This window comes from Bacillus sp. 95MFCvi2.1 (assembly GCF_000374965.1).
Taxonomy (GTDB): domain Bacteria; phylum Bacillota; class Bacilli; order Bacillales; family Bacillaceae_G; genus Bacillus_A; species Bacillus_A pseudomycoides.
This window is the reverse complement of record NZ_KB895710.1, coordinates 1-83,798: the sequence shown is the minus strand read 5'-3', so window position 1 is coordinate 83,798 and position 83,798 is coordinate 1. Positions and strand designations below refer to the sequence as shown.

The window sequence follows — 83,798 nt, the reverse complement described above, 5'->3', positions numbered from 1 at the left end:
TGGCCCTTTCGCTTTACCACGTTTTTCTTCTAGTCCTTTGATACCTTCAGCCTCAAAGTGTTTCACCCAACGTCTTACTACTGAGTGATCAATTCCTAGTTCTTTAGCGACCGTTTTGTATCCCATTCCTTCTTTAAGGTATAAATCTACTGCTTTTTTCTTAAATTCTATATCGTAAGTTACTCTAATTTTACCCATAGAAAAAATCCCCCCCATAGTAAACAGATTAATGTGCTTTCTTTTTACTGTCTACTATAAGGGGATCATATCATTATGAGAGGGCTGCTCTTTTTTTTAGACAACTGAAAAATGAGTGGAATTCCCTTATAGACAAACACCTATTCTTGTATGAGAAATATGATAACAAAGGCAGGTTAAATTGAGAGAAAGAGGTGAAAGAAATGAAAGGGATGGATAATAACGCATCGCACGGCTTTATGATAGGTCAGGATGGCTATGCACAAATGCTAATGGGAGGAGCTGGACAACAAGGATATGGCGGGAACCCAACATGGATGGGCGGATCATCAGAAGGAGTTCCTACATCTGTAGCTGGAGCGCAAACCGGAATGCCAACATTCGTGGGAGGAGCGCAGGGTGGAGTTCCTATAGGAGTACCAACTACATTTCCGGCATTTGTAGGAGGAGCGCAAGGTGGAGTTCCTGTAGGAGCGCCAACTACATTTCCGGCATTTGTAGGAGGAGCGCAAGGTGGAGTTCCTGTAGGGGCACCAACTACATTTCCAACATTTGTAGGCGGGGCACAATCTGGCTTCCCTGCATCAGTTGGTCCGCAACCAGGATTTGGTGGTGTTGCTCCTATTCTAGTAGGAGGAGTAGGTCCACAAATGATTCATGGTCATCACGTCCATCACGGTCATCACGTCCATCACGTCCATCACGGTCATCACGTCCATCACGGTCATCACGTCCATCACGGTCACCACCAACATCACGGTCACCACCAACATCACGGTCACCACCAACATCACGGTCACCACCAACATCATGGTCACCACCAGCAACACGGTTACCACCAGCAACACGGTTATCATCAGCAACACGGTCATCATCAGCAACAAGTACATCATCATGGTCACCATCAAATTCATCCACAGGCGGTTTTATATCAAACACAACACCATGGTCAGCATCAACACCATGGTCAGCATCAACACCATGGTCAGCATCAACACCATGGTCAGCATCAACACCATGGTCAGCATCAACACCATGGTCAGCATCAACACCATGGTCAGCATCAACACCATGGTCAGCATCAACACCATGGTCAGCATCAACACCATGGTCAGCATCAACACCATGGTCAGCATCAACACCATGGTCAGCATCAACACCATGGCCAGCATCAACACCATGGTCAACAACATCAAACATGGTATGGCGGAGCGGGAAGTGCAGGAAGTACTGCAGGAACAGCGGGCGCGGCAGGGCATGCTGGACACGGACACTAATAGAGTAAATAAAAAACATAAAAAAATTCTCTTGTACGCAAGGGGATTTTTTATTTTGGGAATAGTAAGGAGGAGAGGAGGTGCATTACATATGGGAAAAGGTAGAAGTAATAATGCTGGTAAAAAGCAACCGAATTTCGATGATTCATCTAATTTCGCTAAACAAAGTCAACCGACAGAAAAGAAGAAAAAATAAAGTGAAACTTTAATCAGTGGGGGTTTTCTTCATCCCCACTGATTATTAGCCCTCACCAATCGGGCTTTTACGGGCAGTTTATCTCTCACCTAACTTCTTTGCTTTCACCGAATTTTGAGGTGGGGGTATTACTGCCCGTTAATGCGGGATAAACAAAAAGGAGCTCTCTTCATAAAGAGAGCTCCTTTTTCAGATATATCGGCGTTTCGACACAACATATCGTTCGCTCGAAAAAATAAGACATAAGTGCGGGGCTTAACTTCCCGCGAATGGTAGCCTATTCAATCTTATTTCCCTGCTTTTGCTAATGCTTTTTGGCGTTGACGCTCAATTTCAGCACGTAACTGTGGTTCTGGTGCTTGCCAGCCTTCTGGTTTTAAAATTTTGCCATCGCCTTCGCGGAAACGTGGTTTTCCGTCAGGGAATAGTTTTGCCATATTTGCATTGTTTACAATTTCAAAGCCTTTATCGGGACGAACTCCCATTTCTGCAAATGTTCCAAATGCGAAATAGATAAGGTCAATTAACGCATCATATTGATCTTCTACAGTATTAGCTTCTAAAAATTCCTCTAACTCTTCTTGCATAAAGCTTGCGCGAATTTTTGCGCGTTCTTCTGTTAATTTTGTTGGTACATCTGTAACAGGGTGTCCAAATACCTCGTGCATTTTTGCAACAAGTTCATATCCTTTATCTAAACCTTTTTCGTTAGCCATGTTGTTTCATCCTTTCACGTTTTGTGCCGAACTTTATTGTAACATAAGGAGATTGTTTAATAAAAAAAACACCTTATAAAATAAGATGTTCTTTCCCTACTCTTCTTTCTTTATTAAAAATGATAAAGCGAGATCAATTCCGAACATCCCAACAAGTAGCGTCGGTACGACAACAAGTAAATAACGTGTAAATGAAACATTTTTTAAGTATGTATGAGCAAATAAAAAGACGCCGAGAAACAGAATACCATTTAAAATAGGTTTTACTAACTTTTTAGACATAAGCTCCCCCGTAAATATCTTTTTTCTTTATGTAAGTATTATCAAAAAACTCCTCTCTCCGTTGTATCATGCTCGGAAGAGGAGTTCAATCATTATCTGACATTTTGAGGGAACTATATTTCATATTATTCGATTACACCGGAGTTTGTAATATCAACTTCATATTTTACTGTGATAGGAACGTCTTTGTACATTTTTTTCCATTCTGCTAATTTAAATGGTCGATAGTGTTGTCTAAATTTAGCTCCTAGCCCAAGAGGATCAACATTTAAAGATTTAAATTTTTTGATGAGTTTTGTGGCTTTAGTATTTAAGCTTTTTTCAACTTCTTGTGATATTTTTTTTGTGTTCTGTTTATTTTCTAGGTTTACTTGTTTCGAAAGTTCTAAGATGCGTGCATCTATTTTTACTTTAATTAAAAAGGAAGGCTTTCCAGCTTTTATATTTACAGTATACGTTGGCTTGGAGCGTATATTATTGATCATTACATATCCATTATTACTTTTAAATTCGTGTGAATCTAACCGATGTTTTTCCAATAACCCCTTAAATATGAACATATCTTGTCGATCAATTTTTCCGACATACTTATCCTTTTTTAAAAGTCCAATGCCAGTGATTTTGATTTTGTCTTTACTCTTTTTTAGGATAGGCATATAAGAGTCTTGGCCTTCACGATAATAACGAAATGCACCTAAATGTAAATTATCAGTTGGTACGGGGCCAGTTTGCATGTTATGCTCTAACATTTTTTTTATATAGATAGCCACATTAGAAGAAGTTGTATATTTTCCTGTTAACAGCTCAGGTCCATTTCCTTCTAATAATCCAACATACACTGAGTTTCCGATGCTGACATCGCGAATCAGGGTATCAAAGGAGGTCGACAATCCTTTTTTTGCAATTCTTGTAGTAAATAAAGCAACGCGCATTTGTCCGCTTGCAAATGGTTGAGAAGATTCCAAAGAAGTATCAGCTTTTACTTGTTTAACGGCATTTGCTATTCCTTCAAAGACCTGTACTTTATTTCCTTTTCGCTGCACCGGACAAACCGATGTTACCTTTATTTTATTATTTTTTGCTGTATCAAAAACAACCCCTTGAATTAACTGAACATCATCAACAATATTTTTTTGCAAACAGCCTGTTATGATGAATAAACAAATACATGAAAGAAGAATTAGTTTTTTCTTGATTTTTTCCATTTTCTTTTCACCCACACGATAAGAAATAAGATTGGGATGTAAACATATATAAGCCAAAGACTAACTTTGGAAGTATGACTAATAAAATCGTTGATATCATGCCTGTTTGTTAAAAGTTGTGACACAATAATTGTAATGAACATGAAAGAAAGTAAAATGTATTTTTGCTTTACATGAAAGATTTCATGTGTTCCTCTTGTAGCAGCCCATAATGGAAGAATAAAACTTGTAAGAATTACAAGTGCATAGCCGGAGATGGCAATGTACTCTAGTCGTTCGATAAAGGGTAATTGAATAACTTGTGTCATGGAAAGCTGAGACCAAATTGTTTTTGATAACTGTTTTTCGCTAAAAAAAGCGAATGCCAAAATCGTGCTAAATAAATATAAAATGTTAGAGAATAATACACCATATTGTGCAAATTTATGAGATTTCTCGGGATTCTTCACAAATGGGTATGCCATAAGAAAAATTTCAAAGCCCGTCATAGTATAAATTGACAATTGGGATGCTTTTAAAATATTTCCCAAAGAATGCGTAAAAACAGGAAGTAAATTTTCCCAATGCGCGTACTTGAACATAAATAGGCTAAGAAAAATATAACCTAGTGTCCCACTAATTGAAACGACACAGATACCAGTGATGATGCGGAATCCTGATGAGATGATGTAGTAACTTAATAAACATAAAAAGGCGGTGAACATCCAAGTGGACCCGGTAGGAAACATCCATACTTGAACAATCTCAACATACGTTCGAACAACGGATATACTCGCAACCAAAAAATACAGCATGAATACAATATTAATGCCATTACCGAGCCACTTTCCAAAGGTTTGGTGATGAAGGTCTATTAGGTTGCCTTCTGTATTTTTTAATAAGTAATACATCATCCAAACGAGAATGTGAATGATGATTCCTGTGATGAGAACACCAATCCAAGCGTCGTAGCCCGCAGCTTTGGCGATAATGCGTGCAAATCCGAGAACTCCAGCGCCGAACTGTGCACTATGAACTAAGAAGAAAACAAAGATAGGAGATATTTGATATTTTGTTTTGACTTTACTCATATGTGCACCTCGTTTCTTATTCATCAAAATCAGATGTATGTTTTGTTGAAATCCCATGTGCTGATTTTTTTACGTGTTGCGGCCTTGCTTGAATATCTCTTGTATCAATCATAGATAATGGAAACCGAATCCAAGAGTCTTTTAGTGATTGTCGCCTTGCTGGATAAAAGAGCGCGAATGGTTTCTGTAAAGAAGAAAGCCTGAATAGATGAGTAAATAAAAAGATAAAACCTAGTGAAATTCCGAATAGTCCACCTAATTCTGCAAATAAAAGGAATGGGAATCGTAGTAAGCGAACTGCGTTCCCCATCTTATAAATCGGTGTGATAAAGGAAGCTAACGCGGATAAGGCGACAATGATTAATAAAATATTACTTGTTAGTCCTGCTTGTACAGATGCTTGTCCGATTACGATACCGCCTACAATACCGAGTGTTTGGCCTACTTTCATTGGCAGTCTAGCCCCAGCCTCTCTAAGTAAATCAATAACCAGTTCTAGAAAGAGTGCTTCTATTAAAGGTGGGAAAGGAACTTGTGCTCTTGATAAAATTAATGTTTCGAGTAAATCGCTTGGAATTAATTCGTAATGATAACTTAAAATGGCAACATATAATGGTGCTGCGCAGATGGAAAACAGAACAGCAATGAGTCGTAAAAATCTTGAAAACGTAGCGTAAAGCCAAGATACGTTGTAATCCTCTGGCGAAACAAAAAAATCAAAGTATGAAACAGGAGTGAGTAAGACGCTCGGTGAACCATCTACAAAAATAGCGATTTTTCCATCAATTAATGCGGTCGTTACTCGGTCTGTACGTTCTGTATTAATAAATAGTGGGAAGATTGATTTTTCTCCCATCAATTCTTGAATATAGGAACTGTCGTTGATTTGATCGTATTCAATTGTACGAAGTGACTCTTCTAAATAATCAACACTGTCTTTTTCAGCAAGGTTCTCTAAATACATCATGACAACTTTTGTTTTAGAGAATGTCCCAATGATAACCTCTTTTGTTTGTAGTGCTAACACTGGAAGGCGTTTCCGTACTAAGTTAAGATTCGTATCAAGATCCTCTACAAATCCCTCTTGTGGGCCAATAACTGTAGATTCATTTAATGGAATAGATGGCGCCCGATAATTATCAATTGTGATATTTGCTAAGATACATTTTTGATCTTGTTCATGTAACTGTACGATAGCGTGCCCTTTTAAAACCATATCTTCGATTTTTTGAAGATCATTTGTGATCGTAATTCCGCTCATTGGAATATGCTCTTTTAATTCTTCTAATGTAGAACACGTATGCTCTAATAAAGCTGGCATTAAATACTTTTGTAATTTTTCACCATCAAGCGATGGCCGGTAATAAGAAATCCAATACGGCATTGTTTCATCATCTGATGTGTGATAACTTACAAAATCACTAGATGTTTTTAGGTTTTCTAATAAATCTTGAAGAGAGTGAACCTTTTCTTTCTCGGGTTTACTGAAATCATAAATGCTATTGCTACTATTATTTTGCTGCTTGCCTTGTATTTGCTGGTCCTGTTTAGTAGCTTGGGCAGATTGATGTTGTTTGTTTTGTGTTTGCGCGTCTTGTTTAGTACCTTGAGCAGATTGATGTTGTTTGTTTTGTGTTTGCTGGTCTTGTTTAGTAGCTTGGGCAAATTGATGTTGTTTGTTTTGTGTTTGCTGGTCTTGTTTAGCAGCTTGGGCAGATTGATGTTGTTTGTTTTGTGTTTGCGCGTCTTGTTTAGTACCTTGAGCAGATTGATGTTGTTTGTTTTGTGTTTGCTGGTCTTGTTTAGTAGCTTGGGCAGATTGATGTTGTTTGTTTTGTGTCTGCGCGTCTTGTTTAGTACCTTGAGCAGATTGATGTTGTTTGTTTTGTGTTTGTTCCTCTTGTTTAGTAGTTTGATTTTGCTCTTTTGAATCTGTTTTACTTGATTTTTTTTTCTTTCGAAACCATTTCCATATCATACGTATTCCCTCTTTAACTCATGTAAGATAATGTTAGTTTATGGCGTATTTTGTATATTATGCACATGTTTATGGGGAATCAAAAATCCTTTTTGTTAAAAGAAGGGTTTCTTTTGGAAACGTAAAAGTGTTTTGGTAAACGGGATAGATTTGTTATGGAGGATTGATATATAATGACGTATTTACAATGGGGTAGAAATTTATGATGTATGTAAAAAAAGAAAGCTTTCATTTAAAAAAGTTTACATTTGAAAATGGCATAAAGATCCCTGTTCAGATTGGATATGAGACGTACGGTAAATTAAACCGGGAAAAATCAAATGCGATTTTAGTCTGTCATTATTTTAGTGCAACAAGCCATGCGGCAGGAAAATATACGGAGCAAGATCTCATTCCTGGTTGGTGGGACGGACTGATTGGACCGGGTAAAGCAATTGATACCGATCGCTATTTTGTGATATGTACCGATAATCTTTGTAATGTACAAGTGAAAAATCCTTACGTGATTACAACGGGACCAAAGTCAGTTAATCCAATAACGGGATCTGAATATGGGATGGGGTTTCCAGTATTTACATTTTTAGATGTAGCACGTGTGCAATATGAATTAGTGAATGCAATGGGAATTACAAGGTTACATGCGGTAATCGGACCATCAGCTGGTGGAATGATTGCGCAGCAATGGGCTGTTCGTTATCCCCATATGGTAGAGCGAATGATTGGTGTAATTACGAATCCGCAAAATCCGGTTGTGACATCGGTTAATGTTCTGCAAAATGCAATTGAAGCTATTCAGTTAGATCCAAAATGGAATGATGGAAATTATGGGGATGAACAGCCGACGAAAGGGCTGCATTTAGCAGGGGAAATGATGTTTATAAATGGGTTTGATGCGCACTATTATGAAACGACATTTCCGCGTAATAGTGCGGAAACGCTACCTTATGAGAATTTCTCAGCACGGACTTCATTTGAACAAAATATAAATGCATTGACACTTCAAAATATTACTTTTGTGGATGCGAATTCATGGATGTATACAGCGAAAGCAACGTTATTACATGATCTTGCACACGGTTTTTCCTCTTTAGAAGGGGCACTTTCTCAAATAGAGGCAGATGTGCTTATGATTCCGTGTAAACAAGATTTACTGCAACCTTCTCGTTATAATTATAAAATGGTAGAGCTGCTCCAGAAACAAGGGAAATGCGCAGAGGTTTATGAGATTGAAAGTATTAATGGCCATATGGCTGGTGTATTTGATGTTCATTTATTTGAAAAGAAAGTGGATGAGTTTTTAAAGAGAAGAGTGTTTGTATAAGTGCAAATTGAAAAAAGCACATAAAACCTAATCTTTAGGTGGAAGAGAGCATCTGGCCATGCATAGAAGTGATCAGCCCCTTTTTTCTGCCCCGTGCCAAGTGAAAACAAAGAGAGAAAACAAGTAGCGGTCACTTTTGGTTCTTCGGAGCCGCGACTTATACGCTTGAAAAATTGAAATAAATATATAGAAATGTGTGAAAAAAGGTGCGAGCCGTTAAGCGAGCACCTTCTTTTTAGATGATTTTTAAACGGAAGACGTATGTAGCAATGCATAATCCAAGGCAAGCGATACTAAGTAATAAATAAAAGAATGCTCGTTCTTGAGAGGATCGTGTGGGTCTTCTTTTGTTAAATATACCGAGTGAAATGATAGCGAGAATTAAAAAAATGAGACCTATAATGAAAAGAAAAAGTGTCATGTCGATCGACTCCTTTCGTAAAACAAGTATATTGAGGATACAATGTGAGAGGTAGATTTGTAAATGTAATAAATTTACAAATGAGTTAGGGAATAATGCAAATGAGGGAAGTTTCACTTCTTTGCGTTCGTAATTTTCCATGCTAAAATTGGTGATGAATAGATGAGTAGAGAAAAAATTTACTACGTCAACTACCCTTCACTTAAATACGAACGCGTTTTGGAGTGGGGACTTCTTTCGGAAATACGTTAAAGTTTTAATTATATTAAGGAGGAACGACATATGACAGAAGTAAAAACAATTACAACAGAAGAAGTGCAAGAGCGCTTAGAAAACGGGGAAACGTTATTTTTAGTAGATGTACGTGAAGATGAGGAAGTAGCACAAGGGAAAATTCCAGAAGCTGTACATATTAAAATGGGTGATATTCCAAATAAAGTAGAATTCTTTGATAAAGAAAATGAGTATATTTTTATTTGTCGATCAGGAATGCGCAGTGAAAATGTATGTCATTATTTAAATGAACAAGGGTTTAAAACAGTGAATATGGTCGGCGGTATGCTGCAATATGAAGGTGAAATTCAATAATTCATTTTTAAAACTTGAAACGCGTCTGTTTCAAGTTTTTTTCTTTTGCATACAGTGTATACAAGAATTGTTTTTCGCATATGAGTGAGCAACAATTCCTGCTATTATAATCGATTTATATAGAAAGGAGGGAGGATGGTGAGTGCGCGAATTCGTAAAATAAAGATTGTTAATAACACAGGAGCTGTTAATGTAGGTGATTGTTATACTATTGAACCATTTGCTGCTTCGAAAATATATGCTGGTTCTGGTGGATCGAGCATCGCTACTTTTTTGAATGGAAAACGGATGCCGTCAGTTACTCCTAGGACGCCAGAATTCCTTCCACCACTAGAAACAAGTGAATTAACATTAGGTTCATAACAGAAAGGTTGACTGGTCATGCCGGCAAATATTAAAGAGTTTGTGATTGTAAATAACTATGGGAATTTATTTACGGGGGATAACTTGCGGGATACTTCATTTGTTGCATCAAAGACATACAGTGGAGCAACAGGGCCAACTTGTATTGATGTTGTGACTGTAATAGGAACGGCAACAAATCTTTGCTTGAACCCAGGGGATGTAGTGACAACGACGTATACGAAAGGTTCAGCGATTGGAACAAGTATGAGCACGAATACCGCTCCAAGTGCCAACACGTCAGGTACTATGCAAGCTGTTCCGAATGCGGATAGCTTGGATTCTGTACCAGGTTTATAGAAAGAGTCCTCTACTAAAAGTAGGGGATTTTCTTATTTTTTCATTGTTTACGTCTTTTTCGTACATATGGTTGTCAAGGAGAACAAGGAGAGGGAAAAGTTGGGGGCTTGCTGCCTGCAGATAGCGGGATAAATTGAATGTTCAATACCTTTGTTGTAATAGAAACAAGAGGTTCACCTAGTAATAATATAAAATCACTATTTATTTGGGTTAGTGCCAGATACTGCCGTAGTAAAACGATTTATAAAAGGAAACGCATTATTTTAGTAGATAGAGAATATTAGAAGTCTGGGAATTTATATTTTTATAATATGTAAAAAACACAATTCTTTATTAATATCATTCGGTTTTCATATAATAATGCTTGATAGATAAATAGATAAAGAGAAGGGGAAAGTGAATCTATGAAAAAGAATATGAAAGTTTTAGCGATGGCAGTTGGTCTAACAATTATGGGATCAACGACAGCTGCTTATGCAAGCCCTGGTGGATTGGACAAAAATGGTGGACATACTTGCCGAACAAACTGTGGGAAATATGAGCTTGAAACAGGAGAATACCATTATCATAACAATTGGAAACAAGATAATGGAAAGTGGTATTTCTATGATCAAAATGGAACGAAAGCGAAAGGTTGGCAACAAGTAGGTACGATATGGTATTACTTTAACGGAAATGGAGCAATGCAAACAGGCTGGCAACAAGTAGGTACGACATGGTATTACTTCAACGGAAGCGGAGCAATGCAAACAGGCTGGCAAGCAATTAGCGGCACATGGTACTACTTCAACGGAAGCGGAGCAATGCAAACAGGTTGGCAAGCAATTGATGGAAAATGGTACTACTTCAACGGAAGTGGGGCAATGCAAACAGGTTGGCAACTCATTAAAGGAGTAAAGTACTATTTCGAAAGTAATGGTGCTTGGAATCCGAATAAATAGTAAAATGAATATGGAAGATTAACGGAAAAATAAAATAGCACCTATCTTATTTTTATAGGATAGGTGCTATTTTTTATTGGATTTTTGCTTTTTCAGATTCAATAGGTTGTCTTTTTCGATAAATAACATAACTGCGTCGTAAATATTTCACTGGAACGCTAAAGACATGTACAAGTCTTGTAAATGGCCATGTTGCAAAGAGCCCCATCGCTGCAATGATATGGATTTTAAACCAAATAGGTACTTCTGCCATATATTCTGCTTTCGGCTGAAAAACAAAGAGGCTGCGGAACCATGGGCCAATTGTTGTTCGATAATCAAATCCTTTTGCATCAATATTGAAAAATGTAGAGGATAGACCTGCTAACATTACAATGAACAAGAGGACGAGGGCGACATAATCTCCTTTTGTACTTGTTGCGATAATGCGTTTTACTGTAAAGCGACGATACATTAAAATCACTAAACCAACAATTGAAGCAATTCCTGCAGGAAGACCGAAGCCGATAGCGACCATATGATACATATGCTCAGAAATACCAAAAGAGGTATATACAGATTCTGGTATTAATATTCCCATGATGTGTCCACCGATTACGAACATAATGCCAAAGTGAAAGAGTAAACTTCCGATTCGGAGCATTTTCTTCTCTAATAGTTCGCTAGATTTTGATGTCCAGCCAAATTGATCATAGTTGTATCTGAAAATGTGTCCACCGATAAAGATTGCGAAAATGATATAGGGGAACAGCACCCATAAAAATTGATCCATCATTTTGACGACACTCCTTTCTAATTCGCTTGTACTCCCCAGGCATCGATGGCGAGGAGAATGGCAGCAAGAATTGGTTCGTACATACAATTTGCTTCTTTTAACTGTCCGTGCAATGCTTGTATATCTTTCGTGTATCTACTCATAATTGGTTCGCTATCTTCTTCATTTGCGTTTGCGAGAAACTCAAGTAGAAGCGGTAGATAATCAGGTAGTTCTTTATCTGTTACCGCAAAGCCAGCTTTTTGATAGTGTTGTTTTAGCTCTAATAATTCAATTCCACGCTCTCTTTGTTCACCTGTGTTCATGTAAGTGAGATACATATTTGTTTTCTTTCCAAAGTCGAATGTATATACGTAAGAATCAATGAGTTGATCGTTTGTTTTTTCTTGAGCTTGTTTGATGAAAGCTGTAAGCAACGTGTGAATTTCTTCATGCGTAATCGTATCAATTGTTTCTTGTAGTTCTGGTAAAGCTTCTCTCCATCCTGTTTCAGGATAGGAGAGAAGGAAGGAAGCACAAGAAAAAGCAGTTTGTAAACCTTGTTTCATAGCTATTACCTCCTTAGTTTAAGAGAGTGTCATACAAGAACCTGGGCCGCCTGCGAAGGAAAGGCCGCAGCTTCCTTGTTCACTATATAAATCTGCAACTTGTTCACGGTGAGATGTAGGGATAACGAAACGGTCTTTATATTTTGCAATCGCAAGAAGGCGATACATATCTTCTACATCTTCTTTCGTTAAACCGAGTTCTTTTAATACAGCTTCATCTGGTTCTTTATTAATTTGCAGTGCTCTCATATGAGTTCGCATAACAGCCATTTTTTTCAATGTAAGACGAATATGTGATTCATCTCCTGCAGTAAGTAAGTTAGCTAAATATTGAATTGGAATACGCATATTATCAATAGCAGGGAAAATTTCTTCTGCTTGCCAGTTGCTTCCTTTCCCTTCCACCATATTCATAATCGGGCTAAGCGGTGGAATATACCAAACCATCGGCATTGTCCGGTACTCTGGGTGAAGAGGAAGGGCGATTTTCCAATCAATAATCATTTTATAAATTGGTGATTCTTGAGCCGCTTTAATCCATTCTTCAGGAATACCTTGTTTTTTTGCTTCCGCAGCTACTTCTGGATCATTTGGATCTAAGAAGACAGTAAGCTGAGATTCATATAAATCTTTTTCGTCTTCGACAGAAGCGGCTTCCTTTACTTTGTCAGCGTCATATAACATTACCCCAATATAACGAATACGTCCTACGCATGTTTCCGAGCAAATCGTTGGCATACCAGCTTCGATACGCGGGAAGCACATTGTACATTTTTCTGCTTTATTTGTTTGCCAGTTAAAATATACTTTTTTATATGGACAAGAAGAAACGCAGAATCGCCAAGCGCGGCATGCATTTTGATCAACAAGGACAATCCCGTCTTCTTCACGTTTATACATCGCTCCAGATGGGCAAGAAGAAACGCAAGATGGATTCATACAATGTTCGCAAATGCGAGGCAGATACATCATAAAGACATTCTCGAAATCTGTTTTAATATCTTCTTCCATTTTCTTGACGTTCGGATCTTGCAAGCCTGTTATATGTCCGCCTGCTAAATCGTCTTCCCAGTTTGGGCCCCATTCAATTTTGTCGATAAACTCTCCAGTAATTGCTGATTTTGGGCGAGCTACCGGTTGATGTTTTCGCTGCGGACTATTTGTTAATGTTTCATAATCATAGTTCCAAGGTTCAAAGTAATCATCGATTGTAGGTTGATCTGGGTTATGAAAAATGTTCATGAGACGTTTCATTTTTGAACCGGATTTTAGCTGGATTTCACCGTTTTTTAATTCCCAGCCGCCTTTATATTTTTCTTGATCTTCCCACTGTTTTGGATAACCAATCCCAGGTTTTGTTTCCACGTTGTTGAAATACATATATTCAGCACCTGGACGATTCGTCCAGGTGTTTTTGCACGTTACGCTACAAGTATGGCAGCCGATGCATTTATCTAGGTTCATTACCATTCCGACTTGCGCTTTAATCTTCAAGCCAATCTACCTCCTTCAGTTTGCGGATCACGACGTTTAAGTCACGCTGGTTACCAGTTGGACCGTAGTAGTTAAATCCATAGCTTAATTGACCGTATCCACCAATCATATGTGTTGGTTTTACATGAATGCGGGTTGGGCTATTATGCGTTCCTCCGCGGTTGCTCGTTAATTTTGTACCAGGCACATTAATATGACGGTCTTGTGCGTGGTGCATAAAGGCCATTCCTCTTGGTATGCGGTGCGTTACAACGGCACGTGCTACGACAACGCCGTTACGGTTAAAGCATTCGATCCAGTCATTATCACTAACACCAGCTTCGGCGGCGTCATCTTTGTTCATCCAAACAGTTGGACCACCACGGAACAGCGTTAACATCGGTAAGGAATCGAAGTACATACTATGAATCGACCACTTATTATGCGGTGTTAAATAGTTTAGTGTAATTTCTTTTCCTTCTACCTCAGGGCGTGATTTACGGAACGGTTTATGTTGCAAGATTGGCTTGAATGTTGCCATTGTTTCACCGAATTCCTTCATCATATCGTGATCTAAGTAGAACGATTGTCGTCCAGTTATCGTTCTCCAAGGGATAAGGCGCTCAACATTTGTTGTAAATGGTGAGTAACGGCGTCCCCCTTTTTCAGAACCAGTAAAGGCAGGAGAAGTAATCACCGTTTTTGGCTGCGCAGTAATTTGTTCGAATGTAAAGCATTCTTCTTCGCGTTCTTCTGCTAAATCGCGCAGATGTAAATCTGTTTGTTTTTCAAGAGCTTCCCATGCTTTTACAGCCATATGACCGTTCGTTGTAGAAGAAAGGGTTAACACCGCTTCAGCAGCATTGATTGCTTCTGTTATATCAGGGCATCCTTTGGCGATAGAGTCAGTGCGAATAACGCCTAATCGACTCTTTAATTGTTCATATTCTTTTTCTGCAGACCAAGAAATCCCTTTCGTACCAATTGGCTGCTTCCCAGTGTTTGGTCCAAGCGCTGTCATCTTGTCATAAATTGTTTTATAATCTCGTTCTACAACATGAATTTGCGGCATTGTCTTTCCTGGTATTGGTTCACACTCACCTTTGCTCCAATCTTTAATCTTGCCAAGCGGCTGTGCCAATTCTTGCGGTGTATCATGAAGAAGTGGTGTTGCCACAACTTCTTTCATCGGATCAAGATCAAGTTCTTTTGCTAAATCAGAGACTGCTTTAGAAAGGGAACAGAAAATATCCCAGTCAGAGCGTGCTTCCCACGGTGAACCGATTGCCGGATTAAATGGATGTACGAACGGATGCATATCTGTACTACTTAAATCGTGTTTTTCATACCAAGTTGAGGCAGGAAGGACGATATCAGAATAAAGTGCTGTTCCAGCCATACGGAAATCTAAGTTAATCAGTAGATCAAGCTTTCCTTCAGGTGCTTCTTCATGCCACTTTATTTCTTCTGGTCGTAATGAATCGCTATCGTCATTCATTAATCCGTTTGTTGTACCTAATAAATGTTTTAAGAAATACTCGTGCCCTTTACCAGAACTTGAGATTAAGTTTGCGCGCCATACGAATAAATTGCGCGGGAAGTTATTTTTGTTATCTGGGTCTTCAATGGCAAATTTAAGTTCTTTTTCTTTTAGCTTTTGCGCAACATATTTTCCGATTTCTTCCCCCGTTGTTGCGCCACTAGCGACAGCTTCTTTATATAGTTCAATTCCATTCTTCTCGAATGTTGGATAAGAAGGTAACCAACCAAGACGAGCAGCTAACACATTGTAATCACCGTGATGTTGATAGCGTGAGTTGCCGACAACTGGCGATGCTAAATGGCCAACTGGTGTATCTTCATAGCGCCACTGATCTGTTACAAAATAGAAGAAGGATGTACCGTTTTGTAATTTCGGCGGACCTTGCCAGTCTTTTGCCATTGCAATTGTTTGCCAGCCTTCTGCCGGACGTAATTTTTCTTGCCCAACATAATGCGCCCAACCGCCACCGTTTACACCTTGTGCACCAACGAGAAGAACAAGATTTAGAACCGCGCGATAAATCGTATCAGAGTTAAACCAATGGTTAATACCAGCGCCGACAATAATCATCGAGCGTCCATTTGTATCAACAGCATTTTGAGCAAACTCACGAGCGATTTGAATAATCAGTTCTCGTTTTACTCCGGTCACTTTTTCTTGCCATGCTGGTGTAAATGGAACATCATCATTGAAGTCTTTCGGTTCTTGCTCGCCAAGTCCGCGGTTGACACCGTAGTTTGCTAACGTTAAGTCGTACACAGTTGTAACGAAAATGTCGCCTTTTTCTGTTGCAATTTTTTTCACTGGAATTGTTCGCTCTAATATTTTGTTTCCGTCATCGGAGAAGTATGGAATTTGTACAGTTTCAACTGCATCTTCCATGCCAAGTAAAGAAAGGCGTGGATCAATTTTTTCGCCTGTTTGCTCGTCTTCTAAACGTAAGTTCCATTTCTTTTCGTTATCCCAGCGTGACCCCATTGTGCCATGAGGCGTTGCAAAATTATTGGTGTTTTCGTTCCAAAGAACAGGTTTCCATTCGCCAAGCTTTGTTTCACGACCAATATCATTCGCGTTTAAGAAACGATCTGCAACAAATTGGTCTCCTTGTTGTTTTAATGTGACAAAGAACGGAAAATCAGTATATTGTTTTGCATAATTTGTGAAGTATTCCACTTGGTTGTCTACGTAAAACTCTTGTAAGATGACGTGTCCCATTGCCATCGCAAGCGCACCGTCTGTACCTTGTTTTACGCTAATCCAATCATCAGCAAATTTTGTGGATTCAGCAAAGTCAGGACTTACGGAAACGACTTTCGTTCCTTTATAACGGACCTCCGCTAAGAAATGGGCATCTGGTGTTCTTGTCATTGGTACGTTTGAACCCCATGTCATAATGTAACCAGAGTTGTACCAATCACTACTTTCAGGTACATCTGTTTGATCACCCCAAATTTGCGGAGAAGCTGGTGGTAAGTCAGCGTACCAATCGTAGAAGCTGAGCATAGGTCCACCCATGAGCTGCATAAAGCGGCTACCAGCAGCATGACTTAACATCGACATAGCTGGAATTGGTGAGAAACCAACATTTCGGTCTGGACCATATTTGATCACTGTGTATAGTAAGGAAGCAGCGACTAGTTGTAATACTTCATCCCAACTAGCACGAATGAAGCCGCCTTTACCACGCGCCTCTTTATAAGTACGTGCTTTTTCAGGGTTTTCCACAATGCTTTTCCAAGCGTCTAGCGGTGATTTGTGATTTTGAAGTTCCTCTTGCCACATATTCCAAAGGACACCACGTACATATGGATATTTCACGCGAAGTGGACTATAAATGTACCAAGAAAAACTTGCCCCACGCGGACATCCACGCGGTTCAAAATCTGGCATATCAGGGCCGGTAGAAGGATAGTTCAGTTCTTGACCTTCCCAAGTTACAATTCCATCTTTCACATAAATATTCCAGCTGCAAGAACCAGTGCAGTTAACACCGTGTGTAGAACGGATTACTTTATCGTGTTGCCATCGTTTTCTATACACGTTTTCCCATTCACGGTCTTCATATGTTTCTTGTGTATGATTGTCGTTATAGCGATCTATCGGAGAAAAATATTTTAAACGTTTCATTAATGCTGAAGGTTTCTTTTTCATACTGTTCACTCCTTTATTGCGTCTCTCTTGCTTATTTTCACTATAAGAGAGCATACAAAATAGAGATGTGATATCTATCACAGTTCAACAGATTGTCAAAAATCAGATTGATATTAAAAAAAATTCCGAAAGGTTGTGACATTCTGCACAGTACAGAGAGAGTTTTTTATGTAGAGTAAAGGAGAAAGAAAAAAGAGTAGCATCTCAAATAGAGAGGCTACTCAATGCTACAAATAGAGGTAGGGCAATCTTCACAAGCAATTTCACATTTTAAAAATTGTAAATTATGAATGGTAATCTTTCCTTTATGGATAGAAATAATTCCTTGTTTTTTTAAATCGTTTAACATACGGTTTACACTTTCACGTGAGGTTGCACAGAAATTCGCAAGCTCTTGATTTGTTAAAGGTAGATCGATAAGAATACCATTCTCTTTTAATATGCCATAACTGTTTGTCATGCGAATGAGCGTGGAATAAAGAGCTCCTTTTTTTCCATGTAACACTAAATCACGGAATTTTGTTTGCATTCTTCGTAAATGTTCACTAATCCATTTCATAAATTCAAATGCAAGAGCAGGTTTTTCAAGCAATGCCTTTTCTAAAGCATCTCGTTTAATGACTCCAACTTCAACATCTTCCAGGCATTTCGAATTTAATAAATATTTTGCATTGTCCGTAAATAATGTTAACTCCCCGATAATATCGTGTTTTGAACAAATGCGAAGTGTTAACTCTTGTCCGTCAGCACTAATTTTACTAATCTGTACTTTTCCAGAGCGGACGATATAGAGTTCTTTTGCCTCCACACCTTCTTGGAAAATATAACTTCCTTTATTAATCTGCATTTTATATTCAACAGATGCAAGTAATTCCTTTAAGTCTTCCGATAATGCCGTACGGTTTGTCACAGCAATCACCTTTCTTTTTAAAGCAGTCTATTTCTTATTTTGGATGTAAATATGGTGAAAATGCAAGAAATATCTTTTTATTATAGGTAATAAGTTTATTTTTAGCAGTGAACAAGCGCACTTTTCACAACGAAAAAAAGAGTGTCCTTTGTAGACACTCTTTTCTTTTACATTACTTAATCCATTCAACAACCATATCCATTGTTTGACGAGTTTTATCACGTTTTGGTTCTTCCGCTCGATAACCAAAAGCAACTAAAACAGACACACCAAATGTATCGCCTGAAACAATTCCCTCTTCTTTTAAAATCGCTTCTACTTTTTCTTGATGGAACCCTTCAATTGGGCAAGAATCAATGCCGATTTGGGCAGCTGCAGTCATCATATTACCAAGAGCGATGTATGTTTGTTTAGAAGCCCAATCAAACATGGCACGGTCGCTTTCAAATAATTGAAAATCAGTTTCTTGAAACGCCTTATAAAAACCAAGCTTCATCGTTACGACTTCCTCGGGAAGCTGCTGAATATTTTTCATGAAGTTAGAAATATAGGAAGAGTCATAAATCATATCTTCTTTTTTACGAGCTAATATAACGACAAAATGGCTCGCTGTTGATAATTGTTTTTGAGCTCCCCAAGCCACAGGGAGAAGTTTGTTGCGAATATCTTGATTTTGAATCACAACAAATTTCCAAGGTTCAAAACCAAATGAACTTGGAGAAAGTCGACCAGTTTCTAAAATAAAATGAAAATCTTCATCAGAGACTTTTTTATTTACATCAAATTCTTTACATGCATGTCTAAATTGATAAGCTTTTAAAATTTCTTCTTTTGTATGTTCCATTTAAATAACCACCTTTTAATTATTTACTTTTTTATAGTAAGTTGATTACAAAATTGATTCTACAATAGTACAATGAATGATATAAGTACGCACATTTTTAGCATATAGTATCAATTTGTATACTAATGGAGAGTGATAAAATGGAACAGAAAGATATAAATCGTTGTTCAGTGGAAGTAACGTTAGATGTAATCGGTGGAAAATGGAAAGGAGTTATCTTATTTCATTTAATGAATACCAAAGAGATTCGCTTTAATCAATTTTTGCGATTGATGCCTGGCATTACGCAGCGTATGTTAACAAGGCAGTTAAGAGAACTTGAGGCCGCTGGAGTAATCCACCGGGAAGTATATAAAGAAGTTCCGCCAAAAGTGGAGTATTCTTTAACGAAATTCGGAAAATCTCTTACACCAATTATTACACTTATGCGTGAGTGGGGAGAGGAATATCGGACACAAATAAAGTAATTTTAACTGAAATGTGAACAAAATTCGAACGGATTTGTGAAGAATTTTTGAATGGCAGGTACGATGTGAGAAATATCACAACGTATATCCTGCTTCTTTTTTATGATGGAGGCAAATAAAAAGCATGGAAAATCAATAAAGAGCTCGAGCAAAAACATCGCAGTTTAAAAATATATTATAATAGAATGAAGACAGATAGAATTTAGCAGAAAAGGAGGGGTGACGATGCGCGAGAAGATTAGAGATTCTTTAGGGCGTCCGCTTCAAGATTTACGCATCTCTGTCATTGATCGTTGTAACTTTCGGTGCACATATTGTATGCCGGCAGAAGTATTCGGGCCTGATTATGCATTTTTACAAGAAGAATTTTTGCTTACATTTGATGAAATTGAAAGATTAGCAAAATTGTTTGTAGGTATGGGTGTAAAAAAAATTAGGCTTACAGGCGGTGAACCATTACTACGTAAAGAGTTGCCAAAGCTTATTGAACGGCTTGCAAAGCTGGATGGCTTAACAGATATTGGACTAACGACAAATGGCATTCACTTAACGAAGCAAGCAAAGGCGTTAAAAGAAGCAGGGTTACACCGAGTGAATGTTAGTTTAGATGCGATAGAGGACGATGTGTTTCGCAAAATTAATGGCCGGAATATTAGTACAAAACCTGTGCTAAAAGGGATTACGGCAGCAAAAGAAGCTGGACTTGATGTGAAAGTGAATATGGTTGTGAAAAAAGGGATGAATGATAGTCAAATTCTTCCGATGGCTGCTTATTTCAAAGAACAGGAAATTCCGCTTCGTTTTATCGAGTTTATGGACGTCGGCAGTACGAACGGATGGAATTTTGAACAAGTAATTACGAAACAAGAATTGATTGAGAAGATTAGCGGGGTATATTCGATTGAGCCTGTAGATCCTCATTATTTTGGAGAGGTTGCTAAGCGTTATCGTTACGTGGGCAGTGATGCGGAAGTTGGATTTATCACTTCAGTTTCTGAATCTTTCTGTTCTTCTTGTACAAGAGCACGGATTTCGGCAGATGGTAAATTTTATACGTGTTTGTTTGCGACGAAAGGAACGGATTTACGGAAGCTCCTTCGAGAAGGTATTTCTGATCCCGATTTATTAAAGGTAGTGCAAGATGTATGGGAATATCGAGAAGACCGGTATTCTGATGAGCGGACTGAAGAAAGTGCAAATAACCGTCCGAAAATTGAAATGTCTTATATCGGAGGGTAAGAAGGGGGGATGTCGCGTGCAGGAGCGTTATTCAAGACAAATGTTATTTTCCGGGATTAGCGAAGCAGGCCAAAGGAAAATAAGAGAAAAGCATGTACTCATTATAGGTGCCGGTGCACTAGGAGCAGCAAGTGCAGAGGCGATTGTCAGGGCGGGAATTGGAAAACTGACGATTGCTGACCGTGATTATGTCGAGTGGAGTAACTTACAGCGGCAGCAGTTATATACAGAAGAAGATGCAAAGCAGTATAAGCCGAAAGCAGTCGCAGCATTCGAGCGTTTAAGGCAGATTAATTCTGAAGTAGAAATTGTACCAGTTGTAACAGATGTAGCGGTGCAAGAAATGGAAGAGTTAATTAAGAATGTGGATTTAATATTAGATGCGACTGACAATTTTGAAGCGCGTCTTCTTATTAATGACATTTCGCAAAAATACAATATTCCTTGGATATATGGAGGATGCGTTGGAAGCTATGGCGTCACATATACAATTCTTCCGGGAAAAACACCATGTTTTCGCTGTTTGATGGAGCATCCATCTAGTGGTGCAACGTGTGATACGGCAGGAATTATACAACCAGCTGTACAATTGGTCGTTGCGCATCAAGTGACAGAAGCACTTAAAATATTGGTAGAAGATTTTGGAGCGCTTCGTGAAACGATGCTGTCATTTGATCTTTGGAACAATCAGCACATGGCGTTTAAAGTGAATAGGCAGAAAAAAGACAAATGTCCATCTTGCGGAAAACTGCGCACGTACCCAAGTTTAACGTTTGAATCACAGACGAAAACAGAGGTTCTATGTGGGCGAAATACAGTTCAAATCCGTCCAGGGGCGCCGCAACTTCTTAATTTAGAAGAAATTAAAAAGCGCTTACAAAAAAGTGTGGATGTGCAAACGACACCATATTTACTATCGTTTCGTGTTGATGAATATCGTTTCGTGTTATTTACAGATGGCAGGGCATTTATTCATGGGACAAATGATATGAAAGTGGCGAAGCGATTATATGCAAGATATATAGGCTGAACCTAAAGGTTGTCCTTTAGGTTCAGGGGACTAAATTAGGATTGTGAATTTCTAATATAATCTCCACTTTTTCCGCCTGTTTTTTCAAGTAAATATGTTTCGCCGATAATCATACCTTTGTCAACAGCTTTACACATATCATACACGGTAAGAGCGGTCGCAGAAGCTGCTGTTAAGGCTTCCATTTCAACGCCAGTGCTACCTTCTGTTTTTACTTTTACTTCAATTCGTAAACGGTATTGCCCTTTCGCCGTTTCCCAATCGAATGAAACATCTACTCCTTTTAGAAGTAAAGGGTGGCACATCGGAATAATATCAGAAGTGCGTTTAGCAGCCATAATACCGGCGATTTGTGCGACGGCTAATACATCGCCTTTCCCAATTTCATTATGAGAGATTTTATCATAAATTTCTTTCGTAACAAGGATGCTAGAGCAAGCAATTGCTGTTCGCACTGTCACTTTTTTATCGCTAATGTCGACCATTTTGGCACGGCCTTGGTCGTTAAAGTGAGTGAATGAAGACATGGAATTCCTCCTTGAAGTAATTGCTATTATAATTAGCATTGTACAATATAAAGTGTAATCAAGATGTGATATTTTGCAAATATGGGGTGAAAACAATGTTAGAAAAACGAGTACCAATTCCAGTTGCTGAAGCAGTGGCGCGAGTTATGACATATGCACACCAAGGTGGAATGGAAAAATTTTCTATTACCGAAAGCTACGGAAGAATTCTTGGAGAAGATGTTGTGGCAGATCACGATGTTCCGCATTTTGACCGCTCTCCATATGACGGATTTGCGATTCGGGCAGAGGATACGAAAGAGGCGGGGAACGAGCATTCAATTGAGTTTGAAGTGATAGGAGAAATAGGAGCTGGTTCTGTTTTTACAGACGAGGTAAAGGCCTTCGAAGCGGTTCGAATTATGACAGGAGCAGCGATTCCAAAAGATTGTGATGCGGTAGTTATGTTAGAGCTTACGGAAGGATTTGAAAGAAACGGAAGAACGTATATGAAGCTAAAGCGCTCTTTTCAAGTAGGTGATAATGTTTCATTCAAAGGTGAAGATGTAAAACAAAATCAAATACTTGTGAAAAAAGGTACGAAGATTAATCCAGGGGTAGCAGCACTTCTGGCGACATTTGGCTACAGTTCAGTAAACGTTATGAAACAGCCTATTGTCGGGATTGTAACGACGGGAAGTGAGTTGTTAGAAGTACATGAACCACTTGAACCAGGAAAAATTAGAAATAGTAATTCCTATATGATCGCAGCTCAAATTGTTAGAGCTGGCGGGAAAGTACGATATTATGGACAACTTGCTGACGATTTAGAAGCTTGCTATGAAGCAGTGAAAGCCGCGGTGGATGAAGTAGACATTTTAATCACAACTGGTGGTGTTTCGGTAGGTGATTACGATTATTTGCCTGCTATTTATAAAAAATTAAATGCCAATGTTCTTTTTAATAAAATAGCGATGCGACCAGGTAGTGTCACAACTGTAGCTGAAGTAAACGGGAAGCTGTTGTTTGGGTTATCTGGTAACCCGTCTGCTTGTTATGTCGGATTTGAATTACTCGTTTATCCAGTTATTCAAGCATTCCTTCATGCGAAAGAACCACATGCATATCGTACAGATGCTATATTGCAGAAAGATTTTCCAAAGGCAAACCCATTTACACGATTTGTAAGGGGGAAAGCAACGTTTATCAATGGTCAGCTGCAAGTTATACCAGTAGGGCTCGATAAATCAAGTGCGATTTCTTCTCTTGCAGATAGCAATGCTTTGATTGTATTGCCAGGAGGAACAAGAGGATTTGAAGCAGGAATGACAGTTTCGGTGTTATTACTAGAATCAAGCCAAGGAAGTGAGTGGCCGTGGGCAGAACCGCTCCAATCTTACAAATAGTTGGCTATCAAAATAGCGGAAAAACGACGCTCACGGAGAAGATGATTCAAGCTTTTTCGGATGAAGGTATGAAAGTTGCCACAATTAAGCATCACGGACATGGCGGCTACCCGGAAGTACCTCAAAAGGATAGTGAACGTCATAGGCGAGCAGGCGCTGTCGTAAGTGCTGTAGAAGGAGCAGGATTATTATCACTTTCTTCTCTTCGGGATGAATGGTCTTTACAGGAAATCATTCGACTATATGAATTTTTTGAAGTAGATCTCATTTTGATTGAAGGATATAAAAAAGAAAACTATCCAAAAGTGGTTTTGCTTCGGAGAAATGAAGATATTGCTTTACTAGATAAAATGGAGAATGTAATAGCGGTCATTATATGGAAAGAGGTTACACAAAGTTTACCAAAAGCGTATAAAACATTTCATATAACAGAGGAAGACGCATACATGGATTGGTTTACACAAACGATGAGAGGTGCACGATGACAATTTCACATTATGAAGTAGTAGATACACCAATTTCGATTGAAGAGGTTACAAATAAAGTGATTCGCCGTGAATGTGGTGCTGTGACAACTTTCACTGGTACTGTAAGAGAATTTACGAAAGGGCGTCGCACGTTATATTTAGAGTACGCAGCCTATAAGACAATGGCTGAAAAAATGCTTGCGAAAATTGGAGATGAAGTGAAAGAGAAGTGGCATGGGACACACGTTGCGATTACACATCGCATCGGTACACTTCAAATTTCTGATATTGCCGTTGTTGTTGCTGTATCAACACCACACCGAAAAGCGGCATATGAAGCAAATGAATATATTATGGAGCGCATCAAACAAATTGTTCCGATTTGGAAAAAAGAGTTTTGGGAAGATGGTGACTCATGGATTGGTGATCAATTAGAAAAAATACCGTATCCAGACGGGGAGCCTGGAAAGGAGATGAAAAAATGATTCGGGTGTTATTATTTGCGCATTTACAAGAAGATGCGGGGACAAATGAGTTAAAAGTAGATTGTGAAAATATTACTGTTGCAGAATTAAAAAATATTATTACGAAAGAACATCATATCGCAGTTTCAGAGCAGATTATGGTCGCTATCAATGAAGAATATGCAAATGAAGATGACAAAATAAAATCTGGTGATATTGTGGCATTGATTCCCCCAGTGAGCGGTGGTTGATTTTTTCCAGTCTAATCACGGAAGTACGTGATTAGACTGAAGGGAATTAATATACATTGTGAAAAAATGAACAAAATAGGAGGCGAAAAGGATGAAAAGTCCGAATTTTCAGTTATGTTTACAAACTTCTAATCTTATTATTGGTTTTATGGTGTGGGTGATTTTATCTTCACTAATGCCATTTATTAAAGTAGACATTGCGTTAACGGCAGGACAAATTTCCCTTGTCACAGCAGTACCTGTTATTTTAGGGTCGGTGCTTCGAATACCAATTGGTTATTGGACTAATCGTTACGGAGCGAGAAAATTATTCTTTATAAGCTTTATTATGTTATTATTCCCTGTCTTTTATATTAGTATTGCGAATTCTATGATGGATTTAATTATCGGCGGTTTATTTGCAGGGATTGGCGGAGCTGTATTCTCTGTAGGTGTAACGTCTCTGCCGAAATATTATCCGAAAGAGCGTCACGGTTTTGTAAATGGTATTTACGGTGTAGGTAATGCAGGAACAGCAGTTACATCTTTCTTAGCACCTGTGATCGCGACTTCATTTGGCTGGAGAGCAACTGTGCAATCCTTTTTAATCTTACTTGCTATTTTCGCACTTCTAAACTTTTTACTAGGTGATCGTAATGAGCGAAAAGTGAATACACCATTAATGGAACAGTTAAAAGGTGTATACAAAAATGAAAAACTTTGGTTCTTATGTATTTTCTATTTCTTAACTTTTGGATCGTTTGTTGCATTTACAGTATACTTACCAAACTTCTTAGTATCTCACTTTGGATTAGAAAAAGTAGATGCAGGTATGCGAACAGCTGGATTTATCGTCTTAGCAACAGTTATGCGCCCAATTGGTGGGTGGCTTGGTGATAAATTTAATCCATTTAAAATTTTAATCTTTGTATTCATCGGTTTAACACTATCTGGTATTATTTTATCGTTTATGCCAAGTATGAACGTGTATACATTTGGTTGCTTACTAGTCGCATTTTGCGCTGGAATTGGAAATGGAACAATCTTCAAACTTGTACCGATGTACTTTTCTGAGCAAGCAGGGGTTGTAAACGGACTTGTTGCAGCTTTAGGCGGCTTAGGGGGCTTTTTCCCACCGTTAATTTTAACGTTACTATTCCAACTAACTGGTCATTATGCAATTGGATTTATGGCACTTTCAGAAGTAGCGATTGCTTGTTTAATTATTACAGTGTGGATGTATAGTCAAGAAAAGTTGTTAGTGATGTTAAATAACAAATAGAGGGAACAATTACACTGTTTCTTAAAACAATCGAAAAATAAAGCAGCATGATTCTAGTTCTTGTACTGGAGTCATGTTGCTATTTGTATTGGTTTGAAGGGAAGAGTACAAGGTGACCGTTATTTGTTTTCTCCTTTTGTTTTTACTTGGCATGGGGCAGGAAGAGGGTCTGACCGCTTCTATGCATGGCTCCGGATGCATTCTCTCATCAAAAAAGAAAGGTTGTATGTCAGTTTTTCAATTTGTATTTATGCAAAAAAAAATAGCGGTCAGCTATTTTCAATTTGAATATATATTTTTAGATTAATGATTGATGGTATCTTGTAGGATATAAGTTGCTTGATTTTCTGAAACATTTTGCACAAGTGCAACTTCACTAATTAAAATTCTGCGCGCGTTGTCTAGCATCTGTTTTTCACTCGCATTTAATGCTCTTTCTTTATTGCGGCGAATTAAATCGCGAACAACTTCAGCGCCGTCTAGAAGATTCCCGTTTTTCATTTTCTCCATGTTCATGGTATATCTTTGTTTCCATGAGAGTGAGTGGTCAGCTTCACCATTATGAATGTCAACTAATACATCGTTTAATGTATTTTTGTCAACAACATAACGTATGCCTGAATTTTCTACTTTATCCATAGGAATCATCACTTGCATATCGCTAATAACCATGTGTATTACACAATACTGACGTATTTTTCCTAACACTTCTTTATCCTCAATCGCTTCGATTATTCCTGCTCCGTGCATAGGGTAAACAATTTTATCACCAATTTGAAACAAATCATCCACCTCCATATGTGGTAACTATATGTAATGATAACACATATGGATAAAAATATCAAATTTATTATATTACCATATGTTATCTACCTGTGTCAATGATTTTAGTTCGTTTTTTAAATCTTGTTTTTAGTTGAAAAATCACAACATTTTTTTGAAAGAACTGCAAGTGAAAAGGGATGATATTCTGAGGAACTCTCACAGAAAAATACAAGGCATATCCACTCTTTTTTAATCATAAAATACAAAATCGTTAATACAATATACCTAAATCCGTTCTTTTTAAAGGAGGGAGAGATGGTGGGACGCACAATTAAAATTGATATTACGAATAAGGTAGTAGCAAGATTTAAATCGAATTATTTAGAATTATATACAAGTAAATTTATGATAGGTAAGTTTTATGTCTATACTGAAGATAAGCAATATGTGTTAGAAGACGGATATGTATATGAAGATGGTAAGTTTTATCGCATCATAGATACGCACCGTGGCAATAATCGAGCGGCGGAGAGCTGTGATCTAGGATGGTGTTAACATGATTCGTGTTAAGGTGTTTGATGAAAGTCATGAAAAGGACTTGGAAGACTCCGTAAATGTGTTTCTAAAGAAGCTGAATGACGAACAGCTTGTAGATATTAAATATCAAGTTGGTGTATCCATTAATGACGATGAAAATCAAATTTATTGTTTTTCGGCGATGGTTATCTATAAAACATAAAAAAGAGCTGGGGAACCAGCTCTTTTTTATGTTTTTAAGTAGAAATTATATGGGTTGGTAAAGCATTCATAATGGATTGTGGTGCCAGGTTTTCTTTTGTAGATAGAACTTTTTCACCAGTGGTAGCATCTTTACACATACCGAGATGGTAGCGTTCACCTAGGAATGGATCAATATAAAAACCATTTTTGAAGACTCGATCAGTCAAACCTCTTTCATGATGAATTTCAGAGCAATGAATGCAGTAATACATATCTTTCATCTCCTTTTATTGTTAAAAATTTTTAAAGAAAAAGAGTGAGTAGGTAGTCAGTTTATTGTTTTTGAAAATCGCCACCTGCTCAAATTACATTGCGTATACATATCTCGTTTATATCAATGTGTTTTCTAAATAAATCCCAAGGGAAGGAGGGAGGCTAAGGATTGAGATGTGTTTGCTTTTGTGAGTATATTATGACGAAATGTTGCACTGGTGTTTGTCTTGTTGAAAAAATGTTGAGAATTTCTCAACGGGCAAATGGAGATTTATTGACGTGAAACCAAAAGGTGTTATATTATAAAATAAAACCAAAAGGTGTTACATTGTAACGGCCTATATAAAGGAGAAATAGTATGGATCAGCAAAATACATTACAAGATATTAAACAAACAGTTATTTTTGAAGCGCCTATTCAAAAAGTATGGAATGCAGTATCGACTTCAGAAGGGATTGCATCTTGGTTTATGCCAAATGACTTTGAACCTAAGGTAGGGCATGAGTTTCATGTGCAATCACCTTTTGGACCATCTCCGTGTAAAGTGTTAGAAATTGATGAGCCTCATCGTTTATCTTTTTCATGGGATACAGATGGTTGGGTCGTTTCATTTATTTTGAAAGATTTAGGAGATAAAACGGAGTTTACTCTTATTCATGGTGGATGGAAGCAGGCTGATACAATTCTTCCGAAAGCAAACGAGAAAAGTTCTGTTATTCGCGATAGAATGGCAGGTGGCTGGGTAGCAATTGTAAATGAAAAACTGAAAAAGGTTGTTGAGGGATAAGTGTCCTCATCAGCAGCGAAATACGATGTCTTTCAAGCAATTGCTGATCCAACACGCCGCGAAGTACTCCGGTTATTAACTGAAAAAGAATTGCCGATTTCTAAAATAACAGATCATTTTCCAATGAGTCGTACAGCTGTAGCGAAACATCTTCACATTCTTTCAGAAGCGAAATTAGTAAGCGGAAGAAAAGTTGGGAGAGAAAAGATATATCGGTTGCAGCCTGAGCCGTTGGCCGAATTACAGCAGTGGCTTTCCTATTATGAACAGTTTTGGAATAATAAATTGTCTATGCTCAAATATGTGGTGGAACATGAAGAGTAAGTGTTGTCACGTATTGTCGAAGCGCCGATATATAGAAAGAGGATGATCGCTATGAACGATCATCCTCTTTTTTACTGTTCAGTTGTTTGCGTAGCTGGCTTTAATAGAAGCCACCCGATAAATAGTGTAAGTAGTGCGAGTGCAAATGTACTCATATAAATGATGTGTACGCTCGAAGCTAATACTTCTTGTGATTTTGTTACTACATTTGTTGTACCGCCATGTCCACCTGAGACAAGATCAACATTTTGCATGCCTTGTGCATGAATCATCGTATTAAAGATTGTTCCGAAGATAGCGGCACCTAATGTTTGGCTAAATGTATTAACAAATGTGTTTAAACCAATTGCTGTTCCGCGTGTATGTGCAGGGACAGCTGCTTGGATGGTTACCATATAAATTGGTGTAATAAGTCCCATTCCTAAGCCGAATAGTCCGACTGCAACATAAATTAGAAATGCTGGTGAATGAGTTGATAATATGAATAATAAGAAGGTAGCGACTGATAAAATGCTAGCTCCAAGTAAAATGATTTGTTTCGTTTGTAACTTACCAACTAAATTCCCAGAAAGAATCGCACCAAATGTCCACATAACAGGAATTGGCATCAGAATAAGTCCAGCTTCTGTAGCATTTTTGCCTAATACCCCTTGGCTCCAAATTGGAAGGTACATTGTAATACTAATAATCATGGCGCCAGCAATAAGTGTTAGGACGTTTACAGTTGATAATGTACGGTTAGAGAAAAGTGCTAACGGAATTAATGGCTCCGGAGATTTTTTCTCAAAGAATAAGAAAATAATGAATGAAACAGCTGCAAAGATTAAGAGGCCGATAATTGTAATGTCGCCCCAGTTTTGCTTGCTGCTTCCTGTTAAGAGTGCATATAGTAACGCAATTGTACTTAATGAGAAGATAATTGCACCAGGATAATCGATATGGTGTTTTGCTGGTTTGATTGACTCCTTATAAGAAATTGCAATCATCGCACAAGCAAGAATTCCAAATGGAACATTTAAGAAGAAGATGTAGCGCCAAGAAAGAGAATCGACTAAAAATCCACCTACTAGCGGCCCAACAACACCAGAAACGCCCCAAACAGCACTCATCCAGCCTTGTGCTTTTGCGCGATCTTTCGCTTCACTATATAAGTCTCCGATAATCGTCATTGTAATTGGCATAACAGCGCCGGCACCTATACCTTGAAGAGCGCGAAAGACGATTAATTGTTCCATCGATGTCACGACTCCGCATAATGCAGAACCGATTAAAAAGATGGCTGCGCCGATGAGCAGTACTTTTTTACGTCCAAATAAATCTGCTAGTTTTCCGTAAATTGGAGTCGAGACAGCAGTTGCGAGCATATAAATTGCATACACCCAACTAACAAGTTCAACGCCAGATAAATCACTCGTTATACGAGGGATTGCCGTACTAACAATCGTTCCTTCCACAGCGGAAAGAAACGTCATTAACATTAAAGATATCATGACTTTTTTTCTCATATGTTTTCCCCTTTATAATATTCAACAATATAAAATATAAAGCTACTAAGCTATATAAGGCAACAAAAAAGAAACAGGAGGGGAAAGAATCCACCCGTGTTTCTTTTTTAGTACTGCACTTTTGCGTTTTGTCCTGCAGTTGTTCCGGCGATTCGCCCTGTGACAAGAGCGGAGGTGATATTGTAGCCGCCTGTATAGCCATGAATATCAAGAACTTCTCCGCAGAAGTATAGACCATTCATTAATTTAGAAGCCATTTCTTTCGGATGAATTTCTTTAACAGAAACGCCGCCGCCTGTAACGAATGCTTTTTCAAGTGGCTGTGTGCCGTTTACTGTTACTTTAAACTCTTTGAAGTCTTTCACAAGTGCACGGATTTTTTCGTGTGAAACTTGCCCAGCTTGTTCGCTACCGTCAATTCCATTTCTTTCTAATAAGAATAGGAAATAACGTTCAGGAACATATCCTTTTAACACATTTTTGATTCCTTTTTTGGGTTCTTCTTTCATTTGTTTCATCATGCGTTGGAAGAGCTGTTCGCTATTTTCTTCTGGCAGTGCATCGATGCTCATTTCTACTGTGCGCATTTTAAATTTTTTCATCGTTTTTACAACGAATTGGCTACAGCGAAGAGCGGCTGGGCCAGAAATACCAAAGTGGGTAAAGAGCATGTCCATTTTATGAGAAATGACAGCTTTTCCTTTTGGATTTAATACGCTTAAGTTTACATCGCGTAAAGCAAGGCCTTGCAATGTACGGTCACGAATAAATGGTTCGTTTGAAGTAATTGGGACTTCTGTTGGGAAAAGTTCTGTAATTGTATGTCCCGCTTTTTCAGCCCAAGCGTAGCCATCCCCAGTTGAACCAGTGTGAGGGACAGATTTTCCGCCAACAGCAATTACAACATGATTTGTTTCCAAAACTTCACCTGTTTTGAGAATAACGGCTTTTGTTTGTCCGTTTTCATATTCTACCGTTTCAACTGGTGTGTTCGTACGCATTTTAACGCCTAGTTCTTTTAATCGTGTTAATAAAGCATCGACAACAGATTGCGCTTTATTTGATACAGGGAACATGCGCCCATGATCCTCTTCTTTTAGCTTTACACCAAGCTTTTCGAAGAATGTAATAATATCTTCATTATTAAAGATGGAAAAAGCACTGTATAAAAAGCGACCGTTTCCTGGTATATGTTTCACAATTTCATCAAGCGGTAAGCGGTTTGTTACGTTGCAACGCCCACCGCCAGAAATCGCAAGCTTACGTCCTAGTTTATTTCCTTTATCAAGAAGCAAGACGCGTGCGCCTTCTTCAGCAGCACCGATTGCGGCCATTAATCCTGAAGGGCCTCCTCCGATGACAATCACATCATAATGCATAGTATATCGACCTCATTTTCTACATTTCCTGCCTAAAAGAATAGCATGTTTTCATAGAAAAGAAAAATTCAGTGATATACTGTTTCGCTGAAGAATTGTGGTACAATACAAAGGTTAGAGTTCAGCGTTATATATGTAGGAGGATCATCTATGTCCGATTCAAAATTTCTGCGCGGAACGCTTATTGTGACGTTAGGAACTTTTTTAGTTAAGTTTCTAGGCATGATTTATGTCTTTCCATTTCATGCCTTAGTTGGCACAGAAGGCGGAACGCTCTATACGTATGGATATATTCCATATACGATCTTTTTAAGTATTGCAACGGCGGGAGTGCCGCTTGCTGTTTCAAAGTTTGTTTCTAAATATAATGCGCTTGGAGATTATAAGACGAGCCGGAGAATGTTCCGCTCGGGAATGGTTATGATGATTGCAACAGGAATCCTTTCCTTCTTAGTTCTTTACATGTCTGCGCCATTATTTGCTGAGGCAATGCTTGGTAAACAAAGTGTACGCAATAGTATAGAAGATGTTACGATGATTATTCGCCTCGTAAGTTTTGCGCTTATTGTTGTACCAGCAGCAAGTTTAATTCGTGGTTATTTCCAAGGTCATCAATCGATGGGACCGACTACGGTATCGCAAATTATTGAACAAATTATTCGCATTGTCTTTTTATTAGCGGGTAGTTTTATTGTCATTAAAGTAATAGGTGGATCAGTAGCAGCAGCAGTTGGAGTGGCAACTTTCGCAGCGTTTGTTTCAGCTGTGGGAGCGCTTGGTGTGTTAATATGGTACTGGTTAAAACGCAAAAAGCATCTCGATCAATATTTAATTGAACAAACTGTACCAGAATCAACAGTAAGTACAGCTCAATTATTTAAAGAATTATTTGCATATGCAATTCCTTATGTTGTTATTGGATTAACAATTCCTTTATATCAACAAATTGATACATTAACATTCAACTCTATTATGCAAGCGATTGGACAAGGCGATATCGCAGAGCGAGCACTCGGCATTTTTACGATGTGGACGCATAAATTAATTATGATTCCTGTGTCACTTGCGACGGCGTTTAGTTTAACTCTTGTTCCAGCAATTACAAAATCATTTACAGAAAAACAATTTCGCTATTTAAAACTACAAATTACACAAACATTCCAGGCAAATATGTTCTTGACATTACCAGCGGTAGTTGGTATTTCGACACTTGCGTATCCGATTTATACAGCGTTTTATGAAAAGGATCCATTAGGTGGACAAGTATTGATGTGGTATGCGCCAGTTGCGTTATTATTCGCGCTATTTACAGTGACTGCAGCGATATTACAAGGGATTAATCAGCAGAAGCATGCGATTATTGCGCTTGGCATGGGCGTTATTTTGAAGTTTTTATGTAATGTGATTTTAATTCGTTACTTCGGTACAGTTGGAGCTGTTTTAGCAACAGGTATTGGATTCCTAGCTTCCATTTGGTATACGAATAAACAAATTCGAAAACATGCACACTATTCATTCGGTGTTGTATATAAACGAACATTCCAAATTGCAATATTAACAATTGTGATGGTCATTGTCGTAAAACTATCACAAGGAATTTTATCCTTTGTGATTTCGCCCGAGGGCCGATTTGGTGCACTGATTACTGTTGCGGTTTGTGCAGGTATTGGTGGCCTTACTTACGGATTGTTAGCGATTCGCACAGGTGTACTTGTAAGAGTATTTGGCGGAGAAGCTTTAGAAAAGATTCAGCGTAAGCTTGGCGGTAAGCTGAAAATAAAGATGAAATCAAAAGGGGCGTAATACACGTCCCCTTTTCTATGATAAATACAAGAAGGTGAAAGAATGAGATTAGATAAATTATTAGCAAATATGGGATATGGAAGTAGAAAAGAAGTAAAGAAGTTATTAAAGGATGGCGTTGTAAAAATTGATGGAATTTCAGTAAAAGATGCGAAGTTTCATGTGAATGTAGAAGAACAAGAGGTTACAATTCACGGTGAGATTGTTGAATATAAGGAATTTGTATATTTAATGATGCATAAACCACAAGGGGTCATTTCGGCAACAGAAGATGATAATCATGAAACAGTTGTGGATTTATTGGAATTAGAAGATGCAATCTTTGATCCGTTTCCAGTTGGAAGACTTGATATTGATACAGAAGGCTTCCTATTATTAACAAATGACGGGAAGCTTACGCATCAGTTATTATCTCCGAAAAAGCACGTTCCGAAAAAATATTATGCACACGTAGCTGGAGTTGTAACAGAAAAAGATGTAGAAGAATTTGCAAAAGGTGTTATTTTAGATGATGGCTACGAAACGAAGCCAGGTGAACTTACAATTTTGAAAAGCGATGATGTGTCTGAAATCGAGCTTGTCATTACAGAAGGAAAATTCCATCAAGTAAAGCGCATGTTTGAAGCGGTAGGGAAAAAGGTTGTCTACTTAAAGAGAACGGAGATGGGACCTTTAGTGTTAGATGAAGAATTAGAACTTGGTCAATACCGTGAATTAACAGATGAAGAAGTGGAAATGTTAAAAACGTATCAAGTTCAAACAGAGAGTCAAGATTGAGACCGATTCTAAAAATAGAAAGAACCCCTTTCTGTGAAATCAGAAAGGGGTATGTATTATATTTTAGATACAATTGTTTTCGTTATGAGGTCATTCTCACTTTCTTTCCTGTTGTTGTCCACTTACCGCGGCAAGGGCTATACACGAGTTCATTAAATTGCAACACATTCAGATCACGTTGTATCGTTCGCGGTGTGATCCCGAACTCATCTACAAGGTCTTTCGTCGTTACCGTACCATTCTCATTGATGTACATATAAATTGATTTAATGCGTGTTAGCATACGAGTAGTCGTAGGTTTCAAGAGAAAACCACTCCTCTACTAGTTTTTTTGACCCCATTCAGGAAAGAAGGTCCTTACTTCCATTGTACTCCACTTGACAAATTTCATGCTTTAACCTAGTTAAATTTTACAAAAGTTTAACAAATAATAAAATATAAAAATATTGGTAGTTGACATTCTATGTCTCTTCTATCAACTACCACATAAATTTCTACGTAAACCGTCAAATTCCTGCAAATTTTTTTAGAAAATAAAAGAAAAATTAATGTGAAATATCTGAAATATTATAATCATTCGTTATTTCATCTTCTCTTATTGGCATATCGGATTTTCGTTTGCTATGATGAAAGAGAGAATATAGAAGAGGTGAATAAGTTATGTCAGCAATTAATTGGACAGAAGAAGTTGAGAAAAGAAAAGATGAATTAATTCATGACACGCAGCAATTCCTGCAAATTAAAAGTGTATGGGAAGAAGAAACAGCAAAAGAAGGTGCACCGTTTGGAGAAGGTGTAGCGAAAGCACTATCCTTCATGTTACATAGAGGAGAAGTTGAAGGATTTACTTCTAAAAATTTAGAAGGGTATGCAGGACACCTTGAAATGGGACAAGGAGAAGAATTGGTGGGTATTCTTTGTCACGTTGATGTTGTGCCAGAAGGAGATGGATGGACAACACCTGCATATAGCGCTGATATTCGTGACGGAAAGATTTTTGCACGCGGTGCAATTGATGATAAAGGGCCGACAATGGCTGCTTACTATGCAATGAAAATTGTAAAAGAATTAGGATTGCCGCTTTCAAAACGCGTACGCATGATTTTAGGAACGGATGAAGAAAGCAACTGGAAATGTGTCGATCATTATTTCAAAAATGAAGAAATGCCAACGATGGGGTTCGCACCAGATGCAGATTTTCCTATTATTAATGCGGAAAAAGGGATTTCTGATATACAAGTTGTGCAAAAGAATAGCGAAACAGAAGGCGGGGAATATGAGCTTGTTTTATTTGCTTCAGGTCGCCGTTTAAATATGGTTCCTGATTTTGCGGAAGCAGTGATTACGACTGAAAAAGCAGAGGAACTCAGAAATGCTTATGAACAATACTTACAAACTGTGAAGAAGACAGGTAAAGCAAATGTAGCAGGAAATACCGTGACACTACAACTAGAAGGAGTTTCAGCTCACGGTTCTACTCCTGAAAAAGGTGAAAATGCAGGACTCTTATTAGCGAACTTTTTAACAACGATTGCTCTTGACGGTAAAGGCGCTTCATTTGCGGCATTTGTTACAGAAACATTTACGAATGATACGCTTGGAGAAAAAGCAGGAATCGCTTATAAAGATGAAATTAGCGGACCGTTAACAGTCAATGTAGGTCGTCTTTCTTATACGAAAGAAGAAGGCGGAAACTTAGGTTTAAATGTGCGCTATCCAGTAACAACGAATTTTGAAGAGACAGTGCAGAAATTAAAAGACTATGTCGGCAACAAAGGCTTCCAAGTAGCTGATTATTCTAACTCACGTCCGCATCACGTTGATAAAGATCATGTTTTAATTCGTACATTACAGCGTGTGTATGAAGAACAAACAGGAGAGAAAGCGGAGCTATTAGCAATTGGTGGCGGTACATATGCTCGTTCATTAAAAGCTGGTGTAGCATTCGGTCCGCTTTTCCCTGGAAAAGAAGAACTTGCTCATCAAAAAGATGAGTATATTGAAATAGAAGATTTACTAAAAGCAACAGCAATTTATGCACAGGCAATTTATGAATTAGCGAAATAGGTTGATTTTACTGTGATATATGACCGCTCTCTATCTTAGGGAGCGGATTCTTTTTATCCAATTGAATGAGATACAAAAGAAAAGCAACAATAACAAGAAAGGAGAAGATACAAATGGTACCACATTATTTTTTAGCAGTTACCCTGCCGGATCATATAAAAGAAATACTTGAAAATTACAAAGAAGAAATGAAGGACAAGTTGCCATTTCGCTCATGGGTATATAAGGAAGACTATCATATTACCCTTGCTTTTTTAGGGAGTGCGACGCAGGAACAATTGCAAGGAATAGAGAAAGGATTACAACTCCTTACAAATAAAACGGAATTAGATCTCACGCTGCAAAATTTTTCTATATTTGGCCTAGTAGAGAGCCCACGTATATTTTGGGCTGGATTAAAAGAAAATCAAGCGTTATTTGATATGCAAAAACAGGTGCATGCTATTTGTGAAAGAAACGGTTTTTCGCTTGAAACACGTCCCTATCATCCGCATATTACTGTTGCTCGTAAGTGGATGGGAGAAGAAACATTTAATCTTAAAGATCTGAAGCAATTAGATGCGATAGTGTTTCAGGCTGATACGATTACATTGTATGAGTCTCACGTCCATCAAACTCCAAAGTATAAGTCAGTTTATGAAATAAAGTTACAGAATCTTAAAGTGTGAAAACGTTTCTTATGAATGTGAATATACTATAGAAAATAGTAAGTTTGTGTAACATCCCATTTATCCTGTTATTTTCGGGTAGTAAGCCCCCCCACCTCAATATTCAGAGAGAAACAAGGGAGATGGGTGGAAGATGAAGAAAACCCCCACTGATGGAAGTTTCACTTTATCTTTAGGGGATACCTATTTCTTACAGATATATAAAACCATTTTGATTTTTCAACATAAAATCCCCTGTTATGTAAAGCAAAAAGTGATCGCTACTTGTTTTCTCTCTTTGTTTTAACGTTGCACGGGGCAGGAAGAGGTTCTGACCGCTTTTATGAATGGCCAGTTATTCTCTCCCACCTAAAGATTGGGTTTTATGTCGGTTTTTCAAATTGTATTCATATAGTTTCATTTTAATTTCGAGAATGATGGTGATTTTTTATGCTGAAAGTAAAGCGTCCATTTGAAGCCTATTTAGATGAAATGAATAAAATTACAATTTTGCTCCCGCATACGTATGGAACAAGCCGGACATTTTTTATGCAGGAAGGAAATCATGTGTGGGAGCTTAAGGTTGCTCAAATTATTTCCCTTGCAGATGTAACAAAGTATGAATGTTATATAGAATATCCACTTGATGTGGGGAAGTATTATACAGTGCGGGATGAGCGGAATGAAGAAACAGATTTACAAATTGGAGCGGTTATTCGAACGGCTGTATTTGATGAAAAATATTATTATGATGGTAGCGATTTAGGGGCTTGTTATAGAAAGGAAAAAACAACTTTTAAAATGTGGGCACCAACTGCAAGACTTGCGAAAGTAAGAATTTATAAAAATGATAAAGAGTATACGGATTATGAGATGCAAAGAGAAGAGAATGGTGTTTGGTCTCGTATTTTACAAGGAGACTTTGAATTAGCAAGGTATACATTTCTCGTTTGTATTAATTTAATATGGAATGAAGCTGTAGATCCATATGCAAAATCGGTATCGGTGAATGGTAAGTATGGAATTGTAATTGATCTTGTGAAGATATATGTAAAAGAACAAACTTCATTACCTAAACTTGACTCTTTTACGGATGCAATCCTTTATGAATTGCATATTCGTGATGCCACTATGCATCCAAATAGTGGTGTGGAAAAAAAGGGGACATATACTGGATTAACAGAAGAGAATACGAAAGGGAGACTTGGGACAGAGACGGCCTTTTCTTATATAAAAGGATTAGGAGTCACACATGTTGAGCTTTTACCTCTTCATCACTTTGCTGGAGTAGATGAAACGACTCCTTTTGTAACGTATAACTGGGGCTATAATCCATTATATTACAACGTTCCAACGGGAGTGTATGCAAGTGATCCTACTGACCCTTATAACCGAATCAAGGAATGTAAACAACTTATTGAAAAGTTTCATGAGCATGGACTCCGCGTTATTTTGGATGTTGTATATAACCATGTATATGAAAGAGAAACGTCATCTTTTGAAAAGCTTGTACCAGGATACTATTTCAGACATGATGAAAATGGCATGCCATCAAATGGAACTGGAGTTGGGAATGATCTAGCATCAGAGCGAAAAATGATGCGGAAATTTATTATTGATTCTGTTTTATATTGGCTTACTGAATATAACGTGGATGGTTTTCGATTTGATTTAATGGGAATTTTAGATGTAGAAACGATGAATGAATTAGAAAAGGAAATAAGGAAAAGAAAAAAGGATGCACTGTTATTAGGGGAAGGCTGGGATTTACAAACACCGCTTCCGGCAGAAGAGAAGGCAACGCTTAACAATGCAAACAAAATGCCACAAATCGCGCAGTTCAACGATCAATTTCGTGATGGGATAAAAGGTAGCACGTTTGATGTAAGTAAACGTGGTTTTGCATTTGGAGGAAGTGTAGACCTCGCGCATTTGCAATATGTGTTATCAGGAAGTCTTGTAAATGAAAAAGGAGACGGGTTATTTTTAGAACCCATTCAAAGTATTAACTATGTGGAATGTCATGACAATATGACGATGTGGGATAAACTCGTGCGTAGCAATCAGGAAACGGAAGAAGTGCAAAAAAGGCGTCATCGTTTAGCGACAGCGATGACATTACTCTCACAAGGAATTCCATTTTTACATGCAGGACAAGAGTTTTATCGTTCTAAGAAAGGAAATGAAAATAGTTATAATGCGCTTGACGAAATTAATCAACTCGATTGGGATCAAAAAGAGAAAGAAATAGAAACAATTGCTTATATACAAGGCTTGATTGCGATTCGTAAGGCACATAGAGCGTTTCGCTTACAGTCAGCGAATCTTATAAAGGAGCATATGACATTTTTACAAACATCTCCTACTGTTGTTGCTTATCATTTGCAAAATATAGGAAAGTTTGGTCCTTGGAAGGAAATTGTGGTGTTGTTTCATAATGGTGTGCAATTAGAAACGATTTCACTGCCGAAACACGAAATGTGGTACTTATTAGCAGACAGTGCAAAAGCGAAAGTACATCCGATTTCTTCATTTCAAGGAAGTGAACTTCAAATGGTTCCGATTAGCTCGTATATATTGGCGATAATGTGACAAATCGCTACTTGACGATGAGAATATAATAAATGTAGAATTGACAAAGGTGACGATTTCGATAAGTTGTCATTGTATTATTGGTTTTGTAAAATATAAAGAATAGACGGTTAGTTTGTCTTGATTTCTTGGCCCATGCCAAGTTTTCTTTTATCAAAAAAAAGCAAGAAAACTCCACCTTCAAGGAATATGCCCAGTATAGTCTTTGAGGATGAAGATGAATTGCTAGTAACTGTCTTTATACAATATATTAAAACAGTAGTTCCAGGGGCGTTTGCCAATGGAATAGAGGGGTTGTGCATCAGGCAGCTGTGTCAACTTCACTCGTGTTAATCATCTGTTAGAGAAGATTAACACGAGAAACCCCTACTTCAAGAGCCAAAGGAGCTAAGTGGCGGGAGTTTTCATATGAATCCACAACATCTTCAAAAGGTGTTGCGGTTTTTCTTTTCATAACTATAAAAGATAAGGATTTGTTAACGGGTAATGAATATGGAATGGTTGGAACAATTATTAGGAGAAGAGTGGAGTCTTATACCAGCTGGTGGGGCAACAGGCGATGCATATATTGCGCAAAATGGACAACAAAAGCTATTTTTAAAGCGGAATACATCGCCTTTTTTAGCGGTATTGTCGGCAGAAGGAATTGTTCCAAAATTACTTTGGACAAGAAGAGTGACGAACGGTGATGTGATTTCAGCTCAAAAGTGGCTTCCAGGACAAAAGCTAGAGCCAGAGGATATGAAACTTGAGTGTGTTGCGAAGCTTTTAAAAAAAATACATTCATCTAAAGCGCTTGTGCAGATGATACAAAGGCTTGGAAAACAGCCGCTCTATGCGCAGGAGTTATTGCAACAATTGTATTTTGTTTTAAGAGGAGATTTAAGAACGGATGAAACGATTCAGACAGGGCTACGATATTTAAAAGCCACACTGAAAGATGTTGAATATGATGAGTTTGTCGTGTGCCACTGTGACGTCAATCATAACAATTGGTTATTATCGGACGAAGATGAATTATTTTTAATTGATTGGGATGGAGCGCTTATTGCGGATCCTGCTCTTGATCTTGGCATGTTATTATATTGGTATGTTCCGCGTCACGAATGGGACGAATGGTTAGCGTATTATGGAATTGAAATGAATGAATCATTGGTTCATCGTATGAAGTGGTATGTAGTGGCACAAACTATTTTATCTGTTCAAGGGCATACAACAAAAAAACAGCAAGCAGAAGCTGAATATTGGCATCAATATTTACAGCAACTACTTGCTTCAGAGTAATAAATAATTTAAGAGAAATTGTCCATTCCAGAAATCCATTGCGTGAGTTGCTCTTGATTATTGGAAATATGATTGTCTAAATCAGGAGAATATTTACCCGATTGACTATAGTAATATACATCGTTTAGCATTGTTTTTACATCGCTGTTCACACTATCGTTTGCAAGCAATGATTGAATGAGCCGTTCTAATTGTTCGCACTCAGAAACCGTTCCACAGCAATCGCTTTGGTGATTGACTAGAATATCTTTTAAAATTTCTAATTGATGTTGTTGATTAATCGGCATGATTGGATCATCCTTTCGATTGTTGTTCAATTTGAACAAGTAAGAGAAATTTTCTATTTCGTCATGGAGTAGCTAATCATTGGCTAACGAAACGTTTCTACAGGAGAGTTTCGTTCTATGCTCTTTGTAGTTTGTATCAAAATGGAACACCTTATACTTGAAAGAAACGGACCGAGTGCTCGTACGTACTTGGTTTTTTGTTTGATAGATTGATTAAAAAAGAAAGAAGGAATAAACCTTCTAAAAATAGTCTGGTAAAGAGAGGAAGACATCTATGCGTTTAAGACATAAACCATATGCAATGGATCGAATTAATGAGTATTCACAGTTTGTAATTGGAAACCCAGAGGAGCGTTGTGGCAATTGGAAAGAAGTGTTTGGAAATAACCATCCGATCCATATTGAAGTAGGAACAGGTCGTGGTCGTTTCGTTTATGAGATGGCAAAAGCGAATCCGCATATTAACTATATCGGAATTGAAAAATTCACAAGTGTTATCGTAGATGCGCTTGATAGGTTAATTGAAGAAGAAGTACCAAACTTAAAATTAATTAATAAAGATGCTGAAGATTTAACAGTTTTCTTTGCGGAAGGCGAAATTGACCGTGTGTATTTAAACTTCTCAGATCCATGGCCAAAAAATCGTCACGAGAAGCGTCGTTTAACGTATAAAACATTTTTACGCAATTATGAAGAAGTGTTAGTAACAGGCGGAGAGATTCATTTTAAAACGGATAACCAAAGTTTATTTGAATACTCTCTTATGAGTATGGCTGAATATGGCATGCTACTCACATTCCTTAGCTTAGATCTTCATAACAGTGATTTCGAAGGTAACATTATGACGGAATACGAAGAGAAGTTTTCTAGTAAAGGACATCGTATTTATCGTGTTGAAGCGAAATATCGAACAGAACCTGCGCAGTAATGCGCAGGTTTTTTTGTTGTGAAAAAACATTCTGAATTTTGTGTTAGAATAAAGAGAAACTGTAATCAGTGGGGGTCTTTTTCATCCCCCACTGATTATCAGCCCGCACCAATCGGGCTTTTACGGGCAGTTGATTCCCCGACTAACTTCTTTGCTTTTGCTGCATTTTGAGGTGGGAGTCTTACTGCACGCGAATAGCGGGGGAAAATGGAAAAGGGGGAATGTGGAATGGAATCTTTAAAAATCGGAGAAATAAAAGTGACATGGCTCCGCGGAGGGAACACTCATTTAGATGGGGGAGCGATGTTTGGTGTCGTACCAAAAATCTTATGGTCACGCAAATATAAACATAATGATACAAATCATATTTATTTAAGAACAGATCCGTTGCTTGTACAAACGAAAGAAGGAAATATGCTCATTGATTCAGGAATTGGAAATAATAAAATGAATGAAAAAATGAAGCGGAATCAAGGGATAACAGAAGAATCGTCAGTTGAACATTCTCTAGCGGAACACGGTCTAACAGCTGAAGATATTCATTATGTATTAATGACACACCTTCATTTTGATCATGCATCAGGATTAACAAAATCGGAAGATGGTGAGCTTGTTCCGACGTTTCCAAATGCAAAAGTGTATGTATCAGAAATAGAATGGAATGAAATGAGAAACCCTAATATCCGCTCTCGTAATACATATTGGAAAGAAAATTGGGAGCCAATTGTAGAGCAAATTGTCACTTTCAAAGACGAAATACAAATTTCAGATGAAGTCAGAATGGTACATACAGGAGGGCATAGTGATGGTCATGCTGTAATTGTTCTTGAAAGTAAAGGAGAAACGATGCTTCATTTAGCGGATCTCTTGCCAACGCATGCTCATCAAAACGTATTATGGGTGATGGCATATGATGATTATCCAATGACTTCAATTGAACATAAGCAAAAATGGATGAAGTATGGTACAGAAAAGAAAGCATGGTTCACCTTTTATCATGATGCCTATTATCGCGCTGTGAAGTGGGATGAGGAAGGGAATATGGTTGAGAAGGTAGAACGAAAAGAGGAAAATGTATCAAGTGAAGTGTAAGAAAGATAGAAGTATGGAGTGGAGGGTCACCCCCTCCACTAAAAAGTAAATTTTTTATGTTCTTGTTCAACTACAAACACATTGCAAGGATTTGTCGAAAGAAATACTATTAAAATATTCTGAAGATTGTTATAATATCTCTGAGTTACTGCATTATGACATGCTCTATATGAGAAGCTTTTTATTCGAAAGGGGGAAATATATTGCATATAACGATTGGAAATTTACTTGAACTGACTACTGGAAATTATCCAAATAAAGAAGCGATTGTTGAACCGAAAAAAAATATTCGCTGGACGTATACAGAATGGAATGAACAGGTGAATAAGCTAGCTCATGCGCTCCAAAAAAGTGGTATACAAAAAGGTGATCACGTCTCGACTTTTCTCTTTAATAGTAGTGAACTAGCAACTACATGTTTCGCTTGTGCAAAAATTGGCGCCGTATTTAATCCGATTAATTTTAGATTAAAACCACAAGAACTCAGTTATATATTAGAAGATGCTTCTCCAAAAATCGTACTTTTTGAAAAGCAATTATCCTCCCAAATACAAAGTATTCATAAACAATTTCCTCATATCCAGTTCTGGTACATTGACCAAAATCATCCACCGTTTTCTATTTCATATGAAGAAAAACTATCAAATGCATTACCGGATTTTGAAACAGTAGAAGTAAAAGAAGATGATATTTGTTCCATTATGTATACAAGTGGAACAACCGGTTATCCGAAGGGAGTACTTCACCGTCACCGAGAAATTATCGATCAAAGCTTGATGGGAATCGCATATTTACATTATACCGAGAATAGTCGTGGTCTTGTAACAGCACCGATGTTTCATTGTGCTGAGCTGCACTGTTGCTTCGTTCCAAGGGTACATAGCGGCGGGGCGAATATTATTCTGCACCATTTCGATGCAAAGAATGTGCTCGAAACGATTGAAAAAGAGAAGGTTACTGTTATGTTCGCGGCACCTACAATGTGGAATATGATGTTGCAGGAAGACTTAATGCAGTATGATTTATCTTCTCTTAGGTACGGTTTATATGGAGCAGCTTCAATGGCACCGGCACTTGTAAAAGCTTGTGATGAAAAATTGAATGTTTCATTAGTACAAGCCTATGGTATGACGGAAATGGGACCGGCAGTTACTTTTTTACGAGAGAATGAGCAACTTACTAAAGTAGGTTCTGCAGGAAAAGCTGCCTATAATCATGAAATCCGTGTTGTCCGTCCAAATGAAGAAGGGCCATCTGAGCCGAATGATATATTACGACCGTATGAAATCGGAGAAATTATTATGCGAGGTTCCTGTTTGATGAAAGGGTATTACAACAATGAAGAGGCAACAGCAAAAGCATTATATAAAGGATGGTACCATTCAGGAGATTTGGGGTATGTAGATACAGATGGTTATTTATACGTTGCGGATCGCGTTGACGATATGGTTGTTAGTGGTGGAGAAAACATTTACCCACGTGAGGTCGAGGATTTTTTGTATACACATGAAAGTGTTTTAGATGTTGCGGTGCTTGGAGAGAAAGATGAGCTTTGGGGAGAAAGTGTTCTAGCATACATCGTTTCAAAAGATCAGTTTCTTACCGAAGAGATATTAGATGAGTATTGCAAAGTAAGTGATAAGCTTGCTGATTATAAACGTCCACGTCGCTATGTGTTTGTTGAACAACTGCCAAGAAATGCAAGCGGTAAAATTCAAAAGTTTATTTTGCGTAATGCAGAAACGGAAGCTAAGGGGAGGATATGATGAGGCATAAATATTTACAGGAGGAGCATCACATTTTTCGTGATGCTTTTCATAAATTTTTAGAAAAGGAAGCATATCCATACTATAACGAATGGGAAAAAGAAGGAATAATTCCTCGTGCTTTTTGGACAAGTATGGGGAGTAAAGGTTTTCTTTGTCCAATGGTAGATGAGCGGTATGGTGGAGCAGGTGCTGATTTTGGATATTCGGTTGTCATTAACGAGGAACTTGAAAAGGTTGGATCAAGTTTAATCGGAATTGGTTTGCACAATGACATTGTCGTTCCATACTTCACGCAGTATGGAACAGAAGAACAAAAGAAACGTTGGTTACCAAAATGTGTAAGCGGTGAATGTATAACTGCAATTGCGATGACGGAGCCAGGAGCAGGTTCGGACTTGGCGAGTATTCGAACAACTGCAAGAAAAGAAGGTGATTATTATGTCGTGAATGGAGAAAAAACATTTATTACAAATGGTATTCATGCAGATTTAGTTATCGTTGTTTGTAAGACAGACACAAATATTAAACCGGCTCATAAAGGCATGAGTCTACTTGTTTTAGAAAGAGGAATGGAGGGATTTAAAAGAGGAAAAAAACTAAAAAAAATCGGCTTACATAGTCAAGATACAGCAGAACTTATTTTTGAAGATGTAAAAGTGCCTGCTTCGAATTTGCTAGGGGAAGAAGGAAAAGGTTTTTATTATCTCATGGAAAAGTTGCAGCAAGAACGTCTCATTGTTGCAATTGCAGCTAAAACAGCCGCGGAAGTGATGCTACATATAACGAAAAACTATGTCCAAGAGCGAAAAGCATTTGGGAAAAGTATAAGCGATTTTCAAACAGTACAGTTTCGATTAGCAGAGATGTATACGGAAATTGAAATTGGTAGAACATTTGTCGATGACTGTATTGCCAATCACATGAATGGTGAGAACATCGTAACGAAAGTATCGATGGCGAAGTGGTGGCTGACAGATCTTGCAAAAAAAGTGTCAGCAGAGTGCATACAACTGCACGGTGGATATGGATATATGGAAGAATACGAGATTGCGCGGCGTTATCGTGATATTCCAGTAAGCGCGATTTATGCTGGTGCGAATGAGATTATGAAAAATATAATTGCAAAGGGTATGGGCTTATGATGTTGAAAGGAATAACAGTTGTTGATTTTTCTCATTACTTACCAGGTCCGTATGCAGCACTTCGCCTTGCTGATTTAGGTGCAGAAGTGATAAAGGTAGAACCGCTTTATGGTGATTTAGCAAGAGGGTTGGAATCTGGTAATCAGGCATTTTTTTGTGCGAATAATCGTAACAAGAAAAGTATTGCAATAAACGTAAAGCATCCAGAAGGAGTAGTGGTAGTGAAAAAACTTCTTCAAAAATCTGATGTTTTAATAGAAAGCTTTCGGCCTAACGTAATGAACCGTCTTGGTCTTGGATATGAAGAAGTTAAACGGGTAAATAAAAGTATCATTTATACTTCATTAACTGGATATGGACAAAATAAAGAACATTCGGATCTTGCAAGCCACGATATAAATTTTATGGCAGTAAGCGGCGTATTAGCACAGTTGAAAGATCAAGAAGGAATTCCGGTTCATCCCAAAATTACCCTTGGGGATGAGATAGGCGGAATGATGACTTCAGAAAAAATTATGGCAGCATTGTTTCAAAGAGAGCGAACTGGGGAAGGGAGTTATCTCGATATTTCCCTCACAGATAGCTTAATGATGTTAATGAACAATCATATCATGCTTGAAAAAATGTATAACAAACGTCATGGGCTAGATTTGCTTAGCGGTAAGATTGTGTGTTATTCCCTCTACGAAACGAGCGATGAAAGGTTTGTTGCGCTTGGAGCAGTTGAACAGAAATTTTGGCATTCCTTTTGTGAAGCGGTAGGAAGAGTAGAATGGGGGGATAAGCAATATGAACTAACTCAAGATGGTCAAATCATTTATGAGCAAATGAAAGCACTCTTTGCTAGTAAGCCATTGGCGTATTGGACGAAATTTGCGATGGAAGTGGATTGTTGTTTGGCGCCTGTTTTGGAGACAAATGAATTATCGTCGTCACCATTTACAAGGCATCTAGTAAATGAGAAAGGATATGTATTTACACATACGAGTCATACATTTGCGAATCCACCGAAGCTTGGTGAGCATACTGAAGAAGTGTTGCAAAAGCTTGGATTATCGAAGTTAGAGATTGAGAGATTGGAACAATTAGATGTAATTGAGCGAGTTCGTGTATGAATAATTAGAGAGAAGATAGAGAATCAAGAGGACATTTATTTCTCGTAAATATGCAAGACTATTTCGGAAAGTATTGATTCGTTGTTGAAATGTATGTTGTGGAAATGAAAAGAAAATAATTAAAGGAGGAAAATAATGATTCGAAATATTGCAGTAATTGGTGCAGGAATTATGGGAAGTGGCATTGTCCAAGCGTTAGCGATGGGCGATAAACATGTGAAAATGTATGATATATCAGAAGAAAGTTTACAAAAAGCTTATGGAACTATCACCAAAAGCTTGGGTCGTTTCGTGAACGCAGGACGTATGACAGAGGAAGAAAAAAATGGAATTCTAGCTCATATTACTTCTACAGTTATATTGGAAGAAGCTTGCCAAAATGTAGAGCTTGTTATTGAAGCAGTACCAGAAATATTACAGTTAAAGAAGGAGATTTTTCAAAAGTTAGATTTGTATACATCGCAATCTACTATTCTAGCAACGAATACGTCTGAATTAAGTGTAACTGCAATTGCAAGTGTAACAAGTCGTCCAGAAAAAGTAGTGGGGATGCATTGGTTTAATCCCGCTCCTGTTATGAAGCTCGTTGAAATTGTACGAGGAGTGGTTACGGCAGAAAGTACGATACAAGCAGTAAGAACAGTCTCAGAAGGAATTGGGAAAGAAACGGTTGTTGTGAAAGATATGCAAGGATTTGTGACGTCGCGGGCAATTGCTATTCATATGTTAGAGTGCATGCGTATGTATGAAGAAGGAATTACAAGTAAAGAGGAGATTGATAAGGCAATTAAGCTTGGTTTGAACTATCCAATGGGACCATTTGAATTAGCGGATTATGTAGGGCTAGACACGATGCTATTTGCGAGTACAGGACTAATGGAAGCATTTGGAGATAGGTTTAGAGCGCCGCAAACACTTGTGAAACTTGTAGAGGCAGGACATCTTGGAAGAAAGACTAGGAAAGGTTTTTATGATTATTCAAAAGGGAAAGTAGGCGAGAAAATATGAAGCGGGACGTTGTTATTGTTGAAGCTGTACGTACGCCAGTTGGTAAAAGAAATGGGGCATTTCGTTTACTTCACCCTATACAACTTGCGGCAGTTGCACTGAGTGAAGTAACAAAACGTGGGAATATAGAAAAAGGACTTATAGAAGATATAGTTATGGGGTGTGTAACGCCAATTAACGAACAAGGTTTTAATATTGGAAGACTTTCGGCACTTGAAGCAGATTTTCCTATAACGGTTCCAGCAGTAACGATTAATAGGCTCTGTGGTTCAGGGCAACAGGCTATTCACTTTGCTGCGCAAGAAATTAAATCAGGGGATATGGACATTACGATTGCAGCTGGTGTTGAACATATGACAAAAGTTCCCATTTTAAGTGATGGAAATGAGCAGACGATCCCGAGTAGTCTTCACGAAAAGTATCAAATTGTGCATCAAGGTGTATCTGCTGAGATGATTGCAGAAAAATATGGTATTACACGTGAACAGTTAGATGCTTACGCGCTAGAAAGTCATAGACGTGCACTTCAAGCTATTGAATCTGGACACTTTCAGCGAGAGATTGTACCACTGCGTGGTGTAGATAAAGAAGGCAATGAAATATTAGTTGAAAATGATGAAGGTCCGAGAAGGGATACTTCTTATGAAGCGTTATCAAATTTAAAAACAGTGTTTAAAGAAACTGGAGTGATTACAGCAGGGAATGCAAGTCAAATTAGTGATGGTGCTGCAGCAATCTTGCTGATGGATAGTGAAAAGGCTAAAGAGCTAGGTTGTAAAGCACGTGCTCGTATTGTTAATCAAGTGGTTGTTGGTTCTGACCCGACAACAATGCTTGATGGCGTTATCCCTGCAACAAAAAAAGTGCTACAAAAATCAAATTTAACAATTCATGATATGGATGTTGTAGAAATCAATGAAGCATTTGCATCGGTTGTTTTAGCATGGCAAAAGGAAATGGAAGCGGATTTACAAAAGGTGAATGTTAATGGTGGTGCGATTGCGCTAGGTCATCCACTTGGGGCAACTGGTGCGAAATTAATGACTTCTCTTCTTCATGAATTGGAGCGGAGGCAGGGAAGGTACGGCCTACTGACAATTTGCATTGGACATGGGATGTCGACAGCGATGATAATTGAAAGAATGTGAAAAAGTGTGCAGAAATTCATCTGCACACTTTAATCTCACTACTCATGAGTGGTAGCCCTCACCTCAAAGTTATGCAAGCGGAGTATTATTGTCCGTAACAATCTAATTGGCCGGGAGTGAATAATCAATGTGGGAATGAAGCCCTCCACTGATCAAAGTTTCACTTTATGCTTTTTGATTTTCTGAGTTGTTTTAAGCAGCCGTTACTTCTAAAACGGTACCTGTTTTTGCATCTACTAAAAATTCAAATCGTTCTTGTATATCATTTAAAATTGTTGTAAGACCGCCGCGGTATACTTCGTACGCGACATCATATTTTTCAAACGTCTCTGGAACCATATGTACCCAAGAGCCAGTAATTTCGCCTTTATGACTTAATGCTTGTTTCACCATTTTTAATGCTTTCTCTGAAGAAATATGGGATTGTTCTTGAACTTTGTTTGCAACAAGATAACCAGCTGCAAAACCAAAACCAACACCAGCTAGTAAACCTTTCCAGCGCATATATTCACCTCAATTCTATAAAGTAGTGTATTGATGATAATTATAATGCAATTTTAACGAAAAAAGAAGAAACTAGAAACATTTCGAAAATTTCGTTACAATAAAAGAGGTATTCTACTAAGGTTTGAAAGAAGGGAACTTCGTGAATAAAGAGACATTAGAATTATTTCGCACGTTAACAGAATTACAAGGTACATCAGGATTTGAGCATGATGTGCGCCGTTTTATGAAAGAGGAGTTAAGTAAATATGCAGATGAAATCGTCCAAGACGGTTTAGGTAGCGTGTTCGGTCTGAAAAAAGGGGATGAAAATGGCCCACGCGTACTTGTAGCTGGTCATATGGATGAAGTTGGCTTTATGGTTACGCAAATTACGAAAAACGGGATGATTCGTTTTCAAACGCTAGGCGGCTGGTGGAGTCAAGTGCTATTAGCACAACGTGTACAAATTATGACGAAAAACGGCCCAGTTGTTGGGGTTGTTGGTTCGATTCCACCTCATTTATTAAGTGATGCACAACGTGCGAAACCAATGGATATAAAAAATATGTTAATTGATATAGGTGCAGATAGTTATGAACAAGCGCTTGAAATTGGTGTGAAACCAGGGCAACAAATTGTTCCGATTTGTCCGTTTACACCAATGGCAAACGAAAAGAAAATTATGGCGAAAGCTTGGGATAACCGCTACGGCTGTGGTCTTGCGATTGAATTGTTAAAAGAATTAAAAGATGAAACATTACCAAACACGTTATACTCTGGTGCGACTGTACAAGAAGAAGTCGGTCTTCGCGGCGCACAAACAGCAGCTAATATGATTCAACCAGATATTTTCTATGCGCTTGATGCGAGTCCAGCAAATGATGCATCTGGGGATAAAACGCAGTTCGGTCAATTAGGAAAAGGAGCACTTCTTCGCATTTATGACCGTACAATGGTAACACATAGAGGAATGCGTGAATTTATTTTAGATACAGCAGAAACACATAACATTCCGTACCAGTACTTTATTTCACAAGGTGGTACAGATGCAGGTCGTGTACATACGAGTAACTCTGGTATTCCGTCAGCAGTAATTGGTGTTTGCGCTCGTTACATTCATACTCATGCTTCTATTTTACATGTTGATGATTATGCAGCAGCGAAAGAATTGATTACAAAACTTGTGAAAGCAACAGATAAAACAACATTAGAAACAATTAAAAACAATGCTTAAAAGAAAGGGCCGGATTCGGCCTTTTCTTTTCGTATATGAAAAGAAATAAAAACACTCTTTTTAGATGGGAGAGAGCGTCCGCTCATGCATAGAAGCGGTCAGTGCTCTTTTTAGCCCCATACCATGTGAAACCAAAAAGAGACAATGAGTGGAGGTCTTTTTTTGGTTTCATAGCCGTAATGTATATGTTGGAAAATGGAAGAGGACATATGATGAAGAACTGATCAAAACACTCTTTTTAGATGGGAGAGAGCGTCCGCTCATGTATAGAAAAGTTCAGAATTTTCCCTATCCCATATAGAGTTAAAAACAAAGAAAGAACAAGAGTGTCAATTACCTTTTGTTCTTTGTAGCAATGACTTATATAGAGGTGAACAATATGAAAGTAGCAGTTGGCTCGAAAAATCAAACAAAAGTAGGAGCCGTACAAGAAGTATGGAAAGAGGTAAGTATTACTTCAGTTTCTGTTCCTTCAGGAGTTGCAGCACAGCCATTTTCTGATGAAGAAACGATGCAAGGCGCAATCAATAGAGCGAAGCGAGCACTAGAAGAAAAACAAGCTGACATCGGTATCGGACTAGAAGGCGGTGTAATGAAAACAGAGCACGGTTTGTTTATGTGCAATTGGGGTGCTTTGGCGACAAGCGCGGGGAAAGTATTTGTCGCAGGTGGGGCACGGATTATGCTTCCTGATGATTTTCTTTCTCCTCTTGAAGATGGAAAAGAGTTAAGTGAAGTAATGGAGGCATTTGTAAAACGAAAAGACATTCGTAGCCATGAAGGCGCAATCGGAATCTTTACAGATCATTATGTGGATCGTACACAATTATTTGTACATGTTGTAAAGCTGTTAATTGGGCAATATAAGTATGATGAAAAACAAGCATAAACCTTGCACCATACGTGATGTATGGTAGTATAAAAGAAGATTAGAGATGAAAAGATACACTTCGTTAGAGGAGGAAATATAGATGAAATCATTAGAAAGCATGGAACAATTTCAAGAATTAAAAAATGAAGAGAACGTCATTTTTATGTTCTCAGCAGAATGGTGCCCAGACTGCCGTTTTATTGACCCATTTATGCCAGAAGTAGAAGAAAAATATAGCGATTTCTCATTTTACTATGTAGATCGTGACGAATTTATTGACCTTTGCGTGAAATTAGACGTATTTGGCATTCCGAGCTTTGTAGCGTACAATAAAGGTGAAGAAACTGGACGCTATGTAAACAAAGATCGTAAAACACAAGAACAAATCGAAGCGTTTATTGAAGGGTTAAAATAAGGCGATCTCGCCAATTAAATTGTAAAAACAACCTCTACCTTCGCGGGGGAGGTTATTTTTTTGGAAGGGAGGCAAACGAAATGAAAATGACAAGCAAAAAGATGAAAGACGAGTTAATGACTAGATTAGCTCGTCCAGAGTGGGAATTTCATTATGATAGCGAGAAGGATACGCTCCGTATTGAACAAAAAGATACGAAAAAGGGAATTAATGTTTCGCTTCCAGGAGTTGTAGCGAAATGGGAAGTGAAGAAGGAAGCAGCGATTGAAGATGTTGTGTATTACGTACAAGAGGCGCTACTTGCGATGCATAAAGAAGAAAGCGGCGCGGTAAAAATTTTACCGGTTATTCGATCCACTTCTTTTCCAAAGCAAGCTGAAGAAGGAAATCCTTTCGTAATGACAGATCATACAGCAGAAACGCGCATTTATTATGCATTAGATTCTAATAAAACATATCGATTAATTGATGAACGTTTGTTACAAAAACTAGGACTTACAGAGCAGCAAGTACGTGAAATGGCATTGTTTAATGTACGTTCCTTAAGTCATTCATTTAAACAAGATGAAGTGGCGGGGAATACATTTTATTTCTTAAACACAAATGATGGCTATGATGCGAGTCGTATTTTGAATGAATCATTATTACAATCGATGCGTGAAAAGATTTCAGGTGACATGGTTGTAGCTGTTCCGCACCAAGATGTATTAATTATTGCTGATATCGTGAACGAAATCGGTTATGATATTATTGCACAAATGACAATGAAGTTTTTTGCCGAAGGTCATGTTCCGATTACATCACTTTCATTCGTATATGAAGATGGGGATTTTGAGCCAATCTTTATTTTAGCGAAGAATCGGAAGAAGACAAATGGAAAAGAGAAAGGATGAACAAAGTGAACGTTTTTTACAACCTTGAAGGAATTGGCGACACATTAATCGTTGCCTTACAAGATATCACATTAGAAAACCGTACATTTGACCGCAAAGGAGATGTTGCACGCGTTTATGATCGTGAAAGCAACGTAACAGGAGGATTCAACATCTTTAATGCGTCTTCTTATGTAGAAGTAAAGGAAACAGGGAACATTACTTTAACAAAAGAGCTTGTTGAAAAAATCAATGACATTTTAGCAAAGAATGGCTTTGAAGAAAAAGTAGAAGCAGACCTCACGCCGAAATTCGTCGTTGGCTACGTAGCTGAAAAAGAAAAGCATCCAAATGCAGATAAACTAAACATTTGTAAAGTAGAAATCGGTACAGATACACTACAAATCGTATGTGGTGCACCAAACGTTGATGCAGGACAAAAAGTTGTTGTCGCAAAAATCGGTGCTGTAATGCCAAGTGGTATGTTAATTAAACCAGCTGAGCTTCGCGGCGTTCCATCTTCTGGAATGATTTGTTCTGCACGTGAATTAGAGCTTCCGGATGCTCCTCAGGAAAAAGGTATTCTTGTATTAGAAGACAGCTATGAGGTTGGACAAGAGTTCAAATTTTAATTGATATATAATTACAAATTGAAAACCCGACATAAAACCCAATCTTTAGGTGGGAGAGAGCATCCGGCCATGCATAGAAGTGGTCAGATCCTTTTCCTGCCCCATGCCAAGTGAAAACAAAGGGGAAAAACAAGTAGCGATCATCTTTTGTTCTTCGTAGCAGCGAACGATATGCCGGAAAATTAAAATAGAATTATATAGAAAAAATAGTCTCATGATAAAATGAGGCTATTTTTTTATTTACATGTTTTTATATTGTAACGCTTTTCTCAAAATCTATATTGTATTTCAAAAACAAATTAGTTAAAATTTAGAAAAATATATAAATGCAAATTGAAAACCCGACATAAAACCTTTCTTTTAGGGTGGGAAAGAGCATCCAGCCATGCATAGAAGTGGGCAGCCCCTTTTCTTGTCCCATGTCAAGTGAAAACAAAAAGAGAGAACGAGTACAGGTCACCTTTGTTTTTTCATAGCAGCGACTTATATGTTGAAAAATTAAAATGGAGTTATATAGAAGGAGATAGGAACATATGAGACAATTTCCAAAAGTGAAAGAGCTTCTGGGGCTTATCGAAACTTCGAAGAAACATGATATTGAATTACAATCATTTGAAATATATTTATTGCATGAAAATGAATTGGAAAAGGGACAAATTGGATATCGATATGATAAAAACAAAAATTCACTCATGAGTGGGAAAAAGGGAGATTGGCAAGAGAGTTGGATTGTTATTGGATATGATACAGATATGGGTGATCCTATCTTTGTTGATATAGATAATCCACTCCATCCGATCTACACAGCTGAACAAGGATCGGAAATATGGGAACCAGTTTGTATAGCACGTAGTATAGATGAGATTATGAAACAGTTAAAAGAAATTTAGGGTGTTTTTATATAAATGCAAATTGAAAACCCGACATAAAACCTAATCTTTAGGTGGGAGAGAGCATCTGGCCATGCATAGAAGCGGTCAGTCCCTCTTTCAGCCCCATGCCAAGTGAAAACAAAAAGAGAGAACGAGTACAGGTCACCTTTTGTTTTTCATAGCAGCGACTTATACACTTGGAAACCAAAATGGATATATAAATAGAGTATGCGCAAAGTAGATGGGAGGAGGAAGCTATGAAATATATAAAAATGATGTGTGCAGTTGTATTACTTGGAATATATATGGGAGCGTGCTCGAAGGAACAAGAGAAGAAAATACCATCTACTGTGCAAGAAGAGAATAAAAAGGTTGTAGAACAAACGAAAGAAACGCCACCAGAGAAGCAAGCGGAAAAAGAGAAGAAAATAGAAGCTGAATTACCAGTGGAACAAAATGGAGAACAAGAGAAAAAAATTGAACAAGAACCATCCGTGGAGCAAGATGAAAAACAAGAGCTAAAGGTGGAGCAAGTACCACAGGATGAGGAATCGGCCAAAACCCTTGAGGTAAAAGCAAATGCTGAGCAAAAACAATCAAAATTTCTTGTTGTAATTGATCCAGGGCATCAAGAGAAAGCAAATTTAAATTTAGAACCAATTGGCCCGGGGGCAACTGAGCAAAAGTATAAAGTGACTGATGGAACGACAGGTGTTGTGACGAAAAAAAGAGAATCTGTTCTTGTATTAGAAGCTGCTGTCATATTGAAAGAGAAGCTCGAAGCAAAAGGTATGCAAGTACTTATGACAAGAACAACACATGATGTTGATATAAGTAATAAGGAGCGAGCGACATTTGCGAATGAGCATCAAGCAGATTTATTTTTACGCCTTCATGCGGATGGTTCAGAAAATCGAGCACAAAAAGGGTTTGCTGTGTTGACGCCAGCGGAAGGAAATACATATACAAAAGGAATCTATGCAGAAAGTTTACAAGTTTCTCAAATAATCGTAAAGAAAATGAAAGAAAACAGCCAGGTAAAAGTAAATGGAATCAAGTTTCGAGATGATCTTTCTGGATTTAATTGGTCGAAAATTCCAGGTGTTTTACTTGAGCTTGGATTTATGTCGAATCCTGAAGAAGATCAGAGACTATCAGACACACAATATTTAGACTCTTTACTGCAAAGTGTAACCGAGAGTGTAGAAGAATATCGGAAGAGTAAAGCTTAAACGGCAGTCTTATATAGGAGGCTGTTTTTTTATGTATAAATACAAGTGAAAACCTTTCTTTTTGGGTGGGAGAGGGGGGACCGGCCATGTATAGAAGCGGTCAGGTCCTTTTTGAGCCCCGTGCCGGGTTTAAAACAAAGGGAGAAGGAGAGAGTAGGCCCTCTTTTGTGTTCATAGCAGCGACTTGTATGTTGAGAATCTATTGTGCTTACTGAAAATTTGAATATGGTAGACAAAATACAAGAGCGTAATTTTACCTGCACTTTTTGCCGAATGCTGATACAATAAAGGATGTTACTATTTAGTAGAAAGAGTGGTAAACATGTTAGATTGGATGAAAAAGCTGTTTAACAAAGAGGAACATCAGGAAGAAAAAGCAGCGATAAATAAAGCAGTACCGAAGAACACTGAAAGTAAGCCGAAAACTCCTCGTGTAAACCACTACACTGAAGCAAGAGAAGCACAAATGGCTAGTCGGAATTTAGGTGTGAAATGCCGATTTCCGTTAATACCTGATGATGGATTTGATGAGGAGAATGTGGAAGAATCAACACATTTTGAGCAGCAACCTCTGCCAAGGGTAACGAACATGGAGAGACGCAGGCCAAGATATGTAGAAGAACCAGTTCATACATTTGCCCCGCCACAAGCCCAACAAGAAATTGAGCCAGAGCCTATCTTGCCAAAAAAATCTGTGCCAGTACAAGAAAGCCATCGAAGACCATTTCGCCCGACAGAAATGATTTCGCCTATCTTTGGATATAAACGTCCTTCAAGAGAGAAACAAGAAGTTAAGACGGAAGAAAAAGGGCAGGAAGATCTTGAAATATCCTTTGAAGGAAAATCTGTCGTCGATGCTTGGTTGGAGAAAAAAGGATACTCTCTTTCGAATTTCTCAGACGAATCCTTTATTCCTTCTAAGAAGCAGGAGAAAAATCTGGAGCATACTGGACAACAAGAAAGCCCAAAAGAGGAAAAATCAGTTGTTGATCAGTGGCTAGAGAAAAACGGTTACGATTCTGAGCGTTCATTCACTTCGTTAGAGGGGCAAGAAAAGGTAGATGCCATTTCAGACTCTCTTCCATTTGCAACTGATAACTTTTTACATAAATCAGTTGGACAGGATAATAAGAAAGAAGAGCATACTGTTGAAATCGTACAGGTATTTGAGCAAGAACCAGATGTAGTGGCGTTATCACAATATGATAACGCAGCGAAGGAAGAAATCCTGCAAGATGAGTTGCTAGATTCTACTGTAGAGAATATGGATACAACGTCAACGGAAGAAAATGAATATAAGAAAGAAATAGAAGAAGAACAGCTAGTGGAGAAAACTATTTTAGAAGAAAATATTGTTGAAGAAGCTGAAGAACCAACGCGGGAAGTTGGAGCGGTGGAAGAAGCTGAAGAACCAACGCGGGAAGTTGAAGAAGTGGAAGAAGCTGAAGAACCAACGCGGGAAGTTGAAGCGGTGGAAGAAGCTGAAGAACCAACGCGGGAAGTTGAAGAAGTGGAAGAAGCTGAAGAACCAACGCGGGAAGTTGAAGAAGTGGAAGAAGCTGAAGAACCAACGCGGGAAGTTGAAGAAGTGGAAGAAGCTGAAGAACCAACGCGGGAAGTTGAAGAAGTGGAAGAAGCTGGAGAACCAACGCTGGAAGTTGAAGAAGTGGAGGAACCCGAAGAAACGCTGGTAGCAGAAACATTTGAAGAAGCAAAAATTGCCGAAACAGCGAAAGAGTCTGCAGAAGAAACGGCTCAAGTAGTAGTTGAAAAAACGACAGAACAAGAGAATTTGGTTTCTAAAGCGGAAAACAATGTTTCAGAAACATCTTCAGCAGCAGACGAGCACACGAAGGAAGCAGTTCAAAACTTTGCAAATGTATTAATCGAAGAGGCAGAAGAAAAGCAAGAAGTTGCTGTGGAACAGCCTGTTAAGCAAAAAGAAGAACCGAAACGTGAGAAAAAGCGTCATGTGCCGTTTAATGTTGTGATGTTAAAACAAGATAGAAGAAAGTTAATAGAGAGACATGTGGCAGGAATGAAAACGCCGCAGACTCCTATAAAACAAGCTGAAGAACCAGTAAAGGTGCACGAGCAGCCCGTACAACAAGTGGAAGAAGTACCACAAGGAAAAGCGCAAACTGCACAGCAAATTATAGTGGAAACTCAAGTGGAAGAGAAACCAGTAGAACAAGTTATAGTGGAAACTCGAGAAGAAGAGAGACCAGCACAGCAAGTAGTGGTGGGAACTCAAGAAGAAGAGAAACCAGTAGAACGAGTGGCAGTGGAAGATCAAGTAACAGAGGAGCCAGTTCAACAAACGGAAACGAAGGCACCTGTTGCAAGTGCAGGAGTACAAGAGAAAGCATACGTTATAGCGCGAAGAGAGAATGATATGCGTAATGTACTGCAAACACCGCCTGAATATGCTATGCCACCATTAACACTATTGACGATTCCAAGTCAGTCGACATTAGATAATACGGAATGGTTAGAAGAACAGAAAGAATTATTAGATACGACGTTTAATAATTTTCATGTTGGGGCTCATGTTATCAATGTTTCACAAGGACCAGCTGTAACGCGCTTCGAAGTACAACCTGATCCGGGTGTGAAAGTAAATAAAATCACAAATTTAAGTGATGATATTAAGCTGAGTTTAGCTGCAAAAGATATTCGAATTGAAGCACCGATTCCAGGGAAGAGTGCCATCGGAATTGAGGTTCCGAATAAAGAAAGTAAGCCTGTATTCCTGCGAGAAATTTTGAGAAGTCCTGTGTTCACGAAAAGTGAATCACCGCTTACAGTTGCGCTTGGACTTGATATTTCTGGTGCTCCAATTGTAACGGATATAAGGAAGATGCCGCATGGACTGATCGCTGGTGCGACTGGTTCAGGGAAAAGTGTCTGCATTAACGCGATTTTAACAAGTATTTTATATAAAGCGAAACCACATGAAGTGAAGCTGATGTTGATTGATCCGAAAATGGTTGAGCTTGCACCATATAATTCTATTCCCCATCTTGTAGCACCTGTTATTACAGATGTGAAAGCAGCTACAGCAGCGTTAAAATGGGCTGTAGAAGAGATGGAACGCCGTTATGAATTGTTTGCGCATGTTGGTGCACGTGATTTAACTCGTTATAATACCATCGTAAGTAGCCGAGAAATCCCAGGTGAAGCATTGCCGTACATTGTTATTGTAATTGATGAGTTAGCCGATTTAATGATGGTTGCTCCTGGTGATGTAGAGGAAGCAATTTGCCGCATTGCACAAAAAGCACGTGCTTGTGGTATTCACTTATTAGTTGCAACGCAGCGTCCGTCTGTGGATGTTATTACAGGATTGATTAAATCAAACATTCCAACGCGTATTGCGTTTACAGTATCATCTCAAGTAGATTCACGTACAATCATTGATATTGGAGGAGCGGAAAAATTACTTGGTCGCGGTGATATGCTATTTTTAGGAAACGGTACGTCAAAACCCGTCCGTGTACAAGGGGTATACGTATCGGATGATGAAATTGAAAAAACAGTTGAACATGTGAAAAAGCAAATGAAGTCGAACTATTTATTTAAGCAAGAGGATTTATTGGCGAAAACAGAACAACATGAAGCCGAAGATGAACTGTTTTTTGATGCATGTCAATTTGTTGTAGAACAAGGGGGAGCGTCCACATCTTCTGTACAGAGAAAATTCCGCATCGGTTATAATCGTGCGGCACGTCTTATTGAAGAGATGGAAGCACAAGGAATTATATCTGAAGCACGGGGAACAAAACCGAGAGATGTCCTTATTTCAGAGGATGAATTTGCTGCTATGCAGGAAACGAATGTATAGGAAGCGGTTTTGCTGTATACTAAGAGAAAATGTTGGATAGTAAAGTAGGGAGTAAACGACATGAAAGAAATTGAATTAAAATTAAAAGGTGAAATCAATCGACTAACAAATAAAACATTTAAATTTGATGAACGAGTTGGGGAAGGTTGGTTCTCTGCCGTTTACTTTTTAAAAACTCGTGACATTATTCAAGAATTTCGCCCGAAAAGTGTTGTGACAATGCAATTTTTCCAAAAGGAACATGCGATACTTTGCGGAACAGATGAAGTATTAGCATTGTTACAAACATTTGCTGAACATCCGGAAGAGCTTGAAATCCATTCTTTAAAAGATGGGGACAATATTAATCCATTTGAAACAGTTTTAACAATCTCTGGACCTTATGAATATTTCGGGTTTTTAGAAGGTGTAATCGATGGGATTTTAGCTCGTCGTACATCTGTTGCAACAAATGTATATAATGTTGTACAAGCTGCTCGCAGCGGTGAAAAAGAAAAACCGGTTATTTTCATGGGAGACCGTGATGATCATTATACACAGCAAGCTGGTGATGGATATGCGGCGTATATTGGTGGTATGAGTGCACAAGCAACGCATGCAATGAATGAATGGTGGGGCAAGAGTGGAATGGGGACAATGCCTCACGCATTGATTCAAATGTTTAATGGAGATGTTGTAGAAGCTGCAAAAGCGTACTATAAAAAGTTTCCAGAGGATGATTTAGTTGTACTGATTGACTACAATAATGATGTGATTACAGATGGTCTTCGTGTTGCACGTGAATTCGGCTCAGAATTAAAAGGTGTACGCATTGATACATCACGTACAATGATTGATCAGTATTTCATTCGTCATCCAGAAGTACTTGGCACATTTGACCCTCGTGGTGTAAATCCATCCCTTGTTTTCGCGCTCCGTAAAGCGCTTGATGAAGAAGGGTTCCAGCATGTAAATATTGTTGTAACTGGTGGATTTGATGAAAAACGTATTCATGAATTTGAAGCGCAAAATGTTCCTGTAGATCTATACGGAGTGGGCAGCAGTTTATTAAAAATGAACATTGGTTTTACAGGTGATAATGTAGAATTAAATGGAAAACCAGAAGCGAAAGCTGGACGTAAATATCGTCCAAACCCACGTTTAGAGCGTGTTCAATTAGAAAAAAGAGAAGATATGTAAGAAGAGGAAAAACTGATAGGGAATTGACCCTATCAGTTTTTCTGTTATCATAGTATAACGGATTGTTTTTTGCTATAATAAGTTTGTTATGGACATATAAGAAGTACGTACGTGTTTATCCCGATTGGTGAGAGCTAATGAAAGTTCCGCTGTATCGAGAATGTATGATGATTACCAAAATAAGAAAAGATTCATATACTGTCTTATAGATAGGCCGTTGTATTAGTTCGAAATGTTGGAGGTTCTTTAAGATGACAGTTTACCATTTTGTAGGAATTAAAGGAACAGGAATGAGTTCATTAGCACAAATTCTTCATGACATGAAGCATACTGTTCAAGGTTCTGATTTTGAAAAACGTTTCTTTACACAAGTAGCTTTGGAAAAGCGTGGTATCTCCATCCTTCCTTTTGATAAAAATAATGTAAAAGAAGGACAAGTGATTATCGCAGGAAATGCGTTCCCTGATACGCATGAAGAGATTGTAGCAGCGAAAGAGTTAAATATCCCAGTACACCGTTACCATCATTTTTTAGGGAATCTTATGAGTAAGTATACAAGTGTTGCTGTAACAGGTGCACATGGAAAAACATCAACAACCGGCTTGTTAGCCCATGTAATGCAAGGTGCACACCCAACGTCTTACCTTATTGGAGATGGAACAGGGCATGGGGTAGAAAATAGTAAGTATTTTGTGTTTGAGGCATGTGAGTACCGTCGTCATTTCTTGTCTTACTATCCAGACTATGCAATTATGACAAATATTGATTTTGACCATCCGGATTACTTTACAGACATTAATGATGTATTTAGTGCATTCCAAGAGATGGCACTTCAAGTGAAAAAAGGAATTATTGCATGTGGTGATGATGAAGAACTGCAAAAAATTCAAGCGAAAGTACCTGTTATTTTCTATGGATTTGGTGAAGATAATGATTTCCAAGCACGTAACATCCAAAAGAGAACAGATGGTACTGTATTTGATGTGTTCGTTCGTAATACGTATTATGAAACATTCAAAATTACAGGTTACGGCAATCACAGCGTATTAAATGCATTAGCAGTTATCGCGCTTTGTCACTATGAAAATGTTGATGTAGAAGCAGTAAAACATCAATTGACAACGTTTGGAGGCGTAAAACGTCGCTTTAATGAAAAACCGATGGGAGAACAGGTCATCATCGATGATTATGCACACCATCCGACAGAAATTAACGCAACGATTGAAGCTGCTCGTCAAAAGCATCCAGAGCGTGAAATTGTCGCTGTATTCCAGCCACACACATTCTCACGTACTGAAAAGTTCTTAGATGAGTTCGCGGAAAGCCTAAGCAAGGCTGATCAAGTATACCTATGTGATATTTTCGGATCAGCACGTGAAAACAAAGGTGACTTAACAATTCAAGATCTGCAAAAGCGTATTGATGGTGCAGAATTGATTACCGATACAACAACGAATGTATTAAAGAAACATAAAAACGGCGTTCTTATTTTCATGGGCGCAGGTGATATTCAAAAATTCGAAGCGGCTTACGTGAAAGAAGTGCAAGTTGCGGAGAAGTAATAAAGCGAAGACGTGCAGCGGTGGCTGCACGTCTTTTTATGTCAATTGTTGTAGAATGGTCGCTATATGGTGTACTAGGTAAAAAATTTATTAAAGTTGGTAGTCAAAGACAAACAACGACATATACAATGACTGTTGGAGTGCTTGCTTTCATCATTGTGTCCTTTATGCAACAGAGTGTAGTAGCGATTCCAGAAATTCCTCTATTAGCATGGTTATCTATTTTATTTATGGCAATTGGAATAAGCGTGCTTGGTTATCTTTGGTGGAATAAAGGAATCGCGCAAATTGGGGCAGAAAAAACCTCTTTGTTCTTTAACTTAGTTCCCGTTGTTACAATGCTTGTTTCTTTTGTAGAAGGAGTGAGTATCACAATCTCGCAATGTTTAGGGATGATTTTAGTCATTACAGGTGTTCTATATTCTTCCGGTTTTCTTGCTATAAAATCCAAAAAAGAAAGTGTGAATATATAACCCTTAACATTTTATAATTAGAAATGTTAGAATAATAAGAAAAAGTGTTAGAGGGGATAGAGCAATGTTTACACTTCGAGTCGATGATGAAATCAAACTTCAATTGTTAGAAAAACATCATAAAGAAGAATTGTATCAATTAGTAGATCAAAACAGGGAGCATTTAAGAAAATGGCTTCCATGGGTAGATGGGACAAAATCTGCTGATGCATATGACGAAATTCTTCCGATGTGGCTAAAGAAATATGCGGATGGAAACGGTTTTGAAACAGGTATACGTTATAAAGGAAAGCTCGTTGGAATGGTCGGTATTCACGAGGTGAACTGGGCTAAGAAAGCAACAAGTCTTGGATACTACCTTGCAGAAGAAGCAGGTGGAAAAGGAATTATGACAAGGAGTGTAAAAGCGGTGCTTCGCTATGCGTTTGAAGAACTAAAATTGAATAAGATAGAAATCCGTTGTGGGGTAGAGAATCAGAAAAGCCGTGCGATTCCGGAGCGACTTGGCTTTAAGTTAGATGGAGTTATGCGTGATGAAGAGTGGCTTTATGACCATTTCCATGATCTTGCTGTGTATAGTTTACTAGCTTCAGAATGGAAGGAGATTCGATGAGCGATACGATTTACATTCAGTCATATGAAAGTAAGTACCAATCTGAAGTAGTCGATTTAATTATTCACATTCAGCAAAAAGAATATAACGTACCAATTACAAAGGAAGAACAGCCAGATTTACAAGAAATTGAGCAGTTTTACCAAAGAGATAACGGAAGTTTCTGGGTAGCAACACATGATGGGAAAGTAGTTGGAACTGTAGCTTTATTAGATATTGGGAATCAACAAGTAGCCTTGAGGAAAATGTTTGTGAAAAAAGAATTTCGGGGCAAGGTGTGGAATACCGCGAGCATGTTACTCCAAACAGCTATCTCTTGGGCAAAAGAAAGAGAATTAGAAGGAATTTATTTAGGAACAACAGTACAGTTTTTAGCGGCACATCGTTTTTATGAGAAAAATGGATTTCAGAGTATGAAAGTGGAAGAGTTACCAGGGAGTTTTCCGGTGCTGCAGGTAGATAAGAAATTTTATAGGTATGGTTTGTGAAGAATAGAGATCATTCAAATCGAGAATGATCTCTATTTTTTTGTTAAGGAAAATGGAAATGATGGTATAATTTAGGTGAGAGGTGATGGTATGAAATTTCCTATCCAAAGAAGCACACCAATTATGATTTTTGTAAGTGCAATGTTGATCCTTATGGTTGTTTGGCCAAGCGGAATGCTGATTATAGACAATGGAAACTGGGGATCAGCACTGATTGGGATGGCAATTTGCCTCATTGTAAATGTCCCTCTTGTTTGGGATGTATTCATTAAGAAACATACAGTCGAAAATGGTGTATTGAAATATGGCATATTGAACGAAGACGTTACACTATCTGATATAAGAATGGTGCGTCAAGTTGGAAAATCACTCGAAATTACAACGAACCGATACAAAGTCCATATGATTGCTATGCCAACAGATAAAGAAAAGTTGTTGTCACTCATTCAAGAAGCGAGCCCACATGTGAAAATAGATCTAAAAGCATAATGGAGGACGAGGAATGAAACATTTTCGGCTGTTATTTTGTTTTGAATTATTGATGGTACTGGTCGTTTGCGTTAGAGGGTATGTTCGTTGGGAGTGGCCGTTGTATTTGTCGATAGGTGTAGGCATTTTAGCAGTTGTACTTTTATTTTATTACCATTCTCGTCAAATCAGAAACAAAGGACAGGAAGTGGAGAAATAATATTGACCGTCCGACAAAACGAGACGTACCAAAAGAGCTCTCCCATCAAAAGGAGAGCTCCTTCACATTTTATTTTAAGTTCTCAGGATTTAAAGCTTCTAATTCAGGTACAACGAAGCGACCGTCTTTACGGATTAATACGTCGTCGAAGTAAATTTCACCGCCGCCGTATTCAGGGCGCTGGATGCATACTAAATCCCAGTGGATGTTAGAGTTGTTGCCATTCCATGCATCGTCATAAGCTTGTCCAGGTGTAAAGTGGAAGCTACCGTCGATTTTTTCATCAAATAGGATATCACCCATTGGATGTAAGATATATGGGTTTACGCCGATTGCAAATTCACCAACGTAGCGTGCACCTTCATCTGTATCGAAGATTTTGTTAATGCGTTCTGTATCGTTTGCAGTTGCTTCAACGATTTGACCGTTTTTAAATGTAAGCTGTACGTTTTCGAATGTATAGCCGTTGTAAGGTGATGGCGTGTTATAAGAAACTGTACCGTTAACAGAATCGCGAACTGGTGCAGAGTATACTTCACCGTCTGGAATGTTCAAATGACCAGAGCATTTAATAGCTGGAATATCTTTAATGGAGAATGTTAAGTCAGTTCCAGGACCAGCAAGGCGAACTTTATCTGTTTTGTTCATTAATTCAACAAGGTTATCCATTGCTTTATCCATTTTGCCATAATCCAAGTTACATACTTCGAAGTAGAAGTCTTCGAATGCTTCTGTGCTCATTTTTGCAAGTTGTGCCATAGATGCATTTGGGTAGCGAAGAACAACCCAGCGTGTTTTTGGAACACGAATGTCTCTATGAACTTTTTTACCAACTGTTTGACCGTGGATCTTCATGCGTTCACTTGGAACGTCGGCTTGTTCGTTAATGTTATCGCCAGAGCGAAGACCGATGTAAGCGTCCATATCTTTCATTACGCTTGCTTCATATGCAGCGATTTGCTCGAAGTGTTCTTCAGTAGCGCCCATTAATAATGAGCGATCGACTTGATGATCTTTCAATGAAACAAATGGGAAACCACCAGCTGCATAGGCTTCTTTTACAAGTGCAGTTACAAGTTCTTTTTGCAAGCCAAAGTTTTCAATCAATACTGTTTCGCCTTTTTGTAAGCGGATTGAGTAGTTAATTAAATTGTGTGCTAAAGTTTCAATACGTGGATCTTTCATATGTAAAGCCTCCCTACTAATTATGTATCCTTCCTTATTGTACCCTACTTGCTGGAATTTGTTTAATGATTTATGGTACATTTGACGAACAAGTGTGAAAATTCTAATGAAATCACAAGGATTAGAACGAAACGGAAAATGATTGTATAATAGGAGAAAGTATGAAAAAGATAAAGGAAGTGATGAAATGCAAGTTCTTTTATACGTAAGTGCAGCTATAGCTGCCGTTGCTTTTGCAATTTTAGTGATATATACATGTAGAACATTATTATCATTGCAGAAGACGTTAGAAAATGTTGCAAGTACATTAGAAGGCTTAGAGAAGCAAATGCAAGGGATAAGCGTAGAGACAGAACAATTATTACATAAGACAAATGCATTAGCTGATGATATTCAGCAGAAATCTCAGTCATTAAATAAAGTAGTAGAAGGCGTAGATGGAATTGGAACAACAATTCATTCTTTAAATACGAAACTTCGCAATGTATCAGATTCTGTAACAAATGAAATTGAAAATAATGCAGACAAAGTTGCACAAGTTGTACAATGGAGTAGTGCAGCGATTGAAGTGTACAATCATTTTCGTGCTACTAGACAAGAGAAGAAACTAGAAAAAGCTGAGAAGAAGCTAGAGAAGGAAGAGAAAAAAGAGAAAAAAGAGAAGCGCTCTAGACTTCCAATTCGTATGAGAGGTGAATAAAGTGAGCATGACAAAAATCGAAACAATGGAAGAGTTTGAAGCATTATTAGAAACAGCGGAACCATATATTCTTTTTAAACATAGTACAACATGTCCAATTAGCCAAGGAGCCTACGCAGAATTTGAGGCATATTGTCAAGATGCAAAAGAAACACCTACTTATTATTTATACGTACAAGATGCAAGAGATGTTTCGAATCGTATTGCAGAGCACTTTGGTATTAAACATGAGTCGCCGCAAGTGCTATATATAAAAGATGGGGTAGCGGTATGGCATACATCCCATTGGAATATTAAGAAGCAAACTTTAGAAGAGAATGTGAAGTAGGGAGAAGTAAGCGGAGACGCTTGCTTCTTTTTTTAGGGTTCATGAACTATGTAAATACAGATTGAAAAACTGATAGAAAACTGTTCTTTTTAGGTGGAAGAGAGGATCTACTCATGCATAGAAGTGGTCAGAGCCTCTTCTGCTCCCATGCCAAGTGAAAACAAAGAGAGAAAACGAGTGAAGGTTGAGTATGCTTTGTGTAAGTGAAAGGCAACAATATATATTTCAAATAAGAGAACGATTCCATTTACAATGTATATCATGTGACAACCTGATATCTATCGGATATAATAAATTATCTTAACCATGATAATAAGGTAATCTTTATATATAACTTGAAAGAGGTGGCTTTCTTATGGCATCACAAGAATTAGATCGTTTACGCTCTCAAATTGATCAAATGAACCTACAAATTTTAGAATTATTAAATGAAAGAGGTCGTCTTGTTCAAGAGGTTGGTAAGTTGAAAGAAGTACAAGGTGTGAAACGATTTGATCCTGTACGTGAGCGTAATATGCTTGATTTAATTGCTGAGAAGAATGATGGACCGTTTGAAACATCAACTCTTCAACATATTTTTAAACAAATTTTTCAAACAAGCCTAGAATTACAAGAAGATGATCACCGTAAAGCACTCCTTGTTTCACGTAAGACAAAGCCAGAGGATACGATTGTTGATATAAAAGGTGAAAAAATTGGTGATGGCAATCCTCACTTTATTATGGGACCATGTGCGGTTGAAAGTTATGAGCAAGTGCGCCAAGTTGCGGAAGCAATGAAGGAACAAGGGTTAAAGCTAATGCGCGGCGGTGCATTCAAACCTCGTACATCGCCGTATGATTTCCAAGGGCTTGGCTTAGAAGGCTTGCAAATTTTACGACAAGTGGCGGATGAATATGATTTAGCGGTCATTAGTGAAATTTTAAATCCGAATGATATTGAAAGGGCATTAGATTATGTTGATGTCATTCAAATTGGTGCTCGTAATATGCAAAACTTCGATCTACTCAAGGCTGCTGGATCGGTGAAAAAGCCAGTATTGTTAAAACGTGGTTTATCAGCAACGATTGAAGAATTTATGTATGCGGCAGAATATATTATTGCACAAGGTAACGGAGATATTATTTTATGTGAGCGCGGCATCAGGACGTATGAAAAGGCAACGCGTAATACGCTTGATATTTCTGCTGTGCCAATTTTGAAGAAAGAAACACATTTACCTGTCGTAGTGGATGTAACGCACTCTACAGGACGACGTGATCTCTTATTACCAGCTGCAAAAGCAGCGATGGCAATCGGTGCTGATGCGGTTATGGCTGAAGTACATCCGGACCCGGCTGTTGCGTTATCAGATTCAGCGCAACAAATGGATATTCCAGAATTCAATGAGTTTATGAAAGAATTAAAAGCATTCCGCGGTAGATAGTCAGAAGGGGCTGTAGGGTCTATGTGACACTTGTTGCATAGACTTTTTTGCAGAAAATGTCCTTTTTTACATAAAAAATACGAAAATAGGAGAAAAGAAGCGAATTTTTTCGAAACTTTTGCGGGAAAATATTGTATGAGCCTGCATTTTTATCGTATCATTAGTAAAAGGACTCGGGAGTGACATCTTCAAGTAGAGTTGATGTCTTTTTTTCATTTTAGTGAACCGATACATAAAGATAGATAACATAATATAGAAGGAGTGTGCGAAGAGATGAACGTAACAATCTATGATGTAGCGCGCGAAGCGAACGTTTCGATGGCAACCGTATCACGTGTTGTAAACGGTAATCCAAATGTAAAGCCTACAACAAGAAAGAAAGTATTAGAAGCAATTGATCGTTTAGGATATCGCCCAAATGCGGTAGCACGTGGACTAGCAAGTAAGAAAACAACAACAGTAGGTGTTATTATTCCAGATATCTCTAATACGTTTTATGCAGAACTTGCACGTGGAATCGAAGATATCGCAACAATGTACAAATATAACATCATTTTAAGTAACTCTGACCAAAATAAAGAAAAAGAGTTTCATTTATTAAATACAATGCTTGGTAAACAAGTGGACGGTATTGTATTCATGGGTGAAGATATTACAGATGCTCATGTAGAAGAGTTTAAAAAGTCTCCAGTACCAATCGTTTTAGCAGCATCATTTGATGAGAACAATGAAACATCATCAGTAAATATCGATTATACACAAGCAGCTTATGATGCAATGAAGCATTTCTTAGGACAGGGTCATAAACGTATTGGTTTTGTATCAGGCCCTTACATTGATAAAGCGGGAAGCGCAAAGAAATTACAAGGTTATAAAAAAGCTTTAGAAGAAGCTGGTATCGCTTATGATGAAAATCTTGTAATCGACGGAGATTACACATACGACTCAGGTCTAGAAGCATTTGAAAAGCTTTGGGAACTTGATCAAAAACCAACAGCAATCTTTGTATCTTCAGATGAAATGGCACTAGGTGTAATTCATGCAGCACAAGATGCAGGATTAAATGTACCAGAAAACGTAGAAGTACTTGGTTTTGACAATACACGCCTTGCATTAATGGTACGCCCGCAGCTTTCAACAGTTGTACAACCAATGTATGACATCGGTGCAGTAGCAATGCGTCTACTTACAAAATACATGAACAAAGAAAACGTAGAAGATCATACAGTTATCTTACCTCACCGTATTCAATTTAGAGATTCAACGAAGTAAGAATAGGAAAACTCACAGGGAATCCTGTGAGTTTTTTTTGTTCTAATGATATAAGATGTAATTTCTTTCATTAAGAAAGTGATTTAATACTAGCAGATGAACCTACGGCTAGCTTAGATGTTGAAAATGAAAAAGTAATACTAGAGTATTTGAAACAATTGAATGAAAAAGGAAAAACAATAGTAGTTGTTACACATAATCAAGATATATTGCCTTATTTTTCGCGTGTCATTCGTTTACATGAATTGTTTTAAAGATAGAGGAGAGTGCAGAGTTATGAGAAGGAATTTTCATAACTCTGCACTTTTCTATTTCTCAAAGCAACTGATTCTTCTTAGTTGTACGAATAAAAAAGAATAACATGGATTATGATCTTAATTATTTTCAATAAACGCCCATAGTTCATCTGTATTACGCAGATTATTATCTATACACATTTGCGCAGTTATTTTGAATCCTGTTAACAAATCATCAATTTGTAAAGTATGATAATTCTCTATATCTCCTGCCCTCTAGCATACTCTGTTTAACAGTACTCCAACATTCATCCCCTACCTCAAGCACTTGCAGGACATAGTCCATGTGGTAGGGAGGGGGCATTCACCGGTAAAATTTCCTACAATTACGAAATGTCATGTATAATAGAAAGAAAAGGTTTGTGAGGGGGGAAGAAAAGATGATCGTTCTTTGGATGATTACGCTTTGTATGACTACTGTTTTTGCATATATGACGTTAAAACAAAATGGTCTAAAGCGCTTTGTTCCAGGAAGTATTCTTGCAGGAATTGCCCTTATCACGTATGTAACTTCTATTTTTATTGAAAGTATTTCAGTGAATTTGAGCACAAACTTCGTATTTGTTGCAATTACATTATTTGCAGGTTCTATTATGATATTAGTGGTTGCCGGTATTATTTTGTTCATTCATATGAATTCGGAAACGCTATAAGATATAAAAAAGCATGTCCTATATGGGCATGCTTTTTATCCGTTCAATTATGCGTTATCTTTTGAAGTGTTTTGTTGTTTCAATAAGTCGCGAATTTCGCCAAGAAGTACTTCTTCTTTTGTTGGTTCTGGAATTTCTTCTACTTTTTCTTTTTCTTCTTCTTTTTTGAATGTTAGTTTGTTGAAAACTTTAATAAATGCAAAGATAGCACCTGCGATGATTAAGAAGTCAAAGATAGTTTGGATGAAGTTACCATACATAATAGCTGTTTTACCAAATGTAATTTTCAAACCTGTAAAGTCGATACCACCCATTAACATACCGATTAATGGTGTGATAATATCTTTTACTAAAGAACTTACAATTTTTCCGAAAGCAGCTCCGATTACAACCCCGATAGCTAAATCAATAACATTCCCTTTTAAAGCGAACTTTTTAAACTCGTTCCACATGTATGATTCCCGTCCTTTCCACGATTCAGTATGAAATTTATAATTCCTATCAACATATTCTATAGAAGTTTATGATAGAAATAAAGGGGAAATGGGAATGAAAGTAAATTCTGAAAAGTGTATCCGTTTCCTTCTATAAAATCCAAATTATGTGATTTATTTTTTTTCGATAGATTGTAATAATGATTCTAGCATTTGTTGGGATTTTAATCCTTCTACTCCATCAACTAGTGGCTTTGTATCCCCTTGTACACAATCGATGAAATGCTGCACAGCATCCTCAAATCCGCGTTGTTTTAATGTTGTTTCCCATGAAGGGGAACCGCTTTGTGTAATGCGATTATCTTGTTCAATCTCTAGTAGGTTCATGTTTTTTACACGAATGATTTTCCCTGTTGTCACAAGTTCGATTTGTTCTAAATTTGTTCCGGCATGGCGATGCATAGCGGTAGAGAGTAATGTGCCATTTGTGCTTGTATACGTATGATGACCATAAAAGAGTTCGTTTTTTTCGTTAGTTTGTATCATATTATGAACAACACGAAGATCATCATCAGCTAACCAGCGTGCTGTATCGACGATGTGTAAATAATCATCAAGCATTGTGAAGTCATATGTATATGGACCAACTTTGTTTGTGCGATGTTTTTCAATACGAATCCATGAAATATCATTTGCTTGTTCTTTTGCAGCAACGTACATTGGAACGAAGCGACGATTGAAGCCAACCATAAGTTTTCGGTTATGTTTTTCGCTTAGCTCTACTAATTTTTCAGCCTGTTCGACAGTGGCAGCTAATGGTTTATCAACGTAAACATCGATTCCTTTTTGAAGAAGTTCGGAAACGATTTCATAATGTGTTGCAGTGGAACTATGGACAAATATTGCGTCACATTCTGAAGCGAGAGTTTGTAAATTAGAGAAGTCTTGAATACGATATTGCTTACAGATTTGTTTGCGTTTTTCAGCGTTTGGTGTAAACGCTCCCACAAATGTCCAATCTATTTCCTTTGTAAGTGTTGGAAGGTAAGCTTTTTGAGCAATGTTGCCTAGTCCTATCATACCAATCCGAGGTTTATTCATATGTTTTCCCACCCTGCTATGGATTTTTATAAGTTGTATAGTTGTGTAGCAACTATACTGTAGCATATGTATTAGAAGGAAACAAAGATTAAAGTTTTGATATACCCGAAGCACTCTTTTACTGCAAGCACTTCGGATGATTATATTACAAAGCCGTTCAGTTCAAGTGAATGAGTTGCAAGAGTAAAAGCACATATCGCTCGTTATGAACGATTATCTGGAAATATGATCAAGCAGCAAGTGATTTAGTACTTGCTGCTTTCGTGCTGTAATGGTTTATAGAAAGTTTTAATAATAGACGAAAAATGATCGCTTTCTTCTAAAAAAGGATAATGGTTGCTATGCTCAAACGGAATAAAGATAGAACCAGGTATACCTTTGTGCATCTCGATAGAATATTGCACTGGACACTGAACGTCATGATTTCCACAAATGATTAATGTTTTTGCTGTAATAGATGAAAGCTGATCTCTTAAGTCGAATTGTGGGTATTCGTTAGCGAAAGCGTTCATCCGACTTACAGCCATTGTTTTATAAATCGGTTTCGAGAAGTATGTTTTATAGCGTTCTGGTTCATATAAAGATAATTTTGTTCGTTCAGCTGATAATGCACTTCGCTCTTCAGGTGTAAGATGAGGAAGTTTTAATTCTTCGATGATGTCTTGCATATATTGAAATTGTGGATGGTCAGGATGGTAAATACAATCTGGTGTTTTTGTATAGTTACTAGCAGCGGCACCGACAACAACTAAGGATTGTAAGGAGGTAGGATAGGTAATTGCATACAGAAGACCAAGCATACCACCTGTAGAATGACCAGCGAAATGCCACGCTGAAAGGTGCAGTGATTCTTTTATTGCTTCTAAATCTTCAATTGTTTCACTCATACTTAATTCATGTTCCGTTGTAGCTTTCGCAGAATGACCAGCATTTCTTAAATTAATAAGAAATACTTGGTGAGTAGAAGTAAAGATTTCAGCAAAATAATCACCAGATTCGTTAAACTCGGAGTAATGATGTGTAACGCATAGTGGGTCACCGCTGCCTTTTATAAATACTTCAAAAATACCACGCTTTGTATGTAAGAGTTTTTGTTCCCACATAAATATCACCTTTCATAAAAAAGAATAGGAGAAAGTCCCCTATTCTTATCATTTAATATAAAGCCTTTTTCGTATTATTCCGAATAATTTCAAGGGATTTTGCCACTGTTAATGCATTTTTTTCTTCAATTTCTGGCTTTCGAGGGATAGGGCTATACATGTTGTTAGGGTCTTCCCATGTGATGGGAAGTTCAATAGGTGCTTGTCCTTTCCAAGCTTCAATCCATTCTGGGGGGAGATAACCTGAGATGTTTTGGATATTGTTCATTTCGAGCCAAATGAGTGCCCATGCTCTTGGAACGACGCGCCATATATCATAGCCGCCACCACCAACGGCGATCCAGCGTCCGTCGCAGTATTCATTGGCGATTTCATGAGCAAGCTTTGGAATTTCACGATAAATTTGCATCGTTGCACAAAGGTGAGTAAGAGGATCGTAATAATGTGCATCGGCTCCGTTTTGCGTTAAAATGATATCCGGTTTAAAGTAAGCTGCGACTTCTTTTACCACGGTACGATAAGATTGTAAAAAAGATTCGTCTTCTGTAAAGGCATCGAGTGGAACGTTAAAAGAATAACTATAGCCAACACCTTGACCGCGCTCGTTTACAGCGCCGGTTCCAGGAAATAAATAGCGCCCAGTTTCATGTAGTGAGATGGTGCAGACGTTAGGGTCATCATAAAAGGACCATTGTACACCATCACCATGATGGGCATCTGTGTCAATGTATAAAACACGCAATCCATATTTTTTTTGCATATATTTTATAGCAATCGAGCTATCGTTATAAATGCAAAAACCAGATGCTTTGCCGCGAAATCCGTGGTGCAGGCCACCACCTAAATTTAATGCATGCTTTACTTGACCTGAAAGAACGGCATCTACAGCTGTTAATGTACCGCCAACAAGTAATGCGCTCGCTTCATGCATATTTGGAAACATCGGTGTATCTTCTGTTCCAAGACCGTATGACATGGCGATTGATCTTTCTAATTTTCCTTCTCCAGCACGTTTTACCACATTTATGTATTCCTCTGTATGAATGAAAGCAATCTCCTCATCTGTTGCCATTCGCGGTGGAATGACTTGAGAAGGGTGAATCAGCCCACTCTTTTCTAGTAAATCGTAGGTGAGTGTAACACGAAGCTGATTAAAGGGATGTTCAGGGCTAAAGGAATAGCCCCGAAAATCATCTGAATAAATGAAGGCACTCTTCATGCCTGCATCCCCATTATGTTTGGCCATAAGACATGATAACCTTTTTGCTCTAATGTTTCGATCACTCTTAGAGGATTCATCGTTTGAATGCGGAAAACGAGTACTTTATCATTCTCATCTCTTGCTGGATAGACGAGAACGCTCACAATATTAATATGTAAATCACTAAAAATAGCAACTACCTTTCCGAGAATACCAGGTTCATTTTTCACTTGAATTTCAATTTGTGAACTTGGCTGATGGGCACCTGTAAGTTTGACGAGTGTATGTAATACTGTAGATTCTGATATGATTCCAACAAGCTTTCCGCCCTTTGTAACAGGAAGACAGCCAATTTTATTTTCAAAAAATAACGTCGCAATTTCCTCAACAAAATCGAGAGGATGACACGTCATTACTGGCTGTTTCATAATTAACTGAATCGGTTGTTTAAGCATATCCATTGAAACTTGTTCATCGAGAATTGAAGGACTTGCATCACGTACATCGCGGTCAGAAATGATACCGACTACGTTGTTGTTATGACCAACAATTGGAATGTGACGAATGCCCTTTGTACGTATTGTTCGAATTGCGGTTTCGATTGTGTCATCTGGGTGCAGTGCGATTACATCATGATTCATAATTTCTTCTACAATCATTCCATATGTCTCCTTTCTTAATACATAAAACGATTTTTAAAGCGTAAACGGTCAAAATCTTGGATGGAATTTGTATCGACGCGGTTGCCGATACGAACCATTAAACAGTTAGCTGGGTGGGAACAAATTTCTGGATCATCTGTTGCCATCCACTCTAGTCCGCCGGCATTCATCATCTTTTCCATTACTTTACGGTATTCCCAAACATTTAAACCAGTTTGTTTTAAATCCCAGTGCCAATAATATTCAGTCGTTAATATAATATAATCTTCCATATGATCATCCATCATCGAAACCTCTAATAGATTTTTTCCAACCGAGCATCCGCGAAATGCGGGAATGACTTCAATTGCTCCGAGTTCAATTAAGTTTTCCATGTTTCCTTCTGACCATCGTTCTAGCGGATCAGGATATAAATATGTAACATATCCGACAATTGTTTGGTCATGTCTTGCGATAATGAGACGAGCTTCTGGTAATTTAGAAATTTCGACAATCGCTTTATATTGTTGATCAGCGGGACGAAAGGCAACTAAGTCTGGATGAAATTCATACATTTCAAGATTATGGGTAGATACAGGACCTTCAATGATTAAGGTTCCTCGCGTTGTTTTTAAGCTTCTTGCATTATATATTTTTTTATGAATCAATGTTTTGCTCACCACCTTGAGGGTTTGTGAATCTACTATATATTATCGTACTTTATAATATATGCGATGTGAATCGAATTTTGTCAGTAAAAATTTGTCTAAAAATCAACAAAAATACTGAAAATTTTAAATAATGTTATTATAATAGATAATAGAATACATAGGAGGGAGATGTAAAGTATGAAAGTAGAAACGCTTCCAGTTATTAAAGGAGAAAATAATTTGTTGAATTATGAAGAAACATATGCAGGTTTCAACTGGGAAGAGGTTAATAAAAACTTTTCTTGGTATGAAACAGGGCGAGTAAATATGGCATATGAGGCAATTGATAAACATGCGAAATCTGATCGAAAAAATAAAGTGGCACTTTATTATCAAAATGGATCGCGCAAAGAGAAATATACATTTAAAGAAATGAAGGAGTTCTCCAACAAAGCGGGAAATGTCCTGAAAAACTATGGTGATGTAGAAAAAGGAGATCGCGTTTTTATTTTCATGCCGCGTTCACCAGAATTATATTTCGCACTTCTTGGTGCAGTGAAATTAGGAGCAATTGTTGGTCCGTTATTTGAAGCATTTATGGAAGGAGCGGTGCGCGATCGTTTAGAAGATAGCGAAGCGAAAGTGTTAATTACAACGCCTGAATTGTTAGAGCGTGTCCCGCTTAATGATTTACCAGCGTTAAAAACAGTCTTTCTTGTTGGAGAGAATGCAGAAGAAGGCGGAAAACTTGTTGCGTTTAATCCATTATTTGAACAAGCTTCTAACAAACTTCAAATCGAATGGTTAGACCGTGAGGATGGATTAATTCTTCATTATACATCCGGTTCTACAGGGAAGCCAAAAGGTGTTCTTCACGCACAGAATGCAATGGTGCAGCATTATCAAACGGCAAAATGGGTGCTTGATTTAAAAGAAGACGATGTATACTGGTGCACAGCTGACCCAGGCTGGGTAACAGGAACTGCTTACGGGATTTTTGCGCCGTGGTTAGTAGGTGGATCAAATGTCGTTTTAGGGGGACGTTTTAGTCCAGAGGCATGGTACGAAGCGTTGCAAGATTACGGTGTAACAGTTTGGTATAGTGCGCCAACAGCATTCCGCATGTTAATGGGAGCTGGCGAAGAAGCGATTAAGAAATACGATTTATCAGCACTCCGTCACGTACTAAGTGTTGGTGAACCATTAAACCCAGAAGTAATTCGCTGGGGAATGAACGCATTTGGTCTTCGAATTCATGATACATGGTGGATGACAGAAACAGGTGCGCAAGTGATTTGTAATTATCCTTGTATGGAAATTCGTCCAGGATCAATGGGGAAACCGATTCCAGGTGTGAAAGCAGCGATTGTTGATAATGAAGGGAATGAAGTACCGCCATATACAATGGGGAACTTAGCGATTGCTAAGGGCTGGCCATCGATGATGCGCGCAGTTTGGAACAATCCGCAAAAATATGAGTCTTACTTTATGCCGGGAGATTGGTATGTATCAGGTGACTCTGCTTATATGGATGAAGATGGATATTTCTGGTTCCAAGGGCGTATTGATGATGTCATTATGACTTCTGGTGAGCGCGTTGGTCCATTTGAAGTAGAAAGTAAATTAATTGAACACTCTGCGGTAGCAGAAGCTGGTGTAATAGGTATTCCAGACCCAGTGCGCGGTGAGATTATTAAAGCGTTTATCGCACTGCGCGCAGGTTATGAAGCATCTGATGAATTAAAAGAAGAGATTCGTCAATTTGTGAAAAAAGGACTTGCAGCTCATGCAGCGCCAAGACAAATTGAGTTCCGAGATAAACTACCGAAAACGAGAAGTGGTAAAATTATGCGACGCGTGTTAAAAGCGTGGGAGCTAAACTTACCAACAGGTGACTTATCAACAATGGAAGATTAAGAAAGAAAGGTCTGAACGTATATTCCGTTCAGGCTTTTCTTTTTTTTGTGCTATCATAAAGGATGAACAACTTATATATACGTGTTAAAGGGGATGCTATCATGAAAACAGAAAAAGAAAAAATGATACAAGGGGAAATGTATGTACCTGCTGATCCAGTGTTAGTAGAAGGTAGGGAGCATGCTCGTATATTAACAAGAGAATTAAATGAAACACCGGAAACAAAATATGAAGAGCGTAGTTTAATTGTAAAAGAATTATTTGGATCAACTGGTGACAACATTCATATTGAATCTTCTTTTAAATGTGATTATGGCTACAACATTCATGTTGGAGAAAACTTTTACGCGAACTTTGATTGCATCATTTTAGATGTATGTCCTGTCACAATTGGTGAGAACTGTATGCTCGCTCCAGGTGTCCACATTTATACAGCAACACATCCACTTGACTGGGTCGAGCGCATAAGTGGTGCCGAGTTTGGGAAGCCAGTAACAATTGGGGATAACGTTTGGATTGGCGGGAGAGCCATTATTAATCCGGGTGTGACGATTGGTGAGAATGCTGTTATTGCTTCTGGTGCGGTTGTAACGAAGGATGTACCTGATAACGTTGTGGTTGGTGGAAATCCTGCGAAAATAATAAAAAAAATAAATTAAGCTTTGAACCAAGTGCCTCCCTCATCTGTATACATTTATGAAACAATAGACGAGGGAGGCCTTTATATGTTTAATAAATGGATGCTTATTTTTGCCTTAATAGGAATTATAGTCGTATTTTCTTGTGGTATGTTATTACCTATAGCAATTGGATTTAAAGTCTCAATGATTACAGGCGGGATAATAATGATTGTTATGTTTTCTATCATTATTCCTTTTGATAAGAAATATATTGTGAGAAAAAAGGGGAGTAAAATTGATTTTACAAAAACAAAAGTTTACTTTCGCTGGAATGTATTTGATACAATCTCTGCCTGTATTGCGGCATATGCTTGTCTATGTGTACAGGTACTTAATTTTTTAGTTTTAAGCGGATTAACAATTCAAAATCCATATGTACAGTTTTTTACGAATCAAGCGCAGGTTTGGACATTAGTCGCAAGTATTTATTTAGTTAGCCGAATCTCTTTAACGTTAAAAGGAATAAAGGAGATTAAAAAACATGGCGCAGATTGGGAGTGAGGAAGAGCTCATGCTTGCGTATCAAAATGGAGATAAGCAGGCTGGAGAAAAACTATATGTTTTGATCAAACCAGCGCTATATAAATTTTTGTATCGATTTAACCGTGATGAGCAATTGAGTATAGATCTCGTTCAAGATACGTTTTTATCGTTAGAACGTAAGAAGCATATGTATGAGATTGAAAAGGGGAAAATTAAAACGTATTTGTTTCAAATCGGTTATCGCCTTATGATTAATAAATTGAATCGAAGAAAAAAGTGGTGCTCTCTTTTACCGTTTTTAGTACCGATTCAGGAGAAGGAGTTTTCACAAGAAGACCGGCTCACCGTAAGAGAGGCAATTTTGAAAGTTCCTCAAGATCAGCGGGCTGTCCTTATTCTTTCTTATTATCATGATATGCCGCAAAAGGAAATTGCAGAGGTGCTTAATATTCCTGTAGGAACGGTGAAATCTAGGCTTCATAACGGCATTAAGAAATTGAAACAATTGCTGGAGGTGGATGAAATTGAACGAAAATCCCTTTGAGAAAGAGTATAAATTGAAACAGTATTTAGATGGCGATCATGTGGCTGTCCCAGATTTTTCAGAGAAAGTAAATCGTTTTGAACGATTGCTGCGTTTTCTTGCCTCTCCAGCAAAAGATCCTGTGGAAGCAACGATTGGAAATGATTTATCGATTGCTTTTCATATGTCGTTATTAGTGGGGGGGATGGGGCTTTCTTTGCTTACAATATTTATTACAAGTCTTTAATTAGAATATGCGAGAGTGTGTCGGTAAAGCGCGAATACAGTAAGATAAGTAAAAACAGTCGATTCCATATATATGATAAGGAATCGACTGTTTTGCATTAGCCTTCATCGCTAGCATCTTTAATGAGTCGGACATACTGACCATTTTTTTCATCTCTAATAACAACTCCTAATTTAGCTAAATCTTCTCGGAGGTATTTAGCAGTATCCGCTTTTTTCTCTTTTAGTGCGAGTTCCCTAGCATGTAGTAATGCATTAATTTTTTCAGGGAAATCGGGATGTCCTAAAGCCCATCTTTGGTATTCAATGTGAAAAGGATCTTTCTCTTCCCAAGGATAGTGGTAATTATGAAGTGCTTCTCGAACTGTACCTTTTTTTGTTTCAATAACGGCTCTGTATAATTCATTACCATTTTTTCCAAGGATAATAAATTGCTTATCTTCCATATAAATTGTTGAAATGCTCGATTTTTCAAGGGTATTTACTGTATCTCCTAATTTTAATTGCAAGCTAGTATAAGAAATTGTAACTTCAAGACTTTCATCAAAAATCGTCAATGTTAATAACATACCAATAATAATGCCGATAATGGAAGCAACAATTGAAACCCATAGACTGTTAAAGGATGTGATGAATAGGAATAACTTTTCCATTGGAACTACAGGAAGTTTTAATATCCAATTTGCAATGACTGGAATGAACCATCCAACCAAACCACCTAATATAATTGGAATGAAAATGACAAGTGTTTTTTCGAACTTACTAAGTCCAATAACGGTTTTGTTATCTCTCATAATTTCATACCTTTCATTTTTTATTAATGTGTATCTTCATTTTTTGAGGTGATTTGAATTTTTCTATTCTTATCACTTCACCATTTCCAATATGGTTTTAATAAGTTCTGCACTAAAATTTTCTAAACTTAGTTGTTTTTGAGGTGATAACAGCGATTCTGATATTGCTCCTTGAATAACGGTTGCAATCACTTGGGGATGAAAGTCTTTAAATTCTTTTGATTCTTGCCCTTGTAGAAGAATGTTTTGCAGTAAGCTATTCTTTAAATCTTCGTCGTCTTCTAATAAATAATAAGGGATGTGATCTGGTGTACGGGCATTAAAAATGATTTCAACTAAAGCGATATTATTTGTTCGGTTTGTAATTTGATAAGCTAAACTCGCTTCTATAAATGTAGTTAATTTTTCTGTAAATGTTTGCTTCTTTACAACTCGTTCATGAATATATGACCATTCTTGTTCAACTAAATATATTAGTGTGTTGTTCATTAAATCTTCTTTGCCAGAGAAATGATAAGAAATGAGCCCTGTACTTATATTTGCTTTTTTCGCTATTTTGGACAAACTTGTGCTTACGTACCCGATTTCCTTTAAAACTTTAATAGCTGCAGTAATGATTTGTTCTCTTCGAGCTTCTGCTATAAATGATTGTTTATTTTCCATCAAAATCCCCCCTAAAAAATTGACTAATCAATTTAAAATTTGAACGTTCAATCAAATTCATTATATATAGGTTTCTCATTTTCTGTCAAATCGGAAATTACAGCAAGAGAGTCGAACTGTAACACCTCTTTTTAACTTTTCATTAGCATAGCACGAAAAAACTTAGGCAGTTCGTATATACCATTTTCTTCGATTTGACACACACTAGCAAATAATGATATAAAGAAAAGTATATAAATAATTGAGCGTGGAAAGGGAGAAGTAGTGATCATTTCCCTGTTTTAGAGAGCTGATGGTCGGTGAAAATCAGCACATAGATGATCGCGAATTACGCCCCTAGAGCATCTTTTTTCGATTGAATCGTATTCAAAAGGGAAAAGACGGTGCTGAGCCGTTATGTGAATGAGGTGGTAGGCTTTTGCCTGCAACTAGGGTGGTAACGCGATAATCAAAATCGTCCCTTATTTGAGGGGCGATTTTTTTATGTTTTCAAATTTCGCGCTCGATTAATTTAAAGGAGAGTATGTAGGATATGGGTATTTTACAAGATCTTGAATTTCGCGGACTAATTAATCAGCAAACAGATGCTGAAGGTTTACAACAATTATTAGAAAAAGAAAGCGTTAAATTATACTGTGGTTTTGATCCGACAGCAGATAGCTTACACATTGGTCATATGTTACCAGTATTAATGCTACGTCGTTTCCAATTAGCTGGTCATCAACCAATCGCACTTGTTGGTGGCGGTACTGGTATGATCGGTGACCCAAGTGGTAAAAAAGCAGAGCGTACATTAAATACGAAAGATACAGTTGCTTACTACACGGAAAGTATTAAAAATCAGCTTTCAAACTTCTTAGAGTTTGAAAATGTAGAAAACCCAGCAACAATGGCTAATAACTATGATTGGCTTGGTAACTTAGATGTAATTACATTCTTACGTGACATCGGTAAAAACTTCGGTTTAAACTACATGTTAGCAAAAGATACAGTAGCATCTCGTTTAGAGACTGGTATTTCATTTACTGAATTTAGTTACATGATTTTACAATCATACGACTTCTTAAATCTATACCAACAACAAGGTTGCCGCCTGCAAATCGGTGGTAGTGACCAATGGGGTAACATTACAGCTGGTCTTGAATTAATTCGTAAATCAGAAGAAGATGCGAAAGCATTCGGTTTAACAATTCCACTTGTTACGAAATCTGATGGTACGAAGTTTGGTAAAACAGAAGGCGGCGCAATTTGGTTGGATCCAGAGAAAACAACTCCTTACGAGTTCTACCAATTCTGGATCAACACAGACGACCGCGATGTTGTAAAATACTTAAAATACTTCACATTCTTATCTCATGAAGAAATTCTTGAGCTAGAAAAACAAGTATCTGAAGCGCCAGAAAAACGTGCAGCACAAAAAGCACTAGCTTCTGAAATGACAAAACTTGTTCATGGCGCTGAAGCATTAGAGCAAGCAATTAAAATTTCTGCAGCATTATTTAGCGGTTCTGTAGCTGAACTAACTGCAAACGAAATTGAGCAAGGTTTCAAAGATGTACCATCTGTAGAACGCAGTGCAGAAGATACAGTATTAATCGACTTGCTTGTTGAAAGCAAAATTTCACCATCAAAACGCCAAGCGCGTGAAGATGTAACAAATGGTGCAATTTACGTAAACGGTGAGCGTACACAAGCATTAGATTATGTTGTAACAGAAAAAGACCGCATTGAAGGTAAATTTACAATTATCCGCCGCGGTAAAAAGAAATATTTCTTAATTCGTTACTAATCAATACAGGTTTATAAAAAAGGCTTTGGGGAGACATACTCCTCAAAGCCTTTTTGTTTTAATCTTCTTTCTATGTTCATACGGAAATCACAGGTGAGGAGTATGATATATGTATAAGATAAAAGAAAGGAGTGGTAAAAGAAAATGTCACTAGAAGCGCTCATCATCTTTTCTTTGCTAAATGCTGGTCAGCTTGCGGAGAATACACAAAGTGATGTACATAAAAATCCTAAAGATGCTTATGTGTATGTGGAGAAACAAGAGGATAAATAAACTTTATTTTATATATAAGAATAAGATAAAAAAGGATGATAAAGATAGCGTTCGCTTTCGTTATCATCCTTTTTTAATAAGTGCTATAAGAACGAAAAAAGCCGATCCAAATGAAGTGCACCCCGATTGTTAGACACAGTCTAACAATCGGAGGTGCACTTTTTTATGGCTAAATTTTCTTCAAAAGAAAAAATACGAGCGATAAGACGATATTTAGAGGGGACTGAAGGTGGAAAAACAATTGCTAAATCTATTGATGTTCACCCCAGTATGCTCTATCAGTGGATTAAACAATATGAATCCTTAGGTGAAAATGCTTTTGAAAAACGCTATACAT

General features: G+C 37.8%; 88 protein-coding genes, 1 pseudogene and 1 other annotated feature. Of the genes and pseudogenes, 60 read left to right on the top strand and 29 right to left on the bottom strand.

Annotation, left to right across the window (positions count from 1 at the left end; translation table 11 throughout):
• On the bottom strand, positions 1–198 hold a 198-nt coding region (locus tag C568_RS0122980; RefSeq protein ID WP_018782834.1), incomplete at its 3' end, for a helix-turn-helix domain-containing protein.
• 203 nt (positions 199–401) lie between these two features.
• Here C568_RS0122980 and C568_RS35685 point away from each other — a divergent pair.
• Positions 402–1,475, top strand: coding sequence for a hypothetical protein (locus C568_RS35685; protein ID WP_081623637.1), 1,074 nt, complete (start codon positions 402–404; stop codon positions 1,473–1,475).
• Between the two features lie 483 nt (positions 1,476–1,958).
• Here C568_RS35685 and C568_RS0122965 read toward each other — a convergent pair whose 3' ends face one another.
• The 5 genes from C568_RS0122965 to C568_RS0122945 all read right to left on the bottom strand — a co-directional run bounded on the left by C568_RS0122965 (position 1,959) and on the right by C568_RS0122945 (position 6,922).
• On the bottom strand, positions 1,959–2,387 hold the full coding sequence (locus C568_RS0122965; RefSeq protein ID WP_018782832.1) for a haloacid dehalogenase: 429 nt from the start codon (positions 2,385–2,387) through the stop codon (positions 1,959–1,961).
• A gap of 96 nt (positions 2,388–2,483) precedes the next feature.
• Positions 2,484–2,669, bottom strand: a complete 186-nt coding sequence (locus C568_RS0122960) for a hypothetical protein (protein ID WP_003201353.1) — start codon at positions 2,667–2,669, stop codon at positions 2,484–2,486.
• A 125-nt stretch (positions 2,670–2,794) separates the two neighbouring features.
• Positions 2,795–3,874, bottom strand: a complete 1,080-nt coding sequence (locus tag C568_RS0122955; RefSeq protein WP_018782831.1) for a Ger(x)C family spore germination protein — start codon at positions 3,872–3,874, stop codon at positions 2,795–2,797.
• A complete protein-coding gene (locus C568_RS0122950) occupies positions 3,850–4,944 on the bottom strand; it encodes a spore germination protein (RefSeq protein WP_018782830.1) in 1,095 nt (364 codons plus the stop codon). Before C568_RS0122950 ends, C568_RS0122955 begins: the two co-directional genes overlap by 25 nt.
• 16 nt (positions 4,945–4,960) lie before the next feature.
• Positions 4,961–6,922, bottom strand: coding sequence for a spore germination protein (locus tag C568_RS0122945; protein WP_018782829.1), 1,962 nt, complete (start codon positions 6,920–6,922; stop codon positions 4,961–4,963).
• Between the two features lie 202 nt (positions 6,923–7,124).
• On the opposite strand from C568_RS0122945, the gene C568_RS0122940 reads away from it, so the two are divergent.
• From C568_RS0122940 to C568_RS0122915, 5 genes are all read left to right on the top strand, one after another.
• Complete coding sequence (locus C568_RS0122940; RefSeq protein WP_018782828.1) at positions 7,125–8,243, top strand: alpha/beta fold hydrolase; 1,119 nt, start codon at positions 7,125–7,127, stop codon at positions 8,241–8,243.
• Between the two features lie 703 nt (positions 8,244–8,946).
• A complete protein-coding gene (locus tag C568_RS0122930) occupies positions 8,947–9,252 on the top strand; it encodes a rhodanese-like domain-containing protein (RefSeq protein WP_003201171.1) in 306 nt (101 codons plus the stop codon).
• A 135-nt stretch (positions 9,253–9,387) separates the two neighbouring features.
• Positions 9,388–9,615, top strand: coding sequence for a spore germination protein (locus C568_RS0122925; protein ID WP_033794593.1), 228 nt, complete (start codon positions 9,388–9,390; stop codon positions 9,613–9,615).
• 18 nt (positions 9,616–9,633) lie between these two features.
• Positions 9,634–9,954 (top strand): hypothetical protein, encoded by a 321-nt coding sequence (locus C568_RS0122920; RefSeq protein WP_003201175.1) that lies wholly within the window; start codon positions 9,634–9,636, stop codon positions 9,952–9,954.
• A 404-nt stretch (positions 9,955–10,358) separates the two neighbouring features.
• Positions 10,359–10,895 (top strand): YHYH domain-containing protein, encoded by a 537-nt coding sequence (locus tag C568_RS0122915; protein WP_018782826.1) that lies wholly within the window; start codon positions 10,359–10,361, stop codon positions 10,893–10,895.
• 73 nt (positions 10,896–10,968) lie between these two features.
• On the opposite strand, the gene narI is transcribed toward C568_RS0122915, so the two are convergent.
• The 6 genes from narI to C568_RS0122885 all read right to left on the bottom strand — a co-directional run bounded on the left by narI (position 10,969) and on the right by C568_RS0122885 (position 19,139).
• A complete protein-coding gene (narI, locus tag C568_RS0122910; RefSeq protein WP_006096259.1) occupies positions 10,969–11,670 on the bottom strand; it encodes a respiratory nitrate reductase subunit gamma in 702 nt (233 codons plus the stop codon).
• A gap of 17 nt (positions 11,671–11,687) precedes the next feature.
• Entirely contained in the window at positions 11,688–12,218 is a 531-nt protein-coding gene (gene narJ, locus C568_RS0122905; protein WP_003201180.1) for a nitrate reductase molybdenum cofactor assembly chaperone, read from the bottom strand.
• Positions 12,219–12,236: 18 nt separating this feature from the next.
• Positions 12,237–13,712: a nitrate reductase subunit beta gene (gene narH, locus C568_RS0122900; protein ID WP_018782825.1), complete on the bottom strand. Its 1,476-nt coding sequence runs from the start codon at positions 13,710–13,712 to the stop codon at positions 12,237–12,239.
• Positions 13,702–17,385, bottom strand: a complete 3,684-nt coding sequence (locus C568_RS0122895; RefSeq protein ID WP_018782824.1) for a nitrate reductase subunit alpha — start codon at positions 17,383–17,385, stop codon at positions 13,702–13,704. The genes narH and C568_RS0122895 overlap by 11 nt, the downstream gene beginning before the upstream one ends.
• Before the next feature lie 217 nt (positions 17,386–17,602).
• Positions 17,603–18,295 (bottom strand): Crp/Fnr family transcriptional regulator, encoded by a 693-nt coding sequence (locus tag C568_RS0122890; RefSeq protein WP_016116713.1) that lies wholly within the window; start codon positions 18,293–18,295, stop codon positions 17,603–17,605.
• Positions 18,296–18,467: 172 nt separating this feature from the next.
• The gene (locus tag C568_RS0122885; protein ID WP_018782823.1) at positions 18,468–19,139 is read right to left on the bottom strand and encodes an NAD(P)H-dependent oxidoreductase; all 672 of its coding nucleotides are present in this window, start codon (positions 19,137–19,139) and stop codon (positions 18,468–18,470) included.
• Positions 19,140–19,279: 140 nt separating this feature from the next.
• Here C568_RS0122885 and C568_RS0122880 point away from each other — a divergent pair, with 140 nt between their 5' ends.
• From C568_RS0122880 to C568_RS0122870, 3 genes are all read left to right on the top strand, one after another.
• On the top strand, positions 19,280–19,606 hold the full coding sequence (locus C568_RS0122880) for a winged helix-turn-helix transcriptional regulator (protein WP_018764554.1): 327 nt from the start codon (positions 19,280–19,282) through the stop codon (positions 19,604–19,606).
• A 225-nt stretch (positions 19,607–19,831) separates the two neighbouring features.
• Positions 19,832–20,845, top strand: coding sequence for a GTP 3',8-cyclase MoaA (gene moaA / locus C568_RS0122875; RefSeq protein WP_018782822.1), 1,014 nt, complete (start codon positions 19,832–19,834; stop codon positions 20,843–20,845).
• A 16-nt stretch (positions 20,846–20,861) separates the two neighbouring features.
• A complete protein-coding gene (locus C568_RS0122870; RefSeq protein ID WP_018782821.1) occupies positions 20,862–21,875 on the top strand; it encodes a molybdopterin-synthase adenylyltransferase MoeB in 1,014 nt (337 codons plus the stop codon).
• A gap of 35 nt (positions 21,876–21,910) precedes the next feature.
• On the opposite strand, the gene moaC is transcribed toward C568_RS0122870, so the two are convergent.
• Positions 21,911–22,402 (bottom strand): cyclic pyranopterin monophosphate synthase MoaC, encoded by a 492-nt coding sequence (gene moaC, locus C568_RS0122865; protein ID WP_018764551.1) that lies wholly within the window; start codon positions 22,400–22,402, stop codon positions 21,911–21,913.
• Between the two features lie 95 nt (positions 22,403–22,497).
• Here moaC and C568_RS0122860 point away from each other — a divergent pair, with 95 nt between their 5' ends.
• From C568_RS0122860 to C568_RS0122840, 5 genes are all read left to right on the top strand, one after another.
• Positions 22,498–23,787 carry a molybdopterin molybdotransferase MoeA gene (locus C568_RS0122860; RefSeq protein WP_018782820.1) on the top strand — a complete coding sequence of 430 codons (1,290 nt, stop codon included), beginning with the start codon at positions 22,498–22,500 and terminating at the stop codon, positions 23,785–23,787.
• Entirely contained in the window at positions 23,751–24,272 is a 522-nt protein-coding gene (gene mobB / locus C568_RS0122855; RefSeq protein ID WP_026008463.1) for a molybdopterin-guanine dinucleotide biosynthesis protein B, read from the top strand. The genes C568_RS0122860 and mobB overlap by 37 nt, the downstream gene beginning before the upstream one ends.
• Complete coding sequence (locus C568_RS0122850) at positions 24,269–24,739, top strand: molybdenum cofactor biosynthesis protein MoaE (protein WP_018782819.1); 471 nt, start codon at positions 24,269–24,271, stop codon at positions 24,737–24,739. The genes mobB and C568_RS0122850 overlap by 4 nt, the downstream gene beginning before the upstream one ends.
• Positions 24,736–24,969 (top strand): molybdopterin converting factor subunit 1, encoded by a 234-nt coding sequence (moaD, locus tag C568_RS0122845; protein ID WP_018782818.1) that lies wholly within the window; start codon positions 24,736–24,738, stop codon positions 24,967–24,969. The genes C568_RS0122850 and moaD overlap by 4 nt, the downstream gene beginning before the upstream one ends.
• Positions 24,970–25,060: 91 nt before the next feature.
• On the top strand, positions 25,061–26,230 hold the full coding sequence (locus C568_RS0122840; RefSeq protein ID WP_018782817.1) for a nitrate/nitrite transporter: 1,170 nt from the start codon (positions 25,061–25,063) through the stop codon (positions 26,228–26,230).
• 303 nt (positions 26,231–26,533) lie between these two features.
• Here the strand turns inward: C568_RS0122840 and C568_RS0122830 are convergent, their stop codons facing one another.
• Positions 26,534–27,028, bottom strand: coding sequence for a CarD family transcriptional regulator (locus C568_RS0122830; protein WP_003201207.1), 495 nt, complete (start codon positions 27,026–27,028; stop codon positions 26,534–26,536).
• 285 nt (positions 27,029–27,313) lie between these two features.
• Here C568_RS0122830 and C568_RS0122825 point away from each other — a divergent pair, with 285 nt between their 5' ends.
• Positions 27,314–27,550, top strand: coding sequence for a DUF2553 family protein (locus C568_RS0122825; RefSeq protein ID WP_029427646.1), 237 nt, complete (start codon positions 27,314–27,316; stop codon positions 27,548–27,550).
• A gap of 1 nt (position 27,551) precedes the next feature.
• Complete coding sequence (locus tag C568_RS0122820; protein WP_003201211.1) at positions 27,552–27,734, top strand: sporulation protein Cse60; 183 nt, start codon at positions 27,552–27,554, stop codon at positions 27,732–27,734.
• 34 nt (positions 27,735–27,768) lie between these two features.
• Here C568_RS0122820 and C568_RS0122815 read toward each other — a convergent pair whose 3' ends face one another.
• Complete coding sequence (locus C568_RS0122815) at positions 27,769–27,987, bottom strand: DUF3973 domain-containing protein (RefSeq protein WP_018764542.1); 219 nt, start codon at positions 27,985–27,987, stop codon at positions 27,769–27,771.
• Between the two features lie 359 nt (positions 27,988–28,346).
• Between C568_RS0122815 and C568_RS0122810 the strand changes: the two genes are divergently transcribed.
• Both C568_RS0122810 and C568_RS0122805 read left to right on the top strand, forming a co-directional pair.
• Positions 28,347–28,775, top strand: a complete 429-nt coding sequence (locus tag C568_RS0122810; RefSeq protein WP_006096246.1) for an SRPBCC family protein — start codon at positions 28,347–28,349, stop codon at positions 28,773–28,775.
• Positions 28,776–29,099, top strand: a complete 324-nt coding sequence (locus C568_RS0122805; protein WP_003208744.1) for an ArsR/SmtB family transcription factor — start codon at positions 28,776–28,778, stop codon at positions 29,097–29,099.
• A gap of 71 nt (positions 29,100–29,170) precedes the next feature.
• On the opposite strand, the gene C568_RS0122800 is transcribed toward C568_RS0122805, so the two are convergent.
• A complete protein-coding gene (locus tag C568_RS0122800) occupies positions 29,171–30,604 on the bottom strand; it encodes an MDR family MFS transporter (RefSeq protein WP_018782815.1) in 1,434 nt (477 codons plus the stop codon).
• Between the two features lie 107 nt (positions 30,605–30,711).
• On the bottom strand, positions 30,712–31,983 hold the full coding sequence (locus C568_RS0122795; RefSeq protein ID WP_006096244.1) for an NAD(P)/FAD-dependent oxidoreductase: 1,272 nt from the start codon (positions 31,981–31,983) through the stop codon (positions 30,712–30,714).
• A gap of 150 nt (positions 31,984–32,133) precedes the next feature.
• Between C568_RS0122795 and C568_RS0122790 the strand changes: the two genes are divergently transcribed.
• Both C568_RS0122790 and C568_RS0122785 read left to right on the top strand, forming a co-directional pair.
• The gene (locus tag C568_RS0122790; protein WP_003201221.1) at positions 32,134–33,786 is read left to right on the top strand and encodes a putative polysaccharide biosynthesis protein; all 1,653 of its coding nucleotides are present in this window, start codon (positions 32,134–32,136) and stop codon (positions 33,784–33,786) included.
• 42 nt (positions 33,787–33,828) lie between these two features.
• Positions 33,829–34,563 (top strand): pseudouridine synthase, encoded by a 735-nt coding sequence (locus C568_RS0122785; RefSeq protein WP_003201223.1) that lies wholly within the window; start codon positions 33,829–33,831, stop codon positions 34,561–34,563.
• An 82-nt stretch (positions 34,564–34,645) separates the two neighbouring features.
• On the opposite strand, the gene C568_RS0122780 is transcribed toward C568_RS0122785, so the two are convergent.
• Positions 34,646–34,867: a DeoR family transcriptional regulator gene (locus C568_RS0122780; protein WP_000805512.1), complete on the bottom strand. Its 222-nt coding sequence runs from the start codon at positions 34,865–34,867 to the stop codon at positions 34,646–34,648.
• A 356-nt stretch (positions 34,868–35,223) separates the two neighbouring features.
• Here C568_RS0122780 and pepV point away from each other — a divergent pair, with 356 nt between their 5' ends.
• From pepV to C568_RS0122760, 4 genes are all read left to right on the top strand, one after another.
• On the top strand, positions 35,224–36,630 hold the full coding sequence (gene pepV, locus C568_RS0122775) for a dipeptidase PepV (protein WP_018782814.1): 1,407 nt from the start codon (positions 35,224–35,226) through the stop codon (positions 36,628–36,630).
• 113 nt (positions 36,631–36,743) lie between these two features.
• Positions 36,744–37,298: an RNA 2',3'-cyclic phosphodiesterase gene (gene thpR, locus C568_RS0122770; protein WP_018782813.1), complete on the top strand. Its 555-nt coding sequence runs from the start codon at positions 36,744–36,746 to the stop codon at positions 37,296–37,298.
• A gap of 429 nt (positions 37,299–37,727) precedes the next feature.
• Positions 37,728–39,869 (top strand): type I pullulanase, encoded by a 2,142-nt coding sequence (gene pulA, locus C568_RS0122765; RefSeq protein WP_018782812.1) that lies wholly within the window; start codon positions 37,728–37,730, stop codon positions 39,867–39,869.
• Between the two features lie 486 nt (positions 39,870–40,355).
• Positions 40,356–41,153, top strand: coding sequence for a phosphotransferase family protein (locus tag C568_RS0122760; RefSeq protein WP_029427645.1), 798 nt, complete (start codon positions 40,356–40,358; stop codon positions 41,151–41,153).
• 8 nt (positions 41,154–41,161) lie between these two features.
• Here C568_RS0122760 and C568_RS0122755 read toward each other — a convergent pair whose 3' ends face one another.
• On the bottom strand, positions 41,162–41,440 hold the full coding sequence (locus C568_RS0122755; RefSeq protein ID WP_003201233.1) for a YtzH-like family protein: 279 nt from the start codon (positions 41,438–41,440) through the stop codon (positions 41,162–41,164).
• A gap of 274 nt (positions 41,441–41,714) precedes the next feature.
• Here C568_RS0122755 and trmB point away from each other — a divergent pair, with 274 nt between their 5' ends.
• The 7 genes from trmB to C568_RS0122720 all read left to right on the top strand — a co-directional run bounded on the left by trmB (position 41,715) and on the right by C568_RS0122720 (position 49,642).
• Positions 41,715–42,368, top strand: a complete 654-nt coding sequence (gene trmB / locus C568_RS0122750) for a tRNA (guanosine(46)-N7)-methyltransferase TrmB (protein ID WP_018782810.1) — start codon at positions 41,715–41,717, stop codon at positions 42,366–42,368.
• 228 nt (positions 42,369–42,596) lie between these two features.
• Entirely contained in the window at positions 42,597–43,460 is an 864-nt protein-coding gene (locus tag C568_RS0122745) for a YtnP family quorum-quenching lactonase (protein WP_018782809.1), read from the top strand.
• Between the two features lie 203 nt (positions 43,461–43,663).
• On the top strand, positions 43,664–45,226 hold the full coding sequence (locus C568_RS0122740; protein WP_018782808.1) for a fatty acid--CoA ligase: 1,563 nt from the start codon (positions 43,664–43,666) through the stop codon (positions 45,224–45,226).
• Entirely contained in the window at positions 45,226–46,371 is a 1,146-nt protein-coding gene (locus tag C568_RS0122735) for an acyl-CoA dehydrogenase family protein (RefSeq protein ID WP_018782807.1), read from the top strand. Before C568_RS0122740 ends, C568_RS0122735 begins: the two co-directional genes overlap by 1 nt.
• Positions 46,371–47,486, top strand: coding sequence for a CaiB/BaiF CoA transferase family protein (locus tag C568_RS0122730; protein ID WP_029427643.1), 1,116 nt, complete (start codon positions 46,371–46,373; stop codon positions 47,484–47,486). The genes C568_RS0122735 and C568_RS0122730 overlap by 1 nt, the downstream gene beginning before the upstream one ends.
• A 135-nt stretch (positions 47,487–47,621) precedes the next feature.
• A complete protein-coding gene (locus C568_RS0122725) occupies positions 47,622–48,494 on the top strand; it encodes a 3-hydroxyacyl-CoA dehydrogenase family protein (protein WP_018782805.1) in 873 nt (290 codons plus the stop codon).
• Positions 48,491–49,642: a thiolase family protein gene (locus tag C568_RS0122720; RefSeq protein WP_018782804.1), complete on the top strand. Its 1,152-nt coding sequence runs from the start codon at positions 48,491–48,493 to the stop codon at positions 49,640–49,642. The genes C568_RS0122725 and C568_RS0122720 overlap by 4 nt, the downstream gene beginning before the upstream one ends.
• Before the next feature lie 192 nt (positions 49,643–49,834).
• Here C568_RS0122720 and C568_RS0122715 read toward each other — a convergent pair whose 3' ends face one another.
• A complete protein-coding gene (locus tag C568_RS0122715) occupies positions 49,835–50,146 on the bottom strand; it encodes a PepSY domain-containing protein (RefSeq protein ID WP_018782803.1) in 312 nt (103 codons plus the stop codon).
• A 142-nt stretch (positions 50,147–50,288) separates the two neighbouring features.
• On the opposite strand from C568_RS0122715, the gene C568_RS0122710 reads away from it, so the two are divergent.
• The 15 genes from C568_RS0122710 to C568_RS0122630 all read left to right on the top strand — a co-directional run bounded on the left by C568_RS0122710 (position 50,289) and on the right by C568_RS0122630 (position 65,103).
• Complete coding sequence (locus C568_RS0122710) at positions 50,289–51,362, top strand: M42 family metallopeptidase (RefSeq protein WP_016116681.1); 1,074 nt, start codon at positions 50,289–50,291, stop codon at positions 51,360–51,362.
• A gap of 379 nt (positions 51,363–51,741) precedes the next feature.
• On the top strand, positions 51,742–52,251 hold the full coding sequence (locus C568_RS0122700; RefSeq protein WP_003201255.1) for a DUF84 family protein: 510 nt from the start codon (positions 51,742–51,744) through the stop codon (positions 52,249–52,251).
• Between the two features lie 82 nt (positions 52,252–52,333).
• Positions 52,334–52,648, top strand: coding sequence for a thioredoxin family protein (locus C568_RS0122695; RefSeq protein WP_003201257.1), 315 nt, complete (start codon positions 52,334–52,336; stop codon positions 52,646–52,648).
• An 80-nt stretch (positions 52,649–52,728) separates the two neighbouring features.
• The gene (locus C568_RS0122690; protein ID WP_018782801.1) at positions 52,729–53,541 is read left to right on the top strand and encodes a DUF1444 domain-containing protein; all 813 of its coding nucleotides are present in this window, start codon (positions 52,729–52,731) and stop codon (positions 53,539–53,541) included.
• Positions 53,538–54,152: a YtpR family tRNA-binding protein gene (gene ytpR, locus C568_RS0122685; RefSeq protein ID WP_018764527.1), complete on the top strand. Its 615-nt coding sequence runs from the start codon at positions 53,538–53,540 to the stop codon at positions 54,150–54,152. The genes C568_RS0122690 and ytpR overlap by 4 nt, the downstream gene beginning before the upstream one ends.
• 533 nt (positions 54,153–54,685) lie before the next feature.
• Positions 54,686–55,042: a hypothetical protein gene (locus C568_RS0122680; protein ID WP_003201263.1), complete on the top strand. Its 357-nt coding sequence runs from the start codon at positions 54,686–54,688 to the stop codon at positions 55,040–55,042.
• A 239-nt stretch (positions 55,043–55,281) separates the two neighbouring features.
• The gene (locus C568_RS0122675) at positions 55,282–56,256 is read left to right on the top strand and encodes an N-acetylmuramoyl-L-alanine amidase (RefSeq protein WP_018782800.1); all 975 of its coding nucleotides are present in this window, start codon (positions 55,282–55,284) and stop codon (positions 56,254–56,256) included.
• 322 nt (positions 56,257–56,578) lie between these two features.
• Positions 56,579–60,100: a DNA translocase FtsK gene (locus C568_RS0122665; protein WP_018782798.1), complete on the top strand. Its 3,522-nt coding sequence runs from the start codon at positions 56,579–56,581 to the stop codon at positions 60,098–60,100.
• 60 nt (positions 60,101–60,160) lie between these two features.
• Positions 60,161–61,279 (top strand): nicotinate phosphoribosyltransferase, encoded by a 1,119-nt coding sequence (locus C568_RS0122660; RefSeq protein ID WP_006096096.1) that lies wholly within the window; start codon positions 60,161–60,163, stop codon positions 61,277–61,279.
• Between the two features lie 251 nt (positions 61,280–61,530).
• Complete coding sequence (murC, locus tag C568_RS0122655; RefSeq protein ID WP_003201097.1) at positions 61,531–62,841, top strand: UDP-N-acetylmuramate--L-alanine ligase; 1,311 nt, start codon at positions 61,531–61,533, stop codon at positions 62,839–62,841.
• A 38-nt stretch (positions 62,842–62,879) separates the two neighbouring features.
• Complete coding sequence (locus C568_RS0122650) at positions 62,880–63,314, top strand: DMT family transporter (protein ID WP_018782797.1); 435 nt, start codon at positions 62,880–62,882, stop codon at positions 63,312–63,314.
• A gap of 64 nt (positions 63,315–63,378) precedes the next feature.
• Positions 63,379–63,927: a GNAT family N-acetyltransferase gene (locus C568_RS0122645; RefSeq protein WP_006096098.1), complete on the top strand. Its 549-nt coding sequence runs from the start codon at positions 63,379–63,381 to the stop codon at positions 63,925–63,927.
• Positions 63,924–64,415 (top strand): GNAT family N-acetyltransferase, encoded by a 492-nt coding sequence (locus C568_RS0122640; protein ID WP_018782796.1) that lies wholly within the window; start codon positions 63,924–63,926, stop codon positions 64,413–64,415. The genes C568_RS0122645 and C568_RS0122640 overlap by 4 nt, the downstream gene beginning before the upstream one ends.
• A gap of 90 nt (positions 64,416–64,505) precedes the next feature.
• The gene (locus tag C568_RS0122635) at positions 64,506–64,904 is read left to right on the top strand and encodes a PH domain-containing protein (protein ID WP_018782795.1); all 399 of its coding nucleotides are present in this window, start codon (positions 64,506–64,508) and stop codon (positions 64,902–64,904) included.
• Between the two features lie 13 nt (positions 64,905–64,917).
• On the top strand, positions 64,918–65,103 hold the full coding sequence (locus C568_RS0122630; protein ID WP_018764520.1) for a hypothetical protein: 186 nt from the start codon (positions 64,918–64,920) through the stop codon (positions 65,101–65,103).
• Positions 65,104–65,172: 69 nt separating this feature from the next.
• On the opposite strand, the gene C568_RS0122625 is transcribed toward C568_RS0122630, so the two are convergent.
• Positions 65,173–66,288, bottom strand: a complete 1,116-nt coding sequence (locus C568_RS0122625) for an aminopeptidase (RefSeq protein ID WP_018782794.1) — start codon at positions 66,286–66,288, stop codon at positions 65,173–65,175.
• A 142-nt stretch (positions 66,289–66,430) separates the two neighbouring features.
• Here C568_RS0122625 and C568_RS0122620 point away from each other — a divergent pair, with 142 nt between their 5' ends.
• From C568_RS0122620 to C568_RS0122600, 5 genes are all read left to right on the top strand, one after another.
• Entirely contained in the window at positions 66,431–66,988 is a 558-nt protein-coding gene (locus C568_RS0122620) for a DUF948 domain-containing protein (protein WP_003201109.1), read from the top strand.
• Position 66,989: 1 nt separating this feature from the next.
• Positions 66,990–67,316, top strand: a complete 327-nt coding sequence (ytxJ, locus tag C568_RS0122615; protein WP_026008457.1) for a bacillithiol system redox-active protein YtxJ — start codon at positions 66,990–66,992, stop codon at positions 67,314–67,316.
• 355 nt (positions 67,317–67,671) lie between these two features.
• Positions 67,672–68,742 (top strand): bifunctional 3-deoxy-7-phosphoheptulonate synthase/chorismate mutase, encoded by a 1,071-nt coding sequence (locus C568_RS0122610; RefSeq protein ID WP_006096104.1) that lies wholly within the window; start codon positions 67,672–67,674, stop codon positions 68,740–68,742.
• Positions 68,743–69,015: 273 nt separating this feature from the next.
• Complete coding sequence (ccpA, locus tag C568_RS0122605) at positions 69,016–70,014, top strand: catabolite control protein A (RefSeq protein ID WP_018782792.1); 999 nt, start codon at positions 69,016–69,018, stop codon at positions 70,012–70,014.
• A 676-nt stretch (positions 70,015–70,690) separates the two neighbouring features.
• The gene (locus tag C568_RS0122600) at positions 70,691–70,963 is read left to right on the top strand and encodes a DUF3917 domain-containing protein (RefSeq protein ID WP_018782791.1); all 273 of its coding nucleotides are present in this window, start codon (positions 70,691–70,693) and stop codon (positions 70,961–70,963) included.
• Positions 70,964–71,010: 47 nt separating this feature from the next.
• Here C568_RS0122600 and mscL read toward each other — a convergent pair whose 3' ends face one another.
• Both mscL and C568_RS0122590 read right to left on the bottom strand, forming a co-directional pair.
• Entirely contained in the window at positions 71,011–71,415 is a 405-nt protein-coding gene (gene mscL, locus C568_RS0122595) for a large conductance mechanosensitive channel protein MscL (RefSeq protein WP_018782790.1), read from the bottom strand.
• A 156-nt stretch (positions 71,416–71,571) separates the two neighbouring features.
• Positions 71,572–72,498 carry a Gfo/Idh/MocA family protein gene (locus tag C568_RS0122590; RefSeq protein ID WP_018782789.1) on the bottom strand — a complete coding sequence of 309 codons (927 nt, stop codon included), beginning with the start codon at positions 72,496–72,498 and terminating at the stop codon, positions 71,572–71,574.
• Between the two features lie 132 nt (positions 72,499–72,630).
• Here C568_RS0122590 and C568_RS34380 point away from each other — a divergent pair.
• A pseudogene (locus tag C568_RS34380) lies at positions 72,631–72,738 on the top strand (DNA-binding response regulator); the annotation flags it as partial.
• Positions 72,739–72,743: 5 nt separating this feature from the next.
• On the opposite strand, the gene C568_RS0122585 reads toward C568_RS34380, so the two are convergent.
• From C568_RS0122585 to C568_RS0122570, 4 genes are read right to left on the bottom strand one after another with little or no spacing between them, the layout of a single operon-like run.
• Positions 72,744–73,601: an alpha/beta fold hydrolase gene (locus C568_RS0122585; protein WP_018782788.1), complete on the bottom strand. Its 858-nt coding sequence runs from the start codon at positions 73,599–73,601 to the stop codon at positions 72,744–72,746.
• Positions 73,602–73,653: 52 nt separating this feature from the next.
• Complete coding sequence (locus C568_RS0122580; RefSeq protein WP_018782787.1) at positions 73,654–74,820, bottom strand: acetoin utilization protein AcuC; 1,167 nt, start codon at positions 74,818–74,820, stop codon at positions 73,654–73,656.
• Complete coding sequence (locus C568_RS0122575; RefSeq protein ID WP_003201129.1) at positions 74,817–75,461, bottom strand: acetoin utilization AcuB family protein; 645 nt, start codon at positions 75,459–75,461, stop codon at positions 74,817–74,819. Before C568_RS0122575 ends, C568_RS0122580 begins: the two co-directional genes overlap by 4 nt.
• A gap of 17 nt (positions 75,462–75,478) precedes the next feature.
• On the bottom strand, positions 75,479–76,111 hold the full coding sequence (locus tag C568_RS0122570; RefSeq protein ID WP_018782786.1) for a GNAT family N-acetyltransferase: 633 nt from the start codon (positions 76,109–76,111) through the stop codon (positions 75,479–75,481).
• Between the two features lie 180 nt (positions 76,112–76,291).
• On the opposite strand from C568_RS0122570, the gene acsA reads away from it, so the two are divergent.
• The 5 genes from acsA (at position 76,292) to C568_RS0122545 (ending at position 79,943) form a co-directional block, all read left to right on the top strand.
• Positions 76,292–78,010 carry an acetate--CoA ligase gene (gene acsA / locus C568_RS0122565; protein WP_003201133.1) on the top strand — a complete coding sequence of 573 codons (1,719 nt, stop codon included), beginning with the start codon at positions 76,292–76,294 and terminating at the stop codon, positions 78,008–78,010.
• 101 nt (positions 78,011–78,111) lie between these two features.
• Positions 78,112–78,669: a maltose acetyltransferase domain-containing protein gene (locus C568_RS0122560; protein ID WP_018782785.1), complete on the top strand. Its 558-nt coding sequence runs from the start codon at positions 78,112–78,114 to the stop codon at positions 78,667–78,669.
• 66 nt (positions 78,670–78,735) lie between these two features.
• On the top strand, positions 78,736–79,191 hold the full coding sequence (locus C568_RS0122555) for a hypothetical protein (RefSeq protein ID WP_018782784.1): 456 nt from the start codon (positions 78,736–78,738) through the stop codon (positions 79,189–79,191).
• Positions 79,172–79,717 (top strand): RNA polymerase sigma factor, encoded by a 546-nt coding sequence (locus C568_RS0122550; protein WP_018782783.1) that lies wholly within the window; start codon positions 79,172–79,174, stop codon positions 79,715–79,717. The genes C568_RS0122555 and C568_RS0122550 overlap by 20 nt, the downstream gene beginning before the upstream one ends.
• On the top strand, positions 79,698–79,943 hold the full coding sequence (locus C568_RS0122545; RefSeq protein ID WP_018782782.1) for a hypothetical protein: 246 nt from the start codon (positions 79,698–79,700) through the stop codon (positions 79,941–79,943). The genes C568_RS0122550 and C568_RS0122545 overlap by 20 nt, the downstream gene beginning before the upstream one ends.
• Positions 79,944–80,040: 97 nt before the next feature.
• Here C568_RS0122545 and C568_RS0122540 read toward each other — a convergent pair whose 3' ends face one another.
• Complete coding sequence (locus C568_RS0122540; protein WP_018782781.1) at positions 80,041–80,736, bottom strand: YqeB family protein; 696 nt, start codon at positions 80,734–80,736, stop codon at positions 80,041–80,043.
• A gap of 72 nt (positions 80,737–80,808) precedes the next feature.
• Positions 80,809–81,399, bottom strand: coding sequence for a TetR/AcrR family transcriptional regulator (locus C568_RS0122535; RefSeq protein WP_018782780.1), 591 nt, complete (start codon positions 81,397–81,399; stop codon positions 80,809–80,811).
• Positions 81,400–81,638: 239 nt separating this feature from the next.
• Positions 81,639–81,864, top strand: a binding site (T-box leader).
• A 67-nt stretch (positions 81,865–81,931) separates the two neighbouring features.
• Between C568_RS0122535 and tyrS the strand changes: the two genes are divergently transcribed.
• The 3 genes from tyrS to C568_RS31135 all read left to right on the top strand — a co-directional run.
• Entirely contained in the window at positions 81,932–83,188 is a 1,257-nt protein-coding gene (gene tyrS / locus C568_RS0122530) for a tyrosine--tRNA ligase (RefSeq protein ID WP_003201146.1), read from the top strand.
• 144 nt (positions 83,189–83,332) lie between these two features.
• A complete protein-coding gene (locus C568_RS0122525) occupies positions 83,333–83,461 on the top strand; it encodes a hypothetical protein (protein WP_003201148.1) in 129 nt (42 codons plus the stop codon).
• A gap of 165 nt (positions 83,462–83,626) precedes the next feature.
• Positions 83,627–83,798: transposase (locus C568_RS31135; RefSeq protein ID WP_018782779.1), on the top strand; the 172-nt coding region annotated here is incomplete at its 3' end.

Excerpts from the sequence above, each read along its gene's own strand:
- ytpR (WP_018764527.1), top strand. The coding sequence starts at position 53,538 with ATGAACAAAGTGAACGTTTTTTACAACCTTGAAGGAATTGGCGACACA.
- C568_RS0122950 (WP_018782830.1), bottom strand. The coding sequence starts at position 4,944 with ATGAGTAAAGTCAAAACAAAATATCAAATATCTCCTATCTTTGTTTTC.
- C568_RS0122735 (WP_018782807.1), top strand. The coding sequence starts at position 45,226 with ATGAGGCATAAATATTTACAGGAGGAGCATCACATTTTTCGTGATGCT.
- C568_RS0122630 (WP_018764520.1), top strand. The coding sequence starts at position 64,918 with ATGAAACATTTTCGGCTGTTATTTTGTTTTGAATTATTGATGGTACTG.
- C568_RS0122920 (WP_003201175.1), top strand. The coding sequence starts at position 9,634 with ATGCCGGCAAATATTAAAGAGTTTGTGATTGTAAATAACTATGGGAAT.
- C568_RS0122650 (WP_018782797.1), top strand. The coding sequence starts at position 62,880 with ATGTCAATTGTTGTAGAATGGTCGCTATATGGTGTACTAGGTAAAAAA.
- C568_RS0122885 (WP_018782823.1), bottom strand. The coding sequence starts at position 19,139 with ATGGAACATACAAAAGAAGAAATTTTAAAAGCTTATCAATTTAGACAT.
- C568_RS0122785 (WP_003201223.1), top strand. The coding sequence starts at position 33,829 with ATGAGATTAGATAAATTATTAGCAAATATGGGATATGGAAGTAGAAAA.
- C568_RS0122625 (WP_018782794.1), bottom strand. The coding sequence starts at position 66,288 with ATGAAAGATCCACGTATTGAAACTTTAGCACACAATTTAATTAACTAC.
- C568_RS0122815 (WP_018764542.1), bottom strand. The coding sequence starts at position 27,987 with ATGTATTACTGCATTCATTGCTCTGAAATTCATCATGAAAGAGGTTTG.
- C568_RS0122800 (WP_018782815.1), bottom strand. The coding sequence starts at position 30,604 with ATGAGAAAAAAAGTCATGATATCTTTAATGTTAATGACGTTTCTTTCC.
- C568_RS0122590 (WP_018782789.1), bottom strand. The coding sequence starts at position 72,498 with ATGAATAAACCTCGGATTGGTATGATAGGACTAGGCAACATTGCTCAA.
- C568_RS0122940 (WP_018782828.1), top strand. The coding sequence starts at position 7,125 with ATGATGTATGTAAAAAAAGAAAGCTTTCATTTAAAAAAGTTTACATTT.
- C568_RS0122660 (WP_006096096.1), top strand. The coding sequence starts at position 60,161 with ATGAAAGAAATTGAATTAAAATTAAAAGGTGAAATCAATCGACTAACA.
- moaC (WP_018764551.1), bottom strand. The coding sequence starts at position 22,402 with ATGTCTTCATTCACTCACTTTAACGACCAAGGCCGTGCCAAAATGGTC.
- C568_RS0122575 (WP_003201129.1), bottom strand. The coding sequence starts at position 75,461 with ATGATTGTAGAAGAAATTATGAATCATGATGTAATCGCACTGCACCCA.
- C568_RS0122965 (WP_018782832.1), bottom strand. The coding sequence starts at position 2,387 with ATGGCTAACGAAAAAGGTTTAGATAAAGGATATGAACTTGTTGCAAAA.
- C568_RS0122820 (WP_003201211.1), top strand. The coding sequence starts at position 27,552 with ATGATTCGTGTTAAGGTGTTTGATGAAAGTCATGAAAAGGACTTGGAA.
- C568_RS0122580 (WP_018782787.1), bottom strand. The coding sequence starts at position 74,820 with ATGAAGAGTGCCTTCATTTATTCAGATGATTTTCGGGGCTATTCCTTT.
- C568_RS0122850 (WP_018782819.1), top strand. The coding sequence starts at position 24,269 with ATGACAATTTCACATTATGAAGTAGTAGATACACCAATTTCGATTGAA.
- C568_RS0122700 (WP_003201255.1), top strand. The coding sequence starts at position 51,742 with ATGAAAGTAGCAGTTGGCTCGAAAAATCAAACAAAAGTAGGAGCCGTA.
- C568_RS0122790 (WP_003201221.1), top strand. The coding sequence starts at position 32,134 with ATGTCCGATTCAAAATTTCTGCGCGGAACGCTTATTGTGACGTTAGGA.
- tyrS (WP_003201146.1), top strand. The coding sequence starts at position 81,932 with ATGGGTATTTTACAAGATCTTGAATTTCGCGGACTAATTAATCAGCAA.
- moaD (WP_018782818.1), top strand. The coding sequence starts at position 24,736 with ATGATTCGGGTGTTATTATTTGCGCATTTACAAGAAGATGCGGGGACA.
- C568_RS0122725 (WP_018782805.1), top strand. The coding sequence starts at position 47,622 with ATGATTCGAAATATTGCAGTAATTGGTGCAGGAATTATGGGAAGTGGC.
- C568_RS0122610 (WP_006096104.1), top strand. The coding sequence starts at position 67,672 with ATGGCATCACAAGAATTAGATCGTTTACGCTCTCAAATTGATCAAATG.
- C568_RS0122695 (WP_003201257.1), top strand. The coding sequence starts at position 52,334 with ATGAAATCATTAGAAAGCATGGAACAATTTCAAGAATTAAAAAATGAA.
- trmB (WP_018782810.1), top strand. The coding sequence starts at position 41,715 with ATGCGTTTAAGACATAAACCATATGCAATGGATCGAATTAATGAGTAT.
- C568_RS0122945 (WP_018782829.1), bottom strand. The coding sequence starts at position 6,922 with ATGATATGGAAATGGTTTCGAAAGAAAAAAAAATCAAGTAAAACAGAT.
- C568_RS0122600 (WP_018782791.1), top strand. The coding sequence starts at position 70,691 with ATGATCGTTCTTTGGATGATTACGCTTTGTATGACTACTGTTTTTGCA.
- C568_RS0122755 (WP_003201233.1), bottom strand. The coding sequence starts at position 41,440 with ATGCCGATTAATCAACAACATCAATTAGAAATTTTAAAAGATATTCTA.
- C568_RS0122925 (WP_033794593.1), top strand. The coding sequence starts at position 9,388 with ATGGTGAGTGCGCGAATTCGTAAAATAAAGATTGTTAATAACACAGGA.
- C568_RS0122635 (WP_018782795.1), top strand. The coding sequence starts at position 64,506 with ATGAAATTTCCTATCCAAAGAAGCACACCAATTATGATTTTTGTAAGT.
- C568_RS0122760 (WP_029427645.1), top strand. The coding sequence starts at position 40,356 with ATGAATATGGAATGGTTGGAACAATTATTAGGAGAAGAGTGGAGTCTT.
- C568_RS0122640 (WP_018782796.1), top strand. The coding sequence starts at position 63,924 with ATGAGCGATACGATTTACATTCAGTCATATGAAAGTAAGTACCAATCT.
- ccpA (WP_018782792.1), top strand. The coding sequence starts at position 69,016 with ATGAACGTAACAATCTATGATGTAGCGCGCGAAGCGAACGTTTCGATG.
- C568_RS0122645 (WP_006096098.1), top strand. The coding sequence starts at position 63,379 with ATGTTTACACTTCGAGTCGATGATGAAATCAAACTTCAATTGTTAGAA.
- C568_RS0122955 (WP_018782831.1), bottom strand. The coding sequence starts at position 3,874 with ATGGAAAAAATCAAGAAAAAACTAATTCTTCTTTCATGTATTTGTTTA.
- C568_RS0122930 (WP_003201171.1), top strand. The coding sequence starts at position 8,947 with ATGACAGAAGTAAAAACAATTACAACAGAAGAAGTGCAAGAGCGCTTA.
- C568_RS0122810 (WP_006096246.1), top strand. The coding sequence starts at position 28,347 with ATGGATCAGCAAAATACATTACAAGATATTAAACAAACAGTTATTTTT.
- C568_RS0122675 (WP_018782800.1), top strand. The coding sequence starts at position 55,282 with ATGAAATATATAAAAATGATGTGTGCAGTTGTATTACTTGGAATATAT.
- C568_RS0122560 (WP_018782785.1), top strand. The coding sequence starts at position 78,112 with ATGAAAACAGAAAAAGAAAAAATGATACAAGGGGAAATGTATGTACCT.
- C568_RS0122555 (WP_018782784.1), top strand. The coding sequence starts at position 78,736 with ATGTTTAATAAATGGATGCTTATTTTTGCCTTAATAGGAATTATAGTC.
- C568_RS0122540 (WP_018782781.1), bottom strand. The coding sequence starts at position 80,736 with ATGAGAGATAACAAAACCGTTATTGGACTTAGTAAGTTCGAAAAAACA.
- pulA (WP_018782812.1), top strand. The coding sequence starts at position 37,728 with ATGCTGAAAGTAAAGCGTCCATTTGAAGCCTATTTAGATGAAATGAAT.
- C568_RS0122550 (WP_018782783.1), top strand. The coding sequence starts at position 79,172 with ATGGCGCAGATTGGGAGTGAGGAAGAGCTCATGCTTGCGTATCAAAAT.
- C568_RS0122840 (WP_018782817.1), top strand. The coding sequence starts at position 25,061 with ATGAAAAGTCCGAATTTTCAGTTATGTTTACAAACTTCTAATCTTATT.
- C568_RS0122730 (WP_029427643.1), top strand. The coding sequence starts at position 46,371 with ATGTTGAAAGGAATAACAGTTGTTGATTTTTCTCATTACTTACCAGGT.
- C568_RS0122860 (WP_018782820.1), top strand. The coding sequence starts at position 22,498 with ATGTTAGAAAAACGAGTACCAATTCCAGTTGCTGAAGCAGTGGCGCGA.
- C568_RS0122525 (WP_003201148.1), top strand. The coding sequence starts at position 83,333 with ATGTCACTAGAAGCGCTCATCATCTTTTCTTTGCTAAATGCTGGTCAG.
- C568_RS0122915 (WP_018782826.1), top strand. The coding sequence starts at position 10,359 with ATGAAAAAGAATATGAAAGTTTTAGCGATGGCAGTTGGTCTAACAATT.
- moaA (WP_018782822.1), top strand. The coding sequence starts at position 19,832 with ATGCGCGAGAAGATTAGAGATTCTTTAGGGCGTCCGCTTCAAGATTTA.
- C568_RS0122585 (WP_018782788.1), bottom strand. The coding sequence starts at position 73,601 with ATGTGGGAACAAAAACTCTTACATACAAAGCGTGGTATTTTTGAAGTA.
- C568_RS0122690 (WP_018782801.1), top strand. The coding sequence starts at position 52,729 with ATGAAAATGACAAGCAAAAAGATGAAAGACGAGTTAATGACTAGATTA.
- C568_RS0122795 (WP_006096244.1), bottom strand. The coding sequence starts at position 31,983 with ATGCATTATGATGTGATTGTCATCGGAGGAGGCCCTTCAGGATTAATG.
- mscL (WP_018782790.1), bottom strand. The coding sequence starts at position 71,415 with ATGTGGAACGAGTTTAAAAAGTTCGCTTTAAAAGGGAATGTTATTGAT.
- C568_RS0122745 (WP_018782809.1), top strand. The coding sequence starts at position 42,597 with ATGGAATCTTTAAAAATCGGAGAAATAAAAGTGACATGGCTCCGCGGA.
- C568_RS0122665 (WP_018782798.1), top strand. The coding sequence starts at position 56,579 with ATGTTAGATTGGATGAAAAAGCTGTTTAACAAAGAGGAACATCAGGAA.
- narI (WP_006096259.1), bottom strand. The coding sequence starts at position 11,670 with ATGATGGATCAATTTTTATGGGTGCTGTTCCCCTATATCATTTTCGCA.
- C568_RS0122715 (WP_018782803.1), bottom strand. The coding sequence starts at position 50,146 with ATGCGCTGGAAAGGTTTACTAGCTGGTGTTGGTTTTGGTTTTGCAGCT.
- murC (WP_003201097.1), top strand. The coding sequence starts at position 61,531 with ATGACAGTTTACCATTTTGTAGGAATTAAAGGAACAGGAATGAGTTCA.
- narJ (WP_003201180.1), bottom strand. The coding sequence starts at position 12,218 with ATGAAACAAGGTTTACAAACTGCTTTTTCTTGTGCTTCCTTCCTTCTC.
- C568_RS0122720 (WP_018782804.1), top strand. The coding sequence starts at position 48,491 with ATGAAGCGGGACGTTGTTATTGTTGAAGCTGTACGTACGCCAGTTGGT.
- thpR (WP_018782813.1), top strand. The coding sequence starts at position 36,744 with ATGGTACCACATTATTTTTTAGCAGTTACCCTGCCGGATCATATAAAA.
- C568_RS0122880 (WP_018764554.1), top strand. The coding sequence starts at position 19,280 with ATGGAACAGAAAGATATAAATCGTTGTTCAGTGGAAGTAACGTTAGAT.
- C568_RS0122895 (WP_018782824.1), bottom strand. The coding sequence starts at position 17,385 with ATGAAAAAGAAACCTTCAGCATTAATGAAACGTTTAAAATATTTTTCT.
- C568_RS0122830 (WP_003201207.1), bottom strand. The coding sequence starts at position 27,028 with ATGGAGGTGGATGATTTGTTTCAAATTGGTGATAAAATTGTTTACCCT.
- acsA (WP_003201133.1), top strand. The coding sequence starts at position 76,292 with ATGAAAGTAGAAACGCTTCCAGTTATTAAAGGAGAAAATAATTTGTTG.
- C568_RS35685 (WP_081623637.1), top strand. The coding sequence starts at position 402 with ATGAAAGGGATGGATAATAACGCATCGCACGGCTTTATGATAGGTCAG.
- pepV (WP_018782814.1), top strand. The coding sequence starts at position 35,224 with ATGTCAGCAATTAATTGGACAGAAGAAGTTGAGAAAAGAAAAGATGAA.
- C568_RS0122960 (WP_003201353.1), bottom strand. The coding sequence starts at position 2,669 with ATGTCTAAAAAGTTAGTAAAACCTATTTTAAATGGTATTCTGTTTCTC.
- C568_RS0122680 (WP_003201263.1), top strand. The coding sequence starts at position 54,686 with ATGAGACAATTTCCAAAAGTGAAAGAGCTTCTGGGGCTTATCGAAACT.
- C568_RS0122535 (WP_018782780.1), bottom strand. The coding sequence starts at position 81,399 with ATGGAAAATAAACAATCATTTATAGCAGAAGCTCGAAGAGAACAAATC.